Origin of the sequence: Streptomyces sp., from assembly GCF_035645055.1 — a bacterium.
In the GTDB taxonomy this organism is placed as follows: Bacteria; Actinomycetota; Actinomycetes; order Streptomycetales; family Streptomycetaceae; genus Streptomyces.
Map to the genome: position 1 here is coordinate 56,410 of NZ_DASQNH010000094.1, position 83,235 is coordinate 139,644.

Genomic DNA, 83,235 nt, shown 5'->3' on the forward strand with positions numbered 1-83,235 from the left:
ACCGTCAACGCCTTCGACGCCAACGACATCCGCCCCGACGACATCGCGCTCGGCGCGCTGCCCCTGTTCCACGCGTTCGGGCAGACCGTCTCCCTCAACTCCACCTGGCGGGCCGGGGCCACGCTCGTCCTGATGCCCCGCTTCGACGCGGCGCGCGCCATCGAGCTGATGGTGCGGGAGAAGGTCGACACCTTCCACGGCGTGCCCACCATGTACGTCGCCCTGGTCGCCGCGGCGGCCGAGGCGGCGGCCCTGCCCCAGCTGCGGGTGTGCGTCTCCGGCGGAGCGTCGCTGCCGGTGGCGGTGCTGGAACGGTTCGAGGAGACGTTCGGGGTGCCCGTCCACGAGGGGTACGGGCTCTCCGAGACCTCACCGACCGCGACCGTGAACCAGCCGGTGTTCGGCACCCGCGCGGGCACCATCGGGCACCCGCTGTGGGGCGTGGACGTGGAGATCGCCCGCGCCGACGTCGAGAACCGGATCGAACTGCTGCCCGCGGACGAACTGGGCGAGGTCGTCATCCGCGGCCACAACGTCTTCTCCGGCTACCTGGGCCGCCCCGAGGCCACCGCCGAGGCGCTGGTCGACGGCTGGTTCCGCACCGGCGACCTCGGCACCAAGGACACGGACGGCTTCCTGCGGATCGTCGACCGCAAGAAGGACGTCATCATCCGCGGCGGCTACAACGTCTACCCCCGCGAGGTCGAGGAGGTGCTGATGCGCCACCCCGGCGTCGCCCAGGTCGCGGTCATCGGCCTGCCGGACGAGCTGCACGGGGAGGAGATCTGCGCCGTGGTCGTGCCCGCGCCGGGCGCGGCGCCCGACGCCGAGGGCATCACCGAGTGGTCCAGGGAACGCCTGGGGCGCCACAAGTACCCGCGCCGCGTGGAGTTCACCGACACGCTGCCGCTGGGACCGAGCATGAAGGTGCTGAAGCGGGAGCTGCGGGGACGGTACGCGGGGCGGTGACGCTCGTGGGGCGGCCGTAGTCACCGGGCGGGACGGCGCTGACGGGCCCAGTCGCTTGCGGGCATAGCATCGGTGCCCGCATGGACACGATGACGCTCTGGCACCTCACCGGCTGGGAGTTCGCCGCACTCGCCCTCGCGGCGCTGCTCGTCGGCTTCTCCAAGACCGCGGTGAGCGGCGCCAACACGATCAGCCTGGCCGTCTTCGCCGCGGTGCTGCCCGCCCGCGCCTCCACCGGAGTGCTGCTGCCCCTGCTCATCGCCGGGGACGTGCTCGCCGTCCTCACCTACCGGCGGCACGCCCACTGGCCCACGCTGTGGCGGCTCTTCCCCGCGGTCGCGGCCGGAGTCGTCGTCGGCACGCTGTTCCTGACGTGGGCCGACGACGGCATCGTCCGCACGTCGATCGGCGCGATCCTGCTGCTGATGTCCGCGCTGACCGTGTGGCGCCGGAGTACGGCGGAGAAGGCGCGGGAGCCGGACTCGGTCATGACCCGGGCGGGCCGCGCCAAGCCCCGCTCCTACGGCGTCCTCGGCGGCTTCACCACGATGGTCGCCAACGCGGGCGGCCCGGTGATGTCGATGTACCTGCTGTCGGCGGGCTTCCGGAAGCTGGGCTTCCTGGGCACCTCGGCGTTCTTCTTCCTCATCGTGAACGTGTCCAAGGTCCCGTTCAGCGTGGGCCTCGGGCTGATCGACGGCCCGTCGCTGATGCTCGACACCGCGCTCGTGCTGTTCGTGCTGCCCGGCGCGCTGCTCGGCAAGTGGGCCGTGAGCCGGATCGACCAGCGGCTCTTCGAACAGCTCGTGATCGCCGCGACCGTCCTGGGCGCCCTGCACCTCCTGCTGCGCCAGTGACACTGCTGCGCTGGACGCCCCCTCCTCCGGGCGGACGACGGGAGAGGTCAGGCAGGGCCTGGCCAGGGCTGTGTCTCGCCGTCCCGGAGTCCCAGCAGCGCCGGGAGATCCGCGAACGAGTCGACGACATGGCCGGGCTCACCGCTCGCCTCCCGGTGCGTCCGCGGCAGATACTTGCCCGTCCGCACCAGCACCCCCGTCAGCCCGGCCCGCTGGGCCGCGAGTACATCGGATTCGATGTCGTCGCCCACCATCACCGCCTCACCCGCCCCGGCCCCGAGCCGCCGCAGCGCCGCCTCGAAGAACGCCGCCGACGGCTTCCCGGTCACCTCGGCCTCGGTCCCGGCGGCCTGCTCGAGACCGGCCAGGAACGCCCCCGCGTCCAGCCGCAGTCCGCGTTCGGTGCGCCAGTACAGATTGCGGTGCATGGCCACGAGCCGGGCCCCGCGCTGAAGGTGCCCGAAGGCCCGGTCGAGCGCGTCGTACCCGAACTCCGGCCCCGCACCGCCGATCAGCACGACATCCACGGCGGCCTCGGCGGCGTCCGCGCCGGCCAGGCTCACACCCTCCAGATCCGCCGCGACGTCCCCGCTGTTCAGCAGGAGACAACGCGCACCCGGATACCGCTCGGCGAGATATGCGGCGGTGACGGCCGGAGCGGTCAGGATGTCGTCGGCCGTCACCGGGAACCCCGCGTCCGCGAGCGTCCCGGCGATCGACGCCCGGGTCCGGGACGTCGTGTTGGTCACCAGGGCGAAGGGCAGCCCCGCGGCCCGGATCTCCCGCAGCGCCTCGACCGCCCCCGGCAGCGGCCGCCAGGAGACGGTCAGGACACCGTCGATGTCGATGAGGACGGCACGCATGGCCACTCACGCGTACCCGCGAAGTGCCTTGTGGGCGCCGTAGGCCTCGATGAAGCCCTGGATCGCCGCCAGGTCGTCGGCGAACCCGGCGGACCGCCACTTCGTCCTGCTGCCGTCGAGGTAGCGCAGGTCGACCCAGGCGGAGACGGCGGCCGACGAATCGGAGCTGGCCACGCGCAGCTTCATGCCGGCCAGATCCCGGAAGACGACGGTCGTCAGCGGCTTGCGCTCGCTGATGTACTCGACGGCGCCGTCCGGCGTGATCACCAGCAGCGGGTCCGGGTCGTCCGACGTTCCGCGGAGGAAGCCGGACAGCTTGCCCCGCCTCTTGGTGAACACCCGCCAGTCCGCGGGGACGGGACCCCGGCGCGCCTGCCACAGGATCGTGCGCGGATCCGTCATGGCACCTCCGCAGGACAGGGACGTCCGTCCAGGAAAATTCTCCGCTCCGGTCCGGACGCGCGCCACCTCGCCGGAGGACCGCTGGTGCCGCCCTATCGGGCGGCGGGGCCGGGCTCGTACGCGCTGATCACGTACTCGGCCTCGTCGTCCAGGGCGTCGGCGTCCCAGTCGAGGGCGATGCGCACGGGGTGTCCGTCACCGGCGTACTCCGCCTCCGCCCTGTCCGCCCCGTCCTGACGGGCCCGGTCGAGTTCGCGCAGCAGGTCGCCGATGGCGGGGATCTGGCCGGGGAGCCGGCGGACCACGCGCCGGGCGCTGTCGTCGAGGCCGACGGCGTCGGTCACCTCGCCGTCGCGGACGGTCACCCGGTAGGTGCCGATCAGCGATCGCTCTCCTCCGCTGGACGTCAGGGTGTAGGCGTAGGCGGCGGGTTCCGTCCAGGCGGGGGCCTCCCGCTCGGTGGCGGCACTGGCGCCGGTGTCGTCGCCGCAGGCGGTGGCCAGGGTCAGCAGGCCGCCGGCCAGGAGGAGCGCGGCGGTGCGGCGGAGAAGGGCCGGAGTGGGCACGGTGGTTCCTTTCGACGGACGGGCCGTGGACTCGTGGCCACGGCGACCGCGACGGCGGCAGTACTGCGACGCGGGCGGGCCGTCAGACGTTCGATACGCTCGCTCCATGTCCCGCCACGTCCTGGTCCTCGGCGGCACCACCGAGGCCCGTCACCTCGCCTGCGAGCTGGCGGCGCGGCGCGGCACGCGGGTGACCACCTCGCTGGCGGGACGGGTGACCCGGCCGGGGACGATCGCCGGGGAGGTGCGCGTGGGCGGCTTCGGTGGCGCCGACGGGCTGGCCGACTGGCTGCGCGCCCACGACGTGGCCGCCGTCGTCGACGCCACCCACCCCTTCGCCGCGACCATCACGGCCAGCGCGGCGCGCGCCTCGGCCGCGACCGGGCGGCCGCTGGCGGTGCTGCGCCGGCCCGGCTGGCGTCCCGGCCCCGGAGACCGCTGGCACCCGGCCGGCTCACTGGCCGCGGCGGCGGAGCTGCTGCCGGACCTGGGCCGCCGGGTCCTCCTCACCACCGGCCGCATGGACCTCGCGGCCTTCGCGCACCTGGACCGGCTGCACTTCGTCGTACGGTCCGTGGAGCCCGCCGAGCCGCCGATGCCGCCCGACATGACGCAGGTGCTGGCGCGCGGGCCGTTCACCGTGGCCGACGAGCTGGCGCTGCTGCGGCAGCACCGGGTCGACGTGCTGGTGACGAAGGACAGCGGGGGAGCGGCGACCGCCGCCAAGCTCACCGCGGCGCGTGAACTCGGCCTGCCCGTCCTGGTGGTGCGGCGCCCGCCGCTGCCGGACGGTGTGACCGTGGTCCCCGGCGTCGCGGAGGCACTGGCGTGGCTGGGCCCCGGCCCGGGTACGCCCGGCTCGCGATAGAACCTCAGCGCGCCCCCGTCGGCGCGGGGTGTTCCGGACGGCCGGGCAGGCCGCGGCCCAGGTCCTCGACCAGCAGCCGCTCGGCGATCGCGTCGACCGCGGCCCGCAGCTCCGCTCCCGGCGGGCGGCCGATGTCCTCCCGCACCCGCTCCTCCAGCCAGGCCGCCCACGCTTCGGTGATGACCCGGGCCTCGCGGGCGCCGGACTCGGTGCGCGAGAGGCCCGCGCCGTCGCGGGTCCGATATCCCCGTCCACCATTCGGTCGAACACCGGCAGCAGCACCACCGGCGGCGGCCGGCGGCGCGCCGCGATCGGCCCGGGGCGGGCGTGCCCGGCCGGCCGGGTGCCGCTGATCGACGCGATGAGCGGACCGGCCACCAGCGGCAGGGTCCGCACGCCGGAGAGGGGGGCCGGGTCGCCGCGGCGTACCGCAGATGGCTCGGGAGAGACGCCATCGCGCCGAGCATGGCGAGACCGGAGGCTGTGCGGCGGGTGGCGCGGCTCCCTCGGTGACCGGCACGCGGCCACGATCACACCGGCGCGTCCCGTCCGCACGCGCGAGCGGTCTGCTCGGGCGCCGGACCCCGCGGGGTCGGGCGCCGCTAGCCGGTCCTGCCCGCCCGTTCCCTCTCCTCGGGGGTCTCGACGGCCACCGGGGCGGGGTCGGCGGCGACATCGAGGCCGCAGGTGCCGGTCGCCGTCACACCGTCCTTGCCCACCATCCGCACCGTGGTCCGGCCGTCGCGGTCCTGGGTGTAGGCGGCCGTGCAGACCAGCTGGCGCAGCGCGGTCGCGTCCAGCCCGTCCACGGCCAGCGGAAGGGCCAGGGTGACCTCCGCGTTCGGGGACAGCTCGACCCCGACACCCCCGGCGGCGACCCGGGGGAGCGAGGTGCCGAGCCCCGCGGCCTTCTCGGCCGGTCCGGGACCGCTGAGCAGCGCGGCGATCGCCTTCTCCGTCGAGACCGGCTCGGCCGGGCCGTCGGGCTCCTCGTAGCCGGCCCCGAATCCCCCCGAGGATTCGACCGACCGGCTCACCGGGCTCAGGGCCCCGTCGGGGGAGCGGAAGAAGAGCAGCGCGTCGTAGCCGGGGTTGACGAAGGCCTGGACCGAGGCGGGGCCGCCCGCCTCGATGACATCGGTCTCCTGGATGCCGCAGCCGCCGAGCAGCAGGGCCGCCGCCACCGGCACCGCGACGGCGACCGCCCGGCCGCGCGTCCGCCCCCGCCTCATCCGTCGTCCTCCTCCGTGTGCAGCGGTATCTCGACGGTGAAGACGGCGCCGCCCCGCGGCAGGTTCCCCGCGCGGATCGTCCCGCCGTGCAGCCTGACGTTCTCCTGGGTGATCGCCAGTCCCAGGCCGCTGCCCGCCGAGCGGGTCCGGGCCGCGTCGGCCTTGAAGAAGCGGTCGAAGATGTGCGGCAGCACCTCGGACCGGATTCCGGGTCCGCTGTCGGCGACCTCCGTGACCAGCACGGGCGCCCCGTGGGTGCGCGTCTCGGCGCGCAGCCGAACCGTGACGGGCGCGCCGCCGTGCCGCAACGCGTTGCCGACGAGATTGGCGATCACGATGTCGAAGCGGCGCGGGTCGAGCCGGGCGCGGATGCCGGGGGGCAGCTCGGCGCAGACCCGGCCGTCCGTCCAGTGCCGGTTCTCCAGGGTCTTGCGGATGGCCTCGGCCACGTCGATCTCGTCGGTGTGCAGCTCGGCCGCGCGCGCGTCGAAGCGGGAGATCTCCATCAGGTCCTCGACGAGCACGGCGAGCTTCCCGGTCTCGGCGCTGATCAGCCGCACGGCCCGGGCGGTGTCGGGGTCCAGGCGGCCCGCGTCCTCGTCGAGGACCTCGGTGACCGCGAGCATGCCGGCGAGCGGGGTGCGCAGTTCGTGCGAGACGTCGGAAGCGAAGCGGCGGGCGCGCTGCTCGGCCCGGCGCAGTTCCGCCACGGAGTGCTGGAGCTTGCCCGCGGACTCGTTGAAGGTGTGGGCGAGGTCGGCCAGCTCGTCGCCGCCCCGCACCTGGATGCGGGTGTCGAGCCGGCCGCTGCCCATGCTCTGCGCGGCCTGGTGCAGCTCCCGCACCGGGCGCAGCACGCTGCGCGCGGCGAGCAGTCCGGGCAGCAGGGCGATGGCGAGGCCGGGCAGGGCGCCGTCGCGGGCGGCGGTGAGGAGCGCGTCGACGTTGATCTGCTCGTCGGTCATCCGCATGACGGCGTACAGGACCAGCCGGGTGGGCAGCACGCCCTCCGGGCCGGTCCGGAAGACCGTGGGCATGGCGATGGTCAGATACGGGACGCCGTCCTTGACGACCCGCTCGAAGCTGCCGTGCGGATCGGCGTGGGCGGCGCGGCGCAGCTCCGGGGTGATGACGGTGGAGACGGGGCTGGTGCCGGAGGAGGCGCGGACCGAACCGTACTCGGCGAACACCACCCAGGGGTGCGGCTTGCCCTTGCGGGCGAGGTCGCGCAGCACCTCCTCCAGTCCCTCCCCCTGGACGGGCAGGTTGAAGCCGGTCTGCTGGACCTGGTCGCGGAACGAGGAGACCGCCGTGTCCTGCGCGGTCTGGAGCAGGGCGTTGCGTGCCTCGCGGTAGGTCAGCGCGGCGGTGGTGCCGGCGCTGACCGCGGCGACCAGCAGGAACGCCAGGACCAGCCGCGTCCGCAGCCCGAACGCCCGGGCGCGCCGCAGCGGCCGCCGCTGCCGGTCCGCGGGACGTCGCCGGCGGCCGGGACGCCGTACGCCGCCGTGGTCCGGCGCGGGGCCGTCACGGACCGGATCGCCGCCGGTGCCGTCACCGGCCCCGGGACCTTCCGCCCAGCGGTCCCGGGCCGGGGCGCCGCCGACGGCGTCACCCCCGTCGCCGTGGGCGGTCCGGGGACCCTCGGCCCGGCCGTCGTACGCCCCGGCCGCCGGCGCCGCGCGGAGTGCGGCTCCGCCGCGGCGGCCGTCCCCGCCGCGGCGCGCCCGGCCGAACGCGGTCCGCCCGGTCACAGCGGCCCGAAGCGGTAGCCGAAGCCCCGCAGGGTCTGGACGTAGCGCGGGGTGCCGGACTCGTCCTCGATCTTGTTGCGAAGGCGGCGGACGCAGGCGTCGACCAGACGCGCGTCCGCGTGGTAGCTGTGCTCCCAGACGTGCTCCAGCAGCTGCTGGCGGCTGAACACCTGCCCCGGCGCGGCCGAGAGGTGCAGCAGCAGTCTCAGCTCGGAGGGAGCGAGCGTGAGGCGCTCGCCGGCCTTGGTGACGGTCAGCCCGGCCCGGTCGATCGTGAGGTCGCCGTGCACTTCGGTGGCCGCCCGCCCCGGCCCGACGTCCTCGATCCGGCGCAGCACCGCGCGGATCCGGGCCTCGATCACCTCGGGACGGGCGGGCTTGACGATGTAGTCGTCGGCACCGGCCTCCAGGCCCACGATCACGTCGAAGTCGTCACCGCGCGCGGTGAGCATGATGATCGGCAGCTGGGTGTCCTCGCGGACGCGCCGGCACACCTGGACGCCGTTCATGCCGGGCAGCATCAGGTCCAGCAGGAGCAGATCGGGGCGGAACTCGTCGAGCGCGGCGAGTCCGGCCTCGCCGGTCGCGGCCGACCGCACCTCGTGGCCGCGGCGGCGCAGACCGAGTTCGACTCCTTCGCGCACGGCGGGGTCGTCCTCGACGAGGAGTACGCGGGGCATCAACAGTCTCCTTGGGGATGGGTCAGCGCCGGGCCGGTCGCCGGCGTACGCGGGCGATCAGCGCCTGGAGTTCGGTGAGCCGCAGCGGCCGGGCGAGCAGCGCGAAGACGAGCACGACCACCGCCGCGCCGGCCGCCGCCGCGGCCAGGGCCCCCGCCCGGGCGGCGCCGGAGGCCGCCAGATGACCGAGCAGGGTGGCGGGCACGGCGGCGAGCAGCAGCCGGGCGTGCGCCACGGCGGCGGACGACCGCCACGGCCGGGCCACGCCCAGCCGGCGGCTCAGCACCCGGCCCGTGACCGCCCAGCCCGCGCACAGCGCCAGCGAGTACGCCGCCGCCATCCCCGTCACGGCCCAGCGGGCCGGCAGCAGCTGGGCGGCGGCCGTGGACAGGCCCGCGTTGACGGCGACGATCACCAGGTTGAGCAGGAAGGGCGTACGGGTGTCGGAGAGCGCGTAGAAGGTGCGGGACAGCACGTACTGGCCCGACATGGCGACGAGCCCGGGCGCGAACGCCATCAGGATCGCGGCCATGGCGGCCGTGTCGCCCGCGCTCGTCCTGCCGTAACCGAAGACGAGCGCCATCACCGGCTGCGCGAGGGCGAACAGCATGCAGGCGGCGGGGACGACGGCGGCGGCCGAGGCGCGCAGGGCGTGCGAGACGTCGCGCCGCAGCGCCGCGGTGTCGGAGTCGGCGGCCGCCGCGCTCATCCGGGGGAGCAGCGCGGTCACCAGGGAGACCGTGATGATGCCGTGCGGTACGACCCACAGCGCGTAGGCGTTGTTGTAGGCGCTGTACCCGGGACCGCCGTCGAGACCCGCGGTGGTGGCCAGCCGGGTCGTCACCCAGTACGCGGCCTGGTTGGCGAGGACCAGCAGCACCAGCCAGCCGGCCGACCGCAGCGGACGGGTCAGGCCGCTGCCCCGCCAGTCGAAGCGGGGCCGCCAGCGGAAGCCCGCCGCGCGCAGGGCGGGGACGAGGGCGAGCGCCTGGACGGCGATCCCGGCGGTCGTGCCCCAGCCGAGCAGCGCGGTCTCGGCCGCGGTGAGCGTGTCCCCGCCGCCCAGGGCCAGCGCCAGATAGAGACCGAAGACGGTCATGACGACGACGTTGTTGAGAACAGGCGCCCACATCATCGCGCCGAACCGGCCGCGCGCGTTGAGTACCTGCCCGAGCAGCGTGAACAGGCCGAGGAAGAAGATCTGCGGCAGGCAGTACCGGGCGAACGCGGTCGTCATCGCCGCCTGCTCACCGCCGTAGCCGGTGTACGCGTCGACGATCGCGGGCGCCGCCCACACCGCGGCGGCGGTGAGCGCCAGCAGGGCGAGGACGCAGACCGTGACGAGCCGGTCGGTGAAGGCGGCGCCGCCGTCGGCGTGCTCCTTGGCGGCCTTGACCAGCTCGGGCACGAAGACGGCGTTCAGCGCGCCGCCGAGGAGCAGCATGTAGACGATGGTGGGCAGGGCGTTGCCGACCGCGTAGCCGTCGGCGGTCGGCCCGATCGTGCCGAGCGCCGCGGCGACCACCGCGGACCGGGCGAAACCGGTGGCCCGGGAGACGAGCGAGCCGGCGGCCATGAGCACACTGCTGCGCGCCGCGGACACCGTCCTGCCCCCGTCACCGGCCGCACCGGGGACCGTCCTACCCCCGTCACCGGCCGCACCGGGGCCGGCCTGCGCTCCGTCACCGGTCTCCGCGGGGACCGTCGTCGGCCTCACCGGCGGTTCAGGTACGCCTGGAAGGCGCGGTACAGCGTCTGGTTGGCGGTGCCGCCCAACGGTCTCTCCCATTCCCCCAACGTCTCGACGACCTGTCCGCCGGTGCCGAGCTTCCACCGCAGCAGTCCGTACGCACGTTCGTCAGGATCGAGAGTGGAGGGTACCCCGCGCATGTCGTAGACGTCAGCGCCGAGCGCGTGGGCGTCCAGCAGCATCCGCCACTGCAGGGCGTTGGAGGGCCGGACCTCGCGGCGGTGGTCGGCCGAGGCGCCGGTCTGGTACCAGACCCTGCGGCCCACCGTGATCATCGTGTGAGCGGCGAGGATCTCCCCGCGGTGGCGGGCGAGATAGAGCTTCATCCGGCCCGGCTCCTCCGCGTTGAGCGCCGCGTACTGACGCTGGTAGTAGGCGAGCGAGCGGCCGAGCCGGAAACCGTCGCGCTCCTCGGTGACGCGCAGCAGCCGGTAGAACTCGGGCAGCTCGGCCGCGCTGCCCACCACGACCTCCACCCCCTCCTTCTGGGCCCGCCGGACATTGCGCCGCCACTCCTGGTTGAGCCCCGACCACAGGTCCTCGGTGCCGCGTCCGGCGAGCGGCACCCGGAAGACGTGGCGCGGCTGGGCGTCCCCGTCGTCCCCCGTGCCGTCACCACCGCAGCGGCGCCAGCCGCGGGCCCGCAGCCGTTCGGCGACGGCGGTGCCGAGCGGATCGACCTCGCTGGCCAGCACGTCGCCCAGCCGTCTGCCCGGGCCGGTGAGCGACTTCAGCAGGGCGGCGTCCCAGCGCCGGTACGCGGGCGAGGGGCCGATCCGTACGGCGAAGGCGCCCAGCCGGCGCAGCTGCTCCTGCAGCGGGGCGAGCCAGTCGTCGATGCCCGGGTCCGCCCAGTCGGCGACGGGACCCTCGGGAAGGTAGGCGAAGTACTTGCGGGTGCCGGGGAACTGCCGCAGCAGTACCAGGGCCACCCCGGTCAGCTCACCGGCTTCCGGATCCGGCCCCCAGCCGAGCAGCTGGGGGCGCCAGCCCTCCTTGACGTCGGCCCACGACGGGCACTGGAGGAAGCCGGCGCCGAGCGCCGCGCCGCGCGGCGCGGCGAGGAAGGCGCGGTAGGTCTCGGCGGTGACGGGTCCGAGCCGGAGATCCCGGCTTCGTTCCTCATGCTGGCGGCCGGGCGGTACGAGCAGCGCTGACACGTCGTGGAGCCTCTCCTTCTCCCCGGCTGTCGCGGGGACGCACAGGATGCTCACAGCCGCCCGTGACCGTCCCGCGCGGCGAATGTGACCGGACGATGACCGTTCCTCACCAGTCGCCGTCACATAGCGCCGATGCCGCTGACCTGCGCATCTCTGGCTCTAGAGTCACGACATCCGCCGCCTTGTCCGTCTGTCACGGAGGTCCTGTTGCCCCGCATACCCGCATCCGCCCAGCCCCGGGTCCGCACCGTCCGCGCTCACGCGCCGGTACGCACCGCCCGCGCTCTGATACGCACCGCCGTCGCCGCCGCCCTGCTGGCGCCGCTCGCCGCCTGTTCCGCGAACTCCGCCCCCGCCGGCACGGCGGACACGGGCAAGGACGGGAAGGACGGAGGCCGCCCCGTCACCGTCACGGTCACCCCCACCGGCCGGCAGGCCACGGCCGGGAAGCCGGTGCAGGTCACCGCGGCGGGCGGCAGCCTCACCTCGGTGACCGTCACGGACTCCGAGGGCCGGAGACTCCCCGGCAAGGTGGCCCCCGGCGGCCGCACGTGGGTCTCGGACCGCAAGGCCGTGCCCGGCACGGTGTACGCGGTCACGGCGGCGACCCGGACCGAGGGCGGCACCGCGGGCACCACCCGGGCCTCCTTCACCACCGCCCCCGCGGACAAGATCAACAAGGTCGACTGGCGCCCGGGCGCCGGTACCACCGTCGGGATCGCCCAGCCGATCTCGCTCGTCTTCGACAACCCCGTCGAGAACCGGGCCGAGGTCGAGAAGCAACTCAGGGTCACCACCTCGAACGGCACCGAGGGCTCCTGGGGCTGGATGCGCGACTGGTCGGGCCGGGACCGGGTGGACTGGCGGCCCAGGACCTACTGGAAGCCCGGCACCGAGGTCACCCTGAACGCCGAACTGAACGGCACCGACTCGGGCACCGGCGGCTGGTTCGTCCGTGACTACACGACCACCTTCACCATCGGCGCACAGCAGATCGTCAAGGTCGACCTCGACAACCACCGCCTGACGCTGGTGCGCGACGGCAAGACCGTGCGGCGCATCCCGGTCTCCGGCGGAACACCCGGCGGCGACAAGCGCTCCTGGCGCGGGACCGCCGTCCTGATGGCCAAGGAGGGAACCATCAACATGAACTCCGAGACCGTCGGCCTCGGTGACGCCTACGACAAGATGGTCGACTATTCGATGCGGCTGACCTGGTCGGGCATGTACGCGCACGCCGCCCCCTGGAACGCCCGCTGGTTCGGCAACGCCAACCGCAGCTCGGGCTGCATAGGCATGAGCGACGCGGACGCGGCCTGGTTCTACGGCCAGGTGCGCCCGGGGGACCCGTTCGAGATCACCGGAGAGGACACCAAGGGCGTGGTGGCGCCGGAGAACGGCTTCGGCGACTGGAACCTGTCGTGGGCCGAATGGCAGCAGCGGAGCGCACTGCGCTGACGGGGTGCGGGATGCGTGCGGGACGCGGGCGGGCAGGGGCGCGGGGCGCGTCCGCCGGACCCTCCGTCAGTTCTCCCCCGGATTGCGCCGGAGCAGATACGTGTCCATGATCCAGCCCTTGCGCTCCCGGGCCTCGGCCCGCAGCCGTTCGATGCGGGGCGCGGCCTCGGCGATCGGGCCGGCGACGGTGATCTCGTCCGGAGTGCCGAGGTAGGCGCCCCAGTAGATGTGGATGTCCTGGTCGGCGTACTGCCGGAAGGTCTGGTGGGCGTCGAGCATCACGACGACGTCGTCGACACCCTCCGGGAATCCCTCGGACAGCCGCCGCCCGGTGGTGATCTGGACCGACCCGGCCACCCGGTTCAGCCCCGTACGATGCCGGGCGACCAGTGAGGAGACGCTGCTGATGCCCGGCACCACGTCGTACTCGAACGTCACGGCGCCCCGGCCCAGCACCTCCTCCAGGATGCCCAGCGTGCTGTCGTACAGCGACGGGTCGCCCCACACGAGGAACGCACCCGTCTCGTCCTCGCCCAGCTCGTCGAGGATCAGCCGCTCGTAGATGTCGGCGCGGGCACTGCGCCAGTCGCCGACGGCCGGGGAGTACGCCGCGCCGCCCGCGCGCCGGTCCCGCTCCGGGTCGCGGGCCTCCACCACGCGATACGCCCCCTCCGGTATGTGCGTCTCCAGCATGGTCCGGCGCAGCCGGGTGAGGTCCGACTTCACCTCGCCTTTGTCCAGCAGGAAGAACACATCCGTGCCGCGCAGCGCCCGGACCGCCTGGAGGGTCAGCTGGTCGGGGTCGCCCGCGCCGATGCCGATGACATGAATCTTTCGCACGCCCCGAGTCTGCCGTACGCCACTGACCACGCGATCACCGCCCGGGCGATCGGAACCGGTCCGTCACCTCCCGCACAGCCGCGGGGCCCGGGCCCGGGCGTCCACCACCGCGGCCCCGCCGACCCCGTCGGAACCGTCGGCCCCCGCCTCGACGGCGTCCGCCAGCTCCCTGGCCCACGCGACCACGCCGCCGAGATCCATGCCGTACACCCCCGGCCGCCCGGAGGCCGCCGCCCACTCCGCCACGGCACCCGCGCCGCGCCGCAGCAGCCGCGCCCCGCCGGCCACGTTGCCGCGCGCCGCGTGGGTGAGCCCCACGGCGCACTGGGCCAGCCCCCGCCACAGCGCCCGCTCCTCGTCCGGGCCCGACTTCCAGGCGTCCTCGAAGACCTCGTGCGCGTGGAACGGCTTCCCGGCGTCCAGCAGCGCCTGCGCCTCCGCCACGGTCTCCTCCGGAGTCCGCACGACCCCCTCCGGCTGCCGCTCCACCCCCTGCGATCCGTACGGCAACGGCCGACCGAGCCCGTCCCGCGGCCGCGCGTTGCGCGCCCGCCCCTCGGCATCCCGGTCCCGGGCCTCCGCGGCCCGATCCCGCTTCCCGTCCGTCCGGCGCTCCGACGTGCCGCTTCCGTGTCCCGTTCCACCCATACGACGATTGTCCCGCCCGGTGCCCCCTTCGGTGTCGCCGGGCCCGTGGGGTAAAGTGCTGTCCGCGCGATCACGCGGGCCACCGCGGAACAGCGCACCGGGACGTGGCGCAGCTTGGTAGCGCACTTGACTGGGGGTCAAGGGGTCGCAGGTTCAAATCCTGTCGTCCCGACAGTTCGATGGACTGTCATCGCAGGTCAGGGCCTTGTTCACTGTCGTGAGCAGGGCCCTCGATCGTTTATGGGGTGTTGTTCCCCCCGCTTCTCAGGCCTTCTTTCACCCCTCCGGCGTGCCGGGCAGCCAGGGCCGCACCCGTCCGGCCCACTGCGATGGCGGAGCGGACGGCGCCCGGCGAGAGTGGGAGGCGCCGTCTACGTCGGCCAATCCCTCCACCCCCGAAGGAGCACCGTATGTCCGAACGCAACACCGTCATCCGCAGCCTGCACGACGCAGGTCTGGCAGCCTGGTTCGGCGGCTCCCTGATGGGCGCGATCGGTCTCAACGGCGCGGCCAAGGACGAAGGCGGGACCGAAGCCGCCCGGGACCGGATCTCTTCCTCGGGATGGGCGAAGTGGGCCCCGGTCAACGCGGTCGCGATCGGCGCGCACCTGTTCGGCGGGGGCGGGCTGCTCGTGGTGAACGCGCACCGTGTCGCCGCCCAGCAGGGCGTCGCCGCCTCCACCACGGCCAAGACCGTCGTCACCGTCGCAGCCCTGGCCGCCACCGCCTACGCCCGAGTCCTGGGCAAGAAGGTCGAGCTGGCCTCCTCGTCCGACCCCGATGACGTGGAGATGGCGCAGAAGCACCCCATCGACCTGGACAAGGCACGCCGGCAGCTGGCGTGCGCGCAGTGGGCGGTGCCGGCGCTCACCGGATGCCTGGTGGTACTCAACGCCCTGCACGGCGAACAGCAGCGTCCCGACGAGCAGATTCCCGGTATGTGGGAGCGGGCCCGCTCCGCGGCCCACTTCCCGATGTAAGGGTCCGCGATCCGGACCGGGGGTGACCATCGGCCGCAGCTCGTGCCCGCGTGATTCCCGCACGGTCCTGCCGACATGTCCCCGACGGCTGGGGGCAGTCGGGCAGGGCCACGGCGGACCGGGCGGCCGGGCCGGCCTTCGAGAGCTCGAACAGGGAGTTCCCATGTCCACACACGCACGTGCCCGAACGCCGGTCCAGCAGGCCGCCCTGATCGTGGGAGTGGTCTTTCTCCTGGTCGGTGTGCTCGGCTTCATCCCGGGCATCACCACGAACTACGACACCATGGACTTCGCGTCTCACCATTCCGAGGCCAAGCTCCTCGGCATCTTCCAGGTGTCCATCCTGCACAACCTCGTGCACCTGGCCTTCGGCATCGCTGGACTGGCGCTGTCGCGCACCGCATCACAAGCACGGCTCTATCTCCTCGCGGGCGGCGCCATCTACCTGGTCCTGTGGCTGTACGGGATGATCATCGACCACGACAGCGCCGCGAACTTCGTCCCCGTCAACAGCGCCGACAACTGGCTGCACCTGGTGCTCGGCCTCGGGATGATCGCTCTCGGCGCCCTGCTCACCCGTAGGCGCGACGCGACCCGGACTGCTGGGTGATGACCGCATCCCGGTACGTCACGGGGGTGGCGCCGGGAGTGCCATGAGCGTGGTGCGCAGGCGGTCGGTGATGGGCTCGTCCCCGTAGTGGGTCAGCCAGGTCCGCGCCCAGCGGATCGCGCGAGCCAGGTCGGCGGGTGGCAGGGCCGGGAGCGTGAGCAGGTCCCCGATGATGATGCGCGCTTTCGGCAGGGTGCCGTTCTCCTCCAGCCAGCGCAGGGCGCAGTCCACGGCGCGTGGGCGTCGGGTCTCGTCCAGTGCCGGATGGCGCAGGACGCCCGAGAGCACGGTGCGGCCCTTGGTCGAGGTCTCGTTGCTCAAGCGGTCCAGAGCGATGTCGATGCCGGCCCGCGCCTGCTCGACGGGCAGGTCCGTGCGGGTCAGGAAGGAGCCGAGCACGGAGCGCTGCGGCTTGCCGCCGTGGCACGCCAGCCACTCCAGGCTGATCTCCGCCACGGTCCGAGCCTGCTCGGCCGTCAGGCCGTCGAGCAGGCTGAGCAGGATGGACATCAGCTTGTGGTCGTCCGGTCGCGCGAGGAGGGCCGCGACGCCCCGCCGGACGGCGTGGCGGATCTCCGCGGGCGACAGGTCCGGCACGCGCAGCAGAGGCCCGAGCACGGCGCCCGTCTCCTCGTGTTCCGGATGGCGGTCGAGCCAGGTGAGGGCGAGCGTGACGGCGGCCCGCGTCTGGTCCTGGTCGAGCTGCGCGTCGTGCAGCAGGAGGCGTTGGAGCATGGCCGGTGCGGACGGCGCGTCCGGCTCTTCGGCCAGCTGGTGCAGCAGGGCGGCGGCGGTGTCCGGCGCGGTGCCGTCGGACAGCAGCGCCTGGAGGACGAGGGACCGGGCGGGGAGTCCCGCCGAGGTTCCCGTCGCCCAGTTCCGGGCGAAGGCGATCAGCTTGTGCCGGAGGGCGGGTGGACAGCTCTCCCCGGACAGGAGATTGAGGAGGACGCGGCCCGAACCGGGGTGCGTCCGCTGCCGCTCCAGCCAGTCCAGCGCGTAACGGGCGACCTGGGCGCGGTCGTTGTCCGGGAGGCCGTCGTGCTCCAGGAGGGAGCACAGTTCCGGACTGATGTCCCAGCCCCTGTGCTGGGCGGCGCGCAGCCAGGCCAGCATCCGCTCGGCGATCTCCCGGCCGGCGGCCGGGCCGACGTCGTCCCGCTGGAGGAAGGCCCGCACCACCGACGCGACGCCGTAGGTGCGATAGGGGGTCAGCCATTCCCGTACGGCGTCGACCACCCGTTCCAGCCGGTCGCCGGGGTGGGGCCTGCGCAGGAGCTGTTTGAGCAGGGCGGGGGTGTGGCGCCAGGCAGGCCGGGAGGGGACCCATGCGAGGGTGCGCTCCACGACCGTGTCCTCGGCCCGCGCGGGCAGGTCCGGGCGCTCCAGCAACGCGAGCAGCAGATGCTCGGTGTCGGTCTGCTCGCCCCGGCGTGCGAGCCAGCCGAGGGAGGCCTCCACGAGGCAGGCGGGCGCGCGGTCCGTGCCGCGCAGCGCGGCGGTCAGGAACGGCTGCGCGATGTGGTCGGCCTCGGCGCGGGCGAGCCACGGTTCGACGAGGCGCCTCCACACGCTCTCGTCGAACCCGTGCCAGGGGCGGCTCGACACCAGCGTCAGGAGTGCCTGTCCGCCGTCGCGGCCCGCGTTCGCCAGGAGGTGTCCCAGCGCGTCGGCGTGGGCCGTGATCCATTCCCGGCAGAATCGTTCCAGGGCGGCGATCCGGCGGGCGGAGCCCTGTTCCTCCATGTCCGCGGCCAGGCGCCGCACATGGCCGGTCAGCACCGAGAAGGTACGAGGGTGCCGCATCAGCGCGGAGAAGACCGAGACGGCGGCGTTCTCGTCGACACTCCACCCGGGCGGGGGCATCAGTGACTGGAGCAGGAGTTCGTCGGTGACGACGTCGTGCATCACGACCAGCCGGTCGTCGGCCTCGTCGAGCCACCCCAGGGAGATGAGGGTGTCGACGACCCGTCGGCCACCCAGTGCCGCGGCCGGGCCGCCGGCCGTGCCGAGGAGGGCGTCGACGGCTTGCTCGACCGTCTTCCTGGGCTGGGGACCGGCCGCGACGGCCACGGTGAAGGCGAGTTGCGCGGTGTCGGGGGCGGTGATGTCCACCGGGGAGGGAGCGGCTGCGGTACTCGCGGCCAGCGCGTCCCGCCGTATGCCTTCGCGCAGCCAGTCCAGCAGTTCTCCGGGCCGGACCGAGACCGGCAGGGACAGCGGGGAACGGGCCAGCTCGCGCTCCTCCATCGCCCGCGCGATCAGCAGCGCGGTGATCGGACGGCGGCCGCAGAGCCGCGTCACGGTCTCCTGGCCCCACAGCCGCACGGTCTCGGGGGCCGCGTGCCGGATGACCCGGGCGATGACGGCGGACTGATGGGGCCAGTCGTCCCGTAGATGGACCTCGTCCAGGACACCGGCACTGCCGCGGTGCTGGACGGACCGCAGCGACCCGGGGCGGACGGAGGCCAGACAGGTCAGGGTCGTCCCGCGTTTCCGCGCCTCCGGGAGCAGCACCTCGGCGAGGGCCCGCAGGTCCAGTTGCGCGCAGGCGTCGAGGTAGTCCAGGACCAGCAGGACCCGCCGCCGCTCGCAGGAGAGCACCGCGGCCGCGAGGTCGTCGACGGTGACGGCGCTGTCGGGCTGTACGTGCAGGACCTGCCATCCGGCGCGGTGCGCCCGGCGCGCCACTTCGAAGCACGTCCGGGTCTTTCCCGAGCCCGCCGGTCCGATCAGCAGGACCCCGCGGGAGCCGCCGGCGCCCAGCCGGCCGAACAGCCGCTCCGGGTCCGAGGGGTGGTCCGTCCCCGGGTGGACGAAGGGGAGTCGCTCCTGGTCGAGGTAGCTGCGCCGGCCGAGCAGGCCGCGCATCACCTCCGCGTGCGTGCGGACGCAGCCGTGCCCGCCGGTCGCGTCGGGGGAGGGCGGGGGGCCGTCCGACGGCACCGGTCGCACCCCGTGCTCGGCGAGGAGGCGTACGAGAGCCGGGTCGTCGGTGAGCGCGGAGAGGCGGGTCGCGGTAAGGCTCGCCGTTCCGGACGGCACATGGTGGCTCGTGCACACGCCCACCAGCACCCCGTCCGGTGTGGTCACGCCCGCCCCGGACACCCCCTGCCACGGTGAGCCGCCCGCCTGCCGCGGTGCGGGGCTGCTCAGGGACAGTTCCATCTCGTGGCTGCCGAGGAAGGAGCCGAGCAGGATGGAACCGGTCAGCTGACGTGCCGTCGGCTGCGGCCGGGACGCGTGGTCGGGGAAGCCGACGGCCACGAACGGCACGGTCGCCACGGCCTGGGGCAGTACGCCCCACCGGGCGGGCGGCACGTCGGGCGCGCCCGCCCCGAGGACCAGCAGGGCCAGGTCCACTTCCGGGCTGCGGTGCCGCACCACGGAGACGACGGGGATCCGCAGTGCCGGGCGGCCCGGCAACCGCACCTCGTAACCGCCGCCGGACCGGGCGAACTCGTGTCCCGCGCAGATGACCAGCCGCGCGGCCAGCAGGAACCCGGAGGCGGCGAAGCGGGGCGTACCGTCGGTGCCGCGGCCGACCACCATGGCCACGCGTTCGACGGCATCGGGTACGGCGGTCACCTCGGACATGGACCAAGCCGCGGCCGGCGGGCCGGTTCACGCATGCCGTCAGTCCTCCAGAGCCGTCCTGCGCCCGGAGTTCGTCAGGACCGTGCCGCCGTCGGCCGTCTCGGCGGTGAACTCCAGCGACACGGTGTGCGTGCCGGTGACGCCCTCGGTCGTCTTCCCGCCGAGGGACAGCACCCAGAACTTCACCCCTCCGTCGGCTTCCGTCGACGCTGTCACGGCGACCTGCATGTCGAGCTTCACCGACTCCACGCGGAGCCGAACCGGCTGGCCCTCGCCGTCCGACACGGCCTGCGCAAGTTCGGTGCGCAGCGCCTTGATGGCCTCGGTCAAGCCGATCTGCACGAGTCCCCCATGTGTCCGGCTGTCGCCCGTCCGAACGCCCCTCACGATGACGCCGCGGACAACTCCTACGTGATCAGCTCATCATGCTAGGCCCTCGGGACCGGCTTCTCCTCGGGCACCCACCGCACCGCCAGTACTCCCAGTGCCAGGCACAGCGCGCTCGCCACGCCGATCGCCACGTGCATGCCGGTGAGGAAGGCGTGCTCGGCTTGCGCGAGGGTGGTGGCGGGCAGGCCCGGGGTGTCCAGGGTCTCGTCGAGGGTGTCGGCCACGCCGGGGCCGGTCAGCCGGAAGCAGAGGGCCGCCAGGGAGCCGAGCAGGGAGATGCCGAGGGCGTTGCCGAGTTCGTTGCTGGTCTCGGCGATGGAGGCGGCCGAGCCGGCGCGCTCGGCGGGCACCGCCGCGACCGCCGTGTCCGCCACCAGGCTGAAGGAGAAGCCGTAGCCGACTCCGGTGACGACCGAGGACGCGATGAACGCCGCCACGCCCTGCTCGCCGGTGGTCAGCAGCAGGAGCAGCAGGCCGGTTCCCATGAAGAAGTGGGAGGCGATGAGCGCCGACCGCTTGCCGATCCGCTCGACGGCAGCGTTCGCGCCGACGCAGGCGGCGGTGAGGACGGCCGCGCCGGGGAGTGCCAGCAGGGCCGCCGCCAGGACGCCGTGGCCGAGCACGGACTGGAGATACGTGCCGGTGAGGTAGCCCGCCGCCGCCCAGGCGACCAGGGACAGCAGCCCGGTGAGGATCGCCACGGTGAAGACGCGGTCCTGGAAGAGCCGCAGGTCGAGCAGTGGGTGTTCCAAGGTGAGCTGTCGGCGCGCGAACCAGACCAGAAGGGCGGCGCCGACGAGTCCGAGGACGGTCTGGGCCGTGGAGAAGCCCTCCGCCGCGACCGCCTTGACCGCGTACACGGTCAGCAGGATGCCGGCGGCGGACAGGACGACGCTGAGGGCGTCGACGCGCCCGGGGTCGGAGGTGCGCACCTCGCGCAGCAGGAACGGGGCCAGGGCGACGAAGAGGACGACGACCGGGATGTTGATGAGGAAGACCGATCCCCAGGCGAACCGGCTGAGCAGCAGGCCGCCGACCACCGGCCCGGCCGCGAAGCCGGCGGCGAAGGTGGCCGCGAAGACGCCGATGGCCCGGGAGCGTTGCCGCGGGTCGGGGAAGAGGCTGCTGATGATCGCGAGGCCGGAGGGCAGCAGTGTCGCGCCGCCCAGACCCATCAGTACGCGGCAGCCGATGAGCAGTTCCGGGCTCGGGGAGAAGGCGGCACCGGCCGATCCGACGCCGAAGACGACGGCGCCGCTCAGCAGGAACCGTAGCCTGCCGTAGCGGTCGCCGAGGTTGCCGAAGGCGATGAGCAGGGACGAGACCGCGAAGCCGTAGCTGTCCAGGATCCACAGGGCCTGGTCCGTGGTGGGGGTGAGCGCGGAGGTGATGCCGGGCATCGCGAGGTAGAGGACGGAGCCGTCCATCGCGACGAGTGCGACGGGGCCGAGCACGACGAGGAGGCCGAGCCAGGCCCGTCGGCCGGCTCGCTCCGCGGTTAAGCCGAGGGAGGTCACGGGCGACCTTTCAGGAGGAGGTGCGAAGGGGAGTGCGCCGTCGGACGACGGCGTGCGCGACGGGCGCGCGGACGCCGCGCGCTCCCGACGCGTACGGCGTACGCACGCTGCGCGTACGCCGTACGCTAGACCTGTGCGTGCGGTGTACGCAAGCCGCCGGTTAGACTTCGCCATGGTCATCAGGAAGCAGTCCGGACAGGCGAGTTCACCCGGCCTGTCCCGGGACGCCATCGTGGCGGCGGCGATGCGCGTCGCCGACGCCGAGGGCGTCGCCGCGCTCTCGATGCGACGCCTCGCCACCGAGCTGGACTCGGGCGTCATGTCGCTCTACCGGCACGTGGCGAACAAGGACGCCCTGCTCACCGCGATCACCCGGGCGGCATGCGACGAACACCCCTATCCCGAACCCGCCCCGGACGACTGGCGGGACGCGATGCGGCTCGCGGCGCGGCTCGACTGGGAGGTCTACTGCGCACACCCCTGGGCGCTGGTGACCTCCAGCTCCGCCCGGCACTTCTCCGACACCACCTGCCTCGACTGGATGGTGGACGCGCTCGGGGGGCTCACCGACGACCCCGGCCTCGCGCGGTCGTTCGCGATCGCCGTGTGGTCGTACGTGCAGGGGGTGTGCATCCAGCATGTGGCGCAGCAACTGCTGCCCGGCGGGGACAAGCCGGAGCAGTCGCCGCTGCGGGCCACGGAGGACGACTTCGAGACGGGGCTGGAGACGCTGCTCGACGGGATGGAGCAGCGTGCGCTCCGCGCCGCGCCGCCTCGGGTGCCGCGCACCTTCTCCGCCCCTGGCGGCCGGTTGCGCGCTCGGCAGGGCCCCGGCGCACCGCCGTGAGAGGTGCTCCGGTGCCGGCCCGGTCATCCGCGCCCGCGCTTCGACGTGCCGAGCGACCTCTTCCCGGCGGCTTCGGCCACGCGGGCCCCGGACCCCTCGGCTGTCCGCGGGCGGATCCCGGCCTCACCCGGGTCGCCTCCTCGCCGCTGCCGGCGGGCGCCCACGTCCGTGTCGGCGGCCCGGCCGGAGGAGAACGCGGCGGCCGTCGATCCGGAGCCGACGGAGGATCAGCGGGCCCGGCCGGAAGCGGCGCACCGAGCCGGAGGGCCGGTCAGGGGCGTACCAGGAGCCGGAAGTCGAAGGCGTAGCGCGAGGCGCGGTAGAGGTGGGAGCCGTACTCGACGGGACGGCCGGTGTCGTCGTAGGCGGTGCGCTCCATGGTGAGCAGGGCGGCGCCCTCCCGCTCGTCGAGCAGGGCGGCCTCCTCCGCCGCGGCGGAGCGGGCGCCGACGGTCTGGCGGGCGCTGTGCAGGGTGAGGCCCGCGGCGCGCAGCATGCGGTACAGGCCGGTCGTCCCCAGCCGGCCGGTGTCGAGGTCGAGCAGGCCCGGCGGCAGGTAGTTGCACAGGTAGGCCACCGGCTGGCCGTGGGTGAGCCGCAGCCGCTCCAGGACGACGACGTCGGCGCCCTCCGGGACGCCGAGCGCGGCGGCCACGCCGGCGGGTGCGGGAACGTGGTCGTTGCGCAGCACGCGGGTGGCCGGATCCTGCCCGGCGGCCCGCAGGTCGTCGTAGAGACTGCTCAGTTCGAGCGGACGCCGGACCTGGCTGTGCACCACCTGGGTGCCGACGCCGCGGCGGCGCACCAGGAGTCCCTTGTCGACCAGTGACTGGATGGCCTGGCGGACCGTGGGCCGGGACAGGCCCAGGCGGGCGGAGAGGTCGACTTCGTTCCCCAGCAGGTTCCCGGGGGCGAGCGCGCCCCGCTCGATCGCCTCCTCCAGTTGTCGTGCGAGCTGGTGGTACAGCGGGACCGGGCTGGTGCGGTCGAGGGTGAAGCGCACGGCGTCGAGAGCGGAGACGGTCGTCACCACGGGGGCACCTCCTGGGGCGGTGGTCACCAGGTGTAGGCCGGGGGTGGACACCTTGTCAACACTTTGTACTTACATTCGGACCTGCTTGTGAAATGATGTCTTAACAAAGTATTGACAGCGGGCCCCCCAAGGGATGGAATCCGGTCTCAACGCAAGAGCCGTGCTTCCCCCGTCGCACAGTGAGGTGCAGGAAAGATGGACCGCACTCCTCGGGACCGCTCGTCCCGCCCCCGCTCCCGCAGCATCACCTCAGCCCTGGCCGTGGCAGCGGCGGCGGCCCTGGTCCTCGCCGGCTGCTCCAGCGGCTCCGGCGGCAAGAAGGCCGAGGAGTCGGCGGAGGGCGCCGCCGCGGGCAAGGCCTCCACGCCCCGGATGACGGTCGCCCTGATCACCCACCAGTCGCCCGGCGACACCTTCTGGGACATCGTCCGCAAGGGCGCCGAGGCCGCCGCCGCCAAGGACAACGTCAAGCTGGTCTACTCGGCCGACCCCAACGCGGGCAACCAGGCCAACCTGGTGCAGAACGCGATCGACCAGAAGGTCGACGGCATCGCCATCACCCTCGCCAAGCCGGATGCCCTCAAGGACGTGGTGCGCAAGGCGAACGCGGCCGGCATACCCGTGGTCGGCCTCAACTCCGGCGTCAGCGAATGGCGCGAGCTCGGCCTCACGCAGTTCTTCGGGCAGGACGAGACCGTGGCCGGAGAAGCGCTCGGCAAGCGGCTGAACGAGGCCGGCGCCAAAAGGGCCGTGTGCGTCATCCAGGAACAGGGCAACATCGGCCTCACCCAGCGCTGCGACGGCGTGCGGAAAACCTTCTCCGGTGACACCGAGACCCTCTACGTCAACGGCACCGACATGCCCTCGGTGAAGTCCACCATCACCGCCAAGCTCAAGGAGGACGACGCCATCGACTACGTCGTCACCCTCGGCGCGCCCTTCGCACTGACGGCGGTGCAGTCGGTGGCCGAGGCGGGGAGCGGGGCGAAGATCGCCACCTTCGACCTCAACAAGCAGCTCACCGGCGCCATCGGCGACGGCACCATCGAGTTCGCCGTCGACCAGCAGCCCTACCTCCAGGGGTACCTCGCGGTCGACTCCCTGTGGCTCTACGAGAACAACGGCAACTACAGCGGCGGCGGTGAGCAGCCCGTGCTGACCGGCCCGGCCTTCGTCGACAAGTCCAACGTCGACCGGATCGCCGAGTTCGCCGCGAAGGGCACCCGGTGATGAGCATGGCCCAGCAGGCTGCGCCGGCGGTGACCGCACCGCCGGCCCCCGGCCCGAAGGGGACCGACGGGCGCACCACCCGGCGCCCGCTCGCGCTGCGGCTGCTCGCCCGGCCGGAGGTGGGCGTCTTCCTCGGCGCCGTCGCGGTGTTCGTGTTCTTCCTGATCGCCGCGCCCGCGGTGCGCGACGGCAGCTCGATGGCGAACATCCTCTACCAGTCGTCGACCATCGGGATCATGGCGCTGCCGGTGGCGCTGCTGATGATCGGCGGTGAGTTCGACCTGTCGTCCGGCGTCGCGGTGATCACCTCCGCGCTCACCGCGAGCATGATCAGCTACCAGCTGACGATGAACGTCTGGGCCGGCGTGATCGCCGCCCTCGCCGTCTCGCTCGCCGTGGGCCTGCTCAACGGCTGGATGCTGGTGAGGACCGGGCTGCCGAGCTTCCTGGTCACGCTCGGCACCTTCCTGATCCTCCAGGGCGTCAACCTCGCCGTCACCAAGCTGATCACCGGCAACGTCGCGACCGACGACATCAGCGACATGGACGGCTTCGGCCAGGCCAAGGCGATCTTCGCCTCCTCCTTCGGCATCGGCGGCGTCCAGGTGAAGATCACCGTGGTGTGGTGGCTGGTCTTCGCCGCCCTCGCCACCTGGGTGCTGCTGCGCACCAGGTACGGCAACTGGGTCTTCGCGGTCGGCGGCAACCAGGAGAGCGCGCGTGCCGTCGGCGTGCCCGTCACCTTCACCAAGATCTCCCTGTTCATGCTGGTCGGCTTCGGCGCCTGGTTCGTCGGCATGCACCAGTTGTTCTCCTTCAACACCGTGCAGTCCGGCGAGGGCGTCGGCCAGGAGCTGATCTACATCGCCGCGGCGGTCATCGGCGGCTGTCTGCTCACCGGCGGCTACGGCTCCGCGATCGGCCCGGTCTTCGGTGCTTTCATGTTCGGCATGGTGCAGCAGGGCATCGTCTACGCGGGCTGGAACCCGGACTGGTTCAAGGCCTTCCTCGGCGTGATGCTGCTCGGCGCCACCCTGATCAATCTGTGGGTCCGCAGGACCGCGACCCGGAGGTGAGCCACCCATGACCACCGCGACCGAGACACCCCTCGTCGAACTCCGCGCGGCCGGCAAGTCGTACGGCAACATCCGCGCCCTGCACGGCGTCGACCTCACCGTCCGCCCCTCCAGGGTGACCTGCGTACTCGGCGACAACGGCGCCGGCAAGTCCACCCTCATCAAGATCGTCTCCGGGCTGCACCGGCACACCGAGGGCGAGTTCCTCGTCGACGGCGAGCCGGTGCGCTTCGCCACCCCGCGCGAGGCCCTCGACAAGGGCATCGCCACCGTCTACCAGGACCTGGCGACCGTGCCGCTGATGCCGGTGTGGCGGAACTTCTTCCTCGGCTCCGAGCTCACCAAGGGACCGTGGCCGCTCCGCCGCCTCGACATCGACCGGATGAAGCGGACCGCCGACGAGGAGCTGCGCAACATGGGGATCGTCCTCGACGACCTCGAACAGCCCATCGGCACCCTCTCCGGCGGCCAGCGCCAGTGCGTCGCCATCGCCCGCGCCGTCCACTTCGGCGCCCGGGTGCTGATCCTCGACGAGCCGACGGCCGCGCTCGGCGTCAAGCAGTCCGGCGTCGTCCTGAAGTACATCGCCGCCGCGCGCGACCGCGGCCTCGGCGTCATCTTCATCACCCACAACCCCCACCACGCCTACATGGTCGGCGACCACTTCAGCGTGCTGCGCCTGGGCACCCTGGAACTCTCCGCCGACCGCAGCGAGGTCAGCCTCGAAGAGCTGACCAACCACATGGCCGGAGGCGCCGAACTCGCCGCCCTCAAGCACGAACTCGCCCAGGTCCGCGGCGTCGACGTCGAAGAACTCCCCGACGAGCGGGACCTCCGGGCCCCCGCGGCACCGTCTCCGTCGTCTCCGTCGTCTCCGTCGTCCCCGTCGTCCCCGTCGTCTCCGTCGTCCCCGTCGTCTTCGGAAGGGAACTCCTGACATGGCCCCTGTGCTCGACCGCATCCGGGTCGGCTCCGCCCCCGACTCCTGGGGCGTCTGGTTCCCCGACGACCCGAAGCAGGTGCCCTGGGAACGCTTCCTCGACGAGGTCGCCGAGGCCGGTTACTCCTGGATCGAGCTGGGCCCGTACGGCTATCTGCCGACCGACCCGGCCCGCCTCACCGACGAGGTCGGCAAGCGGAATCTGAAGGTCTCGGCGGGCACGGTCTTCACCGGCCTGCACCGCGGCCCCGCCGTCTGGGAGGCCACCTGGGAGCACGTCGGCCAGGTCGCCGCGCTCACCCGGGCCATGGGCGCGCGGCACCTGGTCGTCATCCCCTCCTTCTGGCGGGACGACAAGACCGCCGAGATCCTGGAGCCGCCGGAGCTGACCGCCGAGCAGTGGGCCCACCTCACCAAGGGCATGGAACGGCTCGGCCACGAGGTGAAGGAGACCTACGGCCTGGACATCGTCGTCCACCCGCACGCCGACACCCACATCGACACCGAGGCACACGTCGAGCGCTTCCTCGACTCCACCGACTCCGACCTGGTCAACCTCTGCCTGGACACCGGGCACTACGCCTACTGCGGCGGCGACAGCGTCAAACTGATCGAGACGTACGGCGAGCGCATCGGCTACCTTCACCTCAAGCAGGTCGACCCGGAGATCCTGGCCGACGTGGTCGCGGGCGGGGTGCCGTTCGGGCCCGCGGTGCAGCGGGGTGTGATGTGCGAACCGCCCGCCGGGGTGCCGGACCTGGAGCCCGTCCTGGTGGCGGCCCAGCGCCTCGGCGTCGAGCTGTTCGCCATCGTCGAGCAGGACATGTACCCCTGCGAACCGGACAAGCCGCTGCCGATCGCGGTCCGGACCCGGAAGTTCCTGCGCTCCTGCGGGGCGTGAGCGCCCGGCAGACGGTCAGGTGCCGTCCGGTGTCCTGGCGCCCCGCCGTCCGCCGCGGGCCAGCAGCACCGCGCCGCCGGCCGTGAGGACGAGCCCCGTCACCGCCGCCGTGAGCGGTATGGTCCGGCCCACCGCGCGCAGCCGGGCGTTGTCCTCCTTGGCGCGGCTCACCGCGAACTCCTGGGTGGCGGTGGTGTGGGTGAGCTTCGGGACGTCGAGGAGCACCACCGCGTCCTTGTCACCGCCCGGCGCGCGCAGGGTGCGGCGGGGGCCGAGCTGGGCGTACAGGGTGCGGCCGGTGGTCTGGTCGACGACCAGTCTGATGCCGTGGTTCGCGTACCACTCCTCGGCGAGCACCTGGGCGGCCCCCGGCCGCCCCACCAGCGCGCCCGGCACCTGGCGGGTGCCGACCTTCGTCGGCGGGACGGTGCCGGTGAAGACGTAACCCCGGTGGCCGTGGATCTTCTCGGTGCCCCGGTAGGACAGGGTGACCGTCGAGCCCAGCTGGCTGTCCCACCAGCTGTACGGGCGCTTCTCGACGCCGAAGGGGAACTTCAGGTAGGCCTCGCCCTCGTGGTACGGCTGCTCGTCGCAGCAGTGCGCGGGCCGGTTGGTGCCGCGGTCGGTGACCCAGCGGTCGGTGGAGAAGTCCAGCGCGTCGTGCGGATCGGCGGCGGGCAGCGAGTCGTCGGTGTCGACGGTGGTCACCACGTCCCAGACCGCCTTGCCGCTGCGCTCGCTGTCGGCGACGTCCCCGCGCACCCGCTGGGTGACGGTGATCCGCCGGTCGCGGACCGTCTCGGCCTCGCCGACGTCGAAGTAGCTGCCCGTTCCCGTGTAGACGGCGGTGACGTCGATGTCGATCGGGTTCACCGCCGCGCGCGGCTTGACGTACCAGACCAGCATCGGCGCGAGGACCAGCAGGAAGACGCCCAGGCCCAGCAGGACCAGGGAGAGGGGCGAGGTGCTACGGCGCATCGGCACTCCGGCACTCCAGGGCTCCGGGGCAGCGGCGGCCCCGCTGCCCGGCGACCGTACGGCGGCCCGTACGGCGCGTCTACGCATCCGCGTGACAAAACCGGCCCCGCCGACGGGCCCGCACCCGGCCCCTCGGCCTCAGGAACTCCTGTGCCGCCGGTAATGGCGGGCGACCCGGGTGCGGTTGCCGCAGCGGGCGGGGGAGCACCAGCGGCGGCGGGGGTGCGCCGGCAGGAACAGCAGGACACAGTCGTCGGCCTCGCACTCCTTGACCCGGGCGACCGCCGGGTCGGCCAGCAGGGCGGCGGCGGCCTCCGCGAGCAGCGCGGCCAGCCGGACGCCGAGCGGACCGGTGCGGCGCGGCGGGGCGGTGACCGCCGTACCGTCCCAGACCGGGACCAGGACGGCCGGGGCAGCGCGCTGGGCGTCGGCGAGTCCGCGCAGCGCGGACTCCGGCGGACGCCGTCCGTCCAGCAGCGCGCGCAGCGCCGCCTCGGTATGGGCGCGGACGGCGTGCACGGGGGCGAGGTCGGCCTCGCTCGGCGCGGGGCCGACCGTCTCCCCGGCCAACCGGTCCGTCTCCCCGCCCAGCCGGTCCCTCTGCCGGGCCAGCCAGGCGGCGAGCCGGTCCGGGGTGCCGAGCAGGTCGGCACGGCTTCCGCCGCTCAGCGGACGGGTGTTGACGAGGTCCAGGGGGAGGGGCTCCCCGGTCGGCAGTGCGCTGACGTTCATGAAGTCTAATGCTACATAAAGCAGTTGACGCGTTAGAAGAGGGTGACGTATGACTGTCGCATGACCACCTCGGCGATCGCCCCGCGCATCAGCCCGCCCGCCCGAACCGCCCACCGGCACCTGCACGTCGACGGGGCCGACGTCTTCTACCGCGAGTCCCTGCCCGACCGTCCGGACGCCCCCGTACTGCTGCTCCTGCACGGCTTCCCGTCCGCCTCCCACCAGTTCCGGCGGCTCATCGACACCCTCGGCCGGCACTACCGGCTGATCGCCCCCGACTACCCGGGCTTCGGGCACACCCGCGTCCCGGACGACTTCACCTACTCCTTCGACCGGCTCACCGACATCGTCGAAGGCTTCACCGAACGGCTCGGACTGACCCGGTACACGCTGTACCTGTTCGACTTCGGCGCCCCGGTCGGCCTGCGCCTGGCACTGCGCCACCCCGGCCGCGTCGCCGGCCTCGTGGTGCAGAACGGCAACGCCTACCTCGACGGACTGTCCGACGCCGCCCGCGAGTTCACCGCCCTCACCCCGGACACCCCGGGCGCCGAGCGGACCGTCCTCGACCTGTTCACCCTCTCCGCCACCCGCGCCCAGTACGAGGGCGGCACGGCCGAACCGGCGCTCGTCGCCCCCGAGGGCTGGCTGCTCGACCAGCACTTCCTCGACCAGCCGGGCCGCAAGCAGGCTCAACTCGCCCTGGCCTACGACTACAAGAGCAACCTCGCCGCCTACCCGGACTGGCAGGCCTGGCTGCGCGCCCACCGCCCGCCCACCCTCATCACCTGGGGCACGGGAGACCCGTTCTTCACCCCCGACGGCGCCCGCGCCTATCTGCGCGACCTGCCCGACGCCGAACTGCACCTGTTCCCCACCGGGCACTTCGCCCTGGAGGACCACCTGCCGGAGATCGCCCCGCTGATCGCCGGATTCCTCGACCGCACCTGGGACCGACCCGCCTCGGAGGCCTCGTGATCATCCGCCCGCTGACCGGCTCCGACACCGACCGGGTGCTGCCCCTGCTGCCCGCCGGGGAGGTCGGCGTCTGGGCCGACGCCGACACCTTCCGCGACCGGCTCGGCACGGGCGAGTACCGGCCCGAGCGGAGCTGGCTGGCCGAGGACGGCGGCGAGCCGGTCGCCCTGGCCGTCTGGTGGGGCGGACCGCACGACACCGAGCCGGCCGCGCTCGACGTGCTGAACGTCCGCGACCTCGACGGAACCGACGAGGCCCGCACCCGCCTCGCGGCCCGGATCCTCACCGCCGCGCACACCGCCTTCGCCGCAGGCGGCCTGACCACCCCGCCCGAGTACCACGTCGCGCTGCCCGCGGACTGGCGCGAGCGGCCCGAGGCGGCCGCCGCCCTGCGCTGGCGCCGGGAGGCCGCCCGGCGCGCCGGACTCACCGCCTCCCTCGAACGGCTCCGCTTCGAGTGGACCCCCGAGACCGGTGTTCCCCGGCCCTCCGGCCGGCTGCGCTTCCGGGCCGAGCCGGACGACGAGGTCTTCGTCGACCTGTTCCGCCGGGTGCTGGAGGGCACCCTCGACACGGCCTCCCGCACCGCCGCGGCGGCCGTGGGCGCCGAGGCGCAGGCCCGGGCCGACGTCGCCTTCTACCGGGAGGAGATGCCCGGCGACCGCGCCTGGTGGCGGATCGCCGAGACCCCGCAGGGCCGTCCGGTCGGCTTCGCGCTGCCCTCCCGCAACCCCGGCGCCCATGTCGTCGGCTACCTCGGCGTGCTGCCCGAGCACCGCGGCCACGGCTACGCGGACGACCTGCTGGCCGAGATCACCCGCTTCCTCGCCGAGGAGGCGGGAGCGGACACCGTGCGCGCCGACACCGACCTGGTGAACGCCCCGATGGCCGCCGCGTTCACCCGTCTCGGCTACCGCAACTTCGCCCGCCGCCTGGTGCTTTCGGCGCCGTAGGACGGCCCGCGGCCCGGACGGCCGCCGTCCGGACGCGTTCGGCGCGCGGGCGGACGGCCGGTGTGGAAGATTGCCGACCAGGGAAGCCGGGTGCGGGCTCGCTGTCCCCCACACAAGTGCTGCTCGGGTGCTCGCCCCCGGCCTCCCCCGAAGCCGTCCTGGACCGGGCCGGGGCGCGGCACGGCCCCGCTCGGCGTGGGCTGGGTGGTCTGGCGCTCCGCCGACCTGCTCCCCGAGGACCTGGTGTTCCGCGTCTGCTGCCTCGGCGGCGACCTGCCCACCTTCGCAGCCGGCGTCCCACCACCGAGTCAGGCGGTGCGCACCTCCTCGATCGTCACCGGCCGGTGCTCGGCCCGCGACAGCGTGCACGCCTCGGCGATCCAGCCCGCCTCCAGCGCGTCCTCGACCGTGCACGGCGAGGGCCGCACACCGGCCACCACCTCCGTGAACGCGGCGAGTTCGGCGCGATAGGCGGCGGCGAAGCGGTCCATGAAGAAGTCGTGCGGGGTCCCGGCCGGGAAGGTGACGCCCGGCTCCACCGAGCGCAGCGGCAGTCTGTCCTCCAGACCGACCGCGATGGAGTCGGCGAAGCCGTGCAGCTCCATCCGCACGTCGTGTCCCCGGGCGTTGTGGCGGGAGTTGGAGACGACCGCGATCGTCCCGTCGTCCAGGGTGAGCAGCGCACCGGTGGTGTCCGCGTCGCCCGCGGCGGCGATGTGATCGGCGCCCCGGTTGCCGCCGACGGCGTACACCTCGGTCACCTCGCGGCCCGTCACCCAGCGGATGATGTCGAAGTCGTGCACGGAGCAGTCCCGGAAGATGCCGCCGGAGGCCGCGATGTACGCGGCGGGCGGCGGCGCCGGGTCCAGGGTGGTCGACCGCACGGTGTGCAACGGGCCCAGTTCACCGCTGCGCACCGCGGCACGGGCGGCCGCGAAACCGGCGTCGAAGCGGCGGTTGAAGCCGATCTGGATCGGCACGTCCGTGCCCCGCACGGCGTTCAGGACCGCGACGCCCTCGCTCATGGTGCGGGCGACGGGCTTCTCGCAGAAGACGGGCACCCCGGCCCGCGCGGCGGCGAGGATCAGGCCCGGGTGGGCGTCGGTCGCGGCGGCGATCACCACCCCGTCGACCCCGGCGGACAGCACCGCCTCCGGCGAGTCCACGACCTCCCCGCCGAACCGCTCCGCGGCGGACTTCGCGGCGTCCGCGAACGGGTCGGTCAGCACGAGCGAGTCGACCGCGTCGAGCCCGGACAGGGTCTCGGCGTGAAAGGCGCCGATGCGGCCGAGGCCGAGGATTCCGATGCGCATGGAACGGCTGCCGTCCTTTCGCTGACAGGGGCGACGGAGTGCTGTCATTCTTGTCAGGACAAAGCTTTCCGGCAACCATCAGCGAGCCGTCAAAAAACCCTCAAGAAGCGCGAGGAGCCAGGCGTGGGCCATCCCTTCCCCCTCCGGGAGATCGCACGTCAGGCCGGGCTGAGCGAGGCCACCGTCGACCGCGTCCTGAACGGGCGCGGCGGGGTGCGCCCCAGCACCGCGCAGGAGGTGCACCGGGCCATCGCCGACCTGGACCGGCAGCGCACCCAGGTCCGGCTCGTCGGCCGCACCTTCATGATCGACATCGTGATGCAGGCGCCGGAGCGGTTCTCCACCGCCGTCCGCACCGCCCTGGAGGCCGAGCTGCCCGCACTGCACCCGGCCGTGGTGCGTTCCCGCTTCCACTTCCGCGAGACCGGCCCGGCCGGCGAACTGCCCGCCACCCTGGACCGCATCGCCCGGCGCGGCTCCCAGGGCGTCATCCTCAAGGCGCCGGACGTCCCCGAGGTCACCGCCGCCGTCGGCCGGCTGACCGCCGCGGGCATCCCGGTGGTCACCCTCGTCACCGATCTGCCCGCCAGCGCCCGGATCGGCTATGTCGGCATCGACAACCGGGCGGCTGGCGCCACCGCCGCGTATCTCCTGGGCCAGTGGCTCGGCGACCGGCCCGCCCATGTGCTCACCAGCCTCAGCAGCGGCTTCTTCCGCAACGAGGAGGAACGCGAGATGGGCTTCCGGGCCACCCTGCGTGCCCGGCACCCGGACCGCACCCTGGTCGAGATCGCCGAGGGCCAGGGCCTGGACGCCACCCAGTACGACCTGGTCCGCGCCGCCCTCGACCGCGACCCGGAGATCCGCGCGGTCTACTCGATCGGCGGCGGCAACATCGCCACGCTGCGCGCCTTCGAGGACGCCGGCCGGGAGTGCGCCGTCTTCGTCGCGCACGACCTCGATCACGACAACACCCGGCTGCTGCGCGAGCACCGCCTGTCCGCCGTCCTCCACCACGACCTGCGGCACGACCTGCGCGAGGCCTGCCATCTGGTGATGCGGGCGCACGGCGCGCTGCCGCCCGCCGGACCCACCCTGCCGTCCCCGATCCAGGTGGTCACGCCGTACAACGTGCCTACGACAGCGCCGGGCTGACCCAGGCACCGCTGCGCGCCGAGCGGATCATCGCGTCCAGGACGGCGGCGCCGCGCACGGCGTCCGTGAGCGTCGCGCCGTACGGTCTGTCCTCGGCGATCGACCGCAGGAACCGGTACGCCTCGATCACCTTCAGGTCGTCGTAGCCCATGGCGTTGGCGGCCCCCGGCTGGAACGCGCCGAACTCGCCGTCGCCGGGGCCGACGTACACCGTGCTCACGGGCTGGTCCTGGTAGCGGTCGCCGCGGCAGACGCCCAGCTCGTTCAGACGCCGGAAGTCCCAGAACACGGCGCCCCTCGTGCCGTGCACCGCGAAGCCGTAGCCGTTCTGCTCGCCGACCGAGACCCGGCAGGCCTCCAGCACGCCGCGCGCGCCGGAGGCGAAACGCAGCAGACAGCTCACGTAGTCCTCGTTCTCGACCGGGCCCGGCTCCCCGCCGGCCGCGCGGCTGTGCCCGGCCGTGGCGCCGGCCGGGCGGGCCCGCTCCGGCACGAACACCGCCGTGTCGGCGGTCACCGAAGCGATCTCGCCGAGCAGGTACCGGGCCAGGTCCACGCCGTGCGAGGCGAGGTCGCCGAGCACTCCGCTGCCGCCCCGCTCCCGCTCGTACCGCCAGGTCAGCGCGCCCTCGGGGTGGGCCGCGTAGTCACTGAAGAGACGGATGCGGACATGGGTGGGCGTGCCGATCGCGCCCTCGGCGATCAGCGAACGGGCCGTCTCCACGGCGGGCGCGTTGCGGTAGTTGAAGCCGACCGCGCCCCGCACCCCGGCCGCCGCGACCGCGTCCGCCACCGCGCGGGCGTCCTCGGCGGTCAGGCCCACCGGCTTCTCGATCCAGATGTGCTTGCCCGCCTCGGCCATCGCCACGCCGATCTCGCGGTGCAGGAAGTTCGGGGCGGTGATGCTGACCGCCCGCACCCGCGGATCCGCGGCCACCTCCCGCCAGTCGCGGGCCGTCCCGGCGAACCCGAACTGCTCGGCGGCCCGCTCGGCCCGGCCGGGCACCTCCTCGGCGACCGTCACCAGCTCGGGCCGCAGCGGCAGCTGCGGATAGTGGTGCCGGACCCGGGCGTACGCCTGGGTGTGCACCCGGCCCATCCAGCCGAATCCGACGACGGCGACGCCCAGCGTCTCCACCATGACAGCCCCTCTCAGCCCGCCTTTGGACCGGTCCATTTCCTGTCCCGGTCACCTTGGGCGTCGCCGCTGACCGGTGTCAACCCTCCGCGCGGCCTTTGACAAGGCGGCGCGGCACATGGAACGGTCCATCCCATGAGACCGCCGACGATCCGCGATGTGGCCGAACGGGCCGGGGTGTCCAAGTCGCTGGTCTCACTGGTGCTGCGCGGTTCGCAGCAGGTGCGGCCCGAGAAGCGGGACGCCGTGCTCCGCGCCGTCCGGGAGCTGGACTACCGGCCCAACTCCGCGGCGCGCAGCCTCAGCGAGCAGCGCACCCGCACGATCGGCGTCCTGCTGCACGATCTGCGCAACCCCTGGTACGTCGACCTGCTCGACGGCCTCAACTCCCTGCTGCACACGGCGGGCCTGCGCACCGTCCTCGCCGACGCCCGGCTCAACCGCCGCACCGGCCAGGACCCGGCCGGGCCCTTCCTGGACCTCGGGGTGGACGGGCTGGTCGTCGTCGGCACCCTGCCCGACCCCGCCGCGCTCGCCCCGGCCGCCGCGCGCATACCCGTGGTGGTCGCCGGGGCCCGCGAGGAGGCGCCGCCCGGCGTCGACCTGGTCGCCGGCGATGACACCCACGGCGCGCGGCTCGTCACCGAGCACCTCGTCGGGCTCGGCCACCGCCGGATCGCGCACATCGCGGGCTACGGCGCCGTCGGCGAGCTGCGCCGGCGCAGCTTCGAGGCGACCATGCGGGCCCACGGCCTGGCCGAGGGCGCGCTGGTCGAGCCCAGCGACATGACGGAGGAGGGCGGCTACCGGGCGACCGTACGGCTCCTCGGGCGTCCCGGCCGGCCCACCGCCGTGCTCGCCGTCAACGACATCGCCGCCGTCGGCGCCCTGTCCGCGGCGGCCGAACTCGGTCTGCGCGTCCCGCACGACCTGTCCGTGACCGGGTACGACAACACGGCCGTCGCCCGGCTGCGCCATCTGTGGCTCACCACCGTCGACCACGCCGGACACGAGGTCGGCCGCCGCGCCGCCCGCTGCCTGCTGGACCGCTTCGAACGGCCGGGCGGCGAGGGCCGCACCCATCTCGCCGCGCCGGCCCTGGAGATCCGCGGGACCACCGCCCCGCCACCCGGTGCACCGCTCACAAGTTGATCGCGTACGCCTTGCGCAACGTCTCGTGCACCGTCCAGGTCGTACGGTCGCCCGCGCGCAGCACCGCCATGTCGCCGGGCCCGACCCTCAGCGTCGGCCCGTCCTCGACCTCGATCGTCGCCGACCCGCTGATCACCACGAACAGCTCGTCCGCCTCGGTGTCGGTCACCACGCCCGGCGTGATCTGCCAGATCCCGCGCACCTGACGGCCGTCCGCCGACTCCCACACCACCTTGCCGGTCACCTCGGGCGTCCCGGAAAGGATCTGCCCGGGCTCCAGCGGTTCCGGTTCGAGCTCGGCGTCGGGGATGCGGACAGCGAAACTGTGGGTCATACGCCCGACCCTAGCCAGCCGCGACCCCTGCCCGGCACCGACAGAGTGTGCGGGATCGTCCCGGAGGGCCGGACACTTCGTCGCGCATTCGGCCGGGACGGCTGGTCGGCCTCGGGGCCGGAAGGTCCGGTCCGTCATACACGGGGATCTGGTCGCTCGGTCGCGCGCGGGCCCGGGTGCCCCCTCGCCCACCCGGGCCGGACGCTGGTCGCGTATCCGCGTCGGACGCTTCGTTGCTGAGCCAGGCCGAACCTGGTCGCGCGTCCAGGCCGAACCCTGATCGCGAACCCAGCCCGGACGCTGGTCACCCACCCCGGCCCTGTGGCCGCCGGACCTACGCCCCGCGACCGAGGAGAGCCACGACGTCGACGACTGGCTCACGGTCACCGCGACCGGTCGGTGCGTCGGTGTGACGGCGGAGTCCACCGCCCACCAGTACCGGCGGCCCGGCGTGGTCTACCGCGCGGTGCGCGACGCCGAACCGGTCGCCGTGCGCCTCGCCTGGTGACGGGACGACCCGCATCCGGCCGGCCAGGCGGTGCTGGAGCTGCTGACCGAGCTGTACCGCACGCAGTGAAACACCCGAGTGGACGGGTGCGCGCCCCCCGTGCGGCCGCCGTGGCCGCGCGGGTCGAGGCCGTGGCGGACGGCGAGCCGAGGACATCCGCGACACCCAGGAACTGCGGGACCTCCTTTCGGCCGACGCACCGCTCGAACACCCCCCCGGGCCGCGCGAGGAGGCACTGGGGAAGTGACCGGCCCCCCAGATGAGGTAGGGTCGACCTGCACGATCACGCGGCAGACCGCGTGTCGGCCGCCGGGACGTGGCGCAGCTTGGTAGCGCACTTGACTGGGGGTCAAGGGGTCGCAGGTTCAAATCCTGTCGTCCCGACACGGCGAAGGGCCCTCACAGGGAAGACCTGTGGGGGCCTTTTTCACTGTCCGGGCTCACTGGAACGGCGTGGCCGAGCGCGTCATCTCCCCCGTGGATGACGCGCTCGGCCGCTCCCCCGGTGCCGGACTGCGGTCTCGTGTCCGCGTGCGGTGGACCGGGCCGTCACCAGCACATGACGGCCGTCTCGCCCGAACCCCAGGCGGAGTACAGGCGTACGCGGACGACATAGCGGCGGCCCTTGACGAGCCGGGCGCGGACGGTGGCGTTGCCGGCGGTGCCGCCGTCGTCCTGGGCGGTGAGATAGCGGGGTTCGCCGTCGCGTTCCTCGAAGACCACGACGACGGTGTCGGCGGCGCCGAAGACGCCCACCGTGTACTCGCGGGTCTCCGGCGGCTCCACGGCGAAGTCCGCCTGCCCGCCGGGCGCGAGCCGCAGCGGTGCCGACCGGAACGGCACCAGCTCGGGCGGCCGGGGCGCGCCCGCCGGCGGGTACCAGCGCAGCGCGAACTCCTTGTCCGCGGCGGACAGCGTGCCCGGCGGATGCAGCCCCCCGCGGTACTGCTCCGGCTCCAGGATCAGCCCCGGCGAAAACGGATACTCCATGATCGACTGCGGGTCCCAGACCGCGCCGTTGACCTCGTCCCGCTCCAGCTTGCGCAGGACGTTGACGTACGTCCGGTCCCGGGTCCAGAAGTTGGGCGGGCCCGCCAGCTCCTCGTAGACGGCCTCGTCGTCCCAGTGGATACCGGCGTACGGGCTCTGGTGCTCGTGCGTCATGCCCAGCGCGTGCCCGATCTCGTGCAGGGCCGTGGCGCGCTCCCCGGGCGCGGTCAGGTCCCAGCCGAAGTTCATGGTGCGCTCGTGCAGTCCGGCCCGCAGGGCGTCCCGGCCCACGAGCGACCAGGATCCGTCGCCGGGCTGGAACCCGATGCGCAGCTCCGCCTCCGACCGGTCGCCGACCTCGGTGAAGGTCAGCCCGATGCCGAGGCGCTGCCACTCGTCGAAGCACTCCCGGACGACGTCCTGCTGTTCCTTGCTGCCCGCCCACGGCACCCGGCGGGTCTCCCCGGTCCCCGGCACGGGGATGACGGAGCCGTCGGTGTCGCCGTCGAAGAAGCAGTAGTGCAGCACGGTGCCGTTGACCCACATCCGGTGCCCCCGGACGAGCGCACCGATCCGCTCGGCGGCCAGCCCCGGCGCGAAGGCGGGGGCGGGCTGCTGCGCGAGGGAGCAGTAGCGTGCGGTCATGGGCCCAGACTGCCGTCCGGCGGCCCCGGGCGCCTGAGTCGGGGTCTACTCAACCGCCCCTGTATCAGGACTGAGTAGCGCGGCTCCTGCTGACGTGATGACTTACGAACAGGACGTGAAGACCCTCCACCTGCCCTGGCCCTTCACCGGGCGGGAGGACGAACTGGAACTGGTCCGCCGCTCGCTCGCGGCCGGCCGGCCCGGCATCGTGGTCACCGGACCGGCCGGCGTGGGCAAGACCCGGCTGGTCACGGAGGCCGTCCGCGGCACCGACTGCGTCCGGGCGGCCGGCAGCCCCGAGTCCCGGGGCATCCCCTTCGCCGCGTTCGCGCACCTGCTGCCCGAGTCCGTCACCCTGCACCGCGCGCTGCGGCTGCTGTCCGGCGTACGGCTGCTGCTGGTCGACGACGCCCACTGGCTGGACGAAGCCTCGGCCGCCCTCGTCCACCAGCTCGCCGTGCACGGCCGCACCCGGCTGGTGGTCGTCGCCACCGACGGCGCACCCGTGCCCGGCGCGGTGTCCCGGCTGTGGACCGGCGAACTGCTGCCCCGGCTCGCCGTGGAGCCGCTGCCCGCCGAGGAGACCGCCCAGCTCGCCGCGGCGGGCGCGGGCCGCCCGCTGGAACCGCTCACCGTACGGCGGCTGCACCGGCTGTGCCGGGGCGATCTGCGGCTGCTGCGCGACCTGCTGGGCGCGGTGCGCGAGAGCGGGCTGCTCACCCGGGTGCCCGGCACCGACGAGTGGGCCTGGCGGGGCCCCGTCCCACTCACCCCGGCCGTCCGCGAGCACACCGCGCCGGTCCTCGACCGCACCGGTCCCGGCGAGCGGGAGACCCTCGACCGGCTGGCCTTCGCCGAGCCGCTGGCGGCCGACGCCGACGCCTTCGACCCGGACGTGCTCGAACACCTGGAGGCGGCCGGGCTGATCCACCTCGACGAGCGGCACGGCCTCCGCCTCGTCCACCCCCTCCACGGCCCGGCCCTGCGCGCCACGGCCGGAAGGCTGCGGGCGCGGCGGCTGACCGGCACGCCCGGCCGGTACGCGCCCGCGCTCACCGCCGAGGCGGCCACGCTGGCCCGGCGGATCGCCGACGCCGACGTGCGGCCGCTGCCCACGCCCGTGGGGGAGTGGCTGGCCGCGGAGGGCGGGCCGGTGCCGCCCGGGTACGCCGCCGTGCGCGCCCGCTACGCCCGGCTGCGCGGCGACCTGCGCGAGGCCGCCGCCTGGGCCCGCCAGGGCGCGGACGACACCGCCTGCCGCGTCGAACTCGCCCTGGCCGCCGCCCAGTCGGGCGACGCGGAGACCGCGCTGGGCGCCCTCGACGGCCGTACGGCGCGGGGCCCGGCGGCGGTGTGGACGGCCGCCGCGCAGGGGGAGACGGACGCGTGCGCACCGGCACCCGCTCAGAACTGCGCCGCCTCGGACGACATGTACGACGTGTACGACGCCGTACGCCTCGGCGCCCCCGAGTCCGTGCTCGGCCTGCTGCCCGCCGGGAGCCTGTTCGCGGAGCACGCCGCCGCCCTCGCCCGCCGTGACGGCCCGGCCCTCGACCGAGTGGCCGCCCGCTTGGAGGAACGCGGCTTCCTGCTCTTCGCGGCGGAGGCCCGCGCCCAGGCCGTCCCGGCCCACCGCGACCCCAGTGCCGCGCGCACGGCCCGCACCCGCGCGGTCGCCCTGGCCCGCCGCTGTCCCGGTGCCCGCACCCCCGCCCTCTCCGGCTTGGTCCTCGGCGAACTCACCACCCGCCAGCGCCAGATCGTCACCCTCGCCGCGGCCGGCCTCAGCAACCGCCAGATCGCCGAACGGCTGACCCTGTCCGTCCGCACGGTGGGCAACCACCTCTACAGCGCGTACGCCCGGCTCGGCGCGAGCGACCGGGGGGCGCTGCCCTGGCTGGTGGAGCTGCCGGCGCCGCAGCCCGCGTGAGGCGGCACCCGAGTGCCCGTCAGGTGTCCGGGAGGAGGAGCCAGATCTCGGAGAAGGCGAGACCGTGCTCGGAAGTCACCGTCCCGCACGGGCAGCCCAGGATGATCCGGCGCCCTCCGCAGGCCACCGTCCACGGGCCGTCCGCGGCCCCGCACCCCGGGCAGCGGAAGGTCTCGGCCGTCCACACCCCGTACCCGGGCCGGCCGTAGCGACGGAACCGGCCCGCGTACCGGACGCTCCAGGGCACGGCCGGGGGCGTCAGCCGGGCGGTGCCGGGCGGGCGCGGCGCGGCCAGGTCCGTGAACAGGGCAGCCAGCTCCGGGAGCAAGGCCTCACCCACGTCGGTCGGCGGCACGGCCGCGGCGCCGTCCGGCCGCCCCGGCACCCCGTACCTCGCCGCCGCGGCGGCGGCCGGCGGGGTCGGGTGGCCGTGCCAGGGCAGGAAGGCCCGCGCCACGGCGGCCAGCAGCGCGGCGGCGGCCGGGCTGACGGCGCCCGCGTCGAGATGGTGCAGGGTGGTGCGCAGGACGCGCTGGAGCCGTCGGTCCCGGTCCGTGGCCCGCATCCGGGCGCTCGCGCCCCGCCGCCGAGGGAGTGGAGCGGTCAGACGGGTGAGGACGGCCCCCGCCGCGGCGGCGTCGGCCGGGGCGGGCCGCCACCGCCCGGCGTCCAGCAGCGACCGGGCCCGCACGGCTTCCCGCGCGAGGGCCCGTGCGGGCAGCGCGGGAGCGTCGAGGGCTCCCCGTCCCGTGCTCCCACCACTCGTCATGGCGCGATCCCCCGTGGCCTTGTCCTGCCGTACGGGGGAGATCCCATCACACGCACGAGTCGGGGCTCGGCGCTCCGTCCGTCAGGCCGCGCGGGAGCCGGGAGTCAGCAGGTTCACGTGGGCAGCGGGAGGCGTCGAGCCCCCCGTCCGTGCTGGGTCCGCTCGGCGCGGGACTCACGCCGCCCCGAACGCGGTGAACGCCCACCCCGTCGCCTGGTGCAGGGCGTCTCCCGGCAGAGCCGCGCGGGCGTCGCGCAGGGCCTCGGCGAGGGACAGACCGGAACCGAGCCCCTTGTGCAGGGCGAGCATCAGCGGGACCACCGCGGCGTCGTTGACCGGCGCGCTGCTCGCGACCACCCCCGCCGTGCCCAGCGGCAGCAGCGCGGTGACCAGGCCCAGCAGCTCGTCCGCACCGACCGAGGCGAGCCGTGCGGTGTCGCAGCTGGAGAGGATGATCCGGTACGGGCTGCGGTCCAGGCGCTCGAAGTCGTGGACGATGAGCGGGCCGTCCGCCATGCGCAGGGACGAGAACATCGGGCTGTCCGCGCGGAACGTGCCGTGCGCGGCGATATGGGCGAGCGCCGCGCCGTCCAGCTCCCGCAGCACCCGCGGTACCCGCGCGTCCTCGTCCTCCAGCACCCGTGCCTCGGCGTACCGGTCGGCCACCTCCGGCACCTCGGCGCCGCCGGTCGCCAGGCCCGGCCCGCGGACCAGCACGTAGCCGCCACCCGGCGGCGGCTCGGTCTCCCGGGCCCGCAGCCAGCTGCTCGCCGACGGCGACACGCTCACCACCCGCTCCCGCAGCGACGGCAGCAGCGCCCACGGCACCCGGTGCAGCCGCGCGGGCGGCACGATCACCACCGGCCCCGGGCCCAGATGCGCGGCCGCCGGCCCGAGCAGCAGCTCCTCGAGACGGCGGCCCGCCGCCTCCACCACCGGCAGCCGGGCCTCGGCCCCGGGATGGGCCAGCCGCCGCAGCCCCGCCTGGACGTGCTCGGCCTCCACCTCCGCCTCCGCCAGCAGGCCCGCCTCGAACCGGCGCACCCGGCCCCGCCCGCACAGCAGCACCTGCACCCGCCCGTCCAGCACCGCGAGTTCGACCAGCCGGGTCTCGCCCAGCCGCGCCAGCAGGCGGGGCACATCGAAGCGGTGCCCGTCGCCGGGCGCGCCGCCGCGTATGTGCAGCGTCCGGGACCGCACCTCCCGTTCCAGCCGGCGCTGCTCCCGCTCCAGCGCCGGTATGGGACGGCTCTCCCGGCGAGCCGCCTCCGCGCGGGCCGCGATCTCGCGGAACGCGGTCAGTCCGCTCAGCAGCGCCGGATCCGCCGGGGGACGGGTGGGCGGCGCGGACAGCACGGTGGCCCGCCAGCGCTCGCTCCACATCAGCAGCCGGCGCGGCCCGCCCCCGGCGAGGCTGGCCTGCTGGGCGAGCGCGGCCAGTTCGGCGCCCTGCTCGGTGGCCCGCGCCCGCAGCTCGGACGCGCCGAGCGTCATACGGTGGTCGTCCAGCACGTCGAGACCGCGCCGGCACGCCTCCAGCACGCCCCGCGCCGAACCGGCCGCCCGGGCCCGCAGCGCCTGCGCCGCCCACCCCGTCATCCGGGCCAGCGGCGGCCCGCTGTGCCGACCGCGCGCGGCCACCGCCAGATGGCGTTCCGCGTCCGCCGTCCAGCCCAGGGCCAGCGCGATCCGGCCGGCCAGCAGCGACGCCTCCGGCGCGGCCGGCGCCCCGAACGACGACAGCCGCTCGGCCACCGCGGCGGCGTCCGCGACCAGCCGGCCGGAGCAGCGCCCGGCGGCCACCCGCGCCTCGATGAGCACCAGCCGGGCATGCGTCTCCCACCAGGTGCGCCGCTGCCCGGAGAACAGCCGCACCGCCACCGCGGCGCGGGCGATCGCGGTGTGCGGATCGCCCGCCAGCCGGGCCGCGCGCGCCGCGGCGAGCAGCAGCTCGGCCTTGCGGGTGGACTGCCCGCCCATGCCGTCCAGGACGGCGATCGCCGCGTCCGCCTCGGCCAGTGCCTCCGGGGCCAGCCCGGCCGCCATCAGCACCTCGCAGCGCCGGATGTTGAGCATGAACGTCGGCGTGCCCAGCTTGGCGTACCGCTCCTCCGCCTCGTCCAGCAGCCGCAGCGCGGCCGGGATGTCCCCGGACCGGAACGCGGCCAGCCCCCGGCTCTCCACCGCGTCGGCCTTGTCGTGCTCCTGGCCGGTGGTCTCCCACAGCGCCTCCGCGGCGGTGAAGTCGGCGTCCGCCCGCTCCACCGCGCCCAGCGCGAGATGCACGGTCGCCCGCAGCGTCAGCGCCCGCGCCGTCCAGATCACGTCGTCCGCCTGCCGCAGCACGGGAATCGCCCGGCGCACGTCCTCCAGCGCCTCGCGGTGATGGCCCAGCACCCACCAGACGTACGCCCTGCGATACCGCACCCTCGCCCGGGTGTGCCCCGTGCCCCGCGCGACGCCCCGGTCGAACGCCGCGAGGCCCTGCCGGGTGCGGCCCGCGTGCACCAGGGCCACGCCGAGCGTGCCGAGGACGTCCGCCTCACGTTCCGCGGAATCCGCGCGCGCCGCCAGGTCGCGGGCACGCCGGAGATGGTGCAGGGCGATCCGCAGATCGCCGAAGTCCCGCTGCCAGATGCCGATCACCTGGTGCGCCACGGAGGCGTGCAGCGGTGAGGGACCGGTGGCGAGCACCTCCTGGGCCCGGTCCAGCGCCTCGTTCGGGGCGGCGAACACCATCGGCAGCAGTTCGAGAACCGAGTCGCTTCCCGCTCTCACTCCACGGATGGTAGTGGCCGCCGCCGTGCGGAACCACGGGCCGCCGATTCGTCTCTGTATCAGTCAGCGACTTCACGGCTCTAGTTGACGAACGTCGCGACAACGGGGAGGACACGCCATGGCACCACAGCGATTCCGCGAGCAGTTCGACCAGATCCAGCGCGCGATGCGCGACGTCCCGCTCGCCATGGGACCGGACGACTCCGCGGAGTTCCTCTACGAGAAGGGAGTCGTCCTCGCCCGCGACGGCGAGGAGGCGCAGATCGTCGAGGACGCCGTGCGCACCTTCTTCACGGAGGCGCCCGACCTCACCCCCGACACGGTGCGCCGGGCAAGCCCGCGACGCAACCGCTCCGGCATCACCCGGATCCAGGTCGGCGACCCCGGGGAGGGCGCCCCGGGCGCGGACCGCGCGGTGGCGGGCGCGCTGCGCGCCCTGCGGCGGGCGGAGGGCCGCGCGGGCCGCCGGCTGGTCAGCCGCAACCACGTGGTGTCGATCGCGGTCAACGCCTGCCCCGGCGACGAACCCGCCCCCGCCCCGCCGCACGAGCCGCCGAACCCGGCCGCCGCGGAGGGCCTGCACGACCCGGACACCGCCGTCGGCGTCCTCGTCGTCGACACCGGCCTGATGAGCGACTACCGCTCCTACCCGCTGCTCGCCCACACGGACGGCGACCTCCAGATCCAGGAGACCGACGAACGGGGCTTCCTCCAGCAGTACGTCGGCCACGGCACGTTCATCGCCGGGCTGGTCGCCGCCGTGGCGCCCAACACCGACGTCACCGTACGGAACTCGCTGAACGACGCCGGGGCGATCCTGGAGTCGGAGTTCGGCGAGAAACTCTTCGAGGCCGTCGACGCGAGCGGCTGGCCCGACATCCTCAGCCTCTCCGCGGGCACCTCCAACGGCCGTACCGACGGTCTCCTCGGCGTCCAGGCGTTCATGGAGGAACTGCGCGAGCAGCACACCCTGCTCGTCGCCTGCGCCGGGAACAACGCCAGCGCCACCCCCTTCTGGCCCGCCGCCTACGCCGACCTGCCCGGCTGGGAGGACAGCGTGCTCTCGGTCGGTGCCCTGCGCGGCGACGGCGAGTTCGGCGCCTGCTTCAGCAACCACGGGGCCTGGGTGAAGGTCTACGCCCCCGGCGAACGGCTGACCGGCGCCCTGACCGGCTGGGCCGCCCCGATGCCGTACGTGTACCAGCACTCGACGTACGACGCCTGCCGCTACGGCTTCGGCTACGGCTGCACCTGCCAGTACCCCCGGCACACCGGCGCGCTCAGCGACGAGGGCGCCACCGGCAAGCCGGACCAGGTCATGTTCCGGGGACTCGCGCAGTGGAGCGGCACCTCGTTCGCCACCCCTGTGGTCGCCGGGCTGATCGCCGCCCACATGACGGCGCACAAGGAGACCGACCCGCGCGCCGCCCGCCGGCAAGTGCTGGCGGCGAACACCGAGTTCGCGGAGGTGCGCGGGGCGCATGTGCCGGCGCTGCTGCCGCCCACCTGGCGGGCCGTGCCGGTCGAACTGCCGGTGGCCGTCGCATGAGGAACGGAGCATGCCCACCCACGGCGTACGATGACTTGCCGTACACGAGGGGTGGGGCCTTGGACCGTGCAGATGTCGGCGCGCTCGTCCAGTCCGCCGTCGACGGCGACGCGGCGGCCTGGAAAGCGCTCGTGGAAGGGCTGAGCCCGCTGGTGTGGTCGGTCGTGCGCGCCCACCGGCTCTCCGACGCCGACGCGCACGAGGTCTACCAGACGGCCTGGTTCCGCTTCGCCCAGCACCTCGGGCGGATCCGAGAACCGCACAAGGCGGGATCCTGGCTGGCGACCACCGCGCGCAACGAGTCGCTCAAGGTGATCAGAGGCTGGCAGCGGCTGACACCGACCGACGATCCGCAACTCCTGGACCGGGTCAGCGAGGACCGTACGCCGGAGCAGTCGCTGCTCGACTCCGAGGAGGCGGCCGCGCAGAGCGAGCGGGTCCGGCGGCTGTGGCAGGAGTTCGAGGAGCTGGGGGAGCGGTGCCGGCAGCTGCTGCGGGTGCTGATGGCCTCGCCGCCGCCCAGTTATCAGGAGGTGTCCGCCGCCCTGGGCATCGCCGTCGGCAGCATCGGGCCGCTGCGCCAGCGCTGTCTGCGCCGGCTGCGGGCCCGACTCGACGCACGGGGAGCATCGTGAACCACATCGACAACGGCGCCGCCGGCGCCGACGACGGATTCGGCGAGGACGCCGTCCCGGACGAAGCCGCGCTGGACGACACGGAGTTCGGGGCCGGGCTGCTGGAGGAGGAGCTGCGCCAGGCCGCGGCCATCCTCGACCCGGTCCCGGCCGAGCTGCGCCGCCTGGCCGTGGACGCCTACGCCCTGTACGACCTCGACGCCCGGCTCGCCGAGCTGACCTTCGACTCGCTGGTGGACGCCATCCCGGTGCGCGGCGCGACCGACGTACCCCGGATGCTGACCTTCCGCACCGGCGAGCTGAGCGTCGACGTCGAGGTGACCGCGCACGGGCTGATCGGCCAGGTGCTGCCGCCGCAGCCGGCCCGCATCGAGGTCCTCGGCGGCCCGCACCCCGCCGCACCGGCCACCCTCACCGCCGACACCATGGGCCGCTTCGCCGGCGAGCTGCCGCGCACCGGCCCCTTCGCCCTGCGGCTGCGGACCGGCGGGGAGGTGGTCGTGACGGAGTGGATGCGGGCGTGACCGCGCCATGGGCCCGGGGCTTCAGCGCGGTACGGCGGTGACGAGCGCCGCGAGCGCGTCCGCCAGCCGCTCCAGCCCCGGCCCGGCCGGGCCGCCCGGCTCCGTCATGTAGGTGTCCCGGCGGATCTCCACCATCAGCGCGGAGACCCGCGGGTCCGTGCCGTAGTACTCCAGCGGTACGTACGTCCCGCTGAACGGGCTGTCCAGCCCGACGCCCGCCCCGAAGGCTCCGCGCGCGGCGGCGAGCAGTCCGGGCGGCGTGTGGAAGGAGTCCGTGCCCAGGCACACGGGCGGACGCGGGCCCGCGCCGTGCAGCTCGTAGGGCAGTGCCCGGCTCGGATACGAGTGCACGTCGATGATCACCGCCCGCCCGGTCGCGGCCAGCCGCCCGGCCACGGCGTCCGCCATGGCCCGCGCGTACGGCCGGAAGTACCGCTCGATCAGCGGCTCGGGGTCGTGGCCCTCGGCCCGCAGCACCTCCATGTGGGTGGTCCGCGTGTACACGGCCCCCATTCCCACGGCGAGCATCTCCTCCCGCTCGTCCGGGAACCGCTCCGGGTCCACCACCAGCCGCGCCAGCCGGTTGACGAACCGCCAGGGCGTGACCCCCGCCAGCTCCGCCGCCCGCGCCGCGATCTCCGCCGTGTGCGCGTCGACGATGTGGTCCAGCTCCCGCTCCAGCGCCGGGTCGTCCAGCACGATCCCCGCGCGCACCTCTGCCGGTATCTCCCGCGCGGAATGCGGCACATGCAGAATGACCGGCGAGTCGCCGGCACCGGGCAGCAGCTCGAAGGACGGGGACATGGGGCGGCTCCGGAGATGGGGGAACGGGGAGACGGGGCCGCCCCGGTCGGGCAGCTGCCGACCGGGGCGGTTACGGAGAACCCCTTACGGGGCGAGCGTCAGCTCAGGGACGCCAGGGCCTCGTTCCAGGTGGGCGAGGGGCGCATGATCGTGGCGGCCTTGGCCGGGTCGGGCTGGTAGTAGCCGCCGATGTCGGCCGGCTTGCCCTGGACGGCGTTCAGCTCCTCGACGATCTTCTGCTCGTTCGCCGCGAGCGTCTCGGCGAGCGGGGCGAAGGCCTTCGCAAGCTCGGCGTCGTCGGTCTGCTTGGCCAGCTCCTGCGCCCAGTACAGGGACAGGTAGAAGTGGCTGCCGCGGTTGTCGATGCCGCCGACGCGACGGGTCGGGGACTTGTCCTCGTTGAGGAAGGTCGCCGTGGCCCGGTCGAGGGTGTCGGCCAGCACCTTGGCGCGGGTGTTGCCGGTGAACGTCGCGTACTGCTCCAGCGACGGCACCAGGGCGAAGAACTCGCCGAGGGAGTCCCAGCGCAGGTAGTTCTCCTTGACCAGCTGCTGGACGTGCTTCGGCGCGGAGCCGCCGGCGCCCGTCTCGAACAGGCCGCCGCCCGCCATCAGCGGGACCACCGACAGCATCTTGGCGCTGGTGCCCAGCTCCAGGATCGGGAAGAGGTCGGTCAGGTAGTCACGCAGGACGTTGCCGGTGACCGAGATGGTGTTCTCGCCGCGGCGGATGCGCTCCACCGACAGCTTGGTGGCCTCGACCGGGGAGAGGATGCGGATGTCCAGCCCCTCGGTGTCGTGCTCCGTGAGGTACTGCTCGACCTTGGCGATCAGGTTGGCGTCGTGCGCGCGGGTCTCGTCGAGCCAGAACACGGCCGGGTCGCCGGTGGCGCGGGCGCGGGTGACGGCGAGCTTCACCCAGTCCCTGATCGGCGCGTCCTTGGTCTGGCAGGCGCGGAAGATGTCGCCCTGGGAGACCGGCTGCTCGATCACGACGTTGCCGGCCTGGTCGACCAGGCGGACGGTGCCGGCGGCCGGGATCTCGAAGGTCTTGTCGTGGGAGCCGTACTCCTCGGCCTTCTGCGCCATCAGGCCGACGTTCGGCACCGAGCCCATGGTGGACGGGTCGTAGGCGCCGTTGGCCTTGCAGTCCTCGATGACGGCCTGGTAGACGCCCGCGTAGCTGGAGTCCGGCAGCACGGCGAGGGTGTCGGCCTCCTGGCCGTCCGGGCCCCACATGTGGCCGGAGGTGCGGATCATCGCCGGCATGGAGGCGTCGACGATGACGTCCGACGGGACGTGCAGGTTGGTGATGCCCTTGTCGGAGTCGACCATCGCCAGGGCAGGGCCCTCGGCCAGCTCGGCGTCGAAGGAGGCCTTGATCTCGGCGCCCTCGGGCAGCGACTCCAGGCCCTTGTAGATGCCGCCGAGGCCGTCGTTCGGGGAGAGGCCGGCGGCGGCCAGCGTCTCGCCGTAGCGCTCGAAGGTCTTCGGGAAGAAGGCGCGGACCACGTGGCCGAAGATGATCGGGTCGGAGACCTTCATCATCGTGGCCTTCAGGTGCACGGAGAACAGCACGCCCTCGGCCTTGGCGCGGGCGACCTGGGAGGCCAGGAACTCGCGCAGGTGGGCGACGCGCATCACGGAGGCGTCGACGACCTCACCGGCGAGCACCGGTACGGACTCGCGCAGCACGGTGGTGGTGCCGTCCTCGGCGACCAGCTCGATCTTCAGCGCGCCGTCCTCGGCGATGACGGCCGACTTCTCGGTGGAGCGGAAGTCGTTCTCGCCCATGGTGGCCACGTTCGTCCTGGACTCGCCGGTCCAGGCGCCCATGCGGTGCGGGTGGGTCTTGGCGTAGTTCTTGACGGAGGCCGGGGCGCGGCGGTCGGAGTTGCCCTCGCGCAGGACCGGGTTGACGGCGGAGCCCTTGACCTTGTCGTAGCGGGCCTTGATCTCCCGCTCCTCGTCGGTCTTCGGGTCGTCCGGGTAGTTCGGCAGCGCGTAGCCCTGGGCCTGCAGCTCGGCGACGGCGGCCTTCAGCTGCGGGATCGACGCCGAGATGTTGGGCAGCTTGATGATGTTGGCCTCGGGCGTCTTGGCCAGCTCGCCCAGCTCGGCCAGCGCGTCCGGGATGCGCTGGTCCTCGGTGAGGTACTCCGGGAACACGGCGATGATGCGCCCGGCCAGCGAGATGTCCCGCGTCTCCACGGCGACACCCGCCTGCGAGGCGTACGCCTTGACCACCGGCAGGAAGGAATACGTCGCCAGGGCCGGGGCCTCGTCAGTGTGCGTATAGATGATGGTCGAGTCAGTCACCGGGTGCTCCGCTCCACGTCTGCAACATTGCTCGACATCAAGATATCTCGTGATCGCCTCTGGATCGACAGCGGTACGGATACGACCGGCGCCCGTGCATGGACATGACCGCAACGGGCAGATGTCGATCTGCTCGGTCCCCGCCGATCGCGCCCGTGGGGGGCGCCCCTACCCGAAGGACGGAAACATGCGACGCACCCGGCTCAGAGCCGTGTTCGGTGCCTTACTCCTGACCCTGCTGGCCCTGCTCGGCGCCGCCCCCGGCGCCGTGGCGACCCCGGCCACCACGACGACCACCCTGCCGATCCAGTACCACACCGACACGGTCGTGGATCCGGTGCACCAGCGACTGTTCATCGCCGACCGGGTCAGCGGCTCGATCGTCGTCACCGACTTCGACGGCCGGATCGTGCGGACGCTCACCGGCCTGCCCGGCGCGGCCGACCTGGTGCTGTCCCCGGACGCCCGCACGCTGTACGCGGCGCTCAGCCTCGGCGACGCCATCGTCGCCCTCGACACCGCCACGTACCGGACGAAGGCGCGCTATCCCACCGGCACCGGCGCCCCCACCGGCCCGGTCCGGCTCGCGCTCGTGGACGGCACCCTCTGGTTCAGCTACGGCGAGCAGTGGGAGAGCAACCTCGGCTCCCTCACCCTGGGCCGCCGTCCGGTGGTGCGCCTGGCCCACCTGCCCTCGGGCACCTGGCCGGGCCCGCCGATGCTGCTGTCCGCGCCCAGCGCGCCCGGCCTGGTGATCGCCGGTGACCAGCACTCCAGCGGGGGCACGGTCACCGTGTACGACGTGACCTCCGGGGCGCCCGTGGTGCGGACCACGAAGGACAACCCCGGCGGCATCTCCGCCGTGAACGACCTGGCCCTGTCGCCCGACGGCCGCACGCTCTTCGCGGTGAGCGGGGCGCCCTACCACCACCTGGCCTTCCGGCTCGCCGACCTGTCGGTGGCGCACATCTACCCCACCACCAGCTACCCGACCGCCGCCGCGGTGTCGGCCCAGGGCACGATCGCGGCGGGCATCGACCAGTCCTACGGCGAGGACGTCTTCCTCTTCGCCCCCGGTGCCGACGCCCCCTCCCGGGTCGTCGACCTGGACCCGGGCTCCGCCCAGTACCTGCGCCCGCACGGGCTGATCTGGTCCCCGGACGGAACCCGGCTGTTCGCGCTGACCGGCGAGTACCAGGTTCCGCTGCGGCTGCATGTGATCCACGCGTAGACCCGCCGGGCGCGGCGGCGGCTCAGTCGAGGCGGGCGGCGGACACCCCGCCCGCCTCCTCCGCGCCGTCGCGCTGCTGCGGGATGGACACCCCGCCCTGCCGCAGCGTCACCGTGCGGGCCGGAACCGGGACGCTGATGCCCTCCGCGCGGTAGCGGCGGTGCAGGCGCTTGATGAACTCGTGCTTGATCCGGTACTGGTCGCTGAACTCGCCGACGCCGAGGATCACCGTGAACCCGATCCGCGAGTCGCCGAAGGTGTGGAAGCGGACGGCGGGCTCGTGCTCCGGGACGGCGCCGGTGACGTCCGTCATCACCTCGGTGACCACCTCGCAGGTCACCCGCTCCACCTGCTCCAGGTCGCTGTCGTAGCCGACCCCCGCCTGGACCATGATGGTCAGCTCCTGCTCGGGCCGGTTGTAGTTGGTCATGTTGGTCCCCGCGAGTTGCCCGTTGGGGATGATGACCAGGTTGTTGGAGAGGTTGCGGATCGTGGTCTGCCGCCAGTTGATGTCGGTGACATAGCCCTCCTCGCCGCTGCTCAGCCGGATGTAGTCGCCCGGCTGCACGGTCTTCGAGGCGAGGATGTGCAGGCCCGCGAAGAGGTTGGCGAGGGTGTCCTGGAGGGCCAGCGCGACCGCCAGACCGCCCACGCCGAGCGCGGTGAGCATCGGCGCTATGGAGATGCCCAGGGTCTGGAGCACGACGAGGAAGCCGAGCGCCAGCACCATCACCCGGGTGATGTTGACGAAGATCGTGGCCGACGCGGCGACGCCCGAGCGGGACTGGGCCACCGACCGCACCAGATTGCCCACGACCCGGGCCGACGCCACCGTCACCACGAAGATCAGCAGCACGGTGAGGGTCTGGTTGGTGTGGTGCTGCACGGTCCGGGTCAGCGGCAGCGCCGCCGCCGCGGCCGCCGCCCCGCCGGCCACCGCCGCCCACGGCAGCACCGTGCGCAGCGCCTCCACGATGACGTCGTCACCGCTCCAGCGGGTGCGGTCGGCCTGCTTGCCCAGCCAGCGCAGCAGCAGCCGCAGCGCGAACGCGGCCAGCAGGCCCGCGGCCAGGGCGACGCCGCCGAGGATGAGGTCGTCCAGGGTCAGCGCGCGGGTCATCGGTCACCTCCGGAAGGACGTTCCGCGGCAAACGGGGCCGCCGGCGGCCGGATGTGAGGTCTCGTCACGTTGTCACCTGCTCGATTCCGGGATGTGCGACCGTTCATCCTGCCGTATCCGGCACGCCAGTTCGTACCGGGACCGGGGCCGGCCGCACCCCGCTCAGACGATGCCCTCGGCGAGTTCCGCCTGGTCACGGTCGGATCCGTACGCCGCGGTCGTGGGCGTTCCGTACGAACGGCGGGCGACGAACCACCACACCGTGGCGAGCACGAGTACGACGGCGAGGGCGACGGACGCGTAGTTCATCGTGTCGACCGTCACCGGCGAGGACTGCGGCAGGCAGAACAGCACCGTCACACACGCCACCCACACCACCGCGGTCCAGCCGATCGGCCTGCTCCACCGGCCCAGGCTCCAGGGACCGGGCGTGAAGCGGTCCCCGGCGCGCAGCCGCAGGAAGACCGGGATGGCGTACGCCGGGGTGATGCCGATGACGTTGATGGCCGTGACCGCGCCGTACGCCGTCGCCGAGTACAGCGACGGCAGGGCCAGCACAGCGGCGACCGCCACCGACAGCCACACCGCGGCGACCGGCGTCTGGGTCCTGGCGCTGACCTTGCGCCACAGCCGTGAGCCGGGCAGTGCCCCGTCCCGGCTGAACGCGAACACCATCCGGCTGGCCGCGGCGACCTCGGCGTTGCCGCAGAACAGCTGGGCCACGATCACCACGAGGAGCAGCGCGCTCGCCCCGTTCGTGCCGAGCCCGTCGAGCAGGATCTGCGCGGGCGGCACCCCGGTCTCGCTGGCCCGGGTCGCGTCGTAGTCCTGGATGGCGAAGGTCAGTCCGGCGAGCAGCACGAACCCGGCGATCCAGGACGCCCAGATGGCGCGGACGATGCCGCGGGCCGCCGCCACCGAGGCGCCCGCGGTCTCCTCCGAGAGGTGGGCGGAGGCGTCGTAGCCGGAGAACGTGTACTGGGCGAGCAGCAGGCCGATCGCGGCGACGTAGAGCGGGTTGTCCCAGCCGGTGTCGTTGACGAACTCGGTGAAGACGAACGACGGCGACTGGTGGTGCTCCGGGACGATCGCCAGCGCGCCGACGATCAGCGCGACCCCGGCCAGGTGCCACCACACGCTGATCGAGTTGAGCACGCTGACCAGCCGGACCCCGAACAGGTTCAGCACGGCGTGCAGCAGCAGGATCACGACGAAGATCAGCATTGTCTTCTCGGGGGTCGGCTCGAACCCGAACCGGAGGTTCAGGAACGCGCCGGTGAACAGGGCGGCGCCGTAGTCGATGCCGGCGATCGCGCCGAGCAGACCGAGCAGATTCAGCCAGCCGGTGTACCAGCCCCAGCGCCGGCCGCCGAGCCGGTCGGCCATGTAGTACAGCGCGCCGGAGGTGGGATAGGCGCTGGTGACCTCCGCCAGCGCGAGCCCCACGCACAGCACGAACAGGCCGACGCCCGCCCAGCCCCACAGCATCACCGCGGGACCGCCCGCGCCCATGCCGAAGCCGTACAGGGTCATGCAGCCGGACAGGATCGAGATCACCGAGAAGCTGATCGCGAAGTTGCCGAAGCCGCCCATCCGGCGGGCGAGCACCGGCCGGTAGCCCAGTTCGCGCAGGCGTTGCTCCTCGTCCTGCTGCTGGGCGCCGAGGGTGGTGCGGGACATGCGGAACCTCCTGGAAGGCGAAGCGGGGACGTCAGGGGCGCCGGGCCCCCGTCCTGCTGCGGGCGCGGGCCTGCTGGAAGACCTCAGCGGCCTGCGCGTGGTCACCGGGCGCGGTGGTGCGGTGGGCCCACGGCAGCGGCGTCCAGTACGGGCCGACCGCGTCGAACACCCGGTCCGCCTCGGCGAACCGCAGCGCGCCCCACAGGGCATGGGCGAGATGGTTGAGGTCGAGCGGGCCGCGCTCGGCGGCCGTGGTCGGCTCGAACCAGCCGTGGAACGCCCGCAGCGCCTCCCGGGAGGCGTCCTCGGCGACCCAGTGCAGGTCGAGTGCGGCGTCGCGGCCGCCGTCGCGCCGGTAGCGCTCGACCCGGACGTACAGCGGCAGCAGCCGCAGCGGCGAGCCCGGCGGTGCCGCGTCGGCCGCCCAGTGCGCGAAACCCGCCGCCTCCGCCAGCCGTCCGGACGCCGAACGGCCGTACAGGAACTGGAGCATCCGGTGGTGGGCCTCACGGTTGTACGGGTCGCGCCGGCCGGCCTCCGCCAGCAGGCCCCACGGGCCGGGCGGCAGCATCGGCTCCGGCGGCGCCACCCGGTGCTCCGCCCAGCGCTGCTCCTCGTCGAGCCGGGACAGCGCCAGCAGGCACACCCAGGGCACCGGGTCGTGCGGCGCGGCACGCGTCAGGGCGTCACTCGCCCGCCACGCCTCGTGCCACAACTCCGTGGTGCGGCCGTGCCGTTCACGATGGGCCCGCAAGGCCCGCTCGACGGCCACCCGGGCGTGCATCAGGGCGGCCGGGAGGCTGTGCGGCTCCTCGGCGAGCCAGGCCCGCACCACATCGGTGCCGGCGGCGGCCGCCGCCAGGACCTGGGTGCGCTGTGTCCACTGCCGCCAGGACGCGGTCTCCGCGAGCAGGGCGCGCATGGACATCCAGCGCCCGGCGCGCACCTCCTGGAGGGCGGCGCGCAGCGCGGTGTCGGGTCCGGCGGGATCGTAGGCGGGTCGTGCTCCGTCTTTGGCCATCACCCTCCCGCCCCGGTCGACGGGCGGGTCAGGATGGCGAGCTGGTGTGTCAACAGCCCTCCCCCGAGCGGCGGTTGATGAGATCGTGTTCGGTCGGCGGCCACTATAGAGGCGGGTGTTCCGGATGAGACGCCGGTTTCGCCATACGGGAGAACGGCCACCCGCCGCGCGACTGCTGACCGTGGGTCAGCGGCGCTTGACGCGGCGTGGCCGGCGACGGCAGGCTGTCGGCCCGTGATCACCACGGGGCGGGAGGCGCGATGACAGGACCGGTGCTCGCCATCGACCAGGGCACCTCCGGCACCAAGGCGCTGGTGATCTGCCCCGAGCGCGGGATCCTCGGCACCGGTTTCACCGCCGTCCGCCCCCGCTTCCTGCCCGGCGGCCTGGTCGAGGCCGACCCCGCAGAGCTGTACGGCTCGGTGGTCGACGCCGGACGCCAGGCGCTCGCCGAAGCCGGCGAACCGGTGACCGCGCTCGGCCTCGCCAACCAGGGCGAGACCGTCCTCGCCTGGGACCCCGCCACCGGCCGCCCGCTGACCGACGCCCTCGTCTGGCAGGACCGCCGGGCCGAGACCGTCTGCGCCGAACTCGCCCAACACGCCGAGGAATTACGCGACCTGACCGGCCTGCCCCTGGACCCGTACTTCGCCGCGCCGAAAATGGCCTGGATACGACGGCACCTGACCACCGAGGGCGTGGTCACCACCAGCGACGCCTGGCTGGTCCACCGGCTCACCGGCGCCTATGTCACCGACGCCGCCACCGCCGGCCGCACCCAGCTGCTCGACCTCGACCGCACGGCCTGGTCCCCCAGGGCGCTGGAGGTGTACGGCCTGTCCGGCGAACGCCTCCCCGAAGTCGTCGACGCCGCCCGGCCCGTGGGCACCACCACCGCGTTCGGCGCCCCGATTCCCCTCACCGGCCTCGTCGTCGACCAGCAGGCCGCCCTGCTCGCCCAGCGCATCACCGCACCCGGCGGAGCCAAGTGCACCTACGGCACCGGCGCGTTCCTCCTCGCCCACACCGGCGACCGCCCCCGCCGCGGCACCTCCGGCCTGGTGAGCTGCGTCGCCTGGCGGCTCGCCGGACACACCAGCTACTGCCTCGACGGGCAGGTCTACACCGCCGCCTCCGCCGTCCGCTGGCTCACCGACCTCGGCGTCATCCGGGGCGCCGCCGACCTCGACACCGTCGGCGGGAGCGTGCCCGACAGCGGCGGCGTCACCTTCGTGCCCGCCCTCGCCGGGCTCGCCGCCCCCTGGTGGCGCGGCGACCTGCGCGGCTCGCTCACCGGACTCGGCCTCGACACCGGCCCCGGCCACCTGGTGCGCGCCCTGTGCGAAGGCCTGGCCGCCCAGGTCGCCGAACTCGCCGACGCCGCCGCCCACGACCTCGGCGCCCCGCTGGACGCGCTCCGCGTCGACGGCGGCCTCACCCGCTCCGCCCTGCTCCTGCAGACCCAGGCCGACCTGCTGCAACGCCCCGTGGAGGTGTCCGCCCTGCCCGACGCCACCGCGCTCGGCGCGGGCGCCCTCGCCCGGCTCGGCGCCACCCCAGGGCTCGACCTCGCGGACGCCCTGCCGGACGGGAAACCGTCCGCCGTCCACGAGCCCCGGATCAGCGCGGACGAGGCCGCCGAACGCCGCGCCCGCTTCCGTGCCGCCGTGACCGCCCTGCTCGACGGGGCGCCCGCATGACCGTCGTCACCGCCGAGGGGCCACTGCCCCCGGAGCCGTACGACGTCGCCGTGGTCGGCGCGGGCGTGGTCGGCGGCGCGATCGCCCGCGCCCTCGCCCGGCACCCCCGGCTGCGGGTCGCGCTGGTCGAGGCACAGGACGACGTGGGCCAGGGCACCTCCAAAGCCAACACCGCCATCCTCCACACCGGCTTCGACGCCGTCCCCGGCTCCCTGGAGGCCCGCCTGGTCCGCGAGGGCGCCCGGCTGCTCGCCGCCTACGCCGCCGAGTCCGGCATCCCCGTCGAACGCGTCGGCGCCCTCCTCGTCGCCTGGGACGAGGAACAGCTCGCCGCCCTGCCCCGGCTCGCCGAGAAGGCCGCGCGCAACGACTGCCACGACACCCGCCTGCTCGGCCCTGCCGAGCTGTACGCGCGCGAGCCACACCTCGGACCGGGCGCGCTCGGCGCCCTGCACGTCCCCGGCGAGTCCGTCGTCTGCCCCTGGACCACACCCCTCGCCTACGCCACCCAGGCCGTCCGCCACGGCGTCCATCTGCACCTCGACTGCCGTGTCGAGCGGGCCGTCCGGCGGGACGGCGTCCACGAGCTGACGACCTCCCGGGGCACCCTTCGCGCCCACCGGCTCGTCAACGCGGCCGGACTGCACGCCGACACCCTCGACCGGCAGCTCGGCCACGACGACTTCACCGTCACCCCGCGCCGCGGCCAGCTCCTGGTCTACGACAAGTTCGCCCGCCCCCTGGTCCGGCACATCCTGCTGCCCGTCCCCACCGCCCTCGGCAAGGGCGTGCTGGTCGCCCCCACCGTCCACGGCAACGTCCTGCTCGGCCCCACCGCCGAGGACCTGGACGACAAGCGGGCCACCGGCTCCACCGCCGACGGCCTCGCCGCCCTGCGCGAGCAGGGCCGCCGGGTCCTGCCCGCCCTGCTCGACGAGGAGGTCACCGCCGTCTACGCCGGGCTGCGCGCCGCCACCGGGCACGACGACTACCGGGTCCGCGCCCACCCCGGCCAGGGATACGTCACCGTGGGCGGCATCCGCTCCACCGGCCTGACCGCCTCCCTCGCCCTCGCCGAGCACGTCCTCGCCCTCCTCCGGGAGACCGGACTCGACCCCGGCCCCGCCCGCGACCTGGAGCCGGTGCGCATGCCCGATCTGGGCGAGGCGTTCCCGCGCCCCCACCAGCGCGCCGACCTGATCGCCGCCGACCCGTCCTACGGCACCCTCGTCTGCCACTGCGAACGGGTCTCCCTCGGCGAGATCCGCGACGCCCTCGCCAGTACCGTCCCGCCGCGGTCCCTGGACGGACTGCGCCGCCGCACCCGCGCGCGTGCCGGCCGCTGCCAGGGCTTCTACTGCGGGGCCGCCGTGCGCGCGCTGTTCGAGGAGGCCCGGACATGACCGCCGTACGCCAGGTCGACGTGCTCGTCGTCGGCGCGGGACCCGCCGGGCTCACCGCCGCCGCGACGCTCGCCGCGCGCGGCGCGGGCCGGGTGGAGGTGCTGGAGCGGGAACGGACGCCCGGCGGAGTGCCCCGGCACTGCGCGCACGGCGGATTCGGCACCTGGCGGCGCCCCCTGACCGGGCCGCGCCTCGCGCGCGAACTCGCCCAGGCCGCCGTCCGCGCGGGGGCGGTCGTCCGCACCTCGGTGACCGCCCTCGACTGGGCCGGCCCGCTGGACCTCGCCACGGTCGGCCCGCAGGGCCCGGAGACCCTCCGCGCGCGGGCCGTCGTCCTGGCCACCGGCGCCCGCGAACGCCCCCGCGCCGCCCGCCTGGTGCCCGGCACCCGGCCGGCCGGTGTCTACACCACCGGCGAACTCCAGCAGGCCGTCCACCTGTACCGGCAGCCGATCGGCACCCGCGCGGTGATCGTCGGCGCGGAGGACGTCTCGTACGCCGCCGCCGGCACCGTGCGCCGCGCCGGAGCCGAAGTCGCCGCCCTCGTCACCGACCTGCCCGGACCCCGCACCACACCCACGCGGGCCCTCGACGCCCGGCTGCGCCGGGGCGTCCCGCTGCTCACCGGCACCACGGTCGCCGAACTCCTCGGCCACGGCCGCCTGTCCGGTGTCCGGATCCGCCACCACGACGGGCGTACGGCCGTACTGCCCTGCGACACCGTCGTGTTCACCGGCGACTTCGTGCCCGACCACGAACTCGCCCGGCACGGCGGCCTGGTCCTGGACCCCCGCACGCGCGGCCCCGCCGTCGACGGCGCCCTGCGCACCTCGCGGCCCGGCGTGTTCGCCGCGGGCAACGTGCTGCACGCCGTCGAACCCGCGGCCACGGCGGCCCGGGAGGGCGCGCTGGTCGCCACCGCGGTCACCGCCGCGCTCGCCGGAGCCGCCCGGCCCGCCGGGGTGCCGCTCACCGTCGACCCGCCGCTGCGCTGGATCACCCCCCAGCGCGTCACCCCGGCCGACGCCCTGCCGTACACCCTGCGCACGGCGTCCCGCCTCACCCGCCCGCTCCTCGAAGTCACCCAGGACGACCGCGTCCTGCACCGGGAACGTGTGCGAGGCGCCGCCGCGGGCAGGTCCCTGACGCTGACGGCCCAATGGACCCACCGGGTCGATCCGCGGGGCGGTCCGGTCCGGGTGACGGCCCGCTGACGCCCCGGCCCGTGACGCCGGGTTCGCGCTCACAGCTCCCGATCGTCCGCGGTGGCACGCTACGGTGCGCACTGCCCCACACGGAGGAGGAACCCCAGTGACAGCGCGACGCACCGGCACCCCGCAGGGCCTGCCCGTCGCCGTGGTGACCGGCGCCAACCGCGGCATCGGCTACGAGGTGGCACGGCAACTCGCCGACCGGGACCACCGTGTCGTCCTCGGCTCCCGCGACCCCGTCAAGGGCCGGGCCGCCGCCACCCGCCTCGATCCGGGCGGCACCCGGGTCATCCCCGTCCAGCTCGATGTCGCCGACGCGGCGAGCGTCGCCGCCATGGCCGACCGGGTCACCCGGGAACTGGGCCGGGTCGACGTCCTCGTCAACAACGCCGCCATCCTCTACGACAGCTGGGCCCGGGCCCGCACCGCCGACCTCGACGAGGTGCAACGGGCCCTGGACACCAACCTGTTCGGCGCCTGGCGGGTCACCCAGGCGCTGCTGCCGCTGCTGGAACGCGGCCCGCACCCCCGGATCGTCAACGTCAGCAGCGAGACCGGCTCCCTCCAGGGCATGACCGGCGGCACACCCGCCTACGGCGTCTCCAAGGCCGCCCTCAACGCCCTCACCCGGCTGCTCGCCGGAGAGCTGCGCGGGCGCGGTGTGCTGGTCAACGCCGTCTGCCCCGGCTGGACCGCCACCGACATGGGCGGCGGCGGGCGGCCGGTCCCCGAGGGCGCCGCCGGAGTCGTCTGGGCGGCCACCCTCCCCGACAACGGCCCCACCGGCGGCTTCTTCCGCGACGGCAGGCCTGTGCCCTGGTGAGCGGGGTGCGCCGCCGGGCGAGCGCCGTAGGGGTGCGGTGCGTCGCCGGGCGCGGTTCGTGGGTGGCTGGTCGCGCGGTTCCCCGGGCCTCTGGGGGAGCGCCGTTGTGCTTCGGTGTGTTGCCGGGGGTGGGCCCCGTGGGTGGCCGGTCGCGCGGTTCCCCGCGCCCCGAGCGACTTCCCCCGGGCCCGTTCGCCAAGGCACCGCCCCGCCTCACCGCCCAGGCGGCCGCACCCCACCCAGGGGCGCGGGGAACTGCGCGACGAGCCCCCACCGGCCCGCAGACGGCACACTGCCGGACCCCGCCCCGGCGCAGCCCTAGATCACCCGCAGCCGCACCAGCGCCCCCAGCGTCAGCGCCCCCGGCAGCAGTGGCAGCCAGACCGTGATGATCCGGTACGCGACCACCACCGCCGTCGCCACCGCCGCAGGCCCGCCCGCCGCCACCAGGGCCACGATCAGTGCCGCCTCCACCGAGCCGATCCCGCCCGGCGTGGGGATCAGCGCGACGGCGACGGTCGCCGCCAGGTAGGCGACGGCGATGTGCGCGAGCGGTACCGGCAGTCCCAGCGCCCGCCCCACCGCGACCAGTCCGGCCGCCTGCAGCGCCGGGAAGGCCAGGGAGCCGCCCCACAGGGCCAGGACCCGGGACGGGCGGCTGTGGATCGTGCGCGCCTCGCCCAGGGCGGTGCGCAGGAAGGAGCCGACGGCCGCGCGCGGCCGCCGTACGCACAGCAGGGCGGCCACCGCCAGCCCGGCCGCCGCGCCGAGCGTGAGCAGCAGCGGACCGGCCGCGCCCGCCGGGACGAGCGGGCCGAGCCGCAGCGCTTCGGGGAAGGCGACGAGCAGGGCGGCCAGCAGCCCCACCCGTCCGATGCCCTCGGCCAGCAGATAGAGCGCCAGCGCGGCCGAGGAACGGGCGAGTGGCAGCCCGCACACCGTCATGAACCGCAGATTGACCGCGCTCGCGCCGAGCCCGCCGGGCAGCAGATGGTTGGCCGCGCCCGCCGCGAACTGGGTGGCGAGCAGCCGGCACCGCGGCAGCCGTTCGACGACCGCGCCCTGCCGGGTGACGGCCGCCGCCACCCAGGTGAGACAGGTCGCCCCGGCGGCGGCCAGCAGCCAGGGCGGGCGGGCCGTGGCGAGATGGCCGAACCCGTCGGCGAGCACGGCCCGGTGCCGCACCGCCAGGACGGCGACCAGGGCGAGCGGCAGCAGGCACAGCAGCGTGCGGAGCGGGACGCGCCGGGGGAGCCGTATCGCTGTCACACCGGGAGAGGCTCGCCGTACCGCCTCAACCGAGGGTTGCGGACGCGGGGACGGCGCCTTACGGGCACCCGTCCGGTCGGCGGCTGCCCGGCCGGCCTTGACCTCAAGCCAGGTCGAGGTCCTAGCGTCGGCGGCATGAGCATGGAGACCACGGCCTGGACGCAGCTGCACGGCGTCCTCAACGCCCAAGAGGAACGCCGCCCCTTCGCCCGCGCCACCCTGCGCCGCATCGGTGCCTTCGCCCGCCCGCACCGACGTCGCATCGCGCTGTTCGTGCTGCTCGGGATGGCCACCGCACTGCTCGCCGTCGCCACCCCCGTGCTCGCCGGGCGGGTCGTCGACGCGATCGTGTCGGGCGGCGACCAGGACACCGTCGTACGGCTCGCCCTGCTCATCGCGCTCATCGCGGTGCTGGAGGCGGCACTCGGCATCCTCGGCCGGAGGCTGTCGTCGACGCTCGGCGAGGGACTGATCCTCGATCTGCGGACGGCTGTGTTCGATCATGTGCAGCGCATGCCGGTCGCGTTCTTCACACGTACCCGTACGGGCGCGCTCGTCAGTCGTCTCAACAACGACGTCATCGGCGCCCAGCGGGCGTTCAGCAACACCCTGTCCGGAGTGGTCAGCAACCTGGTCACCCTGGTGCTCACGCTCGCCGTGATGCTCACCCTGTCCTGGCAGGTCACCCTGCTCGCCCTGGTGCTGCTGCCGGTGTTCGTGGTCCCGGCCCGGCGGATGGGCCGCCGGATGGCACGGATGCAGCGCGAGGCCGCCACGCTCAACGCGGCGATGGGCACCCGGATGACCGAGCGGTTCTCCGCGCCCGGCGCCACCCTCGTCAAGCTGTTCGGCCGCCCGGAGGAGGAGTCCCGCGAGTTCGCCGAGCGGGCCCGCCGGGTCGCGGCCATCGGCATCCGCACCGCGACCGCCCAGTCCGTCTTCATCACCGCCCTCACCCTGGTCTCCGCCCTCGCCCTCGCCCTGGTCTACGGCCTCGGCGGCGCCCTCGCCCTGCGCGGCACCCTGGAACCGGGCGCCGTGGTCGCCCTCGCCCTGCTGCTCACCCGGCTCTACGCCCCGCTCACGGCGCTCGCCGGGGCCCGGGTGGAGGTGATGAGCGCACTCGTCAGCTTCGAGCGGGTCTTCGAGGTGCTGGACCTCAAGCCGCTCATCGAGGACCGCCCGGACGCCCGGCCGGTCCCGGACGGCCCGGTCGCGGTCGAGTTCGACGACGTCCACTTCGGCTACCCGTCCGCCGACAAGGTCTCCCTCGCCTCCCTGGAGGAGGTCGCGTCCCTGGACACCCGGGGCGGGGCCGAGGTCCTGCACGGCGTGTCCTTCCGTGCCGAACCCGGCCGGACGATCGCCCTCGTCGGTTCCTCCGGCGCCGGCAAGTCGACGATCGCGCAGCTGCTGCCCCGGCTGTACGACGTCGACGCGGGCGCCGTGCGGGTCGGTGGCGTCGACGTGCGCGACCTGGGCGCCGACTCGCTGCGCGGTACCGTCGGCATGGTCACCCAGGACGGCCACCTCTTCCACGACACCGTCCGCGCCAACCTCCTCCTCGCCCGGCCGGACGCCACGGACGACGACCTGTGGGACGCCCTGCGCCGGGCCCGTCTGGACGCCCTTGTGCGGGCGCTGCCCGACGGGCTGGACACGGTCGTCGGCGAGCGGGGCTACCGGCTCTCCGGCGGTGAGCGCCAGCGGATGACCATCGCCCGGCTGCTGCTGGCCCGCCAGCGTGTCGTCGTCCTCGACGAGGCCACCGCGCACCTGGACAACACCTCCGAGGCGGCCGTCCAGGAGGCGCTGACCGAGGCACTGCGCGACCGGACCGCGATCGTGATCGCCCACCGGCTGTCCACGGTGCGGGCCGCGGACCAGATCCTGGTCCTGGAGGACGGCCGGATCGTCGAGCGCGGCACCCACGAGGCGCTGCTGGCGGCGGACGGCCGGTACGCGGAGCTGTACCGGACCCAGTTCGCGGAGCGCGGGCCGGTCACCGCGGCCACGGTGTGACGCGGTGCCGGCGCGGTGGCGCGCCGGTGCGGGCGGCGATGTCCCCGGCGGTGACGCCCGGCGCGGACCCGGCGAGCGCGAGGCCGTCGCCGGTGACGTCGAGGTCGCCGAGGCCGGTGACGATCCGGTGGACGCACCGCTCGCCGGTCAGCGGCAGGGCGCACTCGGCGCTGATCTTCGGCGAGCCGTCCTCGCCGGGGTGATGTTCTGGTGGGGCGCGGTGCGCCGTCCGGGTCGTACCGCGACGACGACCCCGTCGCCGTCACACGGCGACCGCCCGGGGAAGCGGGGGCCCCGCTTCCCCGGGCGAGCGGGGCCCCCGCTGCGCCACGGCCACGGGCAGTCCGCCGCGCCTCGTCCAGTGCCGCGACGGCGGTCGCGGTGCCGGTCGTGGTGCCGGTCGTGATGCCGGCCCAGGAGTCCCCTCCCCGCAGGTGCCGGCCAGCCTGTGACCCCCTTCCCCGGGACGGCGTGCCGACCGGGGCCCACAGGCGTAGCGTCCGGGTATGGGCGGCAGCAGGATCGATCCGGCCACCGAGTACGACGAACTGGACACCGCGTTCGCCGAGACGGTCCGCCAGATCGGCGCGTCCATCGGCGCGCTGTACCTCCTCGAACCGGACGGGCAGGTGCTCAGCCTCACCCTGCTGTCCGGCGCGACGGCCGAGCTGGCCGCACCCTGGGCCCGGGTGGCGCTCGCGGCACCCGCCCCGGTCGCCGACGCGGTCCGCCAGGAACGCCTGGTGTGGGTCGGCAGCCAGGAGGAGATGACCCGCTCCTACCCGCGCACCGCGATGGTGCTGCCCTACCCCCTCGCGCTGGCGGCCGCACCGGTCACCGGTGCCCGCCGGTGGGGTGCCCTGCTGCTGATGTGGCCCGCCAACCGCCCCGCGTACATGACCGGACGGGAACGGCGCCACATCGAGTCCAGCTGCCGGACGCTGGCCCGCCTCCTGGAGGAAGGTGACGCCTGGGGCGGGCGCCCGGCCCGCGACGCCGGGCTCCGCGTCCTCCCCACCGGAGCCGGCCGCCGCCCGGCCGCGCCCACGATGGCCGCCGCCGACTTCATCGAGCGCCTGCCCGGCGGCAGCTGCGCCCTCGACCTCGAAGGGCGCTTCACCTACCTCAGCTCCGGCGCCTGCCGGCTGCTGGGCCGTGACGCCGACCAACTGCTCGGCACCCGGCCCTGGCAGTCCCTGCGCTGGCTCGACGACCCCTCCTACGAGGACCGCTACCGGGCCGCCGTACTCAGCCGCGAACCCGTCTCGTTCGCCGCCTGCCGCCCGCCGGACACCTGGCTGGAACTGCACCTCTACCCGGACGCCAGCGGCATCAGCGTCCGTATCGTGCCCAGCGGCGGGCAGCTCCCGCCCGCCCCGGCGCCCCGCCGGACCACCCGCACCGTGACCCCGACCCGGGCCGGCCAGCTCTACCACGTGATGCACCTGGCCGCCGCGCTCACCGAAGTCGTCGGCGTCCAGGACGTCATCGACCTCATCGCCGACCAGATCATGCCCGCCTTCGGCGCCCAGGGGCTGGTGCTGTCCGCCGCCGACGCGGGCCGGCTGCGCATCACCGGCCACCGCGGCTACCCGCCCGAGGCCATCGAACGGCTCGACGCCCTCCCCCTCACCACCGCCTTCACCCCGGCCGGCCGCGCCCTCAGCAGCGGCATCCCCGCGTTCTTCTCCGACGCGGAGGAGATGCGACGGGTCTACCCCGAGGCCACGCCGATCAGCGGCAAGCAGGCCTGGGCCTTCCTGCCGCTGGTCATCTCCGGCCGGCCCGTCGGCTGCTGCATCCTGTCCTACGACCGTCCGCACGACTTCCCGGCCGAGGAACGCGCCGTCCTCACCTCCCTCGCCGGGCTCATCGCCCAGGCCCTCGACCGGGCCCGGCTGTACGACACCAAGCATGACCTCGCCCACGGCCTCCAGCAGGCACTGCTCCCGCGCACCCTGCCCACCGTGGCCGGGCTGCGCGTCGCCGCCCGCTATCTGCCCACCACCCGCGGCATGGACATCGGCGGAGACTTCTACGACCTGATCCGGCTCGGCGACACCGCCGCGGCGGCCGTCATCGGCGACGTCCAGGGCCACAACGTGGCCGCCGCCGCCCTCATGGGCCAGGTCCGCACCGGCGTGCACGCCCACGCGACCGTCGCCACCGCCCCCGGCCAGGTGCTCGCCGGCACCAACCGGCTCGTCATCGATCTCGGCCCCGACCTGTTCACCAGCTGTCTCTACGCCCACCTCGACTTGGCCCGCGGACGCGCCACCCTCGCCAGCGCGGGTCACCCGCCCCCGCTGCTGCGCCTCCCCGACGGCACCACCCGGCCCGTCGACGTCACGCCCGGGCCGCTCCTCGGGATCTTCCCTGACGCCGACTTCCCCGTCACCGAGGTCCCGCTCTCCCCGGGCACGACGCTGCTCCTCTACACGGACGGCCTCATCGAGACACCGGGCGTCGACCTGGACGACTCCATCGCCCGCCTCGGCCGCCACCTCGCCCAGGCCGACGACCACGACCTGGACGCCCTCATCGACGACCTGCTGAACAAGCAGGTCCCCACCGGCCAGCGCGCCGACGACATCGCCGTCCTGGCCCTGCACCGCGAAGCGGCGCCCGAGCCGCCGCCGACGGCCGGGGAGTGACGTGTGGGTGGCCGCGGACGGGTGTCGCGCGGGCCGCCACAACCCCTCAAGGCCGGGGATCGACCCGTCGCCAGCGGGGGCGGGCGTCGGGGCCGCGGCGGCCGGCGGCGGAGGCGCAGCGTGGGCATACGCGTTGTACGCGGTCCGCCGCACCGCCGGACTCGGGGAAGATGTCCTGCCAGGTGACGTGCGGGAAGCGGGTCAGCCGGGACCGGCTGAGCGACAGCCCGCAGACCGTCTCGTTGCGGCCGGGTTCCCAGGCGTGGACCTCCCCGGCCGGCAGTCTGCGGCGGCCCTCCTCCTCGTCCGTCCACTGACCGGAGGCGGCTACGGCGTACCGACGGGCGCGGGCTGTCACGGCGGCGGCCCCCGGTCAGCCGGCCGGGTTGTCGACCCGCAGCCGTACCTGCTCCTCCAGCCGCCGCAGGCTGCTGTCGAGGGCGTCGCGCGCCGCCTGCTCGCCCGGATCGTGGCTCTCGTCGAAGAACGACAGGTGCACCGTGACCTCGCTGGCCCCGCTGCCGATCCCCGCGACCTGGAGCCAGCCCGCGTAGCCGCCCTGGTCGCGGGTGCCCCACTCCAGCCGCATCTGGTCGGGCCGTGCCCGCAGCAGCGCGGCGGTGTCCTCGTCGGTACGGTCCTCGTGCACGGTCACCGCGGGCAGCCGTTCCGCTTCCACGTGCAGCGCGGACGGCAGCCAGGTGTCCAGCTGTCCCACGTCGGCGGCCTGGTCGAAGATTTGCTCGGGCTGGGCCGGCATGGTGCGGGAACGTTCGTACTCGGTCATCGCCCACCGTCCTCGGCTTCCTCGGCTCGGGGTCGTACAGCGGACCGCGTGCCCGGCTCGCCCGGAAATAAGCGTTCGCGCCGTGATCCGTGATCCGTGATCGGGGAGCCGGTCGTCCCTCGGGGCGGAAGCGGCGGTGCCGCCCGGCTCCTCACGGGATCGCGCCGCATCTGGCGAGCCGTCAGAAGGGCTCGCTCCGGCGGGGCGGCACCGGGCGGTCCCCCCGAGGCAACTCCCAGTTCCCTCAATTGGCACGCGTGACTCGCGCGGTCCGCACCACCGTCCCAGGATGAAGGCTCAAGGCCGACGGCCGTTCGCGCTGCCGGACACGGCGGCCTCCACTTGCTCTCGCGAAGGGAAGGGCCAGCTGGATGAGCACATCGAAGCGCGTGTCCCAGTCGGCGTTCGACGGCTCAAGGCTGCGCGTCATACTGTTCGTCGATCTCCACGAAGGCGCTCAGCAACAGTTCCTCGACGCGTACGAGCACATGCGCACGCGCATGGTGGAGGTCTCCGGGCACATCGGCGACCAGCTGTGCCAGTCCGTCGACAACCCGTCCCAGTGGGTCATCACCAGCGAATGGGCCAGTGCCCCGCCCTACCTCGCCTGGGTGAGCAGTGAGCACCACCTCGAGACGGTCAAGCCCATGCAGAGCTGCGTCCGTGATCTGCGGTCGCTGCGCTACACCGTCGTCCGCGAGACGGGCGGCTCCCGGCAGGCCGCGGCCCGGGCCGCCGGAGCGCACGGTCCCGTGCGGGTCGGCGACGGGGTGACGCGCTCCGCGCTGACCTTCACCGTCAAGCCGGGCTCGGAGTCCAAGGTCGCGGAGATCCTCGCCGGATACGCGCCGCCGAAAGCCCGCGTCGACGACTCCACACGGCTGCTGCGCACCACGCTGTTCATGCACGGCAACCGGGTGGTGCGCACCGTCGAGGTCGAGGGCGACCTGATGGCCGCGCTGCGGCACGTCTCACGGCAGCCCGAGGTGCGGGCCGTCGAGGAGGCCATCAATCCCCATCTCGAACAGGACCGGGACCTGACCGATCCCGAGTCCGCGCGCGCCTTCTTCACCCGCGCGGCCATGCCTCCCGTGCACCACGTCTCGCGCGGGGGACCCGAACCGGCCGGCCTGCGACGGCTCGCGCTGTTCTACCCGGCCCGCGACGGCTGCGGGACGGCTCTCGCCCGGATGCTCTCCCAGGAGGATGAGACCGCGGCGGACGACCCCGGGAGCCCGGTGCACCGCAGCACCGTCTTCCAGCGGGACGACATCGTCGTCCGGCTCATCGACGTGTCGGGCGATCCCGAGGCCGAACCGTTCAAGGCGCTCGGCATCCACGGCCCGCGGAAGGCCGCCATGCTGGCGCGCCTGCTCGACGGCGCCGCGCTCGGCGTGGACGGCCCGCTCACCGGTGAGCGGGACGCGACGCGCCTGCTGGCGCACGCCGGCATGACGCTGATCACCGACCGCACGGCTGCGCAGTCCTGACCGACAGCGCACGGACCACCACTTCCCCCTGCCTCATCTATCTGGAGACGGCACATGGACACAACGCGCCCACGCATCGTGGACCTGAGCGAGACCGAGCCCAACCGCAGGCGCGGCGGCGACCTGCGCACCCTGCTCACCCCGGTCACGGTGGGGTCCACCAGCGGTTTCATGGGCCTGGCCATCATGCGGCCGGGCGAGCGCATCAGCGAGCACTACCACCCGTACTCGGAAGAGTTCATCTACGTCGTGCAGGGCGATCTGGAGGTCGACCTGGACGGCGAGACGTTCTCCCTCCGGGGCGAGCAGGGCCTCATGATCCCCATCAACATGCGGCACCGCTTCCGCAACGTCGGCGACACGGAAGCCCGGATGGTCTTCCACCTGGGCCCGCTGGCGCCCGAGCCGCGCCTCGGCCACGTCGACACGGAGGTCATGGAGGGAGCCGACCAGCTCGCGCCGCACCCGGTCGTCCAGGAGGCGGGCGCGCAGCCCGTACGACACGGGGCGCCATCGTGACCCCGCGGCGGGTGGCGGTCACCGGCATCGGTGTCGTCGCCCCCGGCGGGATCGGCGTACCGGCGTTCTGGGACCTCCTCTCGGACGGCCGCACGGCCACGCGCGGCATCACCCTGTTCGACCCCGAGGGCCTGCGTTCCCGGATCGCGGCCGAGTGCGACTTCGACCCGCTCGCCCACGGCCTCGGGCCCGAGGTGACCGAAGGCGCCGACCGCTACATCCAGTTCGCCCTGGCCGCCGCGGGAGAGGCCGTGTCCGACTGCGGCCTCGACCTCGCCGCCGAGGACCCCTGGCGCGTCGCCGTCTCCCTCGGCAGCGCGGTCGGCGGCACGACCCGCCTGGAGCACGACTACGTCCTGGTCAGCGCCGGGGGAAAGCGCTGGGACGTCGACCACCGCGCCGCCGAGCCGCACCTGCACCTGGCGTTCTCGCCCAGCACCCTGGCCTCCGTCGTCGCGGAGAAGTTCGGCGCGCGGGGACCGGTGCAGACCGTCTCCACCGGCTGCACCTCCGGACTCGACGCGGTCGGTTACGCCTTCCACACCATCCAGGACGGCCGGGCCGACATCTGCATCGCCGGGGCGTCGGACTCGCCGATCTCCCCGATCACCATGGCCTGCTTCGACGCCATCAAGGCGACGTCGCCGAACAACGACGACCCGGCGCACGCCTCCCGGCCCTTCGACGCCCACCGCGACGGGTTCGTGATGGGGGAGGGCGCCGCCGTACTCGTCCTGGAGGAACTGGAGCACGCCCGGGCGCGCGGCGCGCACGTCTACTGCGAGATAGGCGGCTACGCCACCTTCGGCAACGCCTACCACATGACCGGACTCACCAGCGAGGGCCTGGAGATGGCCCGGGCCATCGACTCCACGCTCGACCAGGCCAAGGTGGACCCCACGGAGATCGACTACGTCAACGCGCACGGCTCGGGCACCCGCCAGAACGACCGGCACGAGACCGCCGCGGTCAAGCGGTCCCTGGGCACCCACGCCTACGACACGCCGATGAGTTCGATCAAGTCCATGGTGGGCCACTCCCTGGGCGCGATCGGCGCCATCGAGGTCGTCGCCTGTGTGCTGGCCCTGACCCACCAGGTGGTTCCGCCGACGGCGAACTACGAGACCCCGGACCCCGAGTGCGACCTGGACTACGTCCCGCGCACCGCACGCCCCCGCAAGCTCGGCAACGTGCTTTCCGTGGGCAGCGGCTTCGGCGGGTTCCAGTCCGCGGTGCTGCTGACGGGCCCGGGCGGGAGGACACGATGAGTGCTGAACGCAGCGGGCGCACCGCGGTCACCGGCATCGGGGTGGTCGCGCCCAACGGACTGCGGACGGACGCCTACTGGAAGTCCGTACGCGAGGGCGTGAGCGTCCTGGACCGGATCACCCGGGACGGCTGCGGGCATCTCCCGCTGCGCGTCGCCGGGGAAGTCCGGGGATTCGACCCCTCGGCGCTCATCGAGGAGACCTTCCTCGTCCAGACGGACCGGTTCAGCCACTTCGCGATGGCCGCCGCCGGCGCCGCCCTGGACGACGCCGGACTGAGCGGCATCGCGGACGACGCGCCCTACTCCGTGGGCGTGGTCACCGCGGCCGGCTCCGGCGGCGGCGAATTCGGCCAGCGCGAACTGCAGAAACTCTGGGGACAGGGCTCCCGCTACGTCGGCCCCTACCAGTCCATCGCCTGGTTCTACGCGGCCAGCACGGGCCAGATCTCCATCCGTGGCGGCTTCAAGGGCCCCTGCGGGGTGGTCGCCAGCGACGAGGCGGGCGGCCTGGACGCCGTCGCGCACGCCGACCGGACCGTGCGGCGGGGAACCGACGTGGTGGTGGTCGGGGCGGCCGAGGCGCCGCTCGCCCCGTACTCGATGGTCTGCCAGCTCGGCTACCCGGAACTCAGCACCGCCGAGGACCCGGCGGTCGCCTACCGCCCCTTCACCTCCGGCGCCCGCGGCTTCGTACCCGCCGAGGGCGGAGCCGTCCTGGTCGTCGAGGACGCGGACCGGGCCCGCCGCCGCGGTGCGGCCGTCCGCGCCACCGTGGCGGGACACGCCGCCACGTTCACCGGCGCCTCGCGCTGGGACCGCTCCCGGGAGGGACTCGCCCGGGCCATCCAGGGCGCCCTCGAGGAGGCGGGCTGCGCACCGGAGGAGATCGACGTGGTCTTCGCCGACGCGCTGGGCACCCCGGAGGCGGACCGGGCCGAGGCGCTGGCCCTCGCCGACGCCCTCGGACCGCACGGCACCCGGGTGCCCGTCACGGCCCCCAAGGCCGGGTTCGGGCGGTCCTACTGCGGCGGGCCCGTGCTGGACATCGCCGCCGCGGTGCTGGCCATGGAGCACGGGCAGGTGCCGCCGACGCCGGGCGTCTTCGACATCTGCCACGACATCGACCTGGTGACCACCACGGCACGCCCGGCCGAACTCCGCACGGCCCTGATCCTCAGCCGGGGCCTCATGGGATCCAACGCGGCGTTGGTACTACGACAAGGAGAACACGCATGAGCAACACGGAAGTGACCGTCCAGGAGCTGTCCGCCCTGATGAAGAAGGCCGCCGGCGTCACCGTCGACCCGCAGGACCTCGCCGCCCGGGTGGACACGCCGTTCGCCGAGTTCGGGGTGGACTCGCTGGGCCTCCTCGGCATCGTGGGCGAGCTGGAGAACCGGCACGGCCGCGCCCTGCCCACCGACGCGGAGCGCTGCAAGACCCCCCGCGACTTCCTCGACCTGGTCAACGGCGTCCTCACGGCTGGAGCCTGACGTGGCAGGACACACCGAGAACGAGATCACCATCGCGGCACCCCTCGACCTCGTCTGGGACATGACGAACGACCTCGAACGATGGCCGCAGCTGTTCAGCGAGTACGCGGCCTGCGAGGTGCTGTCCCGGGACGGCGACACGGTCACCTTCCGGCTGACCATGCACCCCGACGAGAACGGCAAGGTGTGGAGCTGGGTGTCGGAGCGGGTCACCGACCGCGAGAAGCTCGTCGTCCGCGCCCGCCGGATCGAACCCGGACCCTTCGAGTACATGAACATCCTCTGGGAGTACGAGGAGACCGCGGACGGCGTCCGGATGCGCTGGACGCAGGACTTCGCCATGAAGCCCGACGCGCCGGTCGACGACGCCGGGATGACCGGCATCATCAACCGCAACTCCCCGGTGCAGATGGCCCTCATCCGCGACCGTATCGAGCAGGCCGCCGGCGAGCGGCGGACCGCACCCGTCTCGTCGGCCTGAGCGACGCGGCTCACGGAAGGAAACCCCATGCACCACACCCTGATCGTCGCCCGGATGGCGCCGCAGTCGGCTCCGGACATCGCGGAGGTCTTCGCCGCCTCCGACCGCGGCGAACTCCCGCACCTCGTCGGGGTGACCAGGCGTTCGCTGTTCCAGTTCGGCGACGTCTACATGCACCTCATCGAGGCCGAGCAGGACCCGGCGCCCGCGATCGCGCGGGTGGCCGACCACCCGGACTTCCGCGACATCAGCAAGCGGCTCGAGCCCTTCGTCAGCCCCTACGACCCGCAGACCTGGCGCGGTCCGAAGGACGCGATGGCACGGTGCTTCTACCGCTGGGAGCGGGACGCCACCGGGTGACCGGACGAAGAAGGGCCGCTGTCCCCACCGCCGAGGAGGCGGGGACAGCGGCCCTTCTTCATGGGCGCGGCTCGCGGGCGCGATGGGCTGCCGGGGCGCGTCAGCGGGCGAGCGCCGGCAGCAGCCGCAGGGCGTTCTCCCGGTTGATCGCCCGCAGCTGGCCGTCGGAGAGAGCCGGGTCGGCGTCCAGCGCGGGTGCCGTGACGTCGGCGATGACATGGCCGGGGGTGGGTGGCCAGTCCGTGCCGAAGAGGATGCGGCTCGGGTCGACGGCGGCCAGCAGGGTGGGTGTGGCCGAGGGGGACATGGGGCCCGCCGTGTCGTAGTAGAAGCGGTGCAGGTAGTCGCGGACGCGGCCCGGCTCGATCGGCGGTGTGAGATGCCCGCCGAAGAGGTCCAGGCGGTCGGCGATGTAGGGCAGGAATCCTCCGCCGTGCGGGAGGATGAAGGTGAGGTTCGGATAGCGGTCGAGGGTGCCGTTCCGGATGAGGTTGACGGCGGCCCGGGTGGTGTCCACCAGGAAGTCGCAGACGAACGGCGGCATACCGGGCAGCCCCGCGTTCCCGCTCCCCGGCTTTCCCGCCGGCACCTCCATCGGATGGGTGCTGACGACGGCGTGCCGCTCGTCCAGTTCCCTCAGCAGCCGGTCGTGCGACGGGTCGCCGAGGTAGACGCCGTCCATGCTCGTTCTCGTGCTGACGCCGACGGCCCCCAGCTCGTCCAGGCCGTACGCGAGACTCCACGAGGACAGATCCAGGTCGTCGAGGAAGACCGGGGTGAAGAACCGGAAGCGCGCGGGATGGCTCTCGACGACATCGGCCGCCGCCCGCAGGGCCACCCGCGCGCTCTCCTGACGCTCCGCGCGCTCGCGGAGCCGGCCGAGCATCGCCACCGTCATGACGGCGGTGCCGATGCCCGTCTTGTCCATGACCTCCAGGGCCGTGTCCAGATCCCAGCGCGTCCACCAGGGCAGCTTCTCGCGGTCGACGACACCGCGTTCCTCCGCCCAGTCCAGCCAGGCGGGCGCGGTGAAGTGGTGGTGGACGTCGACCCGGCCCGCGGCGGGGATGTCGTCGAGTGCTGTGCTCATCTGTTGCCCTGTCCTCCTCGGCGATGGGGATTCACAGACGGCCGAGGACCGTCTGGAGCGCGGTCGTCAGCATCCGGTCGGGGTGCGGCAGTTCGGTGTGCGCCCGCCAGGCGACGAAACCGTCCGGGCGGACCAGGACGGCCCCGTCCTCGGCCGCGCCGTGCAGCTTCGCCCAGTCGGCGTCCGGCTCGGGGACGAGGTCACACCCGGGGCCGTCACCGACCAGATGGCACTCCACCGGGAGGCCGAGAGACCCGGAGGCCTTCGCGGCGGCGTCGCGCCACGCCTGTCCCCGGGCGCCGGCGAGGAGGACGAAGGACCGCTCGTACAGATCCAGCGTGGAGATCCGCACGCCGTCCCTGGTGACCCACATGTGCGGGGCGCGGGTGCCCGGGTCGCCGCCGAGCTGGAAGCTCTCCGGGACGACCGGAAGGTCGGGGGAGGCGCCGAGCACCGCGTCGGACGCGTACCGGTAGCAGAGCGCCACGGTCATCAGGTCTTCCGGATCGTTGTTGCGGGCCGCCGCGGAGCTGAACCCCGGGTGCTCCTCCTCCACCGCCTGCACGGACGCCCGGGTGCTGGTGGTGAGGGCGACGGGCCGCCGCTCCCGCTCGTAGCTGTCCAGCAGCGTCGGCTCCGCCCAGCCGCGGAGCACCGCGGCCAGTTTCCAGGCGAGGTTGTGGGCGTCCTGGATTCCCGTGTTGGAACCGAACGCCCCGGTGGGCGGCATTTCGTGGGCGGAGTCACCGGCCAGGAAGACCCGGCCCCGTCCGTAGCTGTCGGCGACGCGTTTCGACGCGTGCCAGGGTGCCTTTCCGGTGATCTCGACATCGAGATCGGGCACACCGGCGGCGGCCCGGACATGGTCCGCGCAGCGCTCGTCGGTGAAATCCTCGAGCGTTTCGCCGCGCTCCGGGAACCAGGGAACATGAATGACCCAGTGTTCCTCGTTGTCCACCGGCAGCAGAGCTCCCTCGCCCTGCGGATCGGTGATATAGCAGACGACGAATCGTTCGCCGCCCGTGTAGTCCTTCAGCCGCCGGCTGCGGAAGGTGACGCTGACATTGTGGAACAGCTCACCGGGGCCCGACTGGACGATTCCCAGCCGATTGCGCACGGGACTTCTGGGGCCGTCCGCGGCCACCAGATATTCCGCCGCCACGGAATACGTCTCCCCGGTCTCCCGGTCCTGGATCCGCGCCTGGATTCCCCGCTCGTCCTCCTCGAAGGAGACCAGTTCCGTGCCGAAGCGGATGTCACCGCCCTGGCGGCGGGCCTGCTCCAGCAGCACCGGTTCCAGATCGTTCTGACTGCACAGGCACCAGTCCGAGGAGCTGACCCGGGACACGTCCATGCCTCCGGAGATGTCCCGGATGATCCAGCGGCGCTGGCCTCCGGTGAGGGTGTCGACCTGGAGCACGCCGTCGTTCCCGGCGAGGGTGGAGGCGACGGCCCGGATGCGGGCCTCCAGCCCGGCCGTCCGGAAGATCTCCATGGTGCGGACGTTGTTCCCGCGGCCCCGTGGGTGTGTCGATGTCGCGGCGTGCCGCTCCACGAGCATGTGCTCGATGCCGAGCCGGCCGAGGAAAACGGAGGTGGAGAGACCCACGAGGGATCCACCGACGATGAGTACTGGTGCAGATTCGACTGCGCGTCCGCTCACTGAGATTCCTGCCCATCCGGCGGTGCCTTGGTCCGGGAAGTCGAAAACCGGCCTGTCAATCCGTGTTTATCAAGCGGTACTTGCCCATGCGATCGGGCACGCGTTTCACTGGGCCGGGCGGGTCAACGCGGGGATTTCACACGCGTTCCCCGGCGACCCGACCCATATGGCCCAGCAGTGTTTGCCGTGACGCGCGACGCGGGAAAACGTGGCACTCGACGGAGCCCACCCCGCGACACCCGGGAGCAGTCAATGACGCAAGCGTTCGCATCCGAGGAACTGTCATCCGAGGAGGCCGCGGCCGCGGCCGCCTCCTGCACCCGCGAGTTCCGCGCCAACCCGCATCCCGTCTACGCCCGGCTCAGGGAGACCGCGCCGGTGTGCCCGATGTCGCCGCCGCACGGCGTCCCGACGTACCTCATCACGCGGCACGACGACGCCCGCGCGGCCCTGGCCGACCCACGGCTGAGCAAGGACATGTACGGCGCCATCGACGCCTATCACCGCATCTTCGGCGACTCGTCCATCGCCCTGGACGACAACATGCTCTTCTCGGACCCGCCGAAGCACACCCGGCTGAGGAGGATCGTCGGCAACACCTTCACGCCGAAGCGGGTGCAGTCGCTGCGCTCGCGCGTCCAGCAGATCACCGAGGACCTGCTGGAGGCCTGCCCGGCCTCGCAGCCCGTGAACCTGCTCCCCGAGTTCTGCTTCCCGCTCCCGCTGCACGTCATCTGCGAACTGCTGGGCGTTCCTCGAAACGAGCGCAAGCAGGCCCAGGAGTGGTCCGCGACCGTCGCACAGACCGGCTTCGGACCCGAGGCGCGGGCCAAGCTGGAGGTGGCCGAGGGCAATCTGCGCGACTACCTGGTGGACCTGATCGCGCGCAAGCGGCAGGAACCGGACGACGCCCTGCTGAGCGCCCTCGTCGAGGCCCACGACCAGGAGGGCGCCCTCACCGACCACGAACTGGTCTCCACGGCGTGGGTGCTGCTCTTCGCGGGCCACAAGTCGACGGCGTACCAGCTCGGCAACGCCCTCTACCATCTGCTCACCCAGCCCGAGCAGAAGCGGCTGGCGCTGCGCGACGAGCAGTCGATGGCCGCGGCCGTCGAGGAGATCTTCCGGTTCGAGACCTCCGTCGAGAACGGGACGTTCCGCTACGCCAAGGAAGACGTCGTGATCCGCGACACCCTCATCCCCAAGGGCTCGCTCGTCCAGGTGTCGATCGCCGGGGCCAACCGCGACCCGGAGGTCTTCGAGGACCCCGACCGGATGGACGTCGAGCGCCCCAACGCCCAGGCGGACCACCTCGCCTTCGGCCTCGGCCCGCACTACTGCATCGGCGCGCCACTGGCCCGCCTGGAGATGCAGATCGCCCTCACCACGCTCTTCGAGCGGTTCCCCCGGGTCGCGCTGGCCGCGGCGCCGGAGGACGTGCCCTGGCTGACCGTGCCGTTCCCCGCCTTCCGCGGGGTCGCCGAACTCCCGGTCGTCCTCGACCCCTCATGACGGCCCCGGTACGGGTGGTCCGGCTGCTCCGGGTGCGGGACGGCAGGGAAGCGGACTTCGTGACCGCCTATCAGAGCGTGCTCGAACGGGCCCGCCGCTTCCCCGGCCACCTCGGCGAGCAGCTGTGCCGCTCCCTCGACGATCCCGCCCAGTGGCTGCTCACCAGCGAGTGGGAGAGCGCCGAGTCCGTCAAGCGGTGGCGCACCGACCCCGAGCACACGGCCCTGGTCGAGCCGCTGAACGCCTGCCTGCACGACGACCGCTGGACGGGGCTCTTCCACATCCTGAGCCCGGCCGGGACGCGGCCCGCACCGACTGCCGGTGCGGGAACGCGTTCCGCGGGTCCCCCTACGTAGCGGCCGTCGGTCCGGTCCCGGCCGGTTCCTCCCGACCGAGGCCGGTCCGGGCGCCGACCGCCACGAAGCGCCGCACGGGGAGGGGCGGGTACGTCCCCGACCACGTCACCGTGATGGCGTGCCGTGCACGGTCCGCTCCGCCGTCAGGGCGACGGCCCGAGGAGACGAAGCAGCACGGACCGGCACCGCGGAACGCCGGAGCACGCCCGGGCGTCGCGGCCGGCACCGGGGGACGTCCTCACCGCGTGTCCCCCTTCACCAGGTCGGCCGCTTTCTCCGCGGCCATGATCGTGGGCGCGTTGGTGTTCCCGCGCGGCACCGTCGGGAACACCGAGGCGTCGGCGACCCGCAGCCCCGCCACCCCGAACACCCGCAGCTCGGGGTCGACCACCGCGCCGATCGCGCAGGTCGACGTCGGGTGGTACAGCGTCTGCCCGGACCGCTGTGCCCAGGCGAGCAGATCCGCGTCGGAGTCCGAGGCGGGCACGGCGTACGGCCCGGTGACGAGGTCCGCCACCGCCCGCTGCGCCGCGATCTCCAGCGCGATCCGTATGCCGGCGACGGCGCAGTCCCGGTCCTCGGCCGTCATCAGGTAGTTGTGCACGATGCGCGGCGCGACGTCCGGGCGAGGGGAGCGCAGGGTGACCGCGCCGCGGCTGGTCGGGGCGAGCACGCACGGGCCGAAGGCGAAGCCGTGCTCGGCGGCCGGGCCGAGCCCCTCCTGGTGGAAGAGGACCGGGGCGGCGTGGAACTGCACATCGGGCGCGTCGAGTCCGTACCGGCTGCGGAAGAAGCCGCCGGTCTCCCCGATGTTGGAGGTCAGCGGGCCGCGCCCCGCGCTCTCCAGCAGCGCGGCGTTCTCCGGTGTCGCCGCGCCGGCCAGCGACTCCATGCCGGTGCGGAAGTTCAGCAGCGTCATGTAATGGTCCTGGAGCCCCTGGCCGACCGGCAGATCGCTGACCACCCCGACACCGAAGGCGGACAGCGTCGCGGCGGGCCCGATCCCGGAGAGCATCAGCAGCTTCGGGGACTCGTAGGCCCCCGCGGACAGGATCACCTCCCGCTCGGCGCGGACCACCTCGACGACGCCGCCCCGCTCCATCTCCACCCCCCTCGCCCGGCCGCCGTCGAGCACCACCCGGTGGGCGCGGGCGGAGGAGAGCACGGTGAGGTTCGGCCGTTCCAGGGCGGGGTGCAGATAGGCGACCGCCGTGCTGCACCGCAGGCCGCCACGCTGCGTCAGCTGGTAGTTCCCGACGCCGAACTGCGTCTCGCCGTTGAAGTCGTCGTTCGTCTTGTGCCCGGCCTGCCCGGCGGCCTGCACGAACGCCGCCGCGAGCGGATGCCCGGACCTGCCGTCGCTCACCGTCAACGGCCCGCCCACGCCGTGGTACTCGTCCTCGCCGCGCTCGTTGTCCTCGGAGCGCCGGAAGTACGGCAGCACGTCGGCGTACGACCAGCCGGTCGCCCCGGCCGCGGCCCAGCCGTCGTAGTCGGCCCGGCTGCCCCGGACGTAGATCATCGCGTTGATCGAGCTGCAGCCCCCGAACACCTTGCCGCGGGGCAGGTACGCGCGCCGCCCGCCGATCCCCGGCTCCGGTTCGGAGTCGAGGTCCCAGTCGAGGCCGGACTTGAACAACTGCGGGAAGGCGGCGGGGACATGGACCTCCTGCGCGGTGTCGGGGCCGCCCGCCTCGATCAGCGCCACCCGGACGTCGGGGTCCTCCGACAGCCGGGCCGCGAGCACACAGCCCGCGGATCCGGCGCCGACCACGACGTAGTCGTACCTGCTCATTCCATCCCCTTTGATCGAGAAGGCGGTGCTACGGGTGTGCGGGATCGAGGACGTGCGGGAGGAAGCCGCGACGAAGGGCGTCGGCGTCGGGTGCTCACCGTGGCGAGTGTCCCCGCAAGCCCCCGGTTCGGTACATGGTGCGGCGGCCGTCGGACGAGGGCACGGGCGAGATCACGCCACCCGGCAGCGGCCGGATCCACCGGCCCGGCGCGGGCCGTCAGCCGCGGACGCCGCTTTCGGCGGGAAGGGGCTGTTCCGCCCAGATGATCTTGCCGTCACGGGTCTGCCGCGTGCCCCAGTGCTCCGCGAGCTGGGCGACGAGCAGCAGACCGCGGCCGCCCTCGTCGAAGGCGCGGGCGCGGCGCAGATGCGGTGCGGTGCTGCTCGCGTCCGAGACCTCGCAGGTCAGCGTCGACTGAAGGATCAGCCGCAGCTGGATGGGGCCCCTGCCGTACCGGATCGCGTTCGTCACCAGTTCACTGACCATCAGCTCGGTGGTGAACGCCAGCTCGTCCAGCCCCCAGGCGGCCAGCCGGCCTGCGGCGAAGTCCCGGGCCCCGGCGACGGCCGCCGGATCGGACGGGAGGTTCAGCGTGGCCACATGACCGGGATCGAGTGCCCGGGTCCGGGCCACCAGCAGGGCGACGTCGTCGGCCGGACGGCTGGGCAGCAGCGCGGCCAGCAGCCGGTCGCAGATCTCCTCCGGCGGCCCCGGAGCCCGGGCGAGAACGTCGCTCAGCAGCGAGCGCGCGGTGTCCACGTCGCGCGTACGGCTGTGGAGGAGGCCGTCGGTGAACAGGGCGAGCAGACTGCCCTCCGGCAGCTCGAACTGGGCGGTTTCGAAGGGCAGTCCGCCCAGGCCCAGCGGTGGGCCGATGGGCATCTCCGGGAAGTCGGCCGCCCGGCCGGCCGGGCGGCCGTCGTCGACGGCCAGGGGAGTCACCACGGCCGGCACCAGATGCCCGGCGCTGGCCAGCGAGCACAGCCGGGACACCGGATCGTAGATCGCGTACAGACAGGTGGCGCTGGTCTCGCCCTCCTCACTCGACTCCTCGCGCTGGAGCCGGATGACCACGTCGTCGAGGTGGGTGAGCAGCTCGTCGGGCATCAGGTCGATGTCGGCGAAGGCGCGGACGGCGGTCCGCAGGCGGCCCATGGTGGCGGCGGCGTGCAGGCCGCGGCCGACGACGTCGCCCACGACGAGGGCGACCCGGGCGCCGGACAGCGGGATCACGTCGTACCAGTCGCCGCCCACGCCCGTGCCGGATCCGCTGGGCAGATAGCGGGCGGCGGTCTCGACCGCGGACTGCGCCACCGGGCGGCGCGGCAGCAGGCTGCGCTGGAGGGTGAGCGCGGTGGAACGCTCATGGGTGTACCGGCGGGCGTTGTCGATGTACACCGCCGCCCGCGACGCGATCTCCTGGGCCAGCAGGAGGTCCTCCTCGTCGAAGGGGGCCTCGGTGCGATGCCGGAAGAACTGGGCGAGACCCAGGGTGCTCCCGCGGGCCCGCAGGGGCAGCAGCAGCGCCGAGTGCGCGCCGGGCGCGAGCGGGCCGCCGGTGCGGTCCGGGGTGTCGGCGGCCGTGAGATGGCGCAGCAGCGGCTGACCCGTGGCCAGCGCGTGAGCCGGCCCGGAGTCCGCGGGGTAGGTGTGTGTCCGGCCGGTGGCGACGGCGGACTGCGTACCGCCGTCCGGTACGGCGTGCTGGGCGATGCGGCGCAGCACCGGCGGGGGAGTGCCGTCGTCCTGGAGGACGGACTCGAAGAGGTCGACGGTGACGAGGTCGGCGAAGTCGTCGGTGCCGACCTCCGCCAGCTCCTGGGCGGTGCGGGCGGTGTCGAGGGTGGTGCCGATCCGTCTGCTCGCCTCGTTGGTCAGCAGGAGCCGCCGTTGCAGCAGCCGGTCGCGTTCCTCCTGGTAGGCGACGACGACCTGCTCCGAACTCCGGTCGACGTACTCGAAACCCGTCGCGATCAGCCGGATCCCCGCGGCGTTGATCAGCTCCCAGTCGTCGGTCAGCCGCGTGGCCTCGCGCTGGATCTGCTGGAGCAGGCTCACATGGCCGAGGCGGTAGGCCCGCAGCAGGGTGCTGACCGGTACGCCCCGCCGGGCGAACCTGCGGGCGACCTCCGGCGCCGAGGCGGGTGTCTCGACCTCGGTGACGTCGAGGCCGTGCTCCAGCACGTCGAGGAAGGCGGTGACGTGCCCCGCGGTCTCCTCCCTGGCCACCGGGGAGAGGTCGTCCTCCTTCCACAGCCCGGGCAGCTCGCCGCGCAGGTGCCGCAGCAGTACCTCGGCCGACTGGTGCGCCCGCGGCCTCAGCTCCTGAGCCAGCCGCCGCAGGAAGGCGTCGACATCGGTCCCCATATCGGCAACGTACCGAAGGGTCCGGAACCGCGCCCGTCCGAGCGCGCCGGCCGCCGGTCTCCTCTCCCCTCCGCAGTGACCGCCATCAGGGGAGCCTCCCGGCGGACGGCGCGATGTCGTCCCTTGTGTTAGTGTCATGCGTTTGCGTGGTCGTCGCGGTGGGCGATTCCGTCTGTCCGGTTCCGCTTGTGCGTGGGCCGTTCGATCCTGCCGGGCCTTCCTCGGCACGTCCCCTGCGGAAGGCTGTTCATGAATCATCCCGACGACCCCGGCATCGCTCACGGCGGTCCCGCCCAGTCCGAGGCCGCGACTCCGGCGCTGCCCCCGGCCGTCTCCTTCGCCGGCCTGGAACTGCCGGTGGAGGTGCTGCGGACACTGAGCGGACTCGGGGTGCGCGAACTCTTTCCGATCCAGGCCGCCACACTGCCCGATGCCCTGGAGGGGCGCGATGTCCTGGGGCGCGGGCGCACCGGATCGGGCAAGACGCTCGCCTTCGGCCTGCCGCTGCTGACCCGTACGGCCGGGCGGCGCGCCGAACCGAAGCAGCCCCTCGCTCTGATCCTCGTGCCCACCCGGGAGCTGGCCCAGCAGGTCACCCAGGCGCTGGCGCCGTACGCCGAGGCGTTGCGGCTGCGGATGGCCACGGTCGTCGGCGGCATGTCGATCGGCCGGCAGGTCGCCGCGCTGCGCCAGGGAGCCGAGGTGGTCATCGCCACCCCCGGGCGCCTGCACGACCTGATCGAGCGCAACGCCTGCCGCCTGGGACGGGTAAGGATCACCGTGCTGGACGAGGCCGACCAGATGTGCGACCTGGGCTTCCTGCCGCAGGTTGCCGATGTCCTCGACCAGGTACGCCCCGACGGTCAGCGGATGCTGTTCTCGGCCACTCTTGATCGCGACGTCGACCAGCTGGTCCGCCGCTACCTCCACGACCCCGTCGTCCACTCGGTCGACCCGTCCGCGGGCACGGTCACGACGATGGAGCACCACGTTCTGGTCGTCCACGGCCCTGACCGCTACGCCGTCACCACGGAGATCGCCGCCCGCGACGGCCGCGTACTGCTGTTCCTCGACACCAAGCACGCCGTCGACCAGCTCACCCGGCATCTGCGGGCCAGCGGGGTGCACGCCGGGGCCCTGCACAGCGGCAAGTCCCAGCCGCAGCGCACACGGACCCTGGCGCAGTTCAAGAACGGCCAGATCACCGTTCTGGTGGCGACCAATGTCGCGGCCCGTGGCCTGCACGTCGACGATCTCGATCTCGTGGTCAACGTCGACCCGCCCACCGACCCCAAGGACTACGTGCACCGGGCCGGCCGCACCGCCCGCGCCGGTGAATCCGGCAGCGTGGTCACGCTCGTGCTGGCGGGCCAGCGCCGCGAGACGAGCCGCATGATGGACGCGGCCGGCATCGAGGCGACCGTCACCAAGGTGCGCTCGGGCGAGGCGGAACTGAGCCGGATCACCGGCGCAAAGGCTCCCTCGGGCACCCCGCTCGACGGCGGGCCCGCCGTCCCCCGGCCCAAGAACAGCAACGCTCCCTTCCGCGGCCTCGGCACCAGCAAGGACCCCTCCCGCGGCGCCGGCGGCAAGTCCCGAAAGGCCGGCGAGGCCCGCAAGCTCGCCGAGGCCCGCAAGGCTGCCCTCGTCCGTCGCAACGGCTGAGAGCCGTCGCCCCGTCAGCGCACCTCCGGGCCACGGGATCGACAACCCTCGGCCCGGCCCGAAGCCCGTCCTGCGCCCCTCCTCTACGACGCGAACGCCCTCGGCCGCGTGAGGGATACCCGCCGAAACAGAGCGGGATGATGTTGCCGGCGCCCCGCACCGCGCCCGGCATGACAAGCTGTGCTTGCCCACCCACCCCGAACCCAGGAGGTCACCATGACCGCAGAGCCCACACCTACGGACGGTTCGGAGCCGGCTGCCCCCGAGACGTCCCCGCTGGCGCCGGACAGCGACGGCAACTACGACCTCAAGCGCAAATTCCGCGAAGCCCTGGCGCGCAAGCGCGGTGCGCAGGCGGACGCGGCCGATGTTGCCGCCAACCCCGACGCGTCGAAGGTGCGCGCGGCGCACGGCCCGGCTTCGAGCCAGCGGTCGTTCAGGCGCAAGAGCGGCGGCTGAGTCGACCGGCCCCGCGGTCCGGCCGCTCTGCCGGCACTCTGCGCGCTACCCACGCGCGCTCCGTGCGGTGGCCCGCAACCTGCGCATACCTGTGGCGTTGCGGGCGAGGCGTAGCCGGGGTTCTCACCTGTGACCGGCGCGCAGCCAGTCCTCGCGTCGGTCCTCACGCGTGCCGAGAACCGCCAGGCAGGGCGACTGCTCGAACACGGCGGACCCGCGGCCCTCGACGCGATGGCCACCGGTGAAGTCACGCACGGGCGCACGGCCGTCGTAGCGGCGGGGGCCGAGGGACTCGGTGGGCATGCCTTCCGGCCGCGCCGGATCCGAACCGGTCGTCCACCGGGTGATCTCCTCGCGTACGCCAGGGGCGAGCTCCTCGGCGCGCTCCGCGTCCCACACGAGGTCGAGCAACGTCTCCACCTGCCATTCGCCCGCCACATCG

Annotated in this window: 71 protein-coding genes, 2 tRNA genes and 3 pseudogenes (1 of these 76 only partly in view); 40 read left to right on the top strand and 36 right to left on the bottom strand. The window is 73.7% G+C overall.

Annotation, left to right across the window (positions count from 1 at the left end; translation table 11 throughout):
* Positions 1-969 carry the 3' portion of a long-chain fatty acid--CoA ligase gene (locus VE614_RS29925; RefSeq protein ID WP_324944137.1) on the top strand. 543 nt of this gene lie to the left of the window's left edge, so 969 of the gene's 1,512 nt are visible here — the last part of the coding sequence; its start codon lies beyond the left edge, outside the window; its stop codon occupies positions 967-969.
* Positions 970-1,049: 80 nt separating this feature from the next.
* Positions 1,050-1,826 carry a sulfite exporter TauE/SafE family protein gene (locus VE614_RS29930; RefSeq protein WP_324944140.1) on the top strand — a complete coding sequence of 259 codons (777 nt, stop codon included), beginning with the start codon at positions 1,050-1,052 and terminating at the stop codon, positions 1,824-1,826.
* Between the two features lie 47 nt (positions 1,827-1,873).
* Here VE614_RS29930 and VE614_RS29935 read toward each other — a convergent pair whose 3' ends face one another.
* The 3 genes from VE614_RS29935 to VE614_RS29945 form a co-directional block, all read right to left on the bottom strand.
* Entirely contained in the window at positions 1,874-2,689 is an 816-nt protein-coding gene (locus tag VE614_RS29935; RefSeq protein ID WP_324944143.1) for an HAD-IIA family hydrolase, read from the bottom strand.
* Positions 2,690-2,695: 6 nt separating this feature from the next.
* Positions 2,696-3,091: a hypothetical protein gene (locus tag VE614_RS29940; protein WP_324944146.1), complete on the bottom strand. Its 396-nt coding sequence runs from the start codon at positions 3,089-3,091 to the stop codon at positions 2,696-2,698.
* A gap of 92 nt (positions 3,092-3,183) precedes the next feature.
* Positions 3,184-3,657, bottom strand: coding sequence for a DUF6174 domain-containing protein (locus VE614_RS29945; RefSeq protein WP_324944149.1), 474 nt, complete (start codon positions 3,655-3,657; stop codon positions 3,184-3,186).
* 106 nt (positions 3,658-3,763) lie between these two features.
* On the opposite strand from VE614_RS29945, the gene VE614_RS29950 reads away from it, so the two are divergent.
* Positions 3,764-4,525 (top strand): cobalt-precorrin-6A reductase, encoded by a 762-nt coding sequence (locus VE614_RS29950; RefSeq protein ID WP_324944152.1) that lies wholly within the window; start codon positions 3,764-3,766, stop codon positions 4,523-4,525.
* A 4-nt stretch (positions 4,526-4,529) separates the two neighbouring features.
* Here VE614_RS29950 and VE614_RS29955 read toward each other — a convergent pair.
* The 6 genes and pseudogenes from VE614_RS29955 to VE614_RS29980 all read right to left on the bottom strand — a co-directional run.
* Positions 4,530-4,870 (bottom strand): annotated as a pseudogene (locus VE614_RS29955) (MFS transporter); the annotation flags it as partial.
* A gap of 257 nt (positions 4,871-5,127) precedes the next feature.
* Positions 5,128-5,757: a hypothetical protein gene (locus VE614_RS29960; RefSeq protein ID WP_324944155.1), complete on the bottom strand. Its 630-nt coding sequence runs from the start codon at positions 5,755-5,757 to the stop codon at positions 5,128-5,130.
* Positions 5,754-7,208 carry a HAMP domain-containing sensor histidine kinase gene (locus VE614_RS29965; protein WP_324944344.1) on the bottom strand — a complete coding sequence of 485 codons (1,455 nt, stop codon included), beginning with the start codon at positions 7,206-7,208 and terminating at the stop codon, positions 5,754-5,756. Before VE614_RS29965 ends, VE614_RS29960 begins: the two co-directional genes overlap by 4 nt.
* Before the next feature lie 299 nt (positions 7,209-7,507).
* Positions 7,508-8,191, bottom strand: coding sequence for a response regulator transcription factor (locus VE614_RS29970; RefSeq protein WP_324944158.1), 684 nt, complete (start codon positions 8,189-8,191; stop codon positions 7,508-7,510).
* A gap of 22 nt (positions 8,192-8,213) precedes the next feature.
* Complete coding sequence (gene murJ / locus VE614_RS29975) at positions 8,214-9,980, bottom strand: murein biosynthesis integral membrane protein MurJ (RefSeq protein ID WP_414719666.1); 1,767 nt, start codon at positions 9,978-9,980, stop codon at positions 8,214-8,216.
* Positions 9,905-11,101, bottom strand: a complete 1,197-nt coding sequence (locus tag VE614_RS29980) for a lipid II:glycine glycyltransferase FemX (RefSeq protein WP_324944164.1) — start codon at positions 11,099-11,101, stop codon at positions 9,905-9,907. The genes murJ and VE614_RS29980 overlap by 76 nt, the downstream gene beginning before the upstream one ends.
* A 285-nt stretch (positions 11,102-11,386) precedes the next feature.
* Here VE614_RS29980 and VE614_RS29985 point away from each other — a divergent pair, with 285 nt between their 5' ends.
* Complete coding sequence (locus VE614_RS29985) at positions 11,387-12,559, top strand: L,D-transpeptidase (RefSeq protein ID WP_324944346.1); 1,173 nt, start codon at positions 11,387-11,389, stop codon at positions 12,557-12,559.
* A 66-nt stretch (positions 12,560-12,625) separates the two neighbouring features.
* Here the strand turns inward: VE614_RS29985 and cobF are convergent, their stop codons facing one another.
* Together cobF and VE614_RS29995 are read right to left on the bottom strand one after the other, a co-directional pair.
* The gene (gene cobF, locus VE614_RS29990; protein ID WP_324944167.1) at positions 12,626-13,399 is read right to left on the bottom strand and encodes a precorrin-6A synthase (deacetylating); all 774 of its coding nucleotides are present in this window, start codon (positions 13,397-13,399) and stop codon (positions 12,626-12,628) included.
* Positions 13,400-13,462: 63 nt separating this feature from the next.
* Positions 13,463-14,047 (bottom strand): DUF309 domain-containing protein, encoded by a 585-nt coding sequence (locus VE614_RS29995; RefSeq protein ID WP_324944170.1) that lies wholly within the window; start codon positions 14,045-14,047, stop codon positions 13,463-13,465.
* Positions 14,048-14,145: 98 nt separating this feature from the next.
* Here VE614_RS29995 and VE614_RS30000 point away from each other — a divergent pair.
* From VE614_RS30000 to VE614_RS30010, 3 genes are all read left to right on the top strand, one after another.
* Positions 14,146-14,219 (top strand) — tRNA-Pro (locus VE614_RS30000).
* A 238-nt stretch (positions 14,220-14,457) separates the two neighbouring features.
* On the top strand, positions 14,458-15,027 hold the full coding sequence (locus VE614_RS30005) for a hypothetical protein (RefSeq protein ID WP_324944173.1): 570 nt from the start codon (positions 14,458-14,460) through the stop codon (positions 15,025-15,027).
* A 163-nt stretch (positions 15,028-15,190) separates the two neighbouring features.
* On the top strand, positions 15,191-15,637 hold the full coding sequence (locus VE614_RS30010; protein WP_324944176.1) for a DUF4383 domain-containing protein: 447 nt from the start codon (positions 15,191-15,193) through the stop codon (positions 15,635-15,637).
* A gap of 18 nt (positions 15,638-15,655) precedes the next feature.
* On the opposite strand, the gene VE614_RS30015 is transcribed toward VE614_RS30010, so the two are convergent.
* The 3 genes from VE614_RS30015 to VE614_RS30025 all read right to left on the bottom strand — a co-directional run bounded on the left by VE614_RS30015 (position 15,656) and on the right by VE614_RS30025 (position 21,051).
* Positions 15,656-19,234, bottom strand: coding sequence for a serine protease (locus tag VE614_RS30015; RefSeq protein WP_324944178.1), 3,579 nt, complete (start codon positions 19,232-19,234; stop codon positions 15,656-15,658).
* A 39-nt stretch (positions 19,235-19,273) separates the two neighbouring features.
* Positions 19,274-19,576 (bottom strand): trypco2 family protein, encoded by a 303-nt coding sequence (locus tag VE614_RS30020; protein ID WP_324944180.1) that lies wholly within the window; start codon positions 19,574-19,576, stop codon positions 19,274-19,276.
* An 86-nt stretch (positions 19,577-19,662) separates the two neighbouring features.
* The gene (locus VE614_RS30025; protein ID WP_324944349.1) at positions 19,663-21,051 is read right to left on the bottom strand and encodes an MFS transporter; all 1,389 of its coding nucleotides are present in this window, start codon (positions 21,049-21,051) and stop codon (positions 19,663-19,665) included.
* Positions 21,052-21,313: 262 nt separating this feature from the next.
* Between VE614_RS30025 and VE614_RS30030 the strand changes: the two genes are divergently transcribed.
* A complete protein-coding gene (locus VE614_RS30030; protein ID WP_324944182.1) occupies positions 21,314-21,988 on the top strand; it encodes a TetR/AcrR family transcriptional regulator in 675 nt (224 codons plus the stop codon).
* Positions 21,989-22,259: 271 nt separating this feature from the next.
* Here the strand turns inward: VE614_RS30030 and VE614_RS30035 are convergent, their stop codons facing one another.
* On the bottom strand, positions 22,260-23,021 hold the full coding sequence (locus VE614_RS30035) for a GntR family transcriptional regulator (RefSeq protein ID WP_324944185.1): 762 nt from the start codon (positions 23,019-23,021) through the stop codon (positions 22,260-22,262).
* Positions 23,022-23,216: 195 nt separating this feature from the next.
* On the opposite strand from VE614_RS30035, the gene VE614_RS30040 reads away from it, so the two are divergent.
* The 4 genes from VE614_RS30040 to VE614_RS30055 are packed head-to-tail and all read left to right on the top strand — an operon-like array spanning position 23,217 to position 27,168.
* The gene (locus VE614_RS30040) at positions 23,217-24,251 is read left to right on the top strand and encodes a sugar ABC transporter substrate-binding protein (RefSeq protein WP_324944188.1); all 1,035 of its coding nucleotides are present in this window, start codon (positions 23,217-23,219) and stop codon (positions 24,249-24,251) included.
* On the top strand, positions 24,251-25,327 hold the full coding sequence (locus VE614_RS30045) for an ABC transporter permease (RefSeq protein ID WP_324944191.1): 1,077 nt from the start codon (positions 24,251-24,253) through the stop codon (positions 25,325-25,327). Before VE614_RS30040 ends, VE614_RS30045 begins: the two co-directional genes overlap by 1 nt.
* Before the next feature lie 7 nt (positions 25,328-25,334).
* Positions 25,335-26,264, top strand: coding sequence for an ATP-binding cassette domain-containing protein (locus tag VE614_RS30050; protein WP_324944194.1), 930 nt, complete (start codon positions 25,335-25,337; stop codon positions 26,262-26,264).
* 1 nt (position 26,265) lies between these two features.
* The gene (locus VE614_RS30055; RefSeq protein WP_324944197.1) at positions 26,266-27,168 is read left to right on the top strand and encodes a sugar phosphate isomerase/epimerase; all 903 of its coding nucleotides are present in this window, start codon (positions 26,266-26,268) and stop codon (positions 27,166-27,168) included.
* Positions 27,169-27,183: 15 nt separating this feature from the next.
* On the opposite strand, the gene VE614_RS30060 is transcribed toward VE614_RS30055, so the two are convergent.
* Positions 27,184-28,146: a DUF3068 domain-containing protein gene (locus VE614_RS30060; protein ID WP_324944201.1), complete on the bottom strand. Its 963-nt coding sequence runs from the start codon at positions 28,144-28,146 to the stop codon at positions 27,184-27,186.
* A 138-nt stretch (positions 28,147-28,284) separates the two neighbouring features.
* Positions 28,285-28,878, bottom strand: a complete 594-nt coding sequence (locus tag VE614_RS30065) for a CGNR zinc finger domain-containing protein (RefSeq protein ID WP_324944204.1) — start codon at positions 28,876-28,878, stop codon at positions 28,285-28,287.
* A 60-nt stretch (positions 28,879-28,938) separates the two neighbouring features.
* Here VE614_RS30065 and VE614_RS30070 point away from each other — a divergent pair, with 60 nt between their 5' ends.
* Both VE614_RS30070 and VE614_RS30075 read left to right on the top strand, forming a co-directional pair.
* Positions 28,939-29,856, top strand: a complete 918-nt coding sequence (locus VE614_RS30070; RefSeq protein ID WP_324944207.1) for an alpha/beta hydrolase — start codon at positions 28,939-28,941, stop codon at positions 29,854-29,856.
* Entirely contained in the window at positions 29,853-30,809 is a 957-nt protein-coding gene (locus VE614_RS30075; protein ID WP_324944210.1) for a GNAT family N-acetyltransferase, read from the top strand. Before VE614_RS30070 ends, VE614_RS30075 begins: the two co-directional genes overlap by 4 nt.
* 308 nt (positions 30,810-31,117) lie before the next feature.
* Here the strand turns inward: VE614_RS30075 and VE614_RS30080 are convergent, their stop codons facing one another.
* Positions 31,118-32,122, bottom strand: a complete 1,005-nt coding sequence (locus tag VE614_RS30080) for a Gfo/Idh/MocA family protein (RefSeq protein WP_324944213.1) — start codon at positions 32,120-32,122, stop codon at positions 31,118-31,120.
* Between the two features lie 123 nt (positions 32,123-32,245).
* Between VE614_RS30080 and VE614_RS30085 the strand changes: the two genes are divergently transcribed.
* Positions 32,246-33,277 carry a LacI family DNA-binding transcriptional regulator gene (locus VE614_RS30085; RefSeq protein ID WP_324944216.1) on the top strand — a complete coding sequence of 344 codons (1,032 nt, stop codon included), beginning with the start codon at positions 32,246-32,248 and terminating at the stop codon, positions 33,275-33,277.
* Here VE614_RS30085 and VE614_RS30090 read toward each other — a convergent pair.
* On the bottom strand, positions 33,258-34,418 hold the full coding sequence (locus VE614_RS30090; RefSeq protein ID WP_324944219.1) for a Gfo/Idh/MocA family oxidoreductase: 1,161 nt from the start codon (positions 34,416-34,418) through the stop codon (positions 33,258-33,260). The two genes, VE614_RS30085 and VE614_RS30090, sit on opposite strands and share 20 nt — an antisense overlap.
* Before the next feature lie 132 nt (positions 34,419-34,550).
* Here VE614_RS30090 and VE614_RS30095 point away from each other — a divergent pair, with 132 nt between their 5' ends.
* Positions 34,551-35,567: a LacI family DNA-binding transcriptional regulator gene (locus VE614_RS30095; protein ID WP_324944222.1), complete on the top strand. Its 1,017-nt coding sequence runs from the start codon at positions 34,551-34,553 to the stop codon at positions 35,565-35,567.
* Here VE614_RS30095 and VE614_RS30100 read toward each other — a convergent pair.
* The gene (locus tag VE614_RS30100; protein WP_324944225.1) at positions 35,557-35,901 is read right to left on the bottom strand and encodes a cupin domain-containing protein; all 345 of its coding nucleotides are present in this window, start codon (positions 35,899-35,901) and stop codon (positions 35,557-35,559) included. The genes VE614_RS30095 and VE614_RS30100 overlap by 11 nt on opposite strands.
* A 310-nt stretch (positions 35,902-36,211) precedes the next feature.
* Here VE614_RS30100 and VE614_RS30105 point away from each other — a divergent pair.
* Positions 36,212-36,478: pseudogene (locus tag VE614_RS30105) on the top strand (LysR family transcriptional regulator); the annotation flags it as partial.
* A gap of 241 nt (positions 36,479-36,719) precedes the next feature.
* A tRNA-Pro gene (locus VE614_RS30110) sits at positions 36,720-36,793 on the top strand.
* Positions 36,794-36,958: 165 nt separating this feature from the next.
* Here VE614_RS30110 and VE614_RS30115 read toward each other — a convergent pair.
* Positions 36,959-38,044 carry a M12 family metallopeptidase gene (locus VE614_RS30115; RefSeq protein ID WP_324944228.1) on the bottom strand — a complete coding sequence of 362 codons (1,086 nt, stop codon included), beginning with the start codon at positions 38,042-38,044 and terminating at the stop codon, positions 36,959-36,961.
* 97 nt (positions 38,045-38,141) lie between these two features.
* Between VE614_RS30115 and VE614_RS30120 the strand changes: the two genes are divergently transcribed.
* Positions 38,142-39,974 carry a LuxR C-terminal-related transcriptional regulator gene (locus tag VE614_RS30120; RefSeq protein WP_324944231.1) on the top strand — a complete coding sequence of 611 codons (1,833 nt, stop codon included), beginning with the start codon at positions 38,142-38,144 and terminating at the stop codon, positions 39,972-39,974.
* A gap of 19 nt (positions 39,975-39,993) precedes the next feature.
* Here VE614_RS30120 and VE614_RS30125 read toward each other — a convergent pair whose 3' ends face one another.
* Both VE614_RS30125 and VE614_RS30130 read right to left on the bottom strand, forming a co-directional pair.
* Positions 39,994-40,743 carry a hypothetical protein gene (locus VE614_RS30125; protein ID WP_324944235.1) on the bottom strand — a complete coding sequence of 250 codons (750 nt, stop codon included), beginning with the start codon at positions 40,741-40,743 and terminating at the stop codon, positions 39,994-39,996.
* A 174-nt stretch (positions 40,744-40,917) separates the two neighbouring features.
* A complete protein-coding gene (locus VE614_RS30130) occupies positions 40,918-43,521 on the bottom strand; it encodes a CHAT domain-containing protein (RefSeq protein WP_324944238.1) in 2,604 nt (867 codons plus the stop codon).
* 118 nt (positions 43,522-43,639) lie between these two features.
* Between VE614_RS30130 and VE614_RS30135 the strand changes: the two genes are divergently transcribed.
* From VE614_RS30135 to VE614_RS30145, 3 genes are read left to right on the top strand one after another with little or no spacing between them, the layout of a single operon-like run.
* Complete coding sequence (locus tag VE614_RS30135; RefSeq protein ID WP_324944241.1) at positions 43,640-45,070, top strand: S8/S53 family peptidase; 1,431 nt, start codon at positions 43,640-43,642, stop codon at positions 45,068-45,070.
* The gene (locus VE614_RS30140; protein ID WP_324944244.1) at positions 45,067-45,705 is read left to right on the top strand and encodes a sigma-70 family RNA polymerase sigma factor; all 639 of its coding nucleotides are present in this window, start codon (positions 45,067-45,069) and stop codon (positions 45,703-45,705) included. The genes VE614_RS30135 and VE614_RS30140 overlap by 4 nt, the downstream gene beginning before the upstream one ends.
* Positions 45,706-45,710: 5 nt before the next feature.
* On the top strand, positions 45,711-46,229 hold the full coding sequence (locus VE614_RS30145) for a hypothetical protein (RefSeq protein WP_414719667.1): 519 nt from the start codon (positions 45,711-45,713) through the stop codon (positions 46,227-46,229).
* A gap of 21 nt (positions 46,230-46,250) precedes the next feature.
* Here the strand turns inward: VE614_RS30145 and VE614_RS30150 are convergent, their stop codons facing one another.
* Both VE614_RS30150 and VE614_RS30155 read right to left on the bottom strand, forming a co-directional pair.
* Positions 46,251-47,033 (bottom strand): N-formylglutamate amidohydrolase, encoded by a 783-nt coding sequence (locus VE614_RS30150; protein ID WP_324944247.1) that lies wholly within the window; start codon positions 47,031-47,033, stop codon positions 46,251-46,253.
* 98 nt (positions 47,034-47,131) lie between these two features.
* Positions 47,132-49,351 carry an NADP-dependent isocitrate dehydrogenase gene (locus tag VE614_RS30155; RefSeq protein WP_324944250.1) on the bottom strand — a complete coding sequence of 740 codons (2,220 nt, stop codon included), beginning with the start codon at positions 49,349-49,351 and terminating at the stop codon, positions 47,132-47,134.
* 187 nt (positions 49,352-49,538) lie between these two features.
* Between VE614_RS30155 and VE614_RS30160 the strand changes: the two genes are divergently transcribed.
* Positions 49,539-50,582: a hypothetical protein gene (locus VE614_RS30160; RefSeq protein WP_324944254.1), complete on the top strand. Its 1,044-nt coding sequence runs from the start codon at positions 49,539-49,541 to the stop codon at positions 50,580-50,582.
* A 22-nt stretch (positions 50,583-50,604) separates the two neighbouring features.
* On the opposite strand, the gene VE614_RS30165 is transcribed toward VE614_RS30160, so the two are convergent.
* The 3 genes from VE614_RS30165 to VE614_RS30175 form a co-directional block, all read right to left on the bottom strand.
* On the bottom strand, positions 50,605-51,702 hold the full coding sequence (locus VE614_RS30165) for a mechanosensitive ion channel family protein (protein ID WP_324944257.1): 1,098 nt from the start codon (positions 51,700-51,702) through the stop codon (positions 50,605-50,607).
* Positions 51,703-51,864: 162 nt separating this feature from the next.
* A complete protein-coding gene (locus VE614_RS30170) occupies positions 51,865-53,382 on the bottom strand; it encodes an amino acid permease (protein WP_324944260.1) in 1,518 nt (505 codons plus the stop codon).
* A gap of 31 nt (positions 53,383-53,413) precedes the next feature.
* On the bottom strand, positions 53,414-54,403 hold the full coding sequence (locus VE614_RS30175; protein ID WP_324944263.1) for a hypothetical protein: 990 nt from the start codon (positions 54,401-54,403) through the stop codon (positions 53,414-53,416).
* Positions 54,404-54,663: 260 nt separating this feature from the next.
* On the opposite strand from VE614_RS30175, the gene VE614_RS30180 reads away from it, so the two are divergent.
* The 4 genes from VE614_RS30180 (at position 54,664) to VE614_RS30195 (ending at position 59,540) form a co-directional block, all read left to right on the top strand.
* The gene (locus VE614_RS30180) at positions 54,664-56,103 is read left to right on the top strand and encodes an FGGY family carbohydrate kinase (protein WP_324944266.1); all 1,440 of its coding nucleotides are present in this window, start codon (positions 54,664-54,666) and stop codon (positions 56,101-56,103) included.
* Complete coding sequence (locus VE614_RS30185; protein ID WP_324944269.1) at positions 56,100-57,506, top strand: FAD-dependent oxidoreductase; 1,407 nt, start codon at positions 56,100-56,102, stop codon at positions 57,504-57,506. Before VE614_RS30180 ends, VE614_RS30185 begins: the two co-directional genes overlap by 4 nt.
* On the top strand, positions 57,503-58,720 hold the full coding sequence (locus VE614_RS30190; protein WP_324944272.1) for an NAD(P)/FAD-dependent oxidoreductase: 1,218 nt from the start codon (positions 57,503-57,505) through the stop codon (positions 58,718-58,720). The genes VE614_RS30185 and VE614_RS30190 overlap by 4 nt, the downstream gene beginning before the upstream one ends.
* Before the next feature lie 97 nt (positions 58,721-58,817).
* Positions 58,818-59,540: an SDR family oxidoreductase gene (locus VE614_RS30195; protein ID WP_324944275.1), complete on the top strand. Its 723-nt coding sequence runs from the start codon at positions 58,818-58,820 to the stop codon at positions 59,538-59,540.
* Positions 59,541-59,858: 318 nt separating this feature from the next.
* Here VE614_RS30195 and VE614_RS30200 read toward each other — a convergent pair whose 3' ends face one another.
* Positions 59,859-60,809, bottom strand: coding sequence for a lysylphosphatidylglycerol synthase transmembrane domain-containing protein (locus VE614_RS30200; RefSeq protein WP_324944277.1), 951 nt, complete (start codon positions 60,807-60,809; stop codon positions 59,859-59,861).
* Positions 60,810-60,950: 141 nt separating this feature from the next.
* On the opposite strand from VE614_RS30200, the gene VE614_RS30205 reads away from it, so the two are divergent.
* Together VE614_RS30205 and VE614_RS30215 are read left to right on the top strand one after the other, a co-directional pair.
* Positions 60,951-62,831, top strand: coding sequence for an ABC transporter ATP-binding protein (locus tag VE614_RS30205; RefSeq protein ID WP_324944355.1), 1,881 nt, complete (start codon positions 60,951-60,953; stop codon positions 62,829-62,831).
* 506 nt (positions 62,832-63,337) lie between these two features.
* Positions 63,338-65,485 carry a GAF domain-containing SpoIIE family protein phosphatase gene (locus tag VE614_RS30215; protein WP_324944280.1) on the top strand — a complete coding sequence of 716 codons (2,148 nt, stop codon included), beginning with the start codon at positions 63,338-63,340 and terminating at the stop codon, positions 65,483-65,485.
* A 46-nt stretch (positions 65,486-65,531) separates the two neighbouring features.
* On the opposite strand, the gene VE614_RS30220 is transcribed toward VE614_RS30215, so the two are convergent.
* Positions 65,532-65,843, bottom strand: a complete 312-nt coding sequence (locus tag VE614_RS30220; protein WP_324944283.1) for a hypothetical protein — start codon at positions 65,841-65,843, stop codon at positions 65,532-65,534.
* Between the two features lie 15 nt (positions 65,844-65,858).
* Positions 65,859-66,272 (bottom strand): SRPBCC family protein, encoded by a 414-nt coding sequence (locus tag VE614_RS30225; RefSeq protein WP_324944285.1) that lies wholly within the window; start codon positions 66,270-66,272, stop codon positions 65,859-65,861.
* A 371-nt stretch (positions 66,273-66,643) separates the two neighbouring features.
* Between VE614_RS30225 and VE614_RS30230 the strand changes: the two genes are divergently transcribed.
* Genes VE614_RS30230 through VE614_RS30260 form a run of 7 tightly spaced genes read left to right on the top strand, consistent with a single transcriptional unit; the run spans position 66,644 to position 71,885 of the window.
* Positions 66,644-67,762 (top strand): SchA/CurD-like domain-containing protein, encoded by a 1,119-nt coding sequence (locus VE614_RS30230; RefSeq protein WP_324944288.1) that lies wholly within the window; start codon positions 66,644-66,646, stop codon positions 67,760-67,762.
* A 54-nt stretch (positions 67,763-67,816) separates the two neighbouring features.
* Positions 67,817-68,281 carry a cupin domain-containing protein gene (locus tag VE614_RS30235; protein ID WP_324944291.1) on the top strand — a complete coding sequence of 155 codons (465 nt, stop codon included), beginning with the start codon at positions 67,817-67,819 and terminating at the stop codon, positions 68,279-68,281.
* Positions 68,278-69,549, top strand: a complete 1,272-nt coding sequence (locus tag VE614_RS30240) for a beta-ketoacyl-[acyl-carrier-protein] synthase family protein (RefSeq protein ID WP_324944294.1) — start codon at positions 68,278-68,280, stop codon at positions 69,547-69,549. Before VE614_RS30235 ends, VE614_RS30240 begins: the two co-directional genes overlap by 4 nt.
* Positions 69,546-70,787 carry a beta-ketoacyl synthase N-terminal-like domain-containing protein gene (locus tag VE614_RS30245; RefSeq protein ID WP_324944297.1) on the top strand — a complete coding sequence of 414 codons (1,242 nt, stop codon included), beginning with the start codon at positions 69,546-69,548 and terminating at the stop codon, positions 70,785-70,787. The genes VE614_RS30240 and VE614_RS30245 overlap by 4 nt, the downstream gene beginning before the upstream one ends.
* Complete coding sequence (locus VE614_RS30250; protein WP_324944300.1) at positions 70,784-71,044, top strand: acyl carrier protein; 261 nt, start codon at positions 70,784-70,786, stop codon at positions 71,042-71,044. The genes VE614_RS30245 and VE614_RS30250 overlap by 4 nt, the downstream gene beginning before the upstream one ends.
* A 1-nt stretch (position 71,045) precedes the next feature.
* Complete coding sequence (locus tag VE614_RS30255; protein ID WP_324944303.1) at positions 71,046-71,525, top strand: SRPBCC family protein; 480 nt, start codon at positions 71,046-71,048, stop codon at positions 71,523-71,525.
* 27 nt (positions 71,526-71,552) lie between these two features.
* Positions 71,553-71,885 (top strand): TcmI family type II polyketide cyclase, encoded by a 333-nt coding sequence (locus VE614_RS30260; protein WP_324944305.1) that lies wholly within the window; start codon positions 71,553-71,555, stop codon positions 71,883-71,885.
* Between the two features lie 100 nt (positions 71,886-71,985).
* On the opposite strand, the gene VE614_RS30265 is transcribed toward VE614_RS30260, so the two are convergent.
* Both VE614_RS30265 and VE614_RS30270 read right to left on the bottom strand, forming a co-directional pair.
* The gene (locus VE614_RS30265; protein ID WP_324944308.1) at positions 71,986-72,975 is read right to left on the bottom strand and encodes an amidohydrolase family protein; all 990 of its coding nucleotides are present in this window, start codon (positions 72,973-72,975) and stop codon (positions 71,986-71,988) included.
* Between the two features lie 31 nt (positions 72,976-73,006).
* Positions 73,007-74,638, bottom strand: coding sequence for an FAD-dependent monooxygenase (locus tag VE614_RS30270; RefSeq protein WP_324944311.1), 1,632 nt, complete (start codon positions 74,636-74,638; stop codon positions 73,007-73,009).
* A gap of 252 nt (positions 74,639-74,890) precedes the next feature.
* On the opposite strand from VE614_RS30270, the gene VE614_RS30275 reads away from it, so the two are divergent.
* Positions 74,891-76,150, top strand: coding sequence for a cytochrome P450 (locus tag VE614_RS30275; RefSeq protein WP_324944314.1), 1,260 nt, complete (start codon positions 74,891-74,893; stop codon positions 76,148-76,150).
* Positions 76,147-76,506, top strand: coding sequence for an antibiotic biosynthesis monooxygenase family protein (locus VE614_RS30280; RefSeq protein ID WP_324944317.1), 360 nt, complete (start codon positions 76,147-76,149; stop codon positions 76,504-76,506). The genes VE614_RS30275 and VE614_RS30280 overlap by 4 nt, the downstream gene beginning before the upstream one ends.
* 238 nt (positions 76,507-76,744) lie before the next feature.
* Here the strand turns inward: VE614_RS30280 and VE614_RS30285 are convergent, their stop codons facing one another.
* Together VE614_RS30285 and VE614_RS30290 are read right to left on the bottom strand one after the other, a co-directional pair.
* Positions 76,745-78,301 (bottom strand): GMC family oxidoreductase, encoded by a 1,557-nt coding sequence (locus VE614_RS30285; protein WP_324944320.1) that lies wholly within the window; start codon positions 78,299-78,301, stop codon positions 76,745-76,747.
* A gap of 217 nt (positions 78,302-78,518) precedes the next feature.
* Positions 78,519-80,669: an ATP-binding SpoIIE family protein phosphatase gene (locus tag VE614_RS30290; RefSeq protein ID WP_324944323.1), complete on the bottom strand. Its 2,151-nt coding sequence runs from the start codon at positions 80,667-80,669 to the stop codon at positions 78,519-78,521.
* 249 nt (positions 80,670-80,918) lie between these two features.
* Between VE614_RS30290 and VE614_RS30295 the strand changes: the two genes are divergently transcribed.
* Positions 80,919-82,334 (top strand): DEAD/DEAH box helicase, encoded by a 1,416-nt coding sequence (locus VE614_RS30295; RefSeq protein WP_324944326.1) that lies wholly within the window; start codon positions 80,919-80,921, stop codon positions 82,332-82,334.
* A gap of 216 nt (positions 82,335-82,550) precedes the next feature.
* On the top strand, positions 82,551-82,793 hold the full coding sequence (locus tag VE614_RS30300; RefSeq protein ID WP_324944329.1) for a DUF5302 domain-containing protein: 243 nt from the start codon (positions 82,551-82,553) through the stop codon (positions 82,791-82,793).
* A gap of 123 nt (positions 82,794-82,916) precedes the next feature.
* Here the strand turns inward: VE614_RS30300 and VE614_RS30305 are convergent.
* A pseudogene (locus tag VE614_RS30305) lies at positions 82,917-83,235 on the bottom strand (nitroreductase); the annotation flags it as partial.

Excerpts from the sequence above, each read along its gene's own strand:
- VE614_RS30125 (WP_324944235.1), bottom strand. The coding sequence starts at position 40,743 with ATGACGAGTGGTGGGAGCACGGGACGGGGAGCCCTCGACGCTCCCGCG.
- VE614_RS30070 (WP_324944207.1), top strand. The coding sequence starts at position 28,939 with ATGACCACCTCGGCGATCGCCCCGCGCATCAGCCCGCCCGCCCGAACC.
- VE614_RS30065 (WP_324944204.1), bottom strand. The coding sequence starts at position 28,878 with ATGAACGTCAGCGCACTGCCGACCGGGGAGCCCCTCCCCCTGGACCTC.
- VE614_RS30205 (WP_324944355.1), top strand. The coding sequence starts at position 60,951 with ATGGAGACCACGGCCTGGACGCAGCTGCACGGCGTCCTCAACGCCCAA.
- VE614_RS30055 (WP_324944197.1), top strand. The coding sequence starts at position 26,266 with ATGGCCCCTGTGCTCGACCGCATCCGGGTCGGCTCCGCCCCCGACTCC.
- VE614_RS30090 (WP_324944219.1), bottom strand. The coding sequence starts at position 34,418 with ATGGTGGAGACGCTGGGCGTCGCCGTCGTCGGATTCGGCTGGATGGGC.
- VE614_RS30190 (WP_324944272.1), top strand. The coding sequence starts at position 57,503 with ATGACCGCCGTACGCCAGGTCGACGTGCTCGTCGTCGGCGCGGGACCC.
- VE614_RS30185 (WP_324944269.1), top strand. The coding sequence starts at position 56,100 with ATGACCGTCGTCACCGCCGAGGGGCCACTGCCCCCGGAGCCGTACGAC.
- VE614_RS30250 (WP_324944300.1), top strand. The coding sequence starts at position 70,784 with ATGAGCAACACGGAAGTGACCGTCCAGGAGCTGTCCGCCCTGATGAAG.
- VE614_RS30165 (WP_324944257.1), bottom strand. The coding sequence starts at position 51,702 with ATGACCCGCGCGCTGACCCTGGACGACCTCATCCTCGGCGGCGTCGCC.
- VE614_RS30280 (WP_324944317.1), top strand. The coding sequence starts at position 76,147 with ATGACGGCCCCGGTACGGGTGGTCCGGCTGCTCCGGGTGCGGGACGGC.
- VE614_RS30285 (WP_324944320.1), bottom strand. The coding sequence starts at position 78,301 with ATGAGCAGGTACGACTACGTCGTGGTCGGCGCCGGATCCGCGGGCTGT.
- VE614_RS30095 (WP_324944222.1), top strand. The coding sequence starts at position 34,551 with ATGAGACCGCCGACGATCCGCGATGTGGCCGAACGGGCCGGGGTGTCC.
- VE614_RS30245 (WP_324944297.1), top strand. The coding sequence starts at position 69,546 with ATGAGTGCTGAACGCAGCGGGCGCACCGCGGTCACCGGCATCGGGGTG.
- VE614_RS30180 (WP_324944266.1), top strand. The coding sequence starts at position 54,664 with ATGACAGGACCGGTGCTCGCCATCGACCAGGGCACCTCCGGCACCAAG.
- VE614_RS30230 (WP_324944288.1), top strand. The coding sequence starts at position 66,644 with ATGAGCACATCGAAGCGCGTGTCCCAGTCGGCGTTCGACGGCTCAAGG.
- VE614_RS29950 (WP_324944152.1), top strand. The coding sequence starts at position 3,764 with ATGTCCCGCCACGTCCTGGTCCTCGGCGGCACCACCGAGGCCCGTCAC.
- VE614_RS30275 (WP_324944314.1), top strand. The coding sequence starts at position 74,891 with ATGACGCAAGCGTTCGCATCCGAGGAACTGTCATCCGAGGAGGCCGCG.
- VE614_RS29970 (WP_324944158.1), bottom strand. The coding sequence starts at position 8,191 with ATGCCCCGCGTACTCCTCGTCGAGGACGACCCCGCCGTGCGCGAAGGA.
- VE614_RS30050 (WP_324944194.1), top strand. The coding sequence starts at position 25,335 with ATGACCACCGCGACCGAGACACCCCTCGTCGAACTCCGCGCGGCCGGC.
- VE614_RS29935 (WP_324944143.1), bottom strand. The coding sequence starts at position 2,689 with ATGCGTGCCGTCCTCATCGACATCGACGGTGTCCTGACCGTCTCCTGG.
- VE614_RS30160 (WP_324944254.1), top strand. The coding sequence starts at position 49,539 with ATGCGACGCACCCGGCTCAGAGCCGTGTTCGGTGCCTTACTCCTGACC.
- VE614_RS30260 (WP_324944305.1), top strand. The coding sequence starts at position 71,553 with ATGCACCACACCCTGATCGTCGCCCGGATGGCGCCGCAGTCGGCTCCG.
- VE614_RS29960 (WP_324944155.1), bottom strand. The coding sequence starts at position 5,757 with ATGAGGCGGGGGCGGACGCGCGGCCGGGCGGTCGCCGTCGCGGTGCCG.
- VE614_RS30140 (WP_324944244.1), top strand. The coding sequence starts at position 45,067 with ATGAGGAACGGAGCATGCCCACCCACGGCGTACGATGACTTGCCGTAC.
- VE614_RS30215 (WP_324944280.1), top strand. The coding sequence starts at position 63,338 with ATGGGCGGCAGCAGGATCGATCCGGCCACCGAGTACGACGAACTGGAC.
- VE614_RS30045 (WP_324944191.1), top strand. The coding sequence starts at position 24,251 with ATGAGCATGGCCCAGCAGGCTGCGCCGGCGGTGACCGCACCGCCGGCC.
- VE614_RS30150 (WP_324944247.1), bottom strand. The coding sequence starts at position 47,033 with ATGTCCCCGTCCTTCGAGCTGCTGCCCGGTGCCGGCGACTCGCCGGTC.
- VE614_RS29995 (WP_324944170.1), bottom strand. The coding sequence starts at position 14,047 with ATGGGTGGAACGGGACACGGAAGCGGCACGTCGGAGCGCCGGACGGAC.
- VE614_RS30060 (WP_324944201.1), bottom strand. The coding sequence starts at position 28,146 with ATGCGCCGTAGCACCTCGCCCCTCTCCCTGGTCCTGCTGGGCCTGGGC.
- VE614_RS30015 (WP_324944178.1), bottom strand. The coding sequence starts at position 19,234 with ATGTCCGAGGTGACCGCCGTACCCGATGCCGTCGAACGCGTGGCCATG.
- VE614_RS30295 (WP_324944326.1), top strand. The coding sequence starts at position 80,919 with ATGAATCATCCCGACGACCCCGGCATCGCTCACGGCGGTCCCGCCCAG.
- VE614_RS30010 (WP_324944176.1), top strand. The coding sequence starts at position 15,191 with ATGTCCACACACGCACGTGCCCGAACGCCGGTCCAGCAGGCCGCCCTG.
- VE614_RS30025 (WP_324944349.1), bottom strand. The coding sequence starts at position 21,051 with ATGGACGGCTCCGTCCTCTACCTCGCGATGCCCGGCATCACCTCCGCG.
- VE614_RS30040 (WP_324944188.1), top strand. The coding sequence starts at position 23,217 with ATGGACCGCACTCCTCGGGACCGCTCGTCCCGCCCCCGCTCCCGCAGC.
- VE614_RS30300 (WP_324944329.1), top strand. The coding sequence starts at position 82,551 with ATGACCGCAGAGCCCACACCTACGGACGGTTCGGAGCCGGCTGCCCCC.
- VE614_RS29930 (WP_324944140.1), top strand. The coding sequence starts at position 1,050 with ATGGACACGATGACGCTCTGGCACCTCACCGGCTGGGAGTTCGCCGCA.
- VE614_RS30170 (WP_324944260.1), bottom strand. The coding sequence starts at position 53,382 with ATGTCCCGCACCACCCTCGGCGCCCAGCAGCAGGACGAGGAGCAACGC.
- VE614_RS30225 (WP_324944285.1), bottom strand. The coding sequence starts at position 66,272 with ATGACCGAGTACGAACGTTCCCGCACCATGCCGGCCCAGCCCGAGCAA.
- VE614_RS30100 (WP_324944225.1), bottom strand. The coding sequence starts at position 35,901 with ATGACCCACAGTTTCGCTGTCCGCATCCCCGACGCCGAGCTCGAACCG.
- VE614_RS30120 (WP_324944231.1), top strand. The coding sequence starts at position 38,142 with ATGACTTACGAACAGGACGTGAAGACCCTCCACCTGCCCTGGCCCTTC.
- VE614_RS29940 (WP_324944146.1), bottom strand. The coding sequence starts at position 3,091 with ATGACGGATCCGCGCACGATCCTGTGGCAGGCGCGCCGGGGTCCCGTC.
- VE614_RS30030 (WP_324944182.1), top strand. The coding sequence starts at position 21,314 with ATGGTCATCAGGAAGCAGTCCGGACAGGCGAGTTCACCCGGCCTGTCC.
- VE614_RS30265 (WP_324944308.1), bottom strand. The coding sequence starts at position 72,975 with ATGAGCACAGCACTCGACGACATCCCCGCCGCGGGCCGGGTCGACGTC.
- VE614_RS30080 (WP_324944213.1), bottom strand. The coding sequence starts at position 32,122 with ATGCGCATCGGAATCCTCGGCCTCGGCCGCATCGGCGCCTTTCACGCC.
- VE614_RS30135 (WP_324944241.1), top strand. The coding sequence starts at position 43,640 with ATGGCACCACAGCGATTCCGCGAGCAGTTCGACCAGATCCAGCGCGCG.
- VE614_RS30115 (WP_324944228.1), bottom strand. The coding sequence starts at position 38,044 with ATGACCGCACGCTACTGCTCCCTCGCGCAGCAGCCCGCCCCCGCCTTC.
- VE614_RS30290 (WP_324944323.1), bottom strand. The coding sequence starts at position 80,669 with ATGGGGACCGATGTCGACGCCTTCCTGCGGCGGCTGGCTCAGGAGCTG.
- murJ (WP_414719666.1), bottom strand. The coding sequence starts at position 9,980 with ATGGGAGAGACCGTTGGGCGGCACCGCCAACCAGACGCTGTACCGCGC.
- VE614_RS30005 (WP_324944173.1), top strand. The coding sequence starts at position 14,458 with ATGTCCGAACGCAACACCGTCATCCGCAGCCTGCACGACGCAGGTCTG.
- VE614_RS30175 (WP_324944263.1), bottom strand. The coding sequence starts at position 54,403 with ATGGCCAAAGACGGAGCACGACCCGCCTACGATCCCGCCGGACCCGAC.
- VE614_RS30235 (WP_324944291.1), top strand. The coding sequence starts at position 67,817 with ATGGACACAACGCGCCCACGCATCGTGGACCTGAGCGAGACCGAGCCC.